The sequence below is a fragment of the Methyloversatilis sp. genome (genome assembly GCF_030698125.1).
GTDB lineage: Bacteria > Pseudomonadota > Gammaproteobacteria > Burkholderiales > Rhodocyclaceae > Methyloversatilis.
Window position 1 is genome coordinate 1 of record NZ_JAUYNV010000056.1, and the last position, 89780, is coordinate 89780.

The 89780-nt window shown below is 64.7% G+C and carries 79 protein-coding genes; 47 read left to right on the top strand and 32 right to left on the bottom strand.

Annotated elements, in window-relative coordinates; all coding sequences use genetic code 11:
• The 10 genes from Q8Q80_RS18210 to aceE form a co-directional block, all read right to left on the bottom strand.
• The coding region (locus Q8Q80_RS18210; RefSeq protein WP_305634275.1) for a filamentous hemagglutinin N-terminal domain-containing protein at positions 1-7546 on the bottom strand (7546 nt) is incomplete at its 3' end.
• Positions 7547-7722: 176 nt separating this feature from the next.
• Positions 7723-9309 carry a ShlB/FhaC/HecB family hemolysin secretion/activation protein gene (locus Q8Q80_RS18215; protein WP_305634276.1) on the bottom strand — a complete coding sequence of 529 codons (1587 nt, stop codon included), beginning with the start codon at positions 9307-9309 and terminating at the stop codon, positions 7723-7725.
• Positions 9310-9494: 185 nt separating this feature from the next.
• Positions 9495-10196, bottom strand: a complete 702-nt coding sequence (gene phoU, locus Q8Q80_RS18220; protein WP_305634277.1) for a phosphate signaling complex protein PhoU — start codon at positions 10194-10196, stop codon at positions 9495-9497.
• Between the two features lie 55 nt (positions 10197-10251).
• On the bottom strand, positions 10252-10923 hold the full coding sequence (gene rpiA, locus Q8Q80_RS18225) for a ribose-5-phosphate isomerase RpiA (RefSeq protein ID WP_305634278.1): 672 nt from the start codon (positions 10921-10923) through the stop codon (positions 10252-10254).
• Positions 10924-10926: 3 nt separating this feature from the next.
• Positions 10927-12042, bottom strand: coding sequence for a nucleotidyltransferase family protein (locus tag Q8Q80_RS18230; protein WP_305634279.1), 1116 nt, complete (start codon positions 12040-12042; stop codon positions 10927-10929).
• Positions 12039-12947 carry an HprK-related kinase A gene (locus tag Q8Q80_RS18235; protein WP_371132788.1) on the bottom strand — a complete coding sequence of 303 codons (909 nt, stop codon included), beginning with the start codon at positions 12945-12947 and terminating at the stop codon, positions 12039-12041. The genes Q8Q80_RS18230 and Q8Q80_RS18235 overlap by 4 nt, the downstream gene beginning before the upstream one ends.
• A 167-nt stretch (positions 12948-13114) precedes the next feature.
• Positions 13115-13945: a hypothetical protein gene (locus Q8Q80_RS18240; RefSeq protein ID WP_305634281.1), complete on the bottom strand. Its 831-nt coding sequence runs from the start codon at positions 13943-13945 to the stop codon at positions 13115-13117.
• A gap of 177 nt (positions 13946-14122) precedes the next feature.
• Complete coding sequence (gene lpdA, locus Q8Q80_RS18245; protein WP_305634282.1) at positions 14123-15928, bottom strand: dihydrolipoyl dehydrogenase; 1806 nt, start codon at positions 15926-15928, stop codon at positions 14123-14125.
• 10 nt (positions 15929-15938) lie between these two features.
• The gene (aceF, locus tag Q8Q80_RS18250) at positions 15939-17276 is read right to left on the bottom strand and encodes a dihydrolipoyllysine-residue acetyltransferase (RefSeq protein ID WP_305634283.1); all 1338 of its coding nucleotides are present in this window, start codon (positions 17274-17276) and stop codon (positions 15939-15941) included.
• Positions 17277-17425: 149 nt separating this feature from the next.
• Positions 17426-20101: a pyruvate dehydrogenase (acetyl-transferring), homodimeric type gene (gene aceE / locus Q8Q80_RS18255; protein WP_305634284.1), complete on the bottom strand. Its 2676-nt coding sequence runs from the start codon at positions 20099-20101 to the stop codon at positions 17426-17428.
• A 382-nt stretch (positions 20102-20483) separates the two neighbouring features.
• Between aceE and Q8Q80_RS18260 the strand changes: the two genes are divergently transcribed.
• The 3 genes from Q8Q80_RS18260 (at position 20484) to ribD (ending at position 23041) form a co-directional block, all read left to right on the top strand.
• Positions 20484-21380 (top strand): flagellar brake protein, encoded by an 897-nt coding sequence (locus Q8Q80_RS18260; protein ID WP_305634285.1) that lies wholly within the window; start codon positions 20484-20486, stop codon positions 21378-21380.
• Positions 21381-21466: 86 nt separating this feature from the next.
• Positions 21467-21946: a transcriptional regulator NrdR gene (gene nrdR, locus Q8Q80_RS18265; protein WP_305634286.1), complete on the top strand. Its 480-nt coding sequence runs from the start codon at positions 21467-21469 to the stop codon at positions 21944-21946.
• Positions 21947-23041 carry a bifunctional diaminohydroxyphosphoribosylaminopyrimidine deaminase/5-amino-6-(5-phosphoribosylamino)uracil reductase RibD gene (gene ribD, locus Q8Q80_RS18270; protein ID WP_305634287.1) on the top strand — a complete coding sequence of 365 codons (1095 nt, stop codon included), beginning with the start codon at positions 21947-21949 and terminating at the stop codon, positions 23039-23041.
• A gap of 293 nt (positions 23042-23334) precedes the next feature.
• Here the strand turns inward: ribD and Q8Q80_RS18275 are convergent, their stop codons facing one another.
• Positions 23335-24846: a DegQ family serine endoprotease gene (locus tag Q8Q80_RS18275; protein WP_305634288.1), complete on the bottom strand. Its 1512-nt coding sequence runs from the start codon at positions 24844-24846 to the stop codon at positions 23335-23337.
• A 297-nt stretch (positions 24847-25143) separates the two neighbouring features.
• On the opposite strand from Q8Q80_RS18275, the gene folE reads away from it, so the two are divergent.
• The 4 genes from folE to Q8Q80_RS18295 all read left to right on the top strand — a co-directional run bounded on the left by folE (position 25144) and on the right by Q8Q80_RS18295 (position 28085).
• The gene (gene folE, locus Q8Q80_RS18280) at positions 25144-25749 is read left to right on the top strand and encodes a GTP cyclohydrolase I FolE (RefSeq protein WP_305634289.1); all 606 of its coding nucleotides are present in this window, start codon (positions 25144-25146) and stop codon (positions 25747-25749) included.
• 378 nt (positions 25750-26127) lie between these two features.
• Entirely contained in the window at positions 26128-27291 is a 1164-nt protein-coding gene (locus Q8Q80_RS18285) for a porin (RefSeq protein WP_305634290.1), read from the top strand.
• Between the two features lie 177 nt (positions 27292-27468).
• A complete protein-coding gene (locus tag Q8Q80_RS18290) occupies positions 27469-27702 on the top strand; it encodes a type II toxin-antitoxin system Phd/YefM family antitoxin (RefSeq protein WP_305614489.1) in 234 nt (77 codons plus the stop codon).
• Positions 27699-28085: a type II toxin-antitoxin system VapC family toxin gene (locus tag Q8Q80_RS18295; protein ID WP_305634291.1), complete on the top strand. Its 387-nt coding sequence runs from the start codon at positions 27699-27701 to the stop codon at positions 28083-28085. The genes Q8Q80_RS18290 and Q8Q80_RS18295 overlap by 4 nt, the downstream gene beginning before the upstream one ends.
• A 10-nt stretch (positions 28086-28095) precedes the next feature.
• Here the strand turns inward: Q8Q80_RS18295 and Q8Q80_RS18300 are convergent, their stop codons facing one another.
• From Q8Q80_RS18300 to Q8Q80_RS18355, 12 genes are all read right to left on the bottom strand, one after another.
• Positions 28096-29418, bottom strand: a complete 1323-nt coding sequence (locus tag Q8Q80_RS18300) for an adenylate/guanylate cyclase domain-containing protein (RefSeq protein ID WP_305634292.1) — start codon at positions 29416-29418, stop codon at positions 28096-28098.
• On the bottom strand, positions 29415-30140 hold the full coding sequence (locus Q8Q80_RS18305; RefSeq protein WP_305634293.1) for a type II secretion system protein: 726 nt from the start codon (positions 30138-30140) through the stop codon (positions 29415-29417). The genes Q8Q80_RS18300 and Q8Q80_RS18305 overlap by 4 nt, the downstream gene beginning before the upstream one ends.
• Positions 30137-31054, bottom strand: a complete 918-nt coding sequence (locus Q8Q80_RS18310; protein ID WP_305634294.1) for a hypothetical protein — start codon at positions 31052-31054, stop codon at positions 30137-30139. The genes Q8Q80_RS18305 and Q8Q80_RS18310 overlap by 4 nt, the downstream gene beginning before the upstream one ends.
• Complete coding sequence (locus tag Q8Q80_RS18315; protein ID WP_305634295.1) at positions 31051-31455, bottom strand: hypothetical protein; 405 nt, start codon at positions 31453-31455, stop codon at positions 31051-31053. Before Q8Q80_RS18315 ends, Q8Q80_RS18310 begins: the two co-directional genes overlap by 4 nt.
• Entirely contained in the window at positions 31452-32054 is a 603-nt protein-coding gene (locus Q8Q80_RS18320) for a hypothetical protein (protein ID WP_305634296.1), read from the bottom strand. Before Q8Q80_RS18320 ends, Q8Q80_RS18315 begins: the two co-directional genes overlap by 4 nt.
• Positions 32051-33574 (bottom strand): hypothetical protein, encoded by a 1524-nt coding sequence (locus tag Q8Q80_RS18325; RefSeq protein ID WP_305634297.1) that lies wholly within the window; start codon positions 33572-33574, stop codon positions 32051-32053. Before Q8Q80_RS18325 ends, Q8Q80_RS18320 begins: the two co-directional genes overlap by 4 nt.
• Positions 33574-34776, bottom strand: coding sequence for a type II secretion system F family protein (locus tag Q8Q80_RS18330; RefSeq protein WP_305634298.1), 1203 nt, complete (start codon positions 34774-34776; stop codon positions 33574-33576). The genes Q8Q80_RS18325 and Q8Q80_RS18330 overlap by 1 nt, the downstream gene beginning before the upstream one ends.
• 2 nt (positions 34777-34778) lie before the next feature.
• Positions 34779-36533, bottom strand: a complete 1755-nt coding sequence (locus tag Q8Q80_RS18335; protein WP_371132789.1) for a GspE/PulE family protein — start codon at positions 36531-36533, stop codon at positions 34779-34781.
• Positions 36523-37767, bottom strand: a complete 1245-nt coding sequence (locus Q8Q80_RS18340) for a lipopolysaccharide assembly protein LapB (RefSeq protein WP_305634300.1) — start codon at positions 37765-37767, stop codon at positions 36523-36525. Before Q8Q80_RS18340 ends, Q8Q80_RS18335 begins: the two co-directional genes overlap by 11 nt.
• On the bottom strand, positions 37764-39404 hold the full coding sequence (locus Q8Q80_RS18345) for a pilus (MSHA type) biogenesis protein MshL (protein ID WP_305634301.1): 1641 nt from the start codon (positions 39402-39404) through the stop codon (positions 37764-37766). The genes Q8Q80_RS18340 and Q8Q80_RS18345 overlap by 4 nt, the downstream gene beginning before the upstream one ends.
• Positions 39405-39621: 217 nt before the next feature.
• Entirely contained in the window at positions 39622-41079 is a 1458-nt protein-coding gene (locus Q8Q80_RS18350) for an AAA family ATPase (protein ID WP_305634302.1), read from the bottom strand.
• Position 41080: 1 nt separating this feature from the next.
• Positions 41081-42532 carry a sigma-54 dependent transcriptional regulator gene (locus Q8Q80_RS18355; protein ID WP_305634303.1) on the bottom strand — a complete coding sequence of 484 codons (1452 nt, stop codon included), beginning with the start codon at positions 42530-42532 and terminating at the stop codon, positions 41081-41083.
• Between the two features lie 104 nt (positions 42533-42636).
• Between Q8Q80_RS18355 and Q8Q80_RS18360 the strand changes: the two genes are divergently transcribed.
• From Q8Q80_RS18360 to Q8Q80_RS18420, 13 genes are all read left to right on the top strand, one after another.
• Positions 42637-43458, top strand: coding sequence for an ABC transporter ATP-binding protein (locus Q8Q80_RS18360; RefSeq protein WP_305634304.1), 822 nt, complete (start codon positions 42637-42639; stop codon positions 43456-43458).
• Complete coding sequence (mlaE, locus tag Q8Q80_RS18365) at positions 43455-44243, top strand: lipid asymmetry maintenance ABC transporter permease subunit MlaE (protein WP_069039422.1); 789 nt, start codon at positions 43455-43457, stop codon at positions 44241-44243. The genes Q8Q80_RS18360 and mlaE overlap by 4 nt, the downstream gene beginning before the upstream one ends.
• Positions 44240-44716 carry an outer membrane lipid asymmetry maintenance protein MlaD gene (mlaD, locus tag Q8Q80_RS18370; RefSeq protein WP_069039423.1) on the top strand — a complete coding sequence of 159 codons (477 nt, stop codon included), beginning with the start codon at positions 44240-44242 and terminating at the stop codon, positions 44714-44716. The genes mlaE and mlaD overlap by 4 nt, the downstream gene beginning before the upstream one ends.
• Before the next feature lie 32 nt (positions 44717-44748).
• Positions 44749-45612: a VacJ family lipoprotein gene (locus Q8Q80_RS18375; protein WP_305634305.1), complete on the top strand. Its 864-nt coding sequence runs from the start codon at positions 44749-44751 to the stop codon at positions 45610-45612.
• Positions 45613-45701: 89 nt separating this feature from the next.
• On the top strand, positions 45702-46322 hold the full coding sequence (locus tag Q8Q80_RS18380; protein WP_305634306.1) for a phospholipid-binding protein MlaC: 621 nt from the start codon (positions 45702-45704) through the stop codon (positions 46320-46322).
• The gene (locus Q8Q80_RS18385; protein ID WP_305612164.1) at positions 46319-46615 is read left to right on the top strand and encodes a lipid asymmetry maintenance protein MlaB; all 297 of its coding nucleotides are present in this window, start codon (positions 46319-46321) and stop codon (positions 46613-46615) included. Before Q8Q80_RS18380 ends, Q8Q80_RS18385 begins: the two co-directional genes overlap by 4 nt.
• A gap of 48 nt (positions 46616-46663) precedes the next feature.
• The gene (locus Q8Q80_RS18390) at positions 46664-47578 is read left to right on the top strand and encodes an ABC transporter ATP-binding protein (RefSeq protein ID WP_305634307.1); all 915 of its coding nucleotides are present in this window, start codon (positions 46664-46666) and stop codon (positions 47576-47578) included.
• Positions 47575-48333: an ABC transporter permease gene (locus tag Q8Q80_RS18395; protein ID WP_305634308.1), complete on the top strand. Its 759-nt coding sequence runs from the start codon at positions 47575-47577 to the stop codon at positions 48331-48333. The genes Q8Q80_RS18390 and Q8Q80_RS18395 overlap by 4 nt, the downstream gene beginning before the upstream one ends.
• Before the next feature lies 1 nt (position 48334).
• Positions 48335-48568: a BolA family protein gene (locus Q8Q80_RS18400; RefSeq protein WP_305634309.1), complete on the top strand. Its 234-nt coding sequence runs from the start codon at positions 48335-48337 to the stop codon at positions 48566-48568.
• Between the two features lie 7 nt (positions 48569-48575).
• Positions 48576-49838 carry a UDP-N-acetylglucosamine 1-carboxyvinyltransferase gene (murA, locus tag Q8Q80_RS18405; RefSeq protein ID WP_305634310.1) on the top strand — a complete coding sequence of 421 codons (1263 nt, stop codon included), beginning with the start codon at positions 48576-48578 and terminating at the stop codon, positions 49836-49838.
• Between the two features lie 64 nt (positions 49839-49902).
• The gene (gene hisG / locus Q8Q80_RS18410; protein WP_305634311.1) at positions 49903-50544 is read left to right on the top strand and encodes an ATP phosphoribosyltransferase; all 642 of its coding nucleotides are present in this window, start codon (positions 49903-49905) and stop codon (positions 50542-50544) included.
• Positions 50541-51845 (top strand): histidinol dehydrogenase, encoded by a 1305-nt coding sequence (gene hisD, locus Q8Q80_RS18415; protein WP_305634312.1) that lies wholly within the window; start codon positions 50541-50543, stop codon positions 51843-51845. The genes hisG and hisD overlap by 4 nt, the downstream gene beginning before the upstream one ends.
• 101 nt (positions 51846-51946) lie before the next feature.
• Complete coding sequence (locus tag Q8Q80_RS18420) at positions 51947-52756, top strand: DUF2189 domain-containing protein (protein ID WP_305634313.1); 810 nt, start codon at positions 51947-51949, stop codon at positions 52754-52756.
• 24 nt (positions 52757-52780) lie between these two features.
• Here Q8Q80_RS18420 and Q8Q80_RS18425 read toward each other — a convergent pair whose 3' ends face one another.
• From Q8Q80_RS18425 to hisC, 3 genes are all read right to left on the bottom strand, one after another.
• Positions 52781-53509: a hypothetical protein gene (locus Q8Q80_RS18425; protein ID WP_305634314.1), complete on the bottom strand. Its 729-nt coding sequence runs from the start codon at positions 53507-53509 to the stop codon at positions 52781-52783.
• 177 nt (positions 53510-53686) lie between these two features.
• Entirely contained in the window at positions 53687-54304 is a 618-nt protein-coding gene (locus Q8Q80_RS18430; RefSeq protein WP_305634315.1) for a hypothetical protein, read from the bottom strand.
• Between the two features lie 68 nt (positions 54305-54372).
• On the bottom strand, positions 54373-55449 hold the full coding sequence (gene hisC, locus Q8Q80_RS18435) for a histidinol-phosphate transaminase (RefSeq protein WP_305634316.1): 1077 nt from the start codon (positions 55447-55449) through the stop codon (positions 54373-54375).
• A 150-nt stretch (positions 55450-55599) separates the two neighbouring features.
• Between hisC and hisB the strand changes: the two genes are divergently transcribed.
• The 10 genes from hisB (at position 55600) to tatC (ending at position 61168) form a co-directional block, all read left to right on the top strand.
• Complete coding sequence (hisB, locus tag Q8Q80_RS18440) at positions 55600-56187, top strand: imidazoleglycerol-phosphate dehydratase HisB (protein ID WP_305634317.1); 588 nt, start codon at positions 55600-55602, stop codon at positions 56185-56187.
• 57 nt (positions 56188-56244) lie between these two features.
• A complete protein-coding gene (gene hisH, locus Q8Q80_RS18445; RefSeq protein WP_305634318.1) occupies positions 56245-56880 on the top strand; it encodes an imidazole glycerol phosphate synthase subunit HisH in 636 nt (211 codons plus the stop codon).
• A gap of 75 nt (positions 56881-56955) precedes the next feature.
• Entirely contained in the window at positions 56956-57702 is a 747-nt protein-coding gene (gene hisA, locus Q8Q80_RS18450; RefSeq protein WP_257080502.1) for a 1-(5-phosphoribosyl)-5-[(5-phosphoribosylamino)methylideneamino]imidazole-4-carboxamide isomerase, read from the top strand.
• Positions 57703-57735: 33 nt separating this feature from the next.
• The gene (gene hisF, locus Q8Q80_RS18455; RefSeq protein WP_305634319.1) at positions 57736-58506 is read left to right on the top strand and encodes an imidazole glycerol phosphate synthase subunit HisF; all 771 of its coding nucleotides are present in this window, start codon (positions 57736-57738) and stop codon (positions 58504-58506) included.
• Positions 58503-58892 carry a phosphoribosyl-AMP cyclohydrolase gene (hisI, locus tag Q8Q80_RS18460; protein WP_305634320.1) on the top strand — a complete coding sequence of 130 codons (390 nt, stop codon included), beginning with the start codon at positions 58503-58505 and terminating at the stop codon, positions 58890-58892. Before hisF ends, hisI begins: the two co-directional genes overlap by 4 nt.
• A complete protein-coding gene (locus Q8Q80_RS18465; RefSeq protein WP_257095236.1) occupies positions 58889-59212 on the top strand; it encodes a phosphoribosyl-ATP diphosphatase in 324 nt (107 codons plus the stop codon). Before hisI ends, Q8Q80_RS18465 begins: the two co-directional genes overlap by 4 nt.
• Positions 59213-59284: 72 nt before the next feature.
• A complete protein-coding gene (locus tag Q8Q80_RS18470) occupies positions 59285-59644 on the top strand; it encodes a histidine triad nucleotide-binding protein (RefSeq protein ID WP_305634321.1) in 360 nt (119 codons plus the stop codon).
• A gap of 2 nt (positions 59645-59646) precedes the next feature.
• Complete coding sequence (gene tatA / locus Q8Q80_RS18475) at positions 59647-59874, top strand: Sec-independent protein translocase subunit TatA (protein WP_305634322.1); 228 nt, start codon at positions 59647-59649, stop codon at positions 59872-59874.
• Positions 59875-59955: 81 nt separating this feature from the next.
• Positions 59956-60411: a Sec-independent protein translocase protein TatB gene (gene tatB, locus Q8Q80_RS18480; protein ID WP_305634323.1), complete on the top strand. Its 456-nt coding sequence runs from the start codon at positions 59956-59958 to the stop codon at positions 60409-60411.
• A gap of 10 nt (positions 60412-60421) precedes the next feature.
• Positions 60422-61168, top strand: a complete 747-nt coding sequence (gene tatC / locus Q8Q80_RS18485) for a twin-arginine translocase subunit TatC (protein WP_305634324.1) — start codon at positions 60422-60424, stop codon at positions 61166-61168.
• Here tatC and Q8Q80_RS18490 read toward each other — a convergent pair whose 3' ends face one another.
• Entirely contained in the window at positions 61169-62371 is a 1203-nt protein-coding gene (locus Q8Q80_RS18490; protein ID WP_305634325.1) for a Do family serine endopeptidase, read from the bottom strand.
• A gap of 27 nt (positions 62372-62398) precedes the next feature.
• Here Q8Q80_RS18490 and Q8Q80_RS18495 point away from each other — a divergent pair, with 27 nt between their 5' ends.
• On the top strand, positions 62399-63145 hold the full coding sequence (locus tag Q8Q80_RS18495; protein WP_305634326.1) for a Nif3-like dinuclear metal center hexameric protein: 747 nt from the start codon (positions 62399-62401) through the stop codon (positions 63143-63145).
• A gap of 15 nt (positions 63146-63160) precedes the next feature.
• On the opposite strand, the gene Q8Q80_RS18500 is transcribed toward Q8Q80_RS18495, so the two are convergent.
• The gene (locus Q8Q80_RS18500) at positions 63161-65314 is read right to left on the bottom strand and encodes a FimV family protein (RefSeq protein ID WP_305634327.1); all 2154 of its coding nucleotides are present in this window, start codon (positions 65312-65314) and stop codon (positions 63161-63163) included.
• A gap of 211 nt (positions 65315-65525) precedes the next feature.
• On the opposite strand from Q8Q80_RS18500, the gene Q8Q80_RS18505 reads away from it, so the two are divergent.
• The 14 genes from Q8Q80_RS18505 to Q8Q80_RS18570 all read left to right on the top strand — a co-directional run bounded on the left by Q8Q80_RS18505 (position 65526) and on the right by Q8Q80_RS18570 (position 84285).
• A complete protein-coding gene (locus tag Q8Q80_RS18505; RefSeq protein WP_305634328.1) occupies positions 65526-66224 on the top strand; it encodes a fumarylacetoacetate hydrolase family protein in 699 nt (232 codons plus the stop codon).
• A gap of 190 nt (positions 66225-66414) precedes the next feature.
• Positions 66415-67581 (top strand): ADP-forming succinate--CoA ligase subunit beta, encoded by a 1167-nt coding sequence (gene sucC / locus Q8Q80_RS18510; protein WP_305634329.1) that lies wholly within the window; start codon positions 66415-66417, stop codon positions 67579-67581.
• Between the two features lie 14 nt (positions 67582-67595).
• Entirely contained in the window at positions 67596-68489 is an 894-nt protein-coding gene (gene sucD / locus Q8Q80_RS18515) for a succinate--CoA ligase subunit alpha (RefSeq protein WP_305612212.1), read from the top strand.
• Positions 68490-68616: 127 nt separating this feature from the next.
• A complete protein-coding gene (locus Q8Q80_RS18520; protein WP_305634330.1) occupies positions 68617-69360 on the top strand; it encodes a TerC family protein in 744 nt (247 codons plus the stop codon).
• Positions 69361-69366: 6 nt separating this feature from the next.
• On the top strand, positions 69367-70320 hold the full coding sequence (locus tag Q8Q80_RS18525; RefSeq protein ID WP_305634331.1) for an ornithine cyclodeaminase family protein: 954 nt from the start codon (positions 69367-69369) through the stop codon (positions 70318-70320).
• Positions 70321-70534: 214 nt separating this feature from the next.
• Positions 70535-73147 carry a CHASE2 domain-containing serine/threonine-protein kinase gene (locus tag Q8Q80_RS18530; RefSeq protein WP_305634332.1) on the top strand — a complete coding sequence of 871 codons (2613 nt, stop codon included), beginning with the start codon at positions 70535-70537 and terminating at the stop codon, positions 73145-73147.
• Positions 73148-73260: 113 nt separating this feature from the next.
• Positions 73261-74034 (top strand): Stp1/IreP family PP2C-type Ser/Thr phosphatase, encoded by a 774-nt coding sequence (locus tag Q8Q80_RS18535; protein ID WP_305634345.1) that lies wholly within the window; start codon positions 73261-73263, stop codon positions 74032-74034.
• Positions 74035-74046: 12 nt separating this feature from the next.
• Positions 74047-74838, top strand: a complete 792-nt coding sequence (locus tag Q8Q80_RS18540; RefSeq protein WP_305634333.1) for an FHA domain-containing protein — start codon at positions 74047-74049, stop codon at positions 74836-74838.
• A gap of 117 nt (positions 74839-74955) precedes the next feature.
• On the top strand, positions 74956-77193 hold the full coding sequence (locus tag Q8Q80_RS18545; protein ID WP_305634334.1) for a CHASE2 domain-containing protein: 2238 nt from the start codon (positions 74956-74958) through the stop codon (positions 77191-77193).
• Positions 77194-77215: 22 nt separating this feature from the next.
• On the top strand, positions 77216-77983 hold the full coding sequence (locus tag Q8Q80_RS18550) for an MBL fold metallo-hydrolase (protein ID WP_305634335.1): 768 nt from the start codon (positions 77216-77218) through the stop codon (positions 77981-77983).
• 69 nt (positions 77984-78052) lie between these two features.
• Complete coding sequence (locus tag Q8Q80_RS18555; RefSeq protein ID WP_305634336.1) at positions 78053-80428, top strand: GspE/PulE family protein; 2376 nt, start codon at positions 78053-78055, stop codon at positions 80426-80428.
• A gap of 28 nt (positions 80429-80456) precedes the next feature.
• Positions 80457-82088: an HD family phosphohydrolase gene (locus Q8Q80_RS18560; protein WP_305634337.1), complete on the top strand. Its 1632-nt coding sequence runs from the start codon at positions 80457-80459 to the stop codon at positions 82086-82088.
• A 194-nt stretch (positions 82089-82282) separates the two neighbouring features.
• Positions 82283-82744 (top strand): pilin, encoded by a 462-nt coding sequence (locus Q8Q80_RS18565; protein WP_305634338.1) that lies wholly within the window; start codon positions 82283-82285, stop codon positions 82742-82744.
• Positions 82745-82824: 80 nt separating this feature from the next.
• A complete protein-coding gene (locus Q8Q80_RS18570; RefSeq protein ID WP_305634339.1) occupies positions 82825-84285 on the top strand; it encodes an O-antigen ligase in 1461 nt (486 codons plus the stop codon).
• A gap of 4 nt (positions 84286-84289) precedes the next feature.
• On the opposite strand, the gene Q8Q80_RS18575 is transcribed toward Q8Q80_RS18570, so the two are convergent.
• The 4 genes from Q8Q80_RS18575 to Q8Q80_RS18590 form a co-directional block, all read right to left on the bottom strand.
• Complete coding sequence (locus tag Q8Q80_RS18575) at positions 84290-84748, bottom strand: histidine phosphatase family protein (RefSeq protein ID WP_305634340.1); 459 nt, start codon at positions 84746-84748, stop codon at positions 84290-84292.
• A gap of 78 nt (positions 84749-84826) precedes the next feature.
• Positions 84827-86314, bottom strand: coding sequence for a CYTH and CHAD domain-containing protein (locus tag Q8Q80_RS18580; protein WP_305634341.1), 1488 nt, complete (start codon positions 86312-86314; stop codon positions 84827-84829).
• Between the two features lie 93 nt (positions 86315-86407).
• Positions 86408-86875, bottom strand: coding sequence for a cyclic pyranopterin monophosphate synthase MoaC (gene moaC / locus Q8Q80_RS18585; RefSeq protein ID WP_305634342.1), 468 nt, complete (start codon positions 86873-86875; stop codon positions 86408-86410).
• A gap of 53 nt (positions 86876-86928) precedes the next feature.
• Positions 86929-87399 carry a response regulator gene (locus Q8Q80_RS18590; protein ID WP_305634343.1) on the bottom strand — a complete coding sequence of 157 codons (471 nt, stop codon included), beginning with the start codon at positions 87397-87399 and terminating at the stop codon, positions 86929-86931.
• Between the two features lie 171 nt (positions 87400-87570).
• Here Q8Q80_RS18590 and Q8Q80_RS18595 point away from each other — a divergent pair, with 171 nt between their 5' ends.
• Both Q8Q80_RS18595 and Q8Q80_RS18600 read left to right on the top strand, forming a co-directional pair.
• On the top strand, positions 87571-89022 hold the full coding sequence (locus tag Q8Q80_RS18595; protein ID WP_305634344.1) for a M48 family metalloprotease: 1452 nt from the start codon (positions 87571-87573) through the stop codon (positions 89020-89022).
• A gap of 68 nt (positions 89023-89090) precedes the next feature.
• Entirely contained in the window at positions 89091-89318 is a 228-nt protein-coding gene (locus Q8Q80_RS18600; protein ID WP_069039466.1) for a sulfurtransferase TusA family protein, read from the top strand.
• The last annotated feature ends 462 nt before the right edge of the window (positions 89319-89780 follow it).

Genomic DNA, 89780 nt, shown 5'->3' on the forward strand with positions numbered 1-89780 from the left:
AGCCGATGGACAGCGAGTAGGAACTGGAGCCGTAGCCGAGATAGTTGTTGGCGCGCACGGCGTTGTGCGAACCGCCGAAGAGGATGGAGCCGTTACCGCCGATGGACCAGGGACCGGTGATGCTGCGCAGGTAGGTGCCGCCGTTGTCGGAGGCGAGGGTGATGTCGGCGTTGTCGAGCGTGAGCGCCCCGGCCACGCGCAGGTCGCCGTTGTTGCCGATGAGTACCTGCCCCGCCCCGACGCTGCTGCCCAGCCGCGACAGCGTGACATTGGCCAGTGAGCCTCCGCTCGCGTTGAACTGCGTGCCGATCATCAGTTGCAGCGCGTTCAGTGTGCCGCCAGTCATGACGTTGCTGCTGCCCGCAGCGAACAGACGACCTCCCGAGATGGTGCCACCCGAAATCGCCAGTGAGCCGGTGTGTAGTTCTGTGCCAATGTTCAGCGTGCCGCCGGACATCGTGAGCCGGCCATTGATGACCGAATCGTCGCTCAGCGTCAGCCCGCCGCTGACGATGGAAATGTTTTCGTTCGAGAACAGGCTGTTCACGGTGAACGGGCCGCTTGTCGCGGTACGCACCGTGACCGTCAGGTCACCGGCCTGGTCGATGACCACATCGTTGCCGGCCGTCGGAATCAGGCCGCCTGCCCAGTTGGCGGCAACGTCCCAGAAGCCCGAAGCGGTCGAGGTCCAGGTACTGGAAATGGTGCCGGTGGCAAAACTCAGCGCGTTCGAGAAGGTCGTTGCGGTCGCCGTCAGGCCGTTGGTGTCGATGTTGGCGAAGCTGCCGCTCAGGCAACCGTCTGCGTTGCAGGACAGGGCGGTGTAGCGATCCTGCGCGCTGAAGCTCAGACCCGCTGCAGGCGACAGCACCAGATCGCCACCCAGTGTCATGGTGCCGCTGACCTGTACACGATCCTGCTGGGATGCCGACACGCCCAGCACATCCGCTTCGATGCGACCGGCTGTGGTCTGCACGAAATTGCCGGTGATGTTCAGCGTGCCGGCCGCCAGGGGGCCGCCCGGGCGGACGACCCCGGCATTGGTCAGCGTGCCGCCGGCAACGCTGATGCTGCCGCTGCCCTGTATCGTTCCGGTGTTCTGCAGGTTGCCGCCGGTGATCAGCGAAGCGCCGCTGAATACATCCAGCGTGCCGGCGTTGACCGGGAAGCTGCTGGCGGTCAACACACCCTCTTCGACACGCAGCGTGCCGGTGTTGGTCAGCGGCATCGCCAGCGTCGTCGCTGCGGTGCCGGTCTTGCGCATCAGTCCGGCGTTGTCGATGCGGCCGTTGCCGCCCGCATTGATGTCGGCGACATTGTTCAGCACGAATTCGCCGGACGACAGCACCGAAATGCGTCCGTCGCCCGAGAATTGCAGAGCGCCACTCGAGTTGCTGGCCGTCAGGCGACCACCGACTTCCAGCGTGCGCGACAGCGTCTTGGTGCTGCCGGACAGGATGCGGCTTTCGCCGTTCAGGCGGGTCACACCCAGGCCACTCTGCGTGCCGGCGCTCCAGTCGAAGCCCGCGTTCACGGTAAGTCTGCCGATGCCGCTGATCGTGCCCGACGTGAAGCGCAGTGTGCCTGCGCCGTCGAAGCTGCTGTCGCCGGTTGTGCTCAGCGTGCCGCCCGACAACTCGAAAATGCCAGCGGCGACGCTGGCCGATTCTCCGGTGTTCAGTGTGAGCAGGCCGGAATCGACGCTCAGCACGCCGCTGCCGGTGGTCGAGAACACGGCGCCGTCGATGCTGCTGCCGGCCGTGTTGCCGTAGATCGACAGCGTGCCGCTGCTCGACGAAATATTGCCGCGCAGATCGAGGTAGCGCACGTAGGCGGTACCGGTGCCGCTGGACTTGGTGAGCGAACCCAGCGCAACGATGCCGCCGGTGCCTCCATTGCTGGTCGCGCGCTGGATCAGCACGTCGTTGCCGAGGTTCAGGCTGGCGCCCGCCGCGATCTCCAGCGTGCGGTTAAGCGTGCGCGTGCCGCTGCCGGTCAGGCTGACGTCGCTGACCAGACGGGTGACACCGGCGCCGGACATCGTGCCGGCTGTCCAGTTGAAACCGGAACCGATATTCAGCGTGCCGGCGCCGTCCAGCGTGCCGGACGACAGCAGGAAGGTGCCGGCACCGATGATCGACGACGTCCCGGCGGTCGACAGCGTCGCACCGGACAGGTCGAGCGTGCCCGCAGCGACGGTTGCGGTCTGCCCGTTGGTCAGCGTGAACAGGCCGGAATCCATCCGCATCAGACCGGTTCCGGACGTGGAGAAGCTCGCGCTGCCCAGACTGGTGCCGGCCGCGTTGCCGTAGAGGGACAGGATGCCGCTGCTCGACGACAGATTGCCCTGCAGGTCGAGGTACTGGAGGTAGGCAGTGCCGCTGCCGGAGGACTTGGTGAGCGCACCCAGTGCGACGATGCGGCCGGTGCCGCCACTGCTCGTCGAGCGCTGGATCACCACGTTGTCGCCGATGTCGAGGCTGCCGCCCGCGGCGATTTCCAGCGTGCGGTTCAGTGTGCGGGTGCCGCCGACGGTGAGGCTGACGGCGTTGACCAGGCGCGTCGTGCCGGTACCCGACATGACGCCGCCGGCCCAGTCGAAGCCGGAGGCGATGGTCACCAGGGCGCTGCCAGCGAGCGTCGCGCCACTCGAAATCAGCAGTTCGCCGCTGCCGGTGAAGGTGGTGTCGCTGTTGGCGCTGATCACGCCGGAGTCGAAATGAAAGCTGCCGGCGCCGCTCAGCGCGAACGTGCCGGAAATCAGGTTCCCGGCATTGCTGTCGCTGCGCAAGACCAGCGCGGTGCCGTCGGCAACGCTGATGTCGGCGCCCGCGGCAGCGCTCAGCACCGCGGTGCCACCGCTGCCCGCAGCCAGGTAGATCATTCCGTTGGTGGTTTCGGTCGCCAACTGGCCGCTTGCCAGCAGATGCAGCGTGCCGCCGTTGCCGACCTGCACGTAGTAGCCACTCGAATTGCCGAACGCGACCGTGCCGCCGACCTCCACCCTGCGGTTGACGAATTTGTAGGCCGAGGTGTTGTCGACGACGGTGCTGCCGGACAGCAGGGTGGTGCCGGTGCCCGACATCGTCCCGCCTGCCCAGGCGAAGGGGCCGCTGACGGCAAGGTTGCCGGAGCCGCTTATCGTTCCGCTCGAGAATCGCAGCGCGGATGACACCGTCGACGCATGGTTGAACGCAATGTTCGAACCGCTGATGCGCAGGGATCCCGGACCCGTGAAGTGGGTCGCGGCGGCCGTCGTCAGCAGGCCGGAATCGAACACCAGTTCGCCGGCACCGGTGAGGCCGAACGTGCCGGAAATCTGGTTACCGGTATTGTTGTCGCTGCGCAGGGTCAGCAAGGTGTCGCTTGCGGTGCTGATGTCCGAACCCGCATCGGCGGAAATCCGCGCCGTTCCGCCCGCCCCGGCGGCGAGGTAGATGAGCCCGTTGACGGTCGCGGTCGACAACTGTCCGCTGGCCGTCAGATGCAGGGTGCCGCCATCGCCGATCTGCAGGTAATACCCGTTTGAATTGCCGAACGAGAGACCCCCCTCCAGTTCCAGCCGACGGTTCAGGAATTTGTAGGCGGACGTGTTGTCGATGACGCCGTTGCCCGACAGCACGGTGGTGCCGGTGCCGGACATCGTGCCGCCCGCCCAGGTGAACGCACCGCCGATGTCGACGGCGCCGGAGCCGGCCAGCACGCCGTTCTCGAAACGGAATGCCGAATCGAATGTGGTCGCGTGATTCAGGTTCAGCGTGGTGCCGCCGACGCGCAGCAGTCCTGCGCCAGTGAAGCTTGTCGCAGCGTTGGTGGCGAAAGTGCCCGAGTCGAAATAGGTCGCACCGGCACCGGTCAGCGCGAAGGTTCCGCCGATCTGGTTGCCGGCATTGCTGTCGCTGCGTACGGTCAGCAATGTGCTTGCGCTCACGGCAATCGAAGATCCGGCGTCCGCGGTCAGACGCGCGAGGCCACCCGCCCCGGCCGCCAGGTAGATGAAGCCACTGGTGCCGGCGGTGGTCAGCTGTCCGCCCGACAACAGGTGCAGCGTGCCGCCGTCTCCGATCTGCAGGTAATAACCGACCGAATTGCCGAAGGTGAGGTCACCGGACACTTCGACCCGGCGATTGACGAATTTGTAGGCCGTGGTGTTGTCGATCACCGCGTTGCCCGACACGACCGTGACACCGGCGCCGGAGAAGGTTCCCCCCGCCCAGTCGAACAGGTTGTCCAACGTCAGTGTGCCGGCGCCGGCGATCGTACCGCCCGCAAAGCGGAAGCGACCGGCACCTGCGAAGCGGGTGGCGGCAGATACATCGATCACGCCGGAGTCGAACACCAGCGCACCCGCGCCCGACAGGCCGAAGGTGCCGGACATGCGGTTTCCGGCGGTGCCGTCGGTCCGCAGGGTCAGCAAGGTGCCGTCTGCGACATCGATGACCGAACCCGCGGCGGCCGTGAAGGCCGCCACGCCGCCGGTGCCCGCGCTCAGATACAACAGGCCGTTGCCGGTGCTGGTCGTCAGACTGCCGGTTGCGCCAAGATGCAGCGTGCCGCCGTTGCCGACCTGCAGGTAGTAGCCGCTGGTGTTTCCGAAGGCGAGGTTGCCGGTGACTTCGAGCCGGCGGTTCAGGTACTTGTACGTGCTGGTGTTGTCGATCGCGGTGCTGCCCGACAGCACCGTGGTGCCGGTGCCGCTCATCGTGCCGCCCAGCCACTCGAAGTCGCTGGCGATCGTCAGCAGGTGCGAACCGCCCAGTGCCCCGCCACTGGTCATGCGCAGCAGGCCGCTGCCGGAAATTGTCGTGTCTGCGCCGGTGGTGATCACACCGGAATCAAGCAGCAACGCACCATCGCCGGCCAGCGAGAACACGCCTGATATCAGATTGCCGGTGGTGCTGTCGCCACGAAGATTCAGCGTCGTCCCGCCGCCGACGTCGACGACTGCGCCGGCATCCGCGCTCAATGCGGCAGTTCCGCCATTGCCGGCGGCCAGGTAGATGAGGCCATTCGCGGTGCCGGTCGTCAGCGCACCGCCTGCGTTCAGATGCAGGGTGCCACCCGCCTCCACGTCGAGATAATAGCCGGACGAATTTTCGAGGCTGAGACTGCCGGACACGTTCAGGCGCCGCGCCAGATAACGGTAGGCGCTTGAATTGTCGATGACGCCGGCACCGGTCAGCGATACGGCACCGCCGGCGAGCATCCGGCCACCGCGCCAGTCCAGACCGCCCAGTGTCAGCGCTGCGTCGCCGCCGAGATTGCCCGTCAGGGTGAGGGTGCCGCTGATCGATGATGCCCCGCCCTGGAAGGCCAGCGTGCCGCTGCTTGCGACATAGTTGCCGATAATCTGCGTACCGCCCGCCGCGTTCAGCGTGGCGCCACCGGTGACCGTGTCGGACGCGATCTGGATGCTGCCGCCCGAGGTGTAGCCGGCGCCGAGCAGTTGCACGGTCGAGCCGTCGGAGGCACGCACGAGGATGCTGCCCGATGCCGTGCCCAGAACCGGCAGCAGTATGTTCGCGACCTGGTTGCCGACCTTTTCGCCGTTGCTGTAGCCCGTCTGCAACGTGATGTCGCCATCGCCCCGGGTGGTGATCTGCAGCGTGGTACCGTGCGCGCCGCCGGTGACCAGATCGATGCCGGCGCTGGCGCCGCCTTCTCCGGCGCCGAGATTGCGTGTTTCGATCAGCAGACTGCTGTTGCTGGCCAGCGCCAACTGACCGGTGGTTTCTTCGGCAACATTGCCGCTGGCGGTGTAGTTGAAGGCACTGCTGCCGACCGTCACGGAGCGCTGTGCGCGCAGGATGATGTCGGTGGTCTTGCTCTGTTCTTCGATCTCGCTTTCGAAAATGACCGTGGGGCCCAGTGCGTCTGCCGTGATCGTCCCCGGCGTCACGCCACCGCTGAAAAGCAGGCTACCGTCGTTGCTGCCGTCACCACTGCCACCCTGGATGATGATGGCCAGCGGGTCGAGCAGCAATTCGCCATTGCGGCCGCGCGCGGCGCGGGTGTCGGTGCGGCCGCGGTAGAGCAGGGCCACCTTGCCGGACACTTCGACCTGACCGCCGTTGCCGCCCTCGCGACCACCGCGTGCCCAGATGCTGCCGGCAAAGGCGGTGGCTTCATCGGCCCATACGACGATCTTGCCGCCATCACCGTTCAGCAGCGCATCGGACAGCAGGCTCACGCCATGTCCGACCCAGCTGACGCGCGCGTTGCGGACCTCCGCATTGGCGCCTTGCCAGTCGCCACCGACCAGGATGGAACCGCCGCCGGCATCGCCGGAAGCGTCGAGTACCGCATCGCCATCGAGCACGACCGTGTCGGCCGTGACGACGATGACGCCGCCCTGACCGGCTGATGCGCTGACCGGTGCCGCGGGAGCGGGGCCGGCAGCGGTGACCGGCAGGTCGAGGTCGTCGTCGGCGACGGATGCTGGAACGGGTGCGGCAACGGGTACGGGCGTGACTGCCGCAGTGGGCGCATCCACGCGGCCGACCGCACGCAGCGTGCCTTCGACCGTCGCGCGCTGTTCGGCGCTGACTTCGATACGGCCGCCCGAAGTGCCGCTCGCATCCACCAGGGCACCCGCATCCACCTTCACTTCGGGGGCGCTGATGTCGATCGAGCCGCCGGCGCCGTCGGCGGTTTGTGCAACCGTTTCCGACTGTGCGGTGAGCGTGACGGACTTCGAGCCGCGCAGCACGATGCGGCCGTCTTCGGTGCGGTGGGCACCGGTGGCCGATATCTTGCCGGCCTGCGTGAGCGCCGCGCCGAACATGCCGACACTGCCGCCGTGTGCAATCAGCTGACCGAGATTGATCGCCTCGCCACCGGCTTCGACCCTGACGCGCAGCGATGGCTGATGCGGATCGGCGATTTCGACACTCTTGCCCGCCGCCAGCACGATGTCACCGTTCTCGGCGGTGATCAGTCCGGTGTTTTCGACGTCGGTGGCGATCAGGATCAGCGGGCCGCCGGTCGTTTTCAGTGTGCCGTCGTTGCGCAGCTTGCCGGCATTGCCGTCGGCGTCGAACTTCATCCTGCCGGCGAGGAAGTCTTCATTCCGGATGTTGAGTGTCGACGCAACCAGCCCGGCGGTGTCGACCTTCGCGCCGGCACCGAACAGCACGCCATTCGGGTTGATCAGGAAAACGCGGCCGTTGGCGATCAGGTTGCCAAGGATTTTCGACGGATCCTGACCGACCACGCGATTGAGTACGCTGGCGGTCGAGCCCGGCTGAATGAAGCGGGTGGTTTCGCCCGGCTGGATCGAAAACTGCTGCCAGTTGATGATGGCCTTGTCGCTGGCCGTGATGTTCAGCGTGCTGCCCTGGACCTGAACGCCGACGTTGCCGTGCACCACCTGATGACCGGTCGGGTTCGCGATCGCAAGGCCGGGCAAAGCAGCCGCCATGGCCGCCACGACACGACGCAGCGCACGTGCGCCGCCGCCCTTGCCGCGTGCCTTCGTTTCTTCCGGCACCGGGACGTAGCCGCCCTTCTCTTCGGAAAAAACCAGTCTGTAGCGACCCTTGTTCATTTCGGCCTCAAGTTCTTCTCCGCGAGGCCGTGAACACGATCACCGCTGCTTCGGGTAATCCGGTTCAGGCCCGCGCGGGCCAACGCAAAAATTCCGACTGCATCCCCGCATGTCGTAATGCATGTCGTAATGTCTGGAGTGAGCGATACCGCTTCCGCCCCTTTTGATGCTGCTGCCTAGAAACTCAGGCTGAACGACGCGTGAACCCGGTGACTGCCGGACGCGTAACGGTCTGCGCCATCGATCAGACGAGCGTAGTCGATCCGCCCCGAGAGCCATGTGGAATAGTTGACGCGCAGGCCCACGCCGGCCGAGAGCACGCCATCCCCTGCAGTTTCCCCCGGCAGCGGATTGACTCTGTAAAGATGTGCAACGTCGCCGAACAGCACGCCGCGCATCACCCAGATGTCCTCCGTCCAGGCCGGTGTATCGAGGTCGGCGCTGATCCGCCAGCCCCGATCGTTGGCCAGCACGCGCTCGCGCAAGCCGCGCACAGACTCGGCTCCGCCAATACCGAACTGTTCGCCGGACACCAGTTCGTCGCGGGTGTATTGCCCCTGTGCCTGCAGACGCACGCGCCAGTCGCGCGGCAACAACTGGAACCACGAAGCGCTGGCGCGCATCACCGCGAAGCGCGCGTTGGCACCGGCGCGCAGAGCGTTAAAGTCTGTGTCGCGTCCATGTTCGCCGCCCTGCAGGTTGCGCGCGACGCTGATCTGCACGCCGGCTTCGCGCGTTTCGCCGAGCCAGTTGCCGCTCCACGACAGGGAAACCGGATGCGTGATGACGCGCGGCACGAGATTGCCGGGTGTGTTGTCGAGCAGGAAGCTGCTGTCGAAGTCGCGCCAGTCGGCGGCCAGGCTGATGCGCTGCGACAACTCGCCGATGCGCGGCAGGTGCCAGTTGTGGCGCGCGGAAAAGATGCGGCCGCTGCCCGACACGGTTGCGGTCGAATTCAGTACCTGCACCTGACCTGAACTGACGCTGGAAAAGCCGGCCACCAGATCGATGGAGTTACCGCTTTGGTATAACGGAATGCGGTAGCCGAGGCCGACGATGGTCACGTCGGACGGCTGTTCGATCGAGGTCGTGTATTGCACCGTTGCGACGTGGTCGCGGTTGAACAGGTTGTTGTGTTGCAGACCGACCGAAACGCGGTGCGTACCGGTCGATGGCGTGCCGCTGTTGTCCACGGTCACGAATCTGCGCAGCGGATTGCTGTCCGTGACCGATACGGTTGCCGCGATTTCGCCCGGTTTGCGCGCCGAGCGGAACGTCACGTCGGTCCGCTTCGAAGCATTTTCATTGGCCAGCGCCAACTGGTGCGCGACGGCTTCTGTATTGGGCATGCTGCCTTCCTCAAGGGCGGGCAGGCTGCGCCGGATGTTCTCGTCGTCGTGGTGCATTGCGCCCTGCAGCGTCAGCGCTTCGAGCTTCGGCTCGAGCACCTCGAGCGTGACCGTGCCGCTGCTCAGTTCCTGTTCGGGAATGCCGACCTGCGCCGCGCCGAAGCCGCGCTGGTGGTAGGCGGACTGCAGCGCAGTGCGCGCCGCTTCGATCTCGGCAAATCCGACCGCCTTGCCGACATAGGGGGTGAGCAGCGCATCGACTTCCGGCGGCCGGAAAACCGTACCGCCAGCGACCGCGTAGCTCCGGACTTCGAATCGCGGACCGTCGGAGGATTCTTCCGCGCGCACATCCGCCGACGCGAATACAGCCCCGCCCACGATCGCGAATGCAAGTCCCGCGTTGACAATCGACACTGACGACCCCCGTCCATCTTAAGTTCTTGTATCTGGCGGAGTTTAGAGGGTTTGCGGCGGATTTACACCCCGCCGAACAGCCTAGGTTGACCGACAGCGGGTTTTGCCGTTGCGTGGATGCAAAAGGGTGAGCCCGTCACACGGCAATCAGGGTGTGCGGGAAGTGAAAGCGAGCTGAAAAAGCCTCAGTCAGCTGCGGCCGCGGCCTCCATGGCAGCCAGCCCGGCATGTCTCACATCGGTTCCCTTGACCATGAACACGACGTACTGCGCCATGTTCTTCGAGTGGTCGCCGATGCGCTCGATCGCCTTGGCGATGAACAGCATGTCCAGCCCGCAGGAAATCGTGCGCGGGTCTTCCATCATGAACGTGATGAGCTGGCGCATGATGGATTTGAATTCTGCGTCGACTTCCTTGTCCTGGCGCACGACTTCGGTGGCGCTGACCAGATCCTGGCGGGCCAGTGCATCCAGCGTGCGGCGCAGCATGTCGACCGCCATCGACGCGGCGTGGCGCAGCTCGACGCGCGGCACGAAGATGGCGTCGGACTCGAGAATGTGCCGCCCCATCTTGGCAATCTTCTTCGCTTCGTCGCCCACGCGCTCCAGATCGGTGATGGTCTTGACCATTGACATGATCACGCGCAGGTCGCTGGCGGCCGGCTGACGCTTGGCAATCAGGTGATTGCACGCCTCATCCAGCTCGATTTCCATCGCATTGACCCTTTTTTCGGTCGCGATGACTTCTTCGAGCAGCGGCAGGTTGCGCTCGATCACGCCGCGCATCGCGTGCTCGATCTGCTGTTCGATCAAACCGCCCATCTGCAGCAAGCCGGTCCGCAGGCCTTCCAGTTCGTGGTCATAGCGCTTGGAAATGTGCTCGCTCATGTCGGTGCGTTCCGGAAGGTGGTTTGGGGATGAGACTGCCTGTGAGCCAGAGTGTTCAGCCGCGCAGCGTTTTCACGCCATCGGGCGAGGATATCAGTGCAATGTCGGCGCGGCGACGGGCGAACAGGCCATTGGTCACAGTGCCGGTCAGGTGGTCCAGCTCGGTTTCGAGCGCGACCGGATCGGTGATGGACAGGCCGGATACGTCGATGATCAGGTTGCCGTTATCGGTCACGAAGCCTTCGCGCACCTTCGGCACACCGCCCAGACGGAGCAATTCCCGCGACACCAGCGCAACGGCCATCGGAATGACTTCGATCGGCAGCGGGAAGCGTCCCATCACGTCGACGCACTTCGACGCGTCGGCGATGCACACGAAGCAGTCCGACGCCGCGGCCACGATCTTCTCGCGCGTCAGCGCGCCGCCACCACCCTTGATCAGATGCAGGCCGGGGTCAATCTCGTCCGCGCCGTCGACATAGACCGGAATGCGCCGTCCCGAGGCGATCGCCTCGTCGAGCGACAGCACGGCGACGCCATGACCGCGCAGCCGCGCAGCCGACGCTTCCGAACTGGCGATTGCCCCGGCGACATTGACGCCTTCGGAGGCCAGCAGGTCGATGAAGTGATTGGCGGTCGAACCGGTGCCGACTCCTAGCAGTTCGCCCTCGACCACATGTGCCAGTGCCGAACGGGCCACAGCCTTCTTCAGATCATCGTTGTTCATCGCTCATCTTGCGGAATCGGTTTCAGCGTCATTATCGGTCTTTTTCGTCAGCTTCATGACGGCTTTGCGGCTCAGGTGGACGACCAGCAGATGGACCGGCATACGCAGCCAGTGACCGCGTAGATAAAGGAGGAACTGGCTGACGGGTGTCAGGGCATCCATGGCGCTCTCGTGTTGGGGCGACAGCGCACGTGTGAACAAAGTGTCCAGTACCTTCAGATGCAACGGACCCGGAGCCATGCCCTGTAGCGCCGACGCTGTGACGGGCGGTATCTCGAGCGAAAGTATCCGCTCCAGATAACGGAAGGCAAGATAGATGGGGCGCCTCAGGCCGACGCCGGCTGCGCGCGCAAGCAGCTTTTGGTCGAAGCATGCGTCGCGGCTGCGGAATTCCGTGATCAGCGAGTAGAGGTCGAAAAGATCGCGCAACCCGCTGTGAAACTCGCTTTCCAGAAACAGGTGTGTTGCGCTGTGCAGCACCATGTCCTGCGGTGAAAGTGTCATCAGCCGGCTGTCGGACGCAAGCGGTTCGGCTGCCGCGAGCATCGCCGACGAATCAGCAAGAATTCGCGACGTCAGCGGCGTCAGTGCGTGATGGATATCGAGCGTGGTGCCGCGACGAATGTGCGACATCGGCGGAATCTCGTGCATCCATTGCCGGTAGTAACGTTGGTCGTAAGCGTCACGATGCTGACTGACCCAACCATCCACCATGAGTCGTGCTTCGACTTCTCCCAGCTTTTCGCGGGGCACCAGGATATCGATGTCGGAAAAGGTCCGTCCATGACCGGCCTCGAGACCGCGAAGGACGTACGCGCCGCCCTTCAGCACCACTATCCGGTCATCGAAGGATTTCAGTGCGTCCAGTATCTGACGTATTTCATGACCCAGCGACAAATGCTGCTCCGCCACCAGTTGCGCGGCCGAGGCGAGGTGGAGCCACACCCGTTCCGGCACGTGATGCGCATGTCCGCTCCGGGAAATGACATGATGCAAAAGCCCGAGCAACTTCGACTTTCGGGCTTGCACGATGACCGTCTCCCACTGCCGCAAGGACATGTCAGCGGCACGCCCAGGGGCCACGAGCAGGATGCAGAGCGGCAGTTTTATTGCGGTCATCGCGTCGCGCGCATGTCGGCGAGCGCATCGAAGCAGGCTATCGCTTCGTCAAGGATGCTGTACTCGAACTCGAAACATCCGCTTGCGGCTGCGGTGCTCGCCAGTGTGCGGAAGGCCTGCTCGCCGAGACGGTCGCTGTTGAACGAGTTGTCGGCAAGCGCGATCACGGTGCGCGCACGGGTCATCGGCGACAGACGCAGCGCACTGCCCGCCCGGTACTTCGGAAACGCGATCCAGCCGGGGCGCGCCCGGACGTGTGTATCAGCGAGTGCCGATGACGGTACCTTCATGTGCGCCACGTCACCCTTGTGGGTATCGGCAAAAACAGGCCCGATGACGTCGACGCCCGCATATTCACGCATGACGTCGATCGACCGGTTCTTCAGGCTGATCGGGCGCGGAAAAGGAATCAGTTCCAGTGTATCCGGGGTGATCATGGCGAGCTCATCGGACAGCAGTCGCCAGCCGCGCGCAGTCAGGCCGGCGCACAGCGTACTTTTGCCGGAACCCGGCGGTGCCGGAAGAATGAGGCCGAAGCCGTTGCGCTCGACCACCGCAGCATGAATCAACACGCAACGGTGCATGTGCATCGCGATGCACCAGTTCAGGCCCCACTCGAAAAGCGGAAAGGCCTGGTGTTCCGGCAGTGGCTTGAACGGACGTACACCATCGAGATCGAACGTGATCTGCGGATGGATCGGTCTGCGGAGAAATCCCGGCGTGACCAGCCTTACGGAAAAATCACAAAACCCGTCAGCCGGCTCGGGAGGGTTGTCCGCATAAAAAAAATCGAACGCACGCCAGAACGCGGGCAAATCACATTGCACGCGTACCGAAAAGCTTCCGATTCTGATCTGGGAGTGTTTCAGGGGAACAACCTGCTGCGCGGATGGGTGGTCGGCCACGCAGCTTAACGGCTTGTGACGCCTGCTGCCTTACTGCTGCAGTACTTCCACGACAGCGAGTGTGCAGTGCGCCGCGTCATAGACCACGGCTTCCGTTTCGTCAGCAAACCGGGCCACAAGAAGACCTTCAGTTTCGATGAACTCTACCCGACAGGGCGGGTTGTCGCTTATCCCCACGTGGTGTTCAGGTAGTCCTGGATCTGACCGGCATCGAGTCCTGTTCCCATCAACTGGTATTGCCCTGAGGTGCTCGTGCCGCCACCCGTGATCGAATTCCAGATCGCACGAAGCTGGAGGATCGTGACCGGGTAGGTCGTCGGGTAGGCCTTTGCATTCAATACCGCTGCTGCAATATGGCGGGCGAATTGTCCGATCGGTTGTGGAAAGGCCTCTGCGTTGTTGCCGTAGGCGACCAGTTCCCAAAGACTCACCTGACGGGTTCCGTTGCCGCCAAGACCCGGTATGCCGGTCAGACCGACCGTCGTACCCAACGCGGTAGCAAGCGTTGTGCCGAGCGTACATGCGACAGTCGAGCCACTGACCGTGACCGTGCCGGATACCCTCCACTTCGAGGTGTCCTTGATTTCGGGGAAGGGCGGCGGGTTGGTGCTTGTGTAGATGTTCCAGCGGCTACTGACCTTTTGGCAGATTTTCGGCGCCGGCACCGGCCAGTCGCTCGTGAAGCGGCTGCACTGTTGCCAGAAGCCGGGTGACAAGCCGATCTTGCAGTTCGGTGTCGTTCCATCGTTCCGGCTTACGTTGCCCGACATCTGCCCGGACAGCGTGCATTGGTAGGGCGTTTCGAACGTGGATTTCGCCTGCCGCGCCATCAGCACGCCGCCTACCGCGAACCCGGCCTTGAGCAGGCTGCGGCGCAGTGCCGTCTCCTGCGGTGTCGGTAACGAAGCGTCGCGAGTGCGATCGATTTCCGATTTATTTTCCATTTGTTCGTTGCCCAATATGTTGTAACCGCCATGCGTGCCGGAGTCTATCGTCAAACATGGGACTCATGCCTGTGCAGACGATCACGTAACGCTACGGTATCGAACAGAGGGTATGCAAGAAACAGGCCGTCGATTGGCGCTTTGCCAACACTCTGTTTTTAAAAAATTAATTTAATCTTCGTCCCTTTTTCCCTGGGTTTTGTAAGAAAAGTCGACAAGCGTGCGCTGTAGTCATCGGGTCGATCGGGGCAGATCGGTGCAACTTCCTTCCGCCACTTCAGCGGCCAGTCCGATCGATTCGCCAAGCGTGGGATGCGGATGGATCGTGTGGCCGATATCGACCGCATCGGCCCCCATTTCGATCGCCAGAGTGATCTCTCCGATCATGTCGCCAGCCGATACGCCGACGATGCCGCCGCCCGCGATGCGACCGCTCTCGGCGTCGAAGATCAATTTGGTGAAGCCCTCGTCGCGGCCGTTGGCGATGGCGCGGCCGCTGGCGGCCCAGGGGAATTTTCCGATCGTCACCTTGCGGCCCTGCGCCCTGGCGTCGTCTTCGGTCAGACCGACCCAGGCCACTTCAGGGTCGGTGTAGGCGACCGACGGAATCACCGTGGCGTCGAATTGGCGCTTGTGGCCGGCAATCACCTCGGCCGCGACATGGCCTTCGTGCACCGCCTTGTGCGCCAGCATGGGCTGACCGACGATGTCGCCGATGGCATGGATGTGCTCGACATTGGAGCGCATCTGGCTGTCGACCGGGATGAAGCCGCGCTCGTCCACGCGCAGGCCGGCAGCTTCGGCGTTCAGCCTGCGTCCGTTCGGCGAGCGCCCGACCGCGACCAGCACGCGATCGTAAACCTGCGGCTCCGCTGGCGCCTTTGCACCTTCGAACGTCACCCGGATGCCGTCCGCGGTGGCTTCGGCGCCGGTGACGCGGGTATTCAGCATGACGGCGTCGAAGCGGTGGGTGTTCTTCTTCTCCCATACCTTGGCGAGGTCGCGGTCAGCACCCTGCATCAGGCCGCCGGTCATTTCGACCACCTCGATGCGGGCACCCAGCGTCGAATACACCGTGGCCATTTCCAGCCCGATGATGCCGCCGCCGATCACCAGCATGCGCTTCGGAATGTCGGCCAGCAGTAGCGCGCCGGTCGAGTCGACGACGCGCGGGTCGTCCGGCATGAAAGGCAGTTTCACCGCCTGACTGCCGGCGGCGACGATGCAGTGGCCGAACTTCAGCACGGTCTTCTCGCCGGTTTCGGTCCTGCCGTCGCCGGAGGTGAGGGCGACCTCAACATGGTTCGGATCGACGAAGCGGGCGGTGCCGCGCACCACTTTCACCTTGCGCGCCTTTGCCATGCCGGACAGGCCGCCAGTCAGTTTGCCGACCACCTTGTCCTTCCAGCCGCGCAGGGCGCCGAGGTCCACTTCGCGCGCGCCGAACCTGATGCCGTGCGCGGCCAGTGCTTCGGCCTCGTCGGCCACTGCCGCGACGTGCAGCAGCGCCTTGGACGGGATGCAGCCCACATTCAGGCAGACGCCGCCCAGTGTCGCGTAGCGCTCGACGATGATCACGTCCAGACCGAGGTCGGCGGCGCGGAAGGCCGCCGAGTAGCCGCCGGGGCCGCCACCGATCACCAGCACGGTGCAGCTTTCGTCGGCTTTGGCCGGTGCGCTGCCCGTGGCCGGGGCAGGTTCGGCGACCGATCGCGGCGAGGACGCCGCGCCCACAGGGGATGCTTCCACCAGAGCCGCTTCCACCGGGGTGACTCGTGCAGGCATCGCTCCAGCGGACGCCGCGGCCTCCATCGTCAACACGACGCTGCCTTCTGACACGCGGTCGCCCACCTTCACATTCAGCTCGACGATGCGGCCGGCCTGCGGCGCGGGGATGTCCATTGTGGCCTTGTCGGACTCGAGCGACATCAGCGGTGCGTCGGCCTCTACGGTGTCGCCCGGCTTCACCATGATTTCGATGATGGGTACGTCGTTGAAGTCGCCGATGTCGGGGATTTTTACAGTCAATGTGCTCATGTCGGTCTCCTTACATCAGCACGCGGCGCATGTCGGCAAGCAGCGCCGCGACATGGGCATTGAAGCGGGTGGCCGCCGCGCCGTCGACCACGCGGTGGTCAGCGGTCAGCGAAAGCGGCAATATCAGGCGCGGCTGGAAGGCCGAGCCGTCCCACACCGGCTTCATCGTGGTGCGGCTGACGCCCAGGATGGCGACTTCCGGCGCGTTGATGATGGGCGCGAATCCGGTGCCGCCCAGACCGCCGACGCTGGAAATGGTGAAGCAGGCGCCCTGCATTTCGGCAGCAGACAGCTTCCCGTCGCGCGCTTTGGCCGCCAGGTCGCCGCATTCGGCGGCCAGCTGGGCCACGCCCTTTTTGTCGGCGTCGCGGATGACCGGCACCATCAGCCCGCCCGGCGTGTCGGCAGCGAAACCAATGTGGCAGTACTGTTTCAGGATGAGCGCCGGTTCTTCGGCCTGCAGGTCAATCGAACTGTTGAAGTCGGGAAACTTCTTCAACGCCGAACACACCGCCTTGATGATGAACGCAAGCATGGTCAGCTTGACGCCGCCCTTGGCCTGTTCCGCGTTGATTTGCTGGCGGAAGGCTTCGAGGTCGGTGACGTCGGCGTCCTCGTGATAGGTGACTGCCGGGATCATGACCCAGTTGCGCGACAGGTTCGCCGCGCTCAGTTTGCGGATGCGCGACAGTGGCTTGCGTTCGATGTCGCCGAACTTCGTGAAATCAACCTTGGGCCAGGGCAGCAGATCCAGCCCGGTGCCGCCACCGGTCGCTGCCGGCGCGGCGGCCGGCGCTTGCAGCGCACCCTTGACGAAGGCGTTGATGTCCTCGCGCATGATCCGGTTCTTCGGTCCGCTCGCCGCGACCCGGGTCAGATCGACCCCCAGTTCGCGGGCGTAGGCGCGTATCGACGGACTGGCATGTGCCTTGCTGCCGCCGAGCCGTTGTGCTGCGGCGTCGGCGGCAGCCGGCTTGGAATCGCCGGGCGTCGACTGGCCGGTCGCGGCCGGGGCGGCGGTCGCGACCGCCATCACCGGTGGTGGCGCAACCGGCAGCGCTGCCACGCCGGCCGATGGAGCGGTCACCGACGCAGTGGCCGCCTCCGGCGCGCCCGCTTCCATCGTGCCGATGATCGCGCCCTGCGACACGCGGTCGCCGACCTTGACGGTGATCTGACCGATCACGCCGGCGGCCGGCGCCGGAATGTCCATCGTGGCCTTGTCGGATTCGAGCGTCACCAGCGGTGCGTCCAGTGCAACGCGGTCGCCCGGCTTTACCAGGACTTCGATGACCGGCACATCGGCGAAGTCGCCGATATCAGGTACTTCTATATTGATCGTGCTCATTCATGCCTCGCATTCGGGTGCAGCCGCCCTGTCCGGGCGGGAGGTGTTCGGGAAGGGCCCTGACGCTGACAAGCACCGAAAAATCGGTTGCTGGCGGTCAAGGTCGTGACCCGACCACCGCGTTCATCTCGGGCAGGCCCTTTCTTCGCTCAGACATACAGCGGGTTGGGCTTGGTCACGTCCAGGTCGTAGCGCGCGATGGCCTCGGCCACCTTTGCGCGGTCCAGCGCGCCATCGTCCGCCAGCGCCTTCAGCGCCGCGACCGTCACCCAGTGTTTGTCCACCTCGAAATGCGCGCGCAGCGCCTCACGCGTGTCGGAACGCCCGAAACCGTCGGTGCCCAGCACGACGTAGCGGCGCGGCACAAAGCCGCGGATCTGCTCGGCGAACAGGCGCACGTAGTCGGTCGCGGCGATCACCGGGCCGCGCGTGTCGCGCAGGCAATGCTCAACATGCGACATGCGCGGGCCTTCCAGCGGATTGAGCAGGTTCCAGCGCGCGCAGTCGGCGCCGTTGCGCGCCAGCTCGGTGAAGCTGGGGCACGACCACAGGTCGGCCTCGACACCCCAGTCGCTGCGCAGCAGTTCCGCCGCGGCGATCACCTCGCGGAAGATGGTGCCGCTGCCGGTCAGCTGCACGCGCGGGCCGTTCGATGCCGCACCGCGGCGGAACAGGTACATGCCTTTCAGGATGTCCGCTTCGGCCCCGTCGGGCATCGCCGGGTGCTCGTAGTTCTCGTTCATCACCGTGAGGTAATAGAACACGTCTTCCTGCTCCGCCATCATGCGGCGCAGGCCGTCCTGCACGATCACCGCGACTTCATACGAGAAGGTCGGGTCGTAGCTGATGCAGTTCGGAATGGCGGCCGACCACAGGTGCGAGTGGCCGTCTTCATGCTGCAGCCCTTCGCCATTGAGCGTCGTGCGCCCGGCCGTGCCGCCGATCAGGAAGCCGCGCGAACGCTGGTCGCCGGCCGCCCAGATCAGGTCGCCGACGCGCTGGAAACCGAACATCGAATAGAACAGATAGATCGGTATCGTGGCGACGCCGTGCACCGAGTAGCTGGTCGCGGCGGCGATCCAGTCGCTCATGCCACCCGCTTCGTTGATGCCTTCCTGCAGGATCTGGCCGGTTTTCGATTCCTTGTAGAACATCAGCTGGTCGGCGTCCTGCGGCACGTACTTCTGGCCTTCCTGGTTCCAGATGCCGATCTGCCGGAACATGCCTTCCATGCCGAAGGTGCGCGATTCGTCCGGCACGATGGGCACCACGCGCTTGCCGACATGCGGGTCGCGCAGCAGGATGTTCATGATGCGCACGAAAGCCATCGTGGTCGACAGTTCGCGCCCGTCGCCGGACGCCTTGAGCAGGGCGTCGAAGGCGGACAGCGGCGGCACCTCGAGCGGCTCGGCCTTCGTGCGGCGGCTCGGCAGGTAGCCGCCCAGCGCCATGCGCCGTTCGCGCATGTATTGCAGTTCCTTCGAACCTTCCTCGAACTTCAGATAGGGCAGGTTTTCGATGTCGGCGTCGCTGATCGGCAGGTCGAACCGGTCGCGGAAGCCGCGCAGCGATTCCAGGTCGACCTTCTTCTGCTGGTGCGAAATGTTCTGCGCCTCGCCCGAGCCGCCCATGCCGTAACCCTTGATGGTCTTGGCCAGGATGACCGTCGGCTGGCCGGTGTGCTTGACCGCCGCGTCGTAGGCGGCGTACACCTTGTGCGGATCATGCCCGCCGCGGTTCAGGCGGAAGATGTCCTCGTTGCTCCAGTTGGCGACCATGGCTGCCAGTTCCGGGTACTTGCCGAAGAACTGCTCGCGCACGTAGGCGCCGTCGCGCGCCTTCATGGTCTGGTACTCGCCATCGACCACTTCCATCATGCGCTGGGCCAGCAGGCCGTTCTTGTCCTGGGCCAGCAGAGGGTCCCAGTAGCCGCCCCACAGCAGCTTGATCACATTCCAGCCGGCGCCGCGGAAATCGCCTTCCAGTTCCTGGATGATCTTGCCGTTGCCGCGTACCGGGCCGTCCAGGCGCTGAAGATTGCAATTGACGACGAACACCAGGTTGTCGAGTTTCTCGCGCGCCGCCATGGCGATCTCGCCCAGCGTTTCCGGCTCGTCGGTTTCGCCGTCGCCGATGAAGCACCACACCTTTCGGCCTTCGGTGTTGGCGATGCCGCGGTCCTGCAGATACTTCATGAAACGGGCCTGATAGATGGCCTGCAGCGGCCCGAGGCCCATCGACACCGTCGGGAACTGCCAGAAATCGGGCATCAGCCACGGATGCGGGTAGCTCGACAGGCCTTCGCCGCCGACTTCCTGGCGGTAGTTGTCGAGCTGTGACTCGCTGATGCGATCGAGCAGGAAGGCGCGCGCATACACGCCAGGCGCCGAATGGCCCTGGAAGTAGATCAGGTCGCCGCCGTGGGTCGGGCTCGGGGCACGCCAGAACCAGTTGAAACCCACGTCATACAGCGTCGCGCTCGAGGCGAAGCTTGCGATGTGGCCTCCGACATTGGTGTCCTTGTTCGCGCGCAGCACCATGGCCATCGCATTCCAGCGGATGTAGCTGCGGATGCGGTGTTCGATCTCGTAGTCACCAGGCGCCTGCACCTGCTTGCCGGCCGGGATGGTGTTTACATATGCAGTGGTGGCCGTGTATGGAATGTTGATGCCGGCGCGCCGCGACAGCTCGGTCAGCCGCTCGATCAGGTAATGCGCACGCTGCTCGCCGGCGTGTTCGATCACGCCTTCCAGCGCGTCCAGCCATTCCTGGGTTTCGACGGCGTCCGGATCCGGGGCCAGCAGGGGGTGGGGTCGTGCAGACACAGAACTTCTCCTCTTGTTTGATCGACCGTTCGATCAACTGCACTGCCGATGCACAACCCGACCGGGGCATGGAGCCCGTCCGGGGTGGTCAGCGTGCCGGGCGAAGAGAGGCTCGTCCGGGGCGCCTGTCCGTCTGCGCATGGGTGATGCAAGTGTCGACAGCTCTGAAACGGCAGCGGGTGGCTGCCAGGGCAGCGCCGTACGCAGGGATCGCCCGCGTCAGCGTGACCGCATTATGGGACACGCCCGGGACCGGCGACCAGTCGTGGATAACCGAAACGCCACACCGGGCACAAGGCGCATCACGAATGCTTCCCGGTGACATCAAGTTTTGCTGCGAGGTGTCGATAGGTTTGCAGACCATCCATTTCCGGAGTGACAGATGATTCCTGTTCGAAAGTCAGACGTCGCGATCGGCAAACCGTTGCCGTATTCACTGTTCGACCAGAACAACAAGCTGCTGCTGAAAGCCGGCGTGATCGTGCAGACGCAGAACCAGCTTGATGTGCTGAGCGAACGGGGGCTCTACCGGGACACGGTCAGTACCAGCCTGCCGTCGGTGACGGCGCGCGCCGGTCAGGAAAACGAGTCCAGACGAGAGGGCGAGAAAGCCGGCGTTCAGCTCGAACTGGAGGACATCCGCCTGCAGATCGGCGACATCTTCCAGCTTCAGGGCGCCGGCGACGACGCGCAGCGCTACACGGTCCGGCTGCTCGGCTATTCCAAGGGCCGCAGCATCATGGTGACTGCGCCGATGGTCGAAGGCAGCTATGCGATCGTGAAGCAGGACGCCGCGTTTGTCGTCCGGCTGTTTTCCGGCAAGAGCGTTTACGCATTTTCAGCGCATGTACTGAAGATGGCGAACACCCCTTTCCCCTACCTGCACCTGAGCTATCCGAAGAAAGTCAGCGGCATGCGTGTGCGTCAGGCGCAGCGGGCAGCGGTCCGGATCATTGCTGCGGTGACCGACGCGACCGGCACTGCGCATGCGGCGACGCTGATCGACATCAGCAAGGGTGGCGCGCTGCTGGCCGGCAAGTCGGCGCTGGGCGCAACCGGCAGCTCATTCACCTGCAAGTTTCGCCTGCAGTTCGACGACATCGACCAGTTCGTGCAGGTGGGCGGCGTCATCCGTTCGGTCACGCACGCCAGTGACCCCGAAGGCGAGCAGGCCATCCTGAACCACGGCGTTGAATTCACCGATATTCCCGAGCAGGACCGACTGGCGCTGACCGCTTTCGTCTACAACAGGATCATCGCGCTCAGCGAAGGCGGCTGATCAACAGGGGGCGCATGGTTTCGTGCAGGGTGCCGTAGCGTCCTGTCAGGCGTACCATCGCCGCGGATCAAGCACGGAGCGCTCCGATGAAATGTCCCTTCTGCAGTTCGCCCGACACCCAGGTCGTCGAAACCCGTGAAAGCGAGGACGGCGACATCATCCGCCGCCGCCGCCGCTGTGCTGCCTGTGACAAGCGCTTCACGACCTATGAGCGGGTCGACCTGAAAATGCCGCAGGTGGTGAAGAAGGACGGCCGGCGCGCCGACTACGACCGCGAAAAGCTGCGCGCCAGCATGATGCTGGCGCTGCGCAAGCGGCCGGTTACGACCGAATCGGTCGATCTGGCGATGGATCGCATCGAGGAGCGGCTGCTCACGATGGGCGTGCGCGAACTGGCGACCGACCGTCTGGGCGAACTGGTGATGCGCGAGTTGAAGAAGCTCGACAAGATCGGCTACATCCGTTTCGCCAGCGTCTATCGCAATTTCGAGGACGTCGACGAGTTTTCGGAAGTGGTGCGCGAAGTCACCAAACCGACGCGCGCGCCGCGCAAGGCGGCCAGTTGAATGGCGGGCGACGCACACCACATGGCGCGTGCGCTGCGGCTGGCGGCGCGCGGCCTGAACACGACGACGCCGAACCCGCGCGTCGGCTGCGTCATCGTGCGCGACGGACAGGTCGTTGGCGAGGGCTGGCATGTCAGGGCCGGCGAGGCGCACGCCGAAGTGCATGCGCTGCAATCCGCCGGTGATGCAGCGCGCGGTGCTACCGCATATGTGACGCTGGAGCCGTGCAGTCACCACGGCCGTACGCCACCGTGCGCCGACGCGCTGATCAGGGCCGGTGTGGCGCGCGTGGTGGCCGCCATGCCGGACCCGAACCCGCTGGTCGCCGGTCAGGGGCTGGCCCGGCTGGCCGCCGCCGGCATCGCGACCACCTGCGGCGTGCTGGAGCAGGAGGCACGCGAACTGAACATCGGCTTCGTGTCGCGCATGACGCGCGGTCGCCCCTGGGTCAGGCTGAAAACCGCATCGACGCTGGATGGCGTGACGGCGCTCGACAATGGCGTCAGCCAGTGGATCACCGGCCCGGCGGCGCGGCGCGACGGTCACCGCTGGCGCGCCCGCGCCTGTGCCGTGCTGTCCGGCATCGGCACCGTGCAGGAAGACAATCCGTCGCTGACCGTACGCGAGGTGCCCGTGGAGCGCCAGCCGCTGCGCGTCATCGTCGACGCCCGGCTGGCGCTGTCACCCGCGGCGAAGCTGTTTGCGGACATCGACCGCGCGCCCGTGCTGGTGGTGTGCGCATCCGACGACGTGCCGAACGCCCGCGCGCTGCGCGACGCCGGTGCCGAGCTGCTGGCACTGCCGAACGACGGCGGCAAGGTCGACCTGCCGGCCCTGCTGCAGGCGCTCGGCGCGCGCGGCATCAACGAACTGCATGCCGAGTCCGGCCACAAGCTCAATGGCTCTCTGCTGCGCGAAGGCTGCGTCGATGAATTGCTGATGTATGTCGCGCCGACCGTGCTCGGCCGCGGCATGGGTCTGTTCAACCTCGGCCCGTTCGACACGCTGGATCAGCGTCTCGATGTCGATATCCGCGACATCCGTGCCGTCGGGCGCGATTGGCGCATCCTGGCGCGGTTGAGATCGTCGAAGTAGGAGCGCACCCTGTCCGCGATCCGCACGCCGATCAAGCGCGGTCGGTGTCCGAAGACCGGATCGCCTGCAGGGCAGGCTCCTACGAAAACCGCGATGGTGTTGCCCTTCGTAGGAGCGGACCCCGTCCGCGATACGCGCGTCGATCAAGCGCGGTCGGTGTCCGAAGACCGGATCGCCTGCAGGGCAGGCTCCTACGAAAACCGCGACGATGTTGCTTTTCGTAGGAGCGGACCCTGTCCGCGATACGCGCGTCGATTCCGTGTGTCGCGTCCGTGACGAGGCAGTCGATGCGATCAACCCGCCCGGATCGGCACGAACAGCCGGTTGTCGCCGCGCTGGATCAACAGGGCGACGCGGCCCTTGGCGCGTTCGACCAGGCGCGCCAGTTCTTCGGCGCTGCCGACCGGCTGACCATTCACCGCAAGGATGGCGTCGCCCGGCTGGATGCCGGCCTGGGCGGACGGACCCGCCGCGTCGGAAACGACCAGGCCGCGATTCACGCCCAGTTGCTGGGCTTCGCCGCCGGTGAGCGGACGCACCACGAGACCCAGACGGTCGCGCGCCGGTTGCGCGTCGCGCCCGGGATCAGCCTGGGCGACCGCTTCGGCTTCGCCCTGTTCGCCCAGCGTCGCCGTCACGGTACGTTCCGCGCCCTGACGCCATACCTTGAGCTTCACCGGCTTGCCCGGCGGCAGATTGCCGATCACCTTGGGCAGGTCGAACGAATCCGCCACCTCGCGACCATCGACCGACAGCACCACGTCACCGGGCTGCAGGCCCGCCCGGTCCGCCGGACCGTCCTTCTCGACATTGGCAACCAGCGCGCCGCGCGCGCGGTCCAGCCCGAAACTGTCGGCCAGGTCGCGCGTGATCGGCTGGATGCTGATGCCCAGGCGCGCATGCTTGGCGCGGCCGAACTGCTTGATCTGGTCGGCCACGCGCATGGCCACGTCGATCGGAATGGCGAACGACAGCCCCATGAAGCCGCCGGTGCGCGAGTAGATCTGCGAATTGATGCCGATCACCTCGCCCTTCAGGTTGAACAGCGGCCCGCCCGAATTGCCCGGGTTGATCGCCACGTCGGTCTGGATGAAAGGCACCAGCGATTCGTCCGGCAGCGCGCGCGACTTGGCACTGACGATGCCGGCGGTCACCGTGTTCTCGAAACCGAAAGGTGCGCCGATTGCGGCCACCCACTCGCCGACGCGAACCTGGTCGGCATTGCCCAGTTTCACGGCCGGAAGGTTTTTTGCCTCGACCTTGATCAGCGCAACGTCGGTGCGCTTGTCGCTGCCGATCACGCGCGCCTTCAGTTCGCGCTTGTCGGTGAACTTCACCGTCACTTCCGCGGCTTCCGACACCACGTGCGCGTTGGTCAGGATGTAGCCATCCTGGCTGATCACGAAGCCGGAACCGATCCCGCGTGGCGTCGGGCCCTGTCCATTGCCCGGCCCCTGCCCGCCGCGCGGGTCCTGCGGCACCGGAATACCGAAGCGGCGGAAAAATTCGTACATCGGGTCGTTCGGATTCATGCCAGGCGTTCTGGTCGCCTTGCCAACGACGCTGATGTTCACGACCGAGGCGGAAGTCTGGTCGACCAGCGTCGCGAAGTCGGGCAGGCCGGTCACGAGGTTGCCGGTGACCGGAGCGGCCGCGGCGGGTGCAGCCTGCGCCAGCAGCAGCGGCTTGCCGTCGGGTGCCGCTTGCGCCGCGTGCATCCAGTCGATCGTGGTCGCCGTCGCGCCAAGGCCGAAAGTCGTGGCGGCGATGGCCGCCAGTGCGGTACGTGACAGGTTGATCTTCATCGGATGTCCTCTCCTGACTGTTATTGCCCGCAGCAGCGAGGCGCTGCGGGGCTTGTGAGCGAACGATGGAGCCGCGCGGGCGACAGGCTGTTCCGGCGGTTTACATCCCGAAACAATGGGGTCGTCGCGCGGGTTCGATGGGAATCTGGGGAGCTAAATTGACATATCAAGGGTCCGAGTCGATGAACCGCACTTGAAAACAGGTGGCCGCGCCGCCACCATGCTCAGTCCGGGTGTCAGGCAGCGGCATCGCACCATGATCGCGCCGCTCTATATATAAGCAAAAACAGGATGACCATGAACCATTCAGACACCACACGCCCGAGCCGGGAAGAAGCCGAGGCGGCTGTCCGTACGCTTATTCAGTGGGCCGGCGACGATCCGACGCGCGAAGGCCTGCTCGACACGCCGTCGCGCGTCGTCAAGTCGTACGAGGAGTTCTTCGCCGGCTATTTGATCGACCCGCGCGAAGTACTGTCGCGCACCTTTGAAGAGGTCGAAGGCTACGACGAGGTGATCGCGCTGACCGGCATCCGCTTCGAAAGCCATTGCGAGCATCACATGGTGCCCATCATCGGCAAGGCGCATATCGCCTACCTGCCGGATCGGCGCGTCGTCGGCATTTCGAAGCTGGCGCGCCTGGTCGAGGTGTTCGGCAAGCGCCTGCAGATCCAGGAAAAGATGACCGTGCAGATCGCGGACGCGCTGTACGAGGTGTTGCAGCCGCGCGGTGTCGCGGTGGTGATCGAGGCGGCGCACGAGTGCATGACCACGCGTGGCGTGCACAAGCCGGGTGTCGCCATGGTCACCAGCCGCATGCTGGGCGCCTTCCGCGACGACGCCAGCACCCGGCGCGAGTTCTTCAACCTGATCGGCCGAACGGCAGGCGGCTGCGAAGGCTGAGCCGACACGTCAGGTCCGGCATCGCGGTGAGGCGTCGATCCACGGCACCGGATCGCCGGGGCGATGGTACGTCCGGTGCTGCATGTTTATATGCAGAGGAGCGAAGTGGGCTGAATCGGAGCGGCGATCAGACAAGAATTGGGGTGGGGGTCCTCGCCACGTGGGCTGTGCCCGCCCTGCCGGGCTGTTGCACGAAAACCACAACGGACCGGACGGGTGCATACGTAATTTTACGCATGGCTTGCAGTGAGCTTTCATGCTTCGGTACAGTGCGATCCACCTTCTGAAGGTCCGAAGGTGAGTAGCCCGGCAGTACAGTCGCTCTGCGATCGAACACGATCCGGGCACCCACTATCATCGCAAGAGGAGAATTGCGTAATGTCCAAGAAATTGCTTGCAGCTGCGATCGCAGCCGCACTCGTACCGACCGCCGTTCTGGCTGAAGCATCGAACGTGACCATGTACGGTCGCATCGACTACGGCTTCATGTCGCGTGGTGGTGACAACGGCGGCAACGCCCAAGCCGGTCAGACAGGTCGTCAGAACGGCTTTGAAGATGGCATCCTCGGCACCAACCGCCTCGGCTTCCGCGGCAGCGAAGCCCTCGGCAACGGCCTGAAGGCAATTTTCGAATTCGAATTCGGTTTCTCAGGTGATACCGGCACATCCTTCGGCGGCACGACCAACCGTCACAGCTGGATCGGTCTCGAAGGCGCGTTCGGTACCGTGCTCGGCGGCCGCGTTGATGGCGCCCGCTATTCGTTCGTCGGTCAGTACGACCCGTTCAAGAACCAGACCGTTGCCAACGCCGGTTCGCTGTTCGGCGTGACATCGGGCCTCGGTCAGGCTGACCGTGCCGACAACGCCATCGTCTACATCTCGCCGGAAGTCGCTCCCGGCCTGAAGTTCCTGGCGGCCTACACGACCAACCTGCTGGGCGAAGATGGCAGCAACCCGCTGGCTGGTGCAGGTATCGGTGGTAACGGCACGGATGTCGATGCCGGTGACACCCCCCTGTACGCGCTCGCCGCGATGTACAACAATGGTCCGATCAGCTTCACGCTCGATTACGAAAACCTTCAGGTCAAGCGCAGCGTCGCAAACGGTGGCAGCGATCTTGAATTCGACCTGTGGGTCGTTGGTGCCAGCTACGACTTCGGCGTTGCCAAGCTGTCGGCCTACTACGAAAACGTTGAAGGCGATAACACCGCATCCAAGGCGATTTCGGAGAGCGATGGCTGGCTGATCGGCTTGACCGTTCCGGTTACGTCCAACTTCCTGCTGAAGACCAGCTACGTGAAGGCCAACGACGACGCTCGCAACAACGCCGATTGCAAGAAGTGGGGCTTCGGTGGTGAGTATTCGTTCTCGAAGCGCACGGTTGCCTACGCGACCGTTGCCAAGCTGAGTGCTGACAGTGCAGCGACTTGCGCGATCTCGAAGAATGCTTCGGGCGCGAGCGGTACGGCTACTGCGAACGGCAACAGCGGCGCAGGTTACGGCGACACCGGCTTCAACATCGGTCTCGCACACACGTTCTAATCGGTTTCCGATCAGAAAGCTGTGCTGAAACGGGCGCCTTCGGGCGCCCGTTTTTCGTTGACGCTTTGTGCCCCGTGATGCCGGGCCGAACTACGCTTGACCAAGGATGTCGGCTTGGCTAATCTTGGCTAAGTACAGTTCGAACATACGGAGCGAGCAATGGAATCCCACGTGAACATGCTGCAGGCAAAATCAAACCTTTCGCGTCTGGTCGAGGCCATAGAGCAGGGGCGTGAACGGGAGATCGTCATTGCTCGCAACGGCAAGCCGGCGGCGCGTCTGGTGCCCATCGAAACGGTGCTGCCGCAGCGCCGCCTGGGTTTCGCCAAGGGACTGTTCGTCGTGCCCGATGACTTCGATTCGACGAATGAAGAGATCGAACGAATGTTTTCTGGCGACGCGCAGCGGTGAATGTACTGCTCGACACTCACATTGCATTGTGGGCCATCGTCGATGACGCCCGTCTGTCAGCCAAGGCGCGCGAGTGGCTGCTCGCGCCCGAGGCGACGCTCTGGGTCAGTGCAGCCAGCGTCTGGGAAATCGCGATCAAGCACAGTCTGGGGCGCGAACGCATGCCGATATCCGGGCAGATGGCGCTGCACTGCTTCGAGCAATCGGGTTACAGGATGCTGGCGATCCGTCCTGAGCACGCGGTGGCTGTCGAGCGACTGCCGTTGATCCATACGGATCCCTTTGATCGGCTGCTCGTCGCACAGGCCGTCCACGAACCGATGCATCTGCTCACGCACGACTCGAAGCTTGTTGGCTACGGCCCCGCTGTAGTGCTGGTGTAGTCAGGTCGACCTACCCGGCGTCGAGCAGGATGTCCACACTGCCCGCCGACATCGAAAGTCCTTCTTCCCTGCGTCCGATCAGCCGATACACCACGGTATCGCCCTTGCCTTTCAGATAGAGCGTCTGCGGCGGGTGGAAGTCAAAGCGGTTGCGCAGGCGGAGGTAAGTCGTGGTGTCGACCTGCACCATGCCGGGCACGCCTTCGGTCGTGATGCGACTGGCCAGATTGACGGTGTCGCCCCACAGGTCGTAGATGAATTTCTTCTTGCCCACCACGCCGGCGACGACCGGGCCGGTGCCGATGCCGATGCGCAGATCGAGCAGCACGCCGGTGCCGGTGGTCTGGTTCCTGAGCCAGTCGCGCATTTCCAGCGCCAGATCGGCCAGCGCGGCGGTGTAGTCCGACGTGTTCTCGTTCAGGCCACCCGCCACCATGTAGGCGTCGCCAATGGTCTTGATCTTCTCCAGACCGCGCGCACCGGCCTGTTCGTCGAAGCGGGAGAACACGCGGTTGAGCATCGAGAACACCTGGGCCGGCGTCATGCCTGCGGCGACCTGGGTGAAATTCACGATGTCGGCAAACATGACGCTGACGTCGGCGAATCCGTCCGCGATGTTCTTTTCGTTCTGCTTCAGGCGTTCGGCGACCGGACCGGGCAGAATGTTCAGCAGCAGGCGCTCCGAGCGCTCCTGTTCGCTTTCCAGCAGCGCGTGCGCTTCGGCCAGCTGACTGGCGGTGCGCTGCTTCTGTTCGATCGCAAAGCGCAGCAGCATGAACACGATGGTCGAAATGGCGAGGAAGTTGAGCGCGAAGAACACCACGCTGGTTTCCACCGACACGGTGGCGTCGCGGTAGGTGCTGGCGTCGGCCAGATAGAAGTCGAATACGCCGGTCAGCACGATCAGGAAGGCATAGGCGAAGAACCAGGCGAGTGCCTCGCGCGCGCCGATGCACAGGATGGCGCCAACCGGCGCCAGCAACCCCCATAGCAGGATGCCGCTGGCGGTAATGAAGTTGCCGATGGCCCACTGCGCGACGAAGGGCACGAACAGGAACAGCCCGAGCTGCGTGCTGCGGAACAGTTTGAAGTTGCCGCTGCGGATGTACAGCAGCAGGTTGCCGGCCAGCAGCAGCTGGTACGCGAAAGGCAAGGTGGCAGACAGCTGCGGGCCGATCGACCAATACACCGCCAGCCACAGCATCGACGCCACGCAGACCAGACCGGTCGCCAGCACCAGCAGCGACTTGTTCAGCCGCTCTTCCGGGCTGTCGCCGGGCAGGATGCCGCCGCTGCGCAGGCGCGACAGGAAGCCGGGTGCCGCTGCGCTCACGGCAATTGCCCCGCGTTCATCATGCGACCGAACAGCACGAAGCGCGATTCCCACACCACCAGGTCATCGAATTCGCCGCCGCCCGCGGCGCTGTTCACGCTGCCGTCGCGCGCGTACAGCACGGTCGATGTACCCGGCTGGGAACTGTTGGCCTGCTCGTCGGCGTTGCTGGCCGAATCGTGGGCGATCAGACTGCCGATCGCCGTCGTGGCGCCGCGCCCGTTTTCACCATGCGACCACAGTGCGAAGGCCACTGAGGTGCCGCTGTTCAGCTGCACTTCGGCGCCGGCTGCGTCGCGGGTACGGATCGTGACGTCGCCTTCGCCAGTCAATGCGATGCGCTGGCCGGGTGCGACGACCAGACTGCGCGCCGCGGTGGTGTTCTGCGACACGACATAGCCCAGCCGGTTGCCCCAGCCGTCGAGACCGCGCACGCCCAGCGTCTGCCAGGGCAACAGGCCGCGACGGTTGGCGCAGTTGCCACCGGCGCGGCTTTGTTCGGTGCCGTCGACCTCCGACACGGCCGGGCAGGGCAGCGAGCGGTTGACCACGGCGAACGCCACGACCGCTTCACGTGCCTCGCGCAACGCCGCCTGCGTATCGGCGATGCGCGTGCGCAGCATGGCGAGCTGCAGCGCGGCGATCGCACCCACGCTGAGCAGCGCGACGATGGTCAGCACCACCGCGATCTCGATCAGGGTGAAGCCGCGCTGACGCGTCATGATCCGGTGCACACGCTGGCGCAGACCGGCAGCAGCGACAGCGCCCGCGCCACGCGCGAACCATCTGCCAGCGCGACGACGCCCTGCGTCCCTGACGTGCAGACGTGGGCGCACCACTGATTGTTGATCCACCAGGCGTACGGCGGTGTGCCGTCGCTGGCGATCGAAATGTCGCCCAGCACGCGCGCACCGGCGCTGGCGAACAACCGGCTGGTGGTGAGCGTGAGCACGCGGTCGTTGAAGTCGTCCTGCGCGCGCAGCGCGATGGCATGCTCACCGCCGATGTGCGTAAAGGCGTTGCCGGCCACCGTCGCCCCTTCGACGAATTGTTCGATGCCGCCTTCGCGGCAGCCGGACTCGCCGAAGCCGCCGCTGCGCGACTGACCCGGCAGCGCGGGGCCAGGCGCGATCAGTACTGCCGCCACCGGCTGGCCGGCGCCCGCGGCGCTGACTTCGACGATGCCGCCCGGCGTTGCCGGGTTCAGTGCCGGCTTGTCGGCGCTGCTGCCGCGCTCGCTGGTCTGTATGTTGTTGCTGAAGCGGGCGCTGCGCGCGTACCACAGGCATTCGCCTGCGCCATCAAGCACCGGGCCCATGCCCAGCGTGCGCCAGGGCAGACGACCGATGTGGCCGCTGCAGTTGAAATCGGACACGCCGTCGTTGTCGAGGTCCGGGCAGGGCAGGGCGCCCGGTGAGTTGTCGTGGTTGCCGGCGACATTGCCCAGCGCCCCATAAGCCGCCAACGCATCGCGCGCCCTGGCCAGTGCGCGCTCGGTGGCCAGTTCGCTGTCGGTGCCTGCAGGCGACGACAGCGCGCGGGCCAGCGTGGCAATCGCCAGCAGACCGAGCAGCGCGATGGCGATCAGCAGCGCGGCGCCGCCCTGCCGTTGCCGTGTCGACGGCCATGCGCTCATCGGCTGCGCCCCGGCTGCACGTCGATCACGCCCGACGCCGGCGCTGCCTGACCGGCTTCGTCGACGGCGGTCTGCTCGCCCGGGCGCAGCCTGACCGCCCGACCGGCATTGCCCGGCAACTGAAGTGCGGTGCCCGCCGGCTGCGCCTGCAGCGACGGCAGGGCGCGCGCGTCGAAAGAGCCGCCATTGACGAACCAGGTCACCGGGCCGGAAGAGCGGACGACGATGCCGTCGTGCCGCACCGTGCCGACGGCGCGCGGCGCAGAGGCTGCCTGTACCGGCTGGCCGCGCTGCTGTTCCAGCCGCACGCGCTCGGCCTCGCTGTAGAACAGCCGACCGAGCGGCTGCGCCGCCGCCGCATGCGCGACGCAGCAGAACAACAGAATCAGTGCGCGCCTCACGACGCTCCCCCCTCTTTCGGACGGAAGGTGATCCAGTCCAGCAGGCAGTCGGCCTGCAGCGTTTCGGGTGTCGAGTCAGTCACCACACGCCGCACCATGCTGCACTCGCGTACCCGTACCAGGGCCGGCGCGTGCTGGCTCAGGTCGTCGAGCAGCGTCAGCAGGTCACCTTCGTGCAGCAGCGGCAGGCGCAGGCGCAACGTACTGCTGCTGACTTCGAGTTCGCCGGCGTCAGACGGTGCGATCGAACGATCGAGCGGCCGCTGCGGCGAAAATTCGTAATCGAGCGCGCCCAGGCGATGCCGCGCCCGGGTGTCGCGGATCAGTTCGACCCAGGCCAGACGCTGTTCGGCGCCGATCGCGCCGCGTGCGGCCAGCTGACGGTAGCGGTCGATCTTCTGCGCAATTTCCATCTCTTCGGCCTGCGCTGCGGCCAGGCCGCTCTGCGCGGCAGCACGCGCAGCGATCGCGCGGATGTGGTCCTGCTTCGCTTCGTCAGCCAGTCGGGCGCTCGCCCACAGCGCTCCAGCGCCGGCCAGTGCCATCAGCGCGGCCAGCACGGCAGCGCCGCGCAACTTTTTCAGGTCGGCCGCGTTCATGGCGCGAGCCCCCGGCTGATCAGCAGCGCGAACTGCGGCGCGCTGTCGGCCTCGCTGCGGTCGCTGCGCACCCCGCCGCGCAGCACCTGGCCCGATTCCAGATCGAACGGGGGTCGCGTGACTTTCACCTGCCGGCCGTCCGCTGCGCGGCCCAGATCGAGGGCGAGGGCGTCCACCAGTTCCAGCGCGCGTCGCTGCTGGGCGCCGTATTCGGCGGGCAGCCGCGCCTGCACCAGCAGTTGTGCCTCGACCGGCGCCAATCCGTCGGCCGCCGGCATGCCGGCACTGCCCAGCTTCCAGTCGAGACGGTCCAGTTCAACCTGCGGGTAGCGCTCCAGTACGGCGCCGAGCGGCTGCAGCAGTCCGGCCGGTGCCGCGCTGCGCTGCTCCAGTTGCAGGCTGCGTTCATGTACGACGCGCAGCGTGTCCAGTGGCACCGGCGTCGGCGGCAGGCGGGCGATGATGTCGCGCCGGGCGGATTCGGCGCGCCGCGCGTCGTCCTGCAGCCGCGCGCTCTTTTCGCGCAGTTCGAGACTGTCGAGCGCGCTGTGCGTAGCCATCAGCAGGCAGGCCGCCAGCGCCACGCTGCCGGCGGCGAGCAGCGCGAAGCGCGCCTGCCAGACGCGGAAGGCGCGACGTTCGGCCGGCGGCGCGAACTGTTCGGCCGGCGGCTGACGCATCAGCGCCTGCACGAACAGCGTTTCGCAGTGCAGGTCGTCCGGCGCCGGGCGCAGGCCGAGCCGCTGGGCGGCCAGATGACTGTCTATCAGCTCGAACTGCAGCATGTCATTGCTGCGGCAAGCCAGCGAGAACTCGTCCATGCGGGCCGGGGGTACGAGCACGCGCACGCTCAGCGGCGCGTTGCGGGTGACCAGGCGCTGGCTCAGCAGATAGGGGTGCAGCCGCCGTGCTTCTTCGGCGCAGGCGCGCGGCAGGTCGTTGCTCGATAGCGTGCCGAGCGGCGTCAGGCGCGAAAAGCGCAGGCGGCCGTCTTCGAAGAAGCTCTGCCGCACGCCGGTGCGCGTGATGGCCAGCAACAGCGTGCTGCCCTGCGCGATGCGCAGCCGCTCGAGCACCGGCTCGCTGGCCAGCGCCACGCTGTGGATGCCGCTCAGTGCGACGTCGGCATCGCGCAGCGCCGCCAGCCAGGGTTCGAGCATGGCCGGCCGGGTCAGCGCGCAGAACAGCATCTGTTCGTCGCGCCGGCCGGCGCGCGAGCGCCCGAGAGAGCGGGCGCAGGTGAGCGTGGTGCCGAAGAAATGCTGGCCGAGCTTGCGCCGGATCAGTGCCGCGCGGTCACCGCCACGCACGAAAGGCACCATTTCGGCGATGAAGGCTTCGTCGGCCAGATCGCACAGCATCAGGTACAGGCCGTCACGCTGTGTGCGCAGGAAGTCGGCGAATGCCGTCACGCCGTCGCTCGTCGTCGCGAAGCGGGCGTGCTCGGTCACCTCGCCGGCGCGCCAACCATAGGCGACAAGCTGCGTCGCGTCGAGATAGAGGACGTGGCGGCGCGGCATCAGGTCTTCAACTTCGTCAGCATGTCGTACACCGGGCCGAGCACCGCGAAGGCCACCGCCATCAGCAGCAGGCCGAGCACCAGCGTCAGTGTCGGTTCCATCGCGGCCTGCGCGCGCGCGATGGATTCACGCACATCACGCGTGTAGAAGTAGGACACCTCGCGCAGCGCGCGGTCGAGCGCACCGGTGCTTTCGCCCACACGCAGCATACGCACGACCAGCGGCGGAAACAGTCCGACGCTCTGGAACGCGGCCGTCACGTTCTGGCCCTGGCTGATCAGCGCGCCGGCGCGCGCCAGCGCGTCGCGCACGGCCTCGTTGCCGACCACATCTTCCGACGTGCGCACGGCGTCGATGATCGGAATGCCGGCGCCGTACATCATCGCGAACATGCTGGCAAAGCGCGACAGCACCACCTTGTGCAGGATCGGGCCGATCACCGGTACCGACAGCTTGAAACCGTCGAAGCGCTGCCGGGCGACCGGGTTGTAGCGCAGCAGCGCAACGGCGCCGACGGTCGCCGCGACCATCAGAAACAGCACGGCCGGCCACCAGGCCTGCAGGAATTCCGACGTGCCCATCAGGATGCGTGTCTGCAGCGGCAGCTCCAGCCCGGTGTTGCGGAAGAAGCGCGCGAGGTCGGGGACGACCACCAGCATCAGTACGGCGATGACGAACAGCAGGAAGGTGCCGACGATGGCCGGATAGGTCAGCAGGCGTCGCGTCTGCGACACCAGTTCGTCTTCCCATTTGAATGCGTCGATCTGTTCGCGCAGCACCTCGGCCAGATTGCCGGTCAGCTCGCCGGCGCGCACCAGTGCGCAGAACACCTTGCTGAACGCGGCCGGATGTTCGGCCATGGCCTGCGACAGCGATCGGCCACCCTCGATGCTTTCGACCAGCGAGGCGACGATTTCGCGCATGCGCGGGTGTTCGGTCGAATCGCGCAGGTCGGTCAGCGCCTCGATCAGCGGCACGCCGGAACGCACCAGCTGTTCGAGGTGGAAGCTGAAATTGATCAGTTCGAGCCGCGGCAGGCTGTGACCGAACAGCGGCTGCGCGTGCTTCATCGGCTGGCCGTTGACGAAGTCGAGCTGCATGCGCTTCAAGCGCATTTCGAGATCGACCAGATTGGCGGCGTCCATGCGGCCGAACACCATGCGGCCCTGCGTGTTCATCGCCTTGTACGAAAACATCGCCATCGTCAGCGTGCGTACCAGTCCGGACCGCTCTGGGCCATGCGTTCGGTGAGATCGACCACGCGCGCCAGCTCGTCGAGCGAAGTCGAGCCGTCGATGACGCGCCGCAGCCCATCTTCGGCCAGCGAGCGGAAACCCTTGGCACGGGCGGCGTTGCGCAGCTCGCGCGCGGTGGCGCGCCGGGCCACCAGTTCGTCGAGGTCGGAATCCATGCGCAGCAGTTCCATCACTGCAAGGCGGCCGCGGTAGCCGGTGAATTCGCAGGCCGGGCAGCCGACCGCGTCGTGGATGTCCGGCGCTGCGCGGTCCTCGCGCAGACCGAGCAGATGCAGTTCGTGCGCCTCGGCCGGTCGCGCCTTCCGGCAATACAGGCACAACTTGCGCAACAGACGCTGCGCCATCACGCCGATGATGTTGCCGGCCATGATGTCGGGCAGGATGCCGATGTCGAGCAGGCGCGGAATCGCGCCGAGCGCCGAGTTGGTGTGCAGCGTGGAATACACCTGGTGACCGGTCATCGCGGCGCGAAAGGCCATCTCGGCGGTTTCGGCATCGCGGATTTCGCCCACCAGGATGATGTCCGGATCCTGCCGCATCATCGAGCGCACGCCGTTCGCGAAATCGAGCTTCACCGCCTCGGCGACCGAAGTCTGGCGGATCAGCGCCATCGGGTATTCGACCGGATCTTCGAGGGTCATGATGTTCACGCCCTCGGAATTGATGTGGTTGAGCACCGAATACAGCGTGGTGGTCTTGCCGCTGCCGGTCGGGCCGGTGGCGAGGATGATGCCTTCGGGTCGCGCGATCATCAGCTTCAGCTGGTCGAGCTGCGAATCGGCCAGCCCCAGTTCGTCGAGCGCGACGATGCCGCGCGCCCGGTCGAGGATGCGCAGCACGATGTTTTCGCCGTGCAGTGTCGGTTGCGACGACACGCGGAAATCGACCGGCCGGCCGCTGATGGTGAGCGAAATGCGCCCGTCCTGCGGCGCGCGCATTTCGGCGATGTTCATGCCGGCCACCACCTTGATGCGCACCGCCATCGCCGGCCAGTACGAGCGATGCAGCGCGCGGATCTGCCGCAGCAGGCCGTCGATGCGGTAGCGGATGCGCAGGAAGCCGGCTTCCGGCTCGAAGTGGATGTCGGAGGCGCCGCGCTTGACCGCATCGGTCAGCAGCGCGTCGATCAGGCGCACCACCGGCTGGCTGTATTCGTCGGCCGAGGAGGCCAGTGCGCGGTAATCGACCTCGCCGGTTTCCAGTTCGGTCAGGATGCCTTCGATCGACAGTTCGTGGCCGTAGGACTGATCGATCGCGTGCGCGATTTCGGTCTCGCCGGCCAGTACGGTTTCGAGCTCGACGCCTTCCGGCAGCAACGCACGCAGCTGGTCGAGCGCGACGATGTCGTTCACGTCGGACACGGCGACCGTCAGTTTGCGCGCACTGGCCAGGTAGTTCAGCGGCAGCAGCCGGTGCCGCTTGGCCAGCGCCTGCGGCACCAGTCGCAGGGCGTCGGCGTCGATCAGCGCATGCGACAGATCGACCGTGCGCTTGCCCAGCGTGACGCCAAGTGCTTCGCGCAACGTGGCTTCGCTGACGAAGCCCAGCTGCACCAGCAGGCGGCCCATCGGAATGTTCAGCTTCTGCTGTTCCTGCAGCGCGATGCGCAACTGGTCTTCGGTCACCAGCCCCTGCGCCAGCAGCAACTGGCCGAGCGGACGGCGCGGTGCGTTGGCCGGCGCGTTCATGTGCTCAGGGCCCATCCTGCGCGGCCTGCAGCGCGGCGACGCGGGTGGCCACCGCGTCTGCGTCGAAGGCGGCCGAGCGCTGGCTGCGCAAGGTGAGGGCTTCGCGGTAGTACTGCAGTGCGAGCTTCGACTGGCGTAGCTGGTCGAGGCTGACCGCAAGGTTGTAGGCGTGGTCGGGCTGGTCGGGCGCCAGTGTCCACGCATTGAAATAGGCCTGTTGCGCTTCGCGCCAGCGCGCCTGTCCGGCATACAGATTGCCGAGCGCGAACGCCGCGGGTGCCGATTGCGGCTGCGCCGCGGCGATGTTCAGCAGCCGTGCCTCCTGCGCGGCCGGATCGACGTTTTCACTCATCGCCACCTGCACCGACGGGTCGGCCGGATCGATTTCGGCGATACGCCGCAACAGCATGCGTGCCTGCTGCGCATCGCCCCGGACGTCAGCCAGCGCCATCAGGCCGTGCAGCGCATCCGGATTGCGCGGATCGGCACGCAGCGCACGTTCGTAGGCGACTCGCGCGCGATCGTACTCGCCTGCATTGAACGCCGCATAGCCTTCGTTGATGTCCTGCGGAATGACCGGCGCATTGCGGGTGATGCGGATCGGCGGCGCAGCGGGCGCTGCCGCGGGCGGCGGCGTCGGTGCCGGCTTATCGGCGGCGAGCTGACCGGACAGGAAGCGGCTCGATGGCGCGGCCGCCAATGCGTCATCGGGCAGTGCTGCGGGGGCGGTCACGGGTGCACCCGCAGCCAGGGACGACGGTGCGACCGCGGCGGCGGACGCAGTGGGTCGTTCAGGCGAAGGACCGGTGACGGGCGCTGGCGCCGCGATGCGCGCCGCCGGCGGCGGCAGGGAGGCGGCCGGTGCGACGGCCCGTCCGCCGTCCAGCAGGCCGATCTGCCACATGACCCAGCCGACGATGCCGAGCAGCAGCACACCGGCTGCGCCGAGCAGCCAGGTGAGCGGCGACTTGCCGCGTGGTGCCGGTCGCTTGGCGTCGAACAGCACGCGTGCTGCTTCGGCGCCCGGCTGAGGTGAGGGGGGCGTGGCCGGTCGCGGCTCCGGTACGTCGAGCCCGGCGAAGCGCGCGGCCTGGGCGAATTCGTCGTCGATCAGTTCCAGTTCATGGGCCGGCGTAATGCGCGCCGGTGGCGCGACCGCTGCCGGCGCAGCTTCGCTTTCGGCTGCCGGGTCTTCCTCGCGCCGCTTGGCGGCCTCGGCCTTCTTCAGCGCTTCGAGCAGCAGGCTCACTGCGCGGGCTCCACTTTGCGGTTCGCGCCGGGCAGCGGGAAGGTCGATCTCATGAAGCGCTCGTCCGGCAGCGAATCGACCAGCGACCGGTAGTCGCCGTCGAGGCTGGCGTCTTCGATCACGACCGGACGGATCAGCACGACCAGTTCGGTCTTGCGCGAAGTTTCATTGCGCGCCGACAGCAATGCGCCGATGAAGGGCAGCGCCGACACGCCGGGAATGCTGTCGCGGCGGTAGTTCAGTTCGTCCTGCATCAGGCCGCCAAGCACCGCGGTTTCGCCGCTGGCCACGCGCATGACCGATTCGAGTTCGCGCGTCTGGATGACCGGCACCAGATTGGGCGAGCTCAGGTCGGGCGTCGGATCCTGCGCATCACCCACCTTGCGCGAAATGGTCGGCCGCACGTTCAGCAGCACGAAGCCGTCGGCGCTGATCTGCGGCGTGACCGCCATCACCAGACCGACCGATACCGAACGCGGCGTGGCGGTGAAACTGCGCACGGCCTGCGTGTTGGTATTGGCGACCACGTCGGACTTGATTTCGAAATAGACGATGTTGTTGACGACCTTCAGCAGCGCGGTCTGGTTGTTCAGCACCGACAGCTTGGGGCTCGACAGCACCTTCACGTCGCCGTAGGTTTCAAGCAGCTTGATGCTGTCGACCAGCTCGCGGTTGCGGCCCAGACCGATGGCGAACGGCGCATTGGTGGTCAGATCGGTCGAGGTGGTATTCAGCGACACCGTGGCACCGCCGCGCTTGCCGCCGCCGGCGAAGGCGGTCCAGTCGATGCCCTGCTGGTAGTTGTCGGTCAGCTGCACCTCGGCGATGGTCGCTTCGATCAACACCTGGCGACGCGCGATGCGCGTCACCTGGCTGATGAATTCCTGCACCTTCTCGTGTTGGCGCGAGGTGGCGCGCACGTTGATGACGCCGGTTTCGGCGTTCAGGATGACCGACGCCGCTTCGCGGAAAGTGGCGCGTCGCTCGACCGGCGGGGCGGCGACTGCAGGATCGGTGCCGGCGACCGGCGCGGCTGCCGGTTCGCTCATCGTGTCCGGCATCAGCTTGTCGGTTTCGTGCAGCAGGTCGCGGATGTTGCGTTCCAGCGATTCCCAGAAGCGGTTCTTCGCGACGTTCTCGATCCGGGTGCTGGAGCTGTTGCCGGCATTGCCGGTCTGCGTGGCGATGTTCGCAGTGCCGCCGGTGCCGGTGACCGCGGCCGAACTGGTCGAGGCGATCTGTGTGTTGATCGACACCGCACCGGTCACGTCGCGCGACATGTTGACGTAGTCGACCCGGTAGCTGCGCAGGTAGGGCGCGTCGGGCATCACGACCAGATTCGGTCCGTCGAGCTCGAAACGCATGTCGACCTGGGTGGCGATGCGGGTGAGCAGCTGCGGCAGCGTCTGGTCGATCGCGTTCAGCGTCACCGCACCCTCGATGCCGGGGTGGATGTCTACATTCACCTTGGCGTCACGCGCCAGCGCGAACAGCAATTCATTCACCGGCACCCGGTTGACGACCACGCTGTAGGTTTCCGACTTGTGCCGCGGCTGCGGTTGGGGCGGCGACAGCGGGCGGGCGACTGGCGGCGGGATGCCTTCGCGCGCTGCGGCGCCATCGGTATTTTTTGCCACGACGTGGGCATCCGACATCGGCTGGGGGGTATGCGCCGCACAACCGGCAAGCAGGGCCGCCATCACGGCGCAGGGCAGAACGGGGCGCAGCAATGCTGTCATGGGCACGGAGACGGACGGTGACTCGGAATGAAACTGAATTCGGATGGTACGCGGAATCCGGGGTCGATCAACATGATGCGCAGCCGGCCCTGTTCAGTCAATGCCTTTGGCATTTTCAGGGCTGGCGCAGGCTGCGTACCTGCCGCGCAATCGGCCGCGCGGTGGCGATCCAGTCGGGCAGCGTGGCGAGCGCCTGCTGCGCAGTGCGCTGATCCGGGAAGTCGCCGTAGATCACCGCCAGCTGGGTGCCGCCTGCAGTGTCTGCGCGATAGGCCCGCAACTGCTGTGCGTCGAGGGTACGCCGGGCGCGCCGGACATAGCGCTCGACCTGTTCGCCCTGGGCGACCGGGGCCGACATCAGCTGGATGAACCAGCGGTCGTCGGGCGCCGAGGTCGTCCATGACTTGCTCGATGCCAGCAGCGACGTCAGGTCATCGGCAGGCGCAGGGGGTTGCGCAGCCGGTTCCGGTACAGCGTCGGGCGGGGTTGAAGTGATGGCATCCGGCATCGCGGCAACCGGCGGGACGGCGGGTTCGCTAGCCGAGGCTGCCGGTGGGGTCTGTTCAGGCTCTGGCGCGGCAGTGGGCGGCGGCTCCGGTGCGGCGGCCGTCGTGCCGCCGGCGGTCGCTGCCGGGAGGGGTGTTTCGGGGGGCACTCGGTCGATGCTGCGCCCGAGCAGAAAACCGGCCGCCAGCAGCACGACAGATGCCGCGACCGCCAGCGCCAGCCGTGTCGGGGTGACGCCGCCCGCTGCCGGCACGCGCAGTTCGGTGTCGGCGAACGCACGCGTGGCGTCGGCTGCCGTGACGCCGTGTGCGCCGCGCGCGAACGCCGCCAGCAGCGCCTTGTCGGCCAGGATATTGATGCGTCGTGTCAGGCCGCCCGAATCACGCGCGATGCGTGTCACCGAGGCGGCGTCGAACACGTTCGGTCCGCGATAGCCGGCGGCACGCATGCGGAAATCGATGTAGGTGCCGACATCGTCCGGCTGCAGCGGGTCGAGCCGGAAATGCTGGGTGATGCGGTCCTTCAGTTGCCGCATGTCGGTGCGCGCCAGCAGGTCGTCCAGCTCCGGCTGGCCGAACAGCGCGATCTTGATCAGCTTGTGGCGTTCGGATTCGAGGTTGGACAGCAAGCGGATCTGTTCCAGCGTTTCCGCCGGCATCGCATGCGCCTCGTCGATCAGCAGCACGATCTGGCGGCCGGCGGCGAATTCGGCCACCAGCGCCTCCTGCACCGCGCGCAGCAGCCGGTGAGCGCTGCCATCGCTGCCGGTGGCGGGCGCGCAGCCCAGCTCGTCGGCCAGCACGGCGAGCAGTTCGCCGCGGTTCATCAGCGGGTCGGCGAGATAGATGGCGCGCAGATGGGCGGGAAGGTGATCGATCAACACCCGCGCCAGCATGGTCTTGCCGGTGCCGACTTCGCCACTGACCTTGACCAGCCCCTCTTCGCGTCCGAGCGCATAGACCAGTGCGTCGAGCAGTGCCCGGCGGTTCGCGCCGCCGAAGAAGAAATCGGCATGCGGGGTGATGCGGAACGGCGATTCGCGCAGGCCGAAGTGGTCGAGGTACATGTCAGTCGCCGCGGCCGGCGTCGGCGTCCGGGGCGTCCATGCGGTGGTACAGCGTCGTGCGCGCGATGCCCAGCAGACGTGCCGCCGCGCTGACATTGCCGCGCGCCAGACGCATCGCAGCATCTATATAGGCGCTTTCCCATTCGCGCAGCCGGGCGTCGAGCCGGAAGCCGCCGGCGCGCAGCTCGTCGAGTGCGATATCCGCCAGTTCGCGCATCTCCGTGTCATGAACGCCCGGCGCTGCCGGCGCGCTCCCGGCCGGGTCGAATTCCGCCTGCAGTTCGGCCAGACCGACTTCGCGGCCTGGATACTTGGTCGACAGCCGGATGACGATGTTGCGCAGTTCGCGCACGTTGCCGGGAAAGCCGTAGGCCAGCCACCCCGCACGCGCGTCGGCCGCCAGCGAAAACGGCTGCCGTTCAAGCTGGGCGCTGAACTGCCAGCGGAAGTGCTCGAGCAGCTGCAGCCGGTCGCTGCCCATGTCGCGCAGGGCCGGCAAGGTGATCGTGAACACGCTGAGCCGGTGGTAGAGATCCGACCGGAAGCGCCCGGCGCGGACCTCCTCGCTCAGATCGCGATTGGTGGCCGCGATGATGCGTGCGTTTGAACGGCGCAACTGCGTTTCGCCGACCCGCTGGTACTCACCGTTCTCGAGCACGCGCAGCAGCTTGGCCTGGAGGTCGAGCGGCAGCTCGCCGATCTCGTCGAGGAACAGGCTGCCCGACGCGGCCTCCTCGAAATAGCCGGTACGTGCCGTCTGTGCGCCGGTGAACGCGCCGCGCGCGTGGCCGAACAGCGTCGGCTCGACCAGACTGGGCGAAATGGCGGCACAGTTGAGCGCCAGAAAGGGCTGGCCGCCACGCGTCGTGCCGGCGTGCAGGCAGTTGGCGACAATGTCCTTGCCGGTGCCCGATTCGCCTTCCACCAGCACCGGATACGGCAGATCTGCGTACTGCACGATCTGTGCGCGCAGCCGGATCACCGGTTCGCTGTCGCCGATCAGCGCCGGCAGGGCGGGAGGCGGCGGGCTGCAGGTTTCAGCCAGCTGGCGCAGCAGCGCATGCAGCGCTGCGGGCTGCGCCGGTTTGGACACGAATTCCGTGGCGCCAAGGGCGCGCGCATGGCGAGCGAGGCCTTCCTCCCCCTGGCCGGACAGCACCACGATGCGGGTGTCCGGCGCGTGGGCCAGCAGGTCGGCGATCAGTGCGTAGCCTTCATCCGGCCGATGCGGGCAGGGCGGCAGGCCAAGATCGATCAACGCCAGTTTCGGTGCCGCCGGTTGTTCGCGCAGCCATGCGATGGCCGCACCGCGAGAGGCGCGGCTGGTGACGAGGAAATCCGCCTCGAGCAGGAAGCTGAGTGAATCGGCAATCAGCGGGTCGTCGTCGACGATCAGCAGTCCGGGCCGCGGCGCTTCGGTTTTCGTCGGGCGGGCAGCGTTCGCGAAAGTCATGACCGATGATAGCGCACGCCGATGGCGCATCCGGAAGCGTCGCTGCGGCCTGTAGGGCGCCTCTGCTACAATCGCGCTCCCTGTTACCCGCATACACTGTTCTCGTGTCACTGTCCCCTCCGGCCGAAGACATCCTGGTCGACTTGAAGAACGTCGACTTTGCCTACGACACGCGGCCCATTCTTTCCGGCATCAATCTGCGCATTCCGCGCGGCAAGCTGGTCGCCATCATGGGCGGCAGCGGCTGCGGGAAGACGACATTGCTGCGCCTCATCGGCGGCCAGCTCAAGCCGACTGCGGGCCACCTGACGGTGGACGGCCAGGAGCTTGCGCGGCTGTCGCGTCGCGAAATGTATGCGGCCAGGCGGCGCATGGGCATGCTGTTCCAGTTCGGCGCGCTGTTTACCGATCTGAACGTGTTCGACAACGTGGCCTTCCCGTTGCGCGAACACACCGACCTGCCGCCCGACATGATCCGTGATCTGGTCATGACCAAGCTGCATGCCGTCGGGCTGCGAGGCGCGTGGAAGCTGATGCCGGCCGAACTGTCGGGCGGCATGGCGCGTCGCGTTGCGCTGGCCCGCGCCGTGGCGCTCGACCCGATGCTCATCATGTACGACGAACCCTTTGCGGGCCTCGACCCGATTTCATTGGCTGTGGTCGGTCAGCTGATACGCCGGCTCAATGACGCACTTGGCGCCAGTTCGATCATGGTGACGCACGACGTGCACGAATCGCTGGAAATCGTCGACTACCTGTATTTCCTTTCAGCCGGCAAGGTGGTGGCCGAAGGGACGCCGGACGAGATCCGTGCCTCGACCGATCCGTTCGTGCATCAATTCGTCAATGCGGAGATCGACGGGCCGCTGCCATTCCATTTTCCGGGTGACGATTACCGGACAACCCTGATGGAGACGCACGCATGATCGCCCGGGTGCTTCGCTCGATGGGGGCGCGCACGCTCGACGGTCTGTGGCGGCTTGGCTTCGCCAGCCGCTTCTTCGTTGCCGTGCTGATGCGCTCGGGTACCGCCTTTTCGCGCTTCTCGCTGACCATTCGCGAGGTGTTTTCGACCGGCGTGCTGTCGCTGATCATCATCATGGTGTCCGGCTTCTTCGTCGGTCTGGTGCTCGGTCTGCAGGGCTACGAAACGCTGCAGCGCTACGGTTCGAGCGAGGCACTGGGCATTCTGGTGGCGCTGTCGCTGGTGCGCGAACTGGGGCCGGTGGTTGCCGGGCTGCTGTTCGCCAGCCGCGCAGGTTCTGCGCTGACGGCCGAAATCGGCCTGATGAAGACGACCGAGCAGCTCAAGGCGATGGACATGATGGCGGTCGATCCGATTGCACGCGTCGTGGCACCGCGTTTCTGGGGGGGCGTCATTTCGATGCCCTTGCTGGCGGCGCTGTTTTCGATGATGGGCGTGTTTGGCGCCTGGTTCATCGGTGTCGTGTTCATCGGCGTCGATGACGGAGCCTTCTGGTCGCAGATGCAGGCATCGGTCGATTTCCGCTACGACATCGTGAACGGCATCATCAAGAGCGTGGTGTTCGGCTTTGCGGTGTCGCTGATCGCGGTTTTCGAAGGTTACGATTCGGCGCCGACCGCCGAGGGCGTGTCGCGCGCGATCACGCGAACTGTTGTCAATTCGGCGCTCACCATACTGGCGCTGGATTTTGTGCTTACATCCTTCATGTTCAGGGGTAACGGATGAACCGTACTGTGCTCGACCTCTGGGTCGGTGTGTTCGTGGCGATCGGCGTGGCCGCAGTGTTGTTTCTGGCACTAAAGGTCGGCAACCTTGCGTCCGCTAACATAGGCGAGACATACAGGCTGCAAGCCAACTTTGATAACATCGGTGGCCTGAAACCGCGTGCGCCCGTGAAAAGTTCGGGAGTTGTGGTCGGGCGGGTGACGGAAATCACCTTTGACCCCACTCTTTATGTCGCGGTGGTCAAGATGGATGTCGATAAGCGGTATGTTTTCCCGCGTGACACGTTTGCGACCATCCTGACGTCAGGGTTGCTTGGCGAGCAGTACATCGGTTTTGAAGTCGGTGGCGATACGGAAATGCTCGCCGCCGGCGCAACGATAACGAAGACGCAGTCTGCGGTAGTGCTTGAAAAGCTGATCAGTCAGTTCATGTTCAACAAGGCTGCCGAGAGCCCGCAGGCTCCCGAGCAGTGATGCGCACAATGCATAGCCGGGAAGCTCGCCAGATGATCGATACAAAAAAGCAGACAACCAATTTTCGACCGGTGCTCGCTGCAGCCATTGCTGCAACGCTGATGACCGGTTGCGCGACCTCCGGCAATCCGAAGGATCCGATCGAAGGGTTCAACCGCGCGGTCTTTTCGTTCAACGAAACGGTCGACAAGGCGCTCATCAAGCCCGTCGCGCAGGGCTATGACTACATCACGCCGACGCCTGTCCAGACCGGGGTTTCGAATTTCTTCGGCAACATTGCGGATCTGTGGATCGGTTTCAACAACCTGATCCAGGGCAAGCCGGGCGAGGCACTGTCCGACGTCGGGCGTGTGGTGATCAATACGACCATCGGCATCGTCGGGCTGTTCGACGTGGCTACGGGCATGGGGCTCGAAAAGCACGAGGAAGATTTCGGCCAGACGCTCGGTCGCTGGGGCGTTGGCGATGGCGCGTATGTCGTGCTGCCGATCATCGGACCGCGTACCCTGCGTGATACCGGCGGTTTCCTGGTGGATGTCTGGATCGACCCGGTCGCCAATCATGATCCGGTCTCGGTCCGGAATTCCGCCCTTGCTCTGCGTGCCATCGATATGCGTGCCGATTTCCTGAAGGCCGAAAGCGCAATCGAAGCTGCCGCACTCGACAAGTACGCCTACGTGCGCGATGCGTATCTGCAACGTCGCCGCAGCCTCATCCATGACGGAAATGCACCGCGCGAAAGCCCGTTCGCACAGCTTTCGCCGAGCGAAAACCTGATGACCATGTTACCGATTGAATCAACTTGGTGCTTCATGCTTGTCGGCACACCTGCCACCATGGCCGTTGATGCCATCAGTGCGCAGACTTCGACGGAGCTTGCCGTAGTGTCGAACTGACCGATTCATTGCCTCGCCCGGTCGGGCGAGGCGGCATGGTCATGACGGCCTGTCGCGTGGCGACAGGCCTTTTTCATCTGGGAGAACCCATGTTCAAACGCATACTTCAACTGTTTTTGCTGACTTTCGCCCTGAGCGCCGGCGCTCAGGCGAACGTCGCGAAGACGCCCGACACGCTCGTGAAGGAAGTGACCGAAGAGGTGTTGAACACCCTGCGGACCGATGCAGCCATCAAGGCGGGCGACAAGAAGCGCGCGGCGGAACTGGTGGAAACCCAGGTGATCCCGCACTTCAATTTTTCGCGCATGACGCAGCTGGCAATGGGTCGCGAGTGGGTGAATGCGTCCGACGAGCAGAAGGGTCAGCTGATCATCGAGTTTCGTACGCTGCTGGTACGAACCTACTCGAACGCCTTGACGAGCTACAAGAACGAAACGGTCGAATTCGACCCGTTCCGCATGGCGCCGGAGCAGACTGACGTGACTGTAAAGACGAAGGTCGTTCGCGCAGGCGGGCGTCCGATCCCGATCGACTACGCCCTCGAAAAGAACGGCGAAGGCTGGAAGGTGTATGACGTGAGCGTCGCTGGCGTCAGTCTGGTGACCAATTATCGCGAAACCTTTGCCGCCGAAATTCGTGCCGGCGGCGTCGATGGGCTCGTCAAGTCGTTGCGCGCCAAGAATTCTCCGCCGGCAGCCGCTGCAAAATGATCGCCCTGGATGGAGACGTTCTGCGGGTGACCGGTGCGATGCGTCTGGCCGAGGCGGTCAGTTTGCGCGACGCCGGTCTCGCATTGATCGGCTCGGCCAGGTCGATCGATCTGTCCGGCGTGAGCGAAGTGGATTCGGCTGCGATCGCCGTTCTGCTTGCCTGGGAACGCGCGTCGTCGGGCTCGGCAGGCCCGCTGCCGGTCGTCGGTGCCCCTGAAGGACTGCTCAGCCTGTCCAATCTGTACGAAGTGTCGTCGTTCTGCGGACTTGACGCCGCATCGGCCGCACGCTGATCTCTGTTTTCCCCGGCACCGCTGCGGTGCTCCTCCCGATGCATGTCCATGTCTGATCCGTCCGCCGCCTTGCTGATCGATGGCGTCTGCAAGCGATACGGTTCGCTTCAGGCGCTCGATCACGTATCGCTGACCGTGCGGCAGGGCGAATTCTTCGGGCTGCTTGGGCCGAACGGTGCCGGCAAGACCACGCTGATCTCGCTGCTCGCCGGACTCGGACGCGCCGACTCCGGCGTGATAAGGGTGATGGGGCACGACGTGGTTGCCGACTATCGCGACGCACGGCGCAATCTGGGGGTGGTGCCGCAGGAACTCGTGTTCGATCCCTTCTTCACGGTGCGCGAAACGCTGCGCCTCCAGTCCGGCTACTTCGGCTTGCGCCGCAACGATGACTGGATAGACGAAATCCTGCATCACCTCGACCTCCACACGAAGGCTGACGTGAACATGCGAGCGCTGTCCGGCGGCATGAAGCGGCGGGTGCTGGTCGCACAGGCGCTGGTGCACCGACCGCCGGTCATCGTGCTCGACGAGCCGACCGCCGGTGTCGATGTCGAGCTGCGCCAGGGCCTGTGGGCCTTTGTGCGCGATCTGAACCGGCAAGGCCACACCATCGTGCTGACCACCCACTATCTGGAAGAAGCGGAAAGCCTGTGCGGGCGCATCGCCATGCTGAAGCAGGGGCGCGTGATTGCACTCGACAACACGACCAATCTGCTGGCGCGGCCGATCCAGCAGACGCTGCGTCTTCGCCTGCGCGGCGACGTCGCGCTGCCAGCCGATCTGCGCGCCGTGGCGCGTGCCACGGCAGACGGACGCGTCGCGCTCGTGCTCGAAAACGCCGATGCGGTGAGCGCCTGCCTCGCCCGCCTGCATGCGGCCGGTGTCGGGCTGGAAGAGATCGAACTGGTCCGCCCGGATCTGGAAGACGTATTCATTTCCATCATGCGGGAGGCCGCGTGAGCATCGCGTTGCGTACCCTTCTATATAAAGAGGTGCTGCGCTTCTGGAAGGTCGGCTTCCAGACCGTCGGCGCACCGGTGCTGACCGCGTTGCTCTACCTGCTGGTGTTTTCGCACGTGCTCGACCGTCAGGTCGAAGTGTATGGTGGCGTGAGCTACTCGGCCTTCCTGGTACCCGGTCTGGTCATGATGAGCCTGCTGCAGAACGCGTTCTCCAACAGTTCCTCGTCGCTGATCCAGTCCAAGGTGACCGGCAACATCGTATTCGTGCTGCTGCCGCCGATTTCCTACCGCGAGTTCTACGCCGCGTATGTGCTGGCGGCCGTCATCCGCGGGCTGGTGGTGGGCGCGGGCGTCTGGCTGGTGACGCTGTGGTTCGTCGAATTGCCGTATGCGCACCCGCTGTGGATACTGTTCTTCGCCACGCTGGGCGGTGCCATTCTGGCCAGCCTGGGTGTGATCGCAGGCATCTGGGCCGACAAGTTCGACCAGCTCGCGGCGTTCCAGAATTTCGTCGTGATGCCGCTCACCTTCCTGTCCGGTGTGTTCTACTCCATCCACTCGCTGCCGGCTTTCTGGCAGACGGTGTCGCACGTCAATCCGTTTTTCTACATGATCGATGGCTTCCGCTACGGCTTCTTCGGCCAGTCGGATGTTTCGCCGTGGATCAGTGCCCTCGTCGCGGGCGGCAGTTTCGTTGCACTGACCCATGCCACCCTTAACATGCTGGCCCGTGGCTACAAATTGAGAAGTTGATATGGTTACTCCACAAAGCATCGAATCTTCCATCACGGCCGGCATCGTCTGTGATCACTGCGCGGTATCGGGGGACGGCCAGCATTTCGAGGCCGTCATCGTGTCCGCCGCTTTCGACGGTCTGACCCGCATCCGCCGTCACCAGCTTGTCTACGCCGCGCTGGGCGACCGCATGCGCGAGGAAATCCACGCGCTGTCGATGAAGACGCTGACGCCGGCCGAGTGGAAGGCCTGAACGCACGATGGACAAGCTGTTGATCGAAGGCGGTCATCGCCTGCAGGGCGAGGCCGAGATGTCGGGTGCGAAGAATGCGGCGCTGCCCATCCTGTGCGCCGCGCTGCTGACACGTGAGCCACTGACGCTGACCAATGTGCCGCAGCTCAACGACATCGGCACCATGCTCAAGTTGCTGGCGCAGATGGGCGTGGCGGTGCAGCGCGACGGCCCGGTCGTCACGCTGGATGCGTCCGGGCTGAACAATCCGCTGGCGCCGTACGAAATGGTGAAAACCATGCGCGCCTCCATCCTTGTGCTCGGCCCGCTGGTCGCCCGCTGCGGTGAGGCGAAGGTGTCACTGCCCGGCGGCTGCGCGATCGGCGCGCGACCGGTCGATCAGCACATCAAGGGTTTGACCGCGATGGGCGCCGACATTGCGGTGGAACACGGCTATGTCGTCGCGCGCACGTCGCGCCTGCGTGGCGCGCGGCTGTTCACCGACATGGTGACCGTGACCGGCACCGAAAACCTGATGATGGCGGCCGTGCTGGCCGAAGGCGAAACGGTGATCGAGAACGCAGCCCGCGAGCCGGAAGTCGTCGATCTGGCGAACTGTCTGGTCGCCATGGGCGCGCGCATATCAGGCGCCGGCAGCGACGTGATCCGCATTCAGGGCGTCGAGCGACTGCACGGCGCGACACATCGCATCATGCCGGACCGCATCGAAACCGGTACCTATCTGTGTGCGGCGGCGGCCACCGGCGGCGAAATCCGCCTGACCGGCACCTCGGCCGCCTATCTCGACGCCGTGGTCGACAAGCTGATGGATGCCGGCTGTGACATCCGCACCGAAAAGTCGCCGTCGTTCGAAGCCATCGTGCTGCGGGCGCCCCAGCGCCTGAAGGCGGTGTCGATCCGCACGGCGCCCTATCCGGCCTTTCCGACCGACATGCAGGCACAGTTCATGGCGATCAATGCGTTGGCCGAAGGCACGTCCATCATCCGCGAAACGATTTTCGAGAACCGCTTCATGCATGCAGTCGAACTTGCCCGGCTGGGCGCGGACATCCGGATCGACGGCAATACCGCGGTGGTGCAGGGCGTGGCGCAGCTCGACGGGGCGACCGTCATGGCGACCGATCTGCGCGCATCGGCCGGACTGATCATCGCCGGCCTCGTGGCGCGCGGTGAAACCGTGATCGAACGCATCTATCATCTGGATCGCGGCTATGAGCGCATCGAACAGAAACTGACTGCGCTCGGCGCCACCGTCAGGCGCCTGTCCTGACCTGCCATCGACGTTCCCGCGGCCGACTCATCCGCCGCCGATCCAACCGCTAACGAGGCACACCGTGCAAGGCATCACCCTCGCCCTGTCCAAGGGTCGCATTTTCGAAGAAACGCTGCCGCTGCTTGCGGCGGCCGGCATCGAACCGACCGACGATCCCGAGACGTCGCGCAAGCTCATCATCGGCACCAACCGGCCGGATGTGCGCCTGGTCATCGTGCGCGCGTCGGATACGCCGACCTATGTGCAGTACGGCGCGGCGGATATCGGCATCGCCGGCAAGGATGTGCTGCTGGAACACGGCGGCGCCGGTCTTTACCAGCCGATCGACCTGAAGATTGCGTGCTGCCGCCTGAGTGTGGCGACGCAGGCCGGTTTCGACTACGAGCAGGCGGTGCGCCGCGGCGCGCGCCTCAAGGTGGCGACCAAGTATGTGCACACGGCGCGCGAACATTTCGCGGCCAAGGGCGTCCACGTCGACCTGATCAAGCTGTACGGATCGATGGAACTGGCGCCGCTGGTCGGCTTGGCCGACGCCATCGTCGATCTGGTCAGCAGTGGCGGCACGCTGCGTGCGAACAATCTGGTCGAGGTCGAACACATCATGGACATCAGTTCCCGGCTCATCATCAATCAGGCTGCACTGAAGGTGAAGCACGATGCGCTGTCGCCGATACTCGAGGCGATCGCCGGGGCTGTGCAATGAGTACCGCCATCCGACGCATGGATTCCGGCGCGCCGGACTTCATCGAACAGCTCGATGCGCTGCTCGCCTTCGATGCGTCGACCGACGACGCCATCGAAGCGGCGGTGGCCGGCATCCTGCGCGATGTGCGTGCGCGCGGCGACGAAGCCGTGCTCGACTGCACCCGCCGCTTCGACCGCCTCAACGCGGCGTCGATGGTCGAACTCGAACTGCCGCGCAGCGTGCTTGACGAGGCCTACGCCAGTCTGGGCGACGAGCAACGTGCGGCGTTGGTGGAGGCGGCCGACCGCGTGCGCCTGTATCACGAGCGCCAGAAGCAGGCGTCGTGGGAGTACACCGAAGCCGACGGTACGACGCTGGGCCAGAAGGTGACGCCGCTTGATCGCGTCGGCCTGTATGTGCCCGGCGGCCGTGCGTCCTACCCCAGTTCGGTGCTGATGAACGCCGTGCCGGCCAAGGTCGCGGGCGTGTCGGAACTGATCATGGTCGTGCCGACGCCGGGTGGCGAGCGCAATGCACTGGTGCTTGCGGCCGCCGCCATCACCGGCGTCGACCGCGTGTTCACGATAGGTGGCGCCCAGGCGGTCGGCGCGCTTGCCTACGGCACGCAAAGCATTCCACAGGTGGACAAGATCGTCGGCCCGGGCAATGCCTACGTCGCCAGCGCCAAGCGCCGGGTGTTCGGCACGGTCGGTATCGACATGGTGGCCGGCCCGTCCGAGGTGCTGATCATTTCCGATGGCCACGGCAATCCGGACTGGCTGGCGATGGACCTGTTCGCCCAGGCCGAGCACGACGAGCTTGCCCAGTCCATCCTGCTGTGCACCGACGCCGCCTTCATCGACCGCGTGCATGCATCGATAGACCGTCTGCTGCCTGACATGCCGCGACGCGACACCATCGCCACGTCCCTCGCCAACCGGGGAGCGCTGATCAAGGTGCGCGACCTCGGGGAGGCGTGTGACATCGCCAACCGGATCGCCCCGGAGCACCTCGAAATCTGTACCGAAACCCCGCGCGACTGGGTGGATCGCATCCGTCACGCGGGTGCGATGTTCCTCGGTCACTACTCGGTCGAGGCACTGGGCGACTACTGCGCGGGCCCGAACCACGTGCTCCCGACCATGCGCAGCGCGCGCTTCTCCAGCCCGCTCGGCGTGTACGACTTCCAGAAGCGCACGTCCATCCTCGAAATATCCGCTGAAGGCGCGCAGAAGCTCGGCCGCATTGCGTCGGTGCTGGCGCACGGAGAAGGTCTGCAGGCACACGCTCGTTCGGCTGAAATGCGTCTGAAGGACTGATTCCCCCGGCGGCGGCGACTCGGCGTACAGTGGCGCCGGGTCACGCGCCGGCAGGGTGGTCGGCGCGCATCAATGCAGTGATGCGGATGAGGGGTGTACGCATGCAGCCATCGGAACTGCCGACCGGAGAAAGTCCGGCCCGGGGTGATGCACAGGGGCTTCCGTTTCCGGTCGTCCGTGAAGTGGCACTGTTCGCGCCATTCGACTGGCTTGCCAAGGGTGCTGCGGATCTTGCCGGCAATCCGGCCGCCAGCATTTTCTACGGCGGCTGTTTCGCCTTCATGGGGGTGCTGCTGTCGGTCGTGTTCAGCCACGCGTACCACCTCACCTCGGCGCTGGTCTGCGGCTTCCTGCTGCTGGGCCCTTTTCTTTCGCTCGGCCTGTACGACCTGTCGCGCCGGCGCGAAGCCGGTGAAACACCCATGCTGGCGCACTCGCTCACCGCCGGTCAGCACAATGCCGGGGCAATCGGCGTATTCGCCGTCGTGCTGATCATCATCTTTCTCGTATGGGCGCGCGCGTCGCTGGTTGTGTTCGCGCTGTTCTACACCTCTGAAATGCCGTCCGTCGGCCGCTTCGTCGAACAGGTGGTCAGCCTGGAGAACGTCGAATTCCTGATGGCCTATGCGCTGGTCGGCTTCATCTTTGCGTCACTCGTGTTCGGTGCCAGCGTGGTCGCGATTCCGTTGATGCTGGACCGGCGGCAGGACGCGGTGACTTCGATGCTGGCAAGCCTGATCGCGCTCGGTCGCAACCCCGGCCCGATGCTGGTGTGGGCCATGCTGATCGTGTTGCTGACCGCAGCCGGATTCGCCACCCTGTTCCTCGGCCTGATCGTGCTGATGCCGCTGATCGGGCACGCAACCTGGCATGCCTACAGGGCGCTGGTCGAACCGCTGCCAGCGCCCTGAGCTTTCTCGCCCGGTGCCGGCAGGTTATCGGCGCAGGCGCGCGGCTACCAGCGCAAGGCCTGCCAACATCATCCATCCCCCGGATACCTCCGGCACTGGCGACACCGCTACCGAAAACGCCGCGAGGTTTGGTTGCGCGCTGGCGTGATCGCCATCCGTGAAGCCGGTCCAGTTCGATGCGGCATTGACCAGCAGCCGATAGGCCGCGAAATCCGCTTCGCCGCTGCGCGGCCCGGTGTATTCGGCGAAGTCGGTGCTGGCCGGCAGAATGACGGCGTTGACGCCGGCCTGCAGCCCGGCCGCAGACAGCGCGTTCGTGGCAGCGGCGTTTGCTTCGGACGACACCGCGGCGAGGAAGGTGGTCGGACTGTTGGCGGCCGTGCCCAGGTAGGCGTACACGGTTTCGGCGGTGCTGCTCAGCGCGCGGTTGCCCGACGAGGTCAGCGCGCCGATCGACACCGCGCGGCTGGCCTGATCGATCTGGCTGAAGCGGATCACGCTGCCCGCGGCGATCGATGCCGCACCGGTGTTCCAGGTGTGAAAGCCTTCGGCGCTCGAAAATGCGGCGCCGCCCCAGTTGCTGTCGGTGAAGTAGATCGTGCTGTCAGCCGCCAGGTCGGCCAGGGCCACGATGGCCCAGCCGTCTTCATCGGTGTTCAGTGCGGTGAACGCAATGTCACCGGTACTCAGTGCGAACGTGTGCTGCGCCGACAGGCACAGCGAGACAGCCAGAAGCTTGCGTGCTGACAACATGGGACTCTCCTTGGGAAATGTGACGAGCCACCCCGGTGAGGGCGGATTTCTTCGGGTGTGTCCCTGGCGGCTGTTCAAATGCCGCTGCTCGAGTTATTCATTGTGCATACACCCGGCCCAAGAGTATTCCATGCGAATGAAATGATCAAACGCGGTACTGGGTAATGCAGGGCGGAGTCAGCGCAGGGTCATGCCGGTCCAGCCGTCCTTGCGCAGGCAGTCGTACAGGCCGCGGGTGACGGTCTTGGCGACCGGATCGGGCTCGTGGCCGGCACCGAGTGTCGACAGGCAGGCTGCCTGTGAAGCCATCAGTGCCGAGCCGTCGGCGCCGGCTTTGGCCCACATGGCGATGGTGATGCGCGACAGCGGATCTTTCGGCACGGCCGGTTTGGCGGCCGCTGCGGCGGCCGGTCGGGCGGCGCTGGCCTTCTTCTCTGCCGGAGCAGGGCCGGAAGTGGGTGCCGCAGCCGACTTGGAATCTGCAGCGGCGCCCGCAGCCCCGGCAGAAGCCGCTGCAGCGGCCACCGGCGCGGCAGCCTCTTCCTCGGCATCGGCTGCATCCTCATCCACCGGCGCGAATCCGAGTTGCGACAGTTCTTCCATCGACCGCGTCCACCATCCTTTTTCGTCCATGCACCGGGAGAAGGCGCTGCGCTCCGAAGTGGTGCTCTTGCATTCGGCTTCGGCGCGGCGGAAGTCCTCACCGCCAGCGCCTTGCTTGAAAGAAATGCCGGTGCAGCCGGCGAGCGCAGCGATCAGGGCGGACTGGAGCAGGGTGCGGGCAAAGCGATGCATGACTGAACGACCCGGGGATGTGGACCCGACTGCTCTAGCAAGAAGCGCTCCGCAACGGCGACATCAGGTCAGGAAATCTCGATGATTTCCCGCAGCGCGGCGATCAGCGATGCACAGTGCGCATCAGTTCCGATCGTGACGCGCAGAAACTGGTCGATGCGTGCTGCCTTGAAGTGACGCACCAGGATGCGCCGCTCGCGCAGTGCCAGCGCCAGCGCGGCGGCGTCGTGCGCCGGATGGCGGGCGAACAGGAAGTTGGCGGCAGATGGCAGTACTTCGAAGCCCAGCGCGGCCAGGTCCGCGCGCAGTGTTTCCCGGCTTGCCATGACGCGCCGGCGCGTCTGGTCGAACCACTCGACGTCCTCGATCGAGGCGGTGGCGCCAACGAGGGCCAGTCGGTCGAGCGGGTAGGAGTTGAAACTGTCCTTTACCCGCGTCAGCGCTTCGATCAATGCCGGGTGACCCACGGCGAAACCCACGCGCAGCCCGGCCAGGGAACGCGACTTCGACAGCGTCTGCGTGACCAGCAGATTGGGGTGACGATCGATCAGCGCCACGGCCGACTCGCCGCCGAAGTCGATGTAGGCCTCATCGATCACCACCGGGCACTCGGGCAATGCAGCGGCCAGCCGGTCGATGTCGTCCAGCGGCAGCAGGCAGCCGGTCGGTGCGTTCGGATTCGGAAAGATGACCGCGCCGGGCCGACGGGCGATCAGGTCGTCGACGCGGATCGCGAACTGGGCGTCCAGCGGCACGCGCTCGAAGGCGATGCCGTAAAGCTGGCAGTAGACCGGGTAGAAGCTGTAGGTGATGTCCGGGAAAACCAGCGGCCGGTCGTGCTTCAGCAGGCCGATGAAGGTGTGCGCCAATACCTCGTCGGAACTGTTGCCGACGAAGACCTGCGCCGGCCCGATACCGAAACGTGCGGCGATCGCCTCGCGCAGAATCTGACCTGTCGGTTCCGGATACAGCTTCAGCCGGTCGCCGTCACGGCCCAGTTCGGCCTGTATGGCCGCCACGGCGCGCGGGCTGGGCGGGTAGGGGCACTCGTTCGTGTTGAGCTTGATCAGGCCTTCGATCTTCGGTTGTTCGCCCGGCGTGTAGGGCGACAGGGTGCTGACGACGGGGCTCCAGAACTGGCTCATGATGATCAAGGCGGTGACGTGTTGAAACGGAGAACGGGCAGCCAGCGCGACGAGCGCCGCAAATGACCGGGTCCGAGTCGATGTTATCATCGGGCACTTGCGATTCCGGCGCTGCGCCGGGGCGATTTTCCGACGGCGATCCGACCATCCATGCGGCAAGCAGACATCACGCGCAACACGCTCGAAACCCAGATCAGCGTGCGCATCAATCTCGATGGCAGCGGTCAGGGCAAGCTCGATACCGGCATCCCCTTCCTTGACCACATGCTCGACCAGATCGTTCGCCACGGCCTGATCGATCTGGAAGTCAGCGCGAAGGGTGATCTGGAAATCGATGCCCACCACACGGTGGAAGATGTCGGCATATCACTGGGTCAGGCCTACGCCAGGGCGGTCGGCGACAAGAAGGGACTGCGCCGCTACGGCCACGCCTATGTGCCGCTCGACGAAGCGATGTCGCGCGTCGTGGTTGACCTGTCCGGCCGTCCGGGCCTTGTTTACAACGTCGATTACACGCGGGCGCGCATCGGAGATTTCGATGTTGACCTGGTGCGCGAGTTCTTCCAGGGCTTCGTGAATCACGCGCTCGTCACACTGCACATCGACAATCTGCGCGGAATCAATGCCCACCATCAGTGCGAAACCGTGTTCAAGGCCTTCGCCAGAGCCTTGCGTGCGGCCAGCGAGCGCGATGACCGCGCGTCCGGCCAGATGCCGTCGACAAAGGGCTCGCTCTGAGCGTTCGCCTGATTTCAAGCCCCACTCTTACGCGTTCCACTCCTTCCTGCGCCACTCATGACCCGCGTTGTCATCATCGATTACGGTATGGGCAACCTGCGTTCTGTCGCCAAGGCGATCGGACACATTGCGCCTGCGGCTGACGTCGTCGTCAGCAGCGACCCGCGCGATGTCGCAGCCGCGGACCGGGTCGTGTTTCCGGGGCAGGGTGCGATGCCCGACTGCATGCGCGAACTCGATCTGCGCCAGTTGCGCAGTGCGGTGATCGACGCCGCCGCGAACAAGCCCTTTCTGGGCATCTGCATCGGCCTGCAGATGTTGTTCGAGCACAGCGAAGAGGGCGATCATCCCGGTCTTGGTGTTCTGGACGGCGAAGTCCGGCGCTTCGACAATCCGGTCGATCCGGAGAGCGGCGCGCGGTTGAAGGTGCCGCACATGGGCTGGAACGGCGTACGCCAGACCGCAAAACACCCGCTTTGGGCTGGCATTCCAGATGAAGAACGCTTCTACTTCGTGCATAGTTACTATGTGGTGCCGCGGAACGCTGACTTGACCGCAGGTGAAACCTGTTACGGCGCGCCCTTTACCAGCGCCATAGCGCGCGATAATATTTTTGCCGTTCAGTTCCATCCCGAAAAGAGCGCACACGCCGGACTGCGCCTGCTGGCCAACTTCATCGACTGGACGCCCTGATGGACGAAGCCGGGCAGCGCTGCCCGACCTTGATTGCCTCTACATCCCTTATCTGACTCGACCCGACCTCGTGCCATGCTGCTGATTCCTGCCATCGACCTCAAGGACGGCCACTGCGTACGCCTGAAACAAGGCGACATGGATGTGGTGACCGTATTTTCGGAAGACCCGGCTGCCATGGCCCGGCACTGGCTGGATGCCGGCGCGCGCCGCCTGCATCTGGTCGATCTGAACGGCGCCGTGGCCGGCAAGCCGAAGAACGAATCGGCCATCAAGGCCATCGTGCGCGAACTGGGTGACGAAATCCCGATCCAGCTCGGCGGGGGAATTCGTGATCTCGATACCATAGAACGCTATCTGGATGACGGCATCAGTTACGTCATCATCGGCACGGCGGCGGTGAAGAGCCCGGGTTTTGTGCATGACGCCTGCGGCGCCTTTCCCGGCCACATCATCGTCGGGCTGGACGCGCGCGACGGCAAGGTCGCGGTGGATGGCTGGTCGAAGATGACCGGTCACGACGTCGTCGACCTGGCGAAGAAGTTCGAGGACCAGGGCGTCGAAGCGGTCGTCTACACCGACATCGGCCGCGACGGCATGCTGGGTGGCGTCAACATCGAAGCGACCGTCAAGCTCGCGCAGGCGCTGCGCATCCCGGTCATCGCCTCGGGCGGCGTGACCAATATGGACGATATCCGTGCGCTGTGTGCGGTCGAGGACGAAGGCGTCATGGGTGCCATCACCGGACGCGCCATCTACGAGGGCACGCTGGATTTCGCGGCGGCCCAGGCCGAAGTCGACCGTCTGAACGGCGACACCTGATCCACTTCTTGTCGCGCGCGGCGCGGGAGTTCCATGCTGGCCAAGCGCATCATTCCCTGTCTGGACGTCAACGCCGGCCGCGTGGTCAAGGGCGTCAATTTCATTGCACTGAAAGACGCCGGTGATCCGGTTGAAATTGCCCGTCGCTACGACGAACAGGGCGCTGACGAACTGACCTTCCTCGACATCACCGCCAGCTCGGACGCGCGCGACATCATCCTGCACGTCGTCGAGCGGGTGGCCGATCAGGTGTTCATCCCGCTGACGGTGGGCGGTGGTGTGCGCGCGGTCGAAGACGTGCGTCGCCTGCTCAACGCCGGTGCCGACAAGGTGAGCATGAATACGGCGGCGATCAACGATCCCGAGCTGGTCGCCCGGGCATCGGGCAAGGTCGGCTCGCAGTGCATCGTGGTCGCCATCGACGCAAAGCGCGTGGCCGACCGCGATGGTCAGCCGCGCTGGGAGGTGTTTACCCACGGCGGCCGCAACGCGACCGGCCTGGATGCGATCGCCTGGGCGCAGAAGGTCGAATCGCTGGGTGCGGGCGAAATCCTGCTCACCAGCATGGACCGCGACGGCACGAAGAGCGGTTTCGATCTGGCGCTGACGCGCGCGGTGTCGGACGCGGTGCGCATCCCGGTCATCGCTTCGGGGGGGGTCGGAACGCTGGATCACCTTGTCGATGGCGTGCTCGATGGCGGCGCCGACGCCGTACTGGCCGCCAGCATCTTCCACTTCGGCGAACATACGGTGCGCGAAGCCAAGGAACGCATGCGCAGCCGTGGCATTGAGGTCAGACTGTGAGCGGGCCGGCCTGGGCAGACGAAGTTGAGTGGGATGCCAACGGCCTGCTGCCGGTCATCGTGCAGGAGGCGTCCAGCGGCGATGTGCTGATGTTCGCCTGGATGAATCGTGAAGCGCTGGCCCGCACGGCTGACCTGCGCGAAGCCGTTTTCTGGTCGCGTTCGCGCGGCCGGCTGTGGCACAAGGGCGAGGAATCGGGTCACACGCAGAAGGTGCTGGACATCCGCCTCGACTGCGACCGCGACGTACTGCTGCTGAAAGTTGAACAAACCGGCGGTATCGCCTGCCATACCGGACGTCACAGCTGTTTTTTCCATGCCTTGACGAACGACGGCTGGGAAACGACCGAGCCTGTACTCAAGAATCCGGACGACATCTACAAATGATCGATATTGAAGTGTTGCATCGAGTGGCGCAGACCATTGCCGAACGCAAGGCGGCCGAACCCGGCTCGTCGTATGTGTCGTCGCTGCTGCACAAGGGCACCGACGCGATCTGCAAGAAGGTGGTCGAAGAAGCCGCGGAAACCATCATGGCTTCGAAGGATGGCGACGCCGGTCATCTGGTGAAGGAGGTGTGCGACCTCTGGTTCCACAGCATGGTGCTGCTGGCGCACCATGGCCTGACGGTCGATGACGTGCTGCACGAATTCCGTCGCCGCGAAGGCATTTCCGGTCTGGACGAAAAACGTTCGCGCACGACCTGAAGCACTGTTGCCGGCGCACAATACGGTAATACGCGTATCCCAGAATGCGCCCCTCACGGACACACTGACGCCATGCAAGACAACGACTGCATTTTCTGCAAGATCATCAGCGGCAAGATTCCGTCGCGCAAGCTGTACGAGGATGATCTGATCTACGCGTTCCACGACATCAACCCTGTCGCGCCGGTGCATTTCCTGATCATTCCGAAAGCCCACATTCCGACGCTGTCGGATGCCAGTCCGGCGCACGAGGCTGCGCTGGGTCGCATGCTCGCGAAAGTCGGCGAGCTGGCGCGTGAAGCCGGTTGCACCGACGGCTTTCGCACGCTGATCAACTGCGGAAGGGTGGGTCGGCAGGAGGTGTATCATCTTCACATGCATGTCGTGGGCGGGCCGGATCCCCTGCCGCCCATGCTCGTTTTCGAGAGGTAATCATGGGTTCATTCAGCATTACGCACTGGCTTATCGTTCTGGTCATCGTGCTCCTCATCTTCGGCACGAAGAAACTGCGCAACATCGGCTCTGACCTCGGCGGTGCAGTCAAGGGCTTCAAGGACGGCGTGAAAGGTGGCGAGAACGATGCCGCCGGTACACCCGAGCAGCCGACCCAGCACGTGGGGCGCACCATCGACGTCAAGGCCGAAGAGAAGGTCAAATCCTGATCCTGGCGGCCCGCCGCCTGTCGGGCCGCGTCGTCACACGGCCACCGGGACGCAGTGCCCGGTGCCACATCCGTCCAGTCCATGTTTGACATCGGTTTTTCCGAATTCCTGATCATCGGCGTCGTTGCGCTGCTGGTGCTCGGCCCCGAGAGGCTGCCGCGCGCCGCGCGCACGGCCGGGCATCTGCTCGGTCGCCTCAAGCGTTACGTGAGCGATGTGAAATCGGATATTTCGCGCGAAATGCAGCTGGACGAACTGCGCAAGCTGCAAGCCCAGGTTGAACAGCAGGTCCGCGATGTCGAACGTCAGGTCGATGAAACCGCGGCCGGCGTCAATAACGAAGCGACCGGGCTGAGTGACCAGATGCGCGCTGCGATGGCCGAGCAGGACAAATACGCCGCTGTCGAAAACACCCTGATGGACCCGCCCCCGCCGGCCAACCCTGCCGTGCCGGCCGAAGATCCAGCATCCGGCCAGTTGTCGCTCGACATCCCGCCGCCGGGCGCGACCGAGCCGGCGAATCGCGAAAAGGCATGAGACGCCGGGCATGAACGAACAGACCGAAAGCTTCGTATCCCATCTGGTCGAATTGCGAGACCGGCTGCTGCGCGCCGTCATTGCGGTGGTCGTGGTGTTCGTGTGCCTGATGCCCTGGGCCGCGGACATCTACGACATCCTTGCTCATCCGCTGATGGTGGCGCTGCCCGAAGGCACCAAGATGATCGCCACCGGTGTGGTGACGCCGTTCTTCGTCCCGGTGAAGGTGACGCTGATGCTGGCTTTCCTGATCTCGCTGCCGGTGGTGCTCTACCAGGTCTGGGCCTTCATTGCGCCCGGCCTGTATGCACACGAAAAGCGACTCGGACTGCCGCTGATCATCGCCAGTACGCTGTTGTTCATCGTCGGGATGGCGTTTTGCTACTTCCTCGTTTTCGGTGTCGTATTCAGCTTCATCGCGGAATTCGCACCGAAAAGCATCACGCCGGCGCCGGATATCGAGCAATACCTGTCCTTCGTGCTGACCATGTTCACCGCCTTCGGCGTCACCTTCGAGGTACCGATCGTGGTCATCGTGCTGGTGCGATTCGGGCTGGTGACCATTGCGCAACTCAAGGAAGCCCGGCCCTACGTGATCGTCGGCGCCTTCGTCGTGGCGGCGATCGTCACGCCGCCGGATGTGGTGTCGCAGTTGCTGCTGGCGATCCCGCTGTGCCTGCTGTACGAGCTCGGCATCCTGTTCTCGCGCTTCATCAAGGCGTCACCCGAGCGCAGCAAGGCTGCGCAGGACGCCTGATCACTCGTCGCGGCGCGGTGCCTGCGCGGTGGCCGGGCGCTTGCCCACCGTGACCCCCAGGTCCTTCTCGCCGCCGCTGCGGTAGATCTTCAGCGTAGCCTGCTGACCGGGCACCAGAGCCGCGATCAGCTGCAACATGCCGGACGCGTCCTTCACCTTCCTGCCATCGACTTCCAGCAGCACATCGCCCGGGCGCACGCCGCCGCGATCGGCCGGGCTGCCACGCATCACGCCTGCGATCAGCGCGCCGCCAGCCGCCGGAACCTTGAAGCTTTCAGCCAGTTCGGGCGTCAGTTCCTGCACCTCCACACCGACCCAGCCACGCGTGACCGAGCCGTTGGCGACGATCTGTTCCATCACGCTGCGCGCTGTGCTGACCGGAATCGCGAAGCCGATGCCCAGCGAGCCGCCGCTGCGCGAGTAGATCGCAGTGTTGATGCCGACCAGATTGCCGTCGGCATCGACCAGTGCGCCGCCCGAATTGCCCGGGTTGATCGCGGCGTCGGTCTGGATGAAGTTCTCGAAGGTGTTGATGCCCAACTGCGAGCGGCCGAGCGCCGACACGATGCCCATCGTGACGGTCTGCCCGACGTCGAACGGGTTGCCGATGGCCAGCACCACGTCACCGATGCGCAGGCCGTCGGTTGCACCGAAACTGGCCGCCGGCAATTTCGTCGGCGCCTTGACCTGCAGCACAGCCAGATCGGATTCCGGGTCGCTGCCGATCAGCGTTGCCGGATACTTGCCGCCGTCGTTCAGCGATACCTCGATTTCGTCGGCTGCCTCGACCACATGGTTGTTGGTCAGCACCACGCCATCTTCGCTGACGATGACGCCGGAACCGAGTCCCATCTGGCGCTGCGGCTGATTGCCAAGCCGGTCGCCGAAGAAATGCCGGAACACCGGATCATTCATCAGCGGGTGCTGCGGGGTCTTCACCGCCTTGGTCGTAAACACGTGGACCACCGAAGGCAGCGCCTTCTGCGCCGCGTCGGCGTAGGTTACGACCCTGGCGGCTTCGACACGCGCGGGTGGCATCGCCACATCCGGCAACAAGGCCGCCTGAGCCGCAGATACCGCTGCGTTGCCGCCAGTCTGGCCATTGCGTGCCGGCAACCAGTCGGGGCGCAGCGTCGCAATGACGAAAAGCACGGCCAGCGCGGCCGTGACCGATTGAGCAAAGACAAGCCACAGACGCTGCATAATCAGGAAATGAAAACCGGGGGGGAAATGGACACGACGCAGCTGCAAAGATATCTCGACGAACTGCTGGATGCCGCGCGCTTCAAGGATTATTGCCCAAACGGACTGCAAGTGGAAGGCGCGTCAGAGGTGTCGAAAATCGTCTGCGGTGTCAGTGCCAGCCTGGCCCTGATCGAAGCTGCGATCGAGCGCGGCGCGCAGGCCCTGCTGGTGCACCACGGCTGGTTCTGGCGCGGTGAGGATGGCCGGGTGACCGGCACCCGACGCGCCCGGATGGCGCGCGTGCTGGCACATGACATCAACCTGTTTGCCTATCACCTGCCGCTGGATGCACATCCCGAACTGGGCAACAACGCTCGCCTCGGCAGTCTGCTCGATTTCCGGCCGACCGGCACGACCGGAGAGCAGGGTCTGATATGGCTGGGCGAACCTGAACAGCCGGCCACGGCTGCCGCGTTGTGCATGCGTACCGGGAGCGTGCTGGGCCGAACGCCCCTGCTGGTCGGCGACGCGCAGCGCGTGGTGCGACGCGTCGCCTGGTGCACCGGTGCCGCGCAGGGATATTTCGAGCAGGCCATCGATGCCGGCGTCGATCTGTTCATATCCGGAGAAATTTCCGAGCCGACCGCCCATCTTGCGCGTGAGTCAGGGGTGCCCTACATCGCCGCCGGTCATCATGCGACCGAGCGCTATGGCGTCAAGGCGCTGGGCGCACACCTGGCCGAACGGTTCGGGCTGACGGTCGAATTCGTCGATATCGACAACCCGGCTTGATCCGGGTGCGCTGCCTTACAGCAGTGCCAGCCGGGAGGTATGGGTTTCGGTGATCGACGGGTTGGCGATCAGCCATTCGAGCATGGCCTTCAACAGCAGGATGTCGTCGATCACACCGAGCGGGAAGCCGATGCGAGCACCGGCACGGTTGTCCCGCAGCAACTCCGTCAGGTAGTCCAGACAATCCTGGTTCGGCCAGCTGGCATTGATGCGCGCCATGATGTGGCCGAACTGCTCGACCGATTCCGACGTCGTGGGGCCGCTGAAATGCTCCCAGTCCGGCACCTTGGCATTGAATGCGCGATTCAGCTTGGGCGCCAGATCGTCGTATTCGCCGCGCCGGCCGCTTGAGTAATAAAGATCGAGCAACTTGAGCCACGGAATGATCGATTCCTTCGGGTAGTCGCGCAGGAATTCGGACAGCGTCTGCGCCGCGCCCTCGGCACGACCGAAGGACATCATGATTTCGGCCAGTTCGAGCACATGCTCGGAGGACGGCGGTGCTTCCTCATTGGCGGGTCGGGCGGTCTGGTCGAAACTCAGGGCAGCAGGTGTGGTGCCTGTACTGCTGATCAGCCGCGGCCCGGGCGGCGCAGGGCTGGTTCCGGTTGCGCCAAGGCTGCTCGCCGAACCGGTGAAGCTGTCGAACTCGAGGTCGAGCCGGATCGGCGTATCCGCTTCGTTTCCGTCGATCTGGCCCAGTTCGAAATCAACGGCCGGCGCATCGTCGGCAGTCCTGGCGTCGCCGACCGGGTGCTGCTGCGCAATATGCAGGTCCTGGATGTTCTCGGCGGGCGCTTCGCCGGGAAAGTGCCCGAATGACGCAGTGTCGCGCGCGCCGACCGCCGGCCCGACCGGATATTCGGGGGCCGGTTGCCGGGGCAGCGTCCGCGCCGTCGTATCCACATCGTCGTGTGCGGCCTGCGTGTCCACGACAAGCGGCGGCAGCGTCTGGCTCATCATCATGCGGGTGACGGCCTCTTCGGCATGGCGGCTGCGCAAGGCTGCTGTAGCCGCCAGCTTGCGGGCACGTCGGCGCCATATCCAGGCGCCGCCCAGTACCGAACCGGCAGCCAGCGCACCGAGTGCTGCGACCAACCAGTTCACGCTGCTCGCCTCGGGGGCATCCGGCACGGCATCGGGTGGCAGCTTGTTGATGACGCGCACCGGTTCGTTGGTCAGCCCGGCGGGCGGTGCGACAACCCTGTCCGGGATTGACGGTGCCTCCACCGTGGTCGATTCGATCGCCGGGCTGTCGTCGGCAGGCGCCTGCTGTGTCACGGCATCCGGTTCGACCGCGGATGCCGCCGGCGCTGCGGGTGTGACGTCCGGCCGGGCGGTGACGGGAGTGGCGGCTTGCTCCCGCGGCAAGGCGGCGTCCATCGACGCTTCGGTGCGACCGAGCTGCTTCTGCAGTTCGGCCATGCGCGCCTCGAGCTGCTTGACCTTGTCGGCGATGGCGAGATGGGTCGCGATCTGTTCATCGAGCGCGGCGAGCAGCCGCTGCTCCGTGCGCAGCACCTCGCGCTGGGCTTCACTGGCTTCAGCGCGACGCGACAGCCCGCCCGACATTTTCAGTCCGTTCCCGGCATCGGCATTCGGCGCCACCCACAGGCGGTCGACAGTCGCGGCTTCCTTCTGGCGCCGCGGCTTGCGTTCCGGCCTTGGCTTTGGCTGCGCAGGCCGGTCGTCGGCCACGGATGCAGCCCGCGCGTCGATCGGGGCGGTTGCCGCAGTGCGGCGCGCCGGGACCACTGCGGGTGCAGTCGGCGCGGGCGCCACGGTGTCCTCGACCTGCAGGGCGCCGGACGGCTGCATCAGGACGGCGTACTCGCGTGCCAGTTCAAAACCGCAACTGACGCGCACCCCGACCATCAGGATGGGGTCGTTGATGGCCTGCGTGCTGCTGATGAAAACGGTACGTCCCTGCGTGCGGATGCGCGCACTCGACAGCCACGGCAGATCGTCCGCCGCTGCCGTGGCCGGAGCGTCGATCGAAAAGCAGGCGCTGGCCGGAACGGCTTCACCTTGACCGAGCACGGTAATTTCTGCCCGGAACGGTTCACCGATGACCGATTTGGTCCTGATCGCGCCCAGCCCGAGTGCAAGCGCATCCTGTGCGTGCAGACCTGCGGCGAGCAACGCGGCTGCCAGAAGGGTCGGACGCAAGTAATGAAGCGTGCGTGGATGGAGCGGACGTCGAGGGGTCACAAGGATCTCCGAAGCTGCATTCGCCTGAAAGTATTGGTCGTTGTCAGTTCTTTCGGCCGCGCGAGGGGAAACTTTACTTTAATGGCGCAACCCGGCGGGAGCCGCGCCGTGCCAAGCGATGCCGCTACAGGCAAACTTGTGTGTCACGACAACCCTGCAGGTGCCTGCCATGCCGATGCTGCTGTTTACGTTGCCTCAACCGACGCTTCCCGTACAAGGCGAAGAGGTCCTTTTTCCGGTGCGTCGCATTTACTGCGTCGGCCGGAATTACGCCGAGCACGCGAGAGAAATGGGGCATGACCCGGCCCTCGAAGCGCCGTTTTTCTTTTCCAAGCCGGCCGATGCACTGGTGAACGCACCCGCTGCGGTGGCCTATCCGCCCGCGACAACTGACCTGCAGCATGAAGTGGAGCTCGTGGTGGCGCTGCACGGGGGCGGCCGTTCGCTGGATCCTGCTCGGGCGCGCGCATGCATTTTCGGCTACGGCGTCGGGCTGGACCTGACCCGGCGTGATCTGCAGCGTGCGGCACGCGACAAGGGGCAGCCATGGGATATGGGCAAGGGCTTCGATCAGAGTGCACCGGTGTCGCAACTGGTGCCGGCCACTGTGTGCGGGCATCCGCGCGCCGGGCAGATCGAACTGTCGGTGAATGGGCAGATGCGTCAGCGGGGCGATCTGGCCGACATGATCCTCGATGTGGACACGCTGCTGGTCAGGCTGTCGCAGCTGGTCGAACTGCGCGCTGGCGATCTGCTGTTCACCGGCACGCCGGCGGGTGTTGCCGCACTGCAACCCGGTGACCGCGTCAGTGCGCGCGTGGAAGGTGTTGCCGAATTGAAGGTCGATATTGCGCCGCCGCAAAATTGATCGGCGATTTGCCGTCCGGAGCTTTCAGTGCAGCTTATGAGCTGTATAATTATGGATTATACGAGGTGGTGCGCACGCCGCCCCGTTGGATGGTGCGCCAACCGGCGTCCCGTGCCTGAAGGAGCTGCCCGGTGGAACGCGCCGGGCAGGCATTCCAGCAACAGTGCGGACAACAAGGCGAGGAATACGCATGAAGATCCATGAGTATCAGGCGAAAGAGGTATTGCGCCGTTTCGGTGTAGTGACCCCGCGGGGCGTGCCCTGCTTCGAAGCGGATCAGGCAGTGGCAGCAGCCGAGTCGCTGGGTGGCAAGGTGTGGGTGGTGAAGGCGCAGATCCACGCTGGCGGCCGCGGCAAGGGCGGCGGCGTCAAGGTGGCCAAGTCACTCGACGAAGTGCGTGAATTCGCCAACCAGATCATGGGTATGCAGCTGGTGACCCATCAGACCGGCCCGGCCGGACAGAAGGTCCGCCGCCTGCTGATCGAGGAAGGCGCCGACATCCGGAAGGAATACTACGTTGCCGCGCTGACCGACCGCGCCACGCAGAAGGTGGCGCTGATGGCGTCCAGCGAAGGCGGCATGGACATCGAGGAAGTCGCCCACAACACGCCGGAAAAGATCATCAAGGTGTTCGTCGATCCGCTGATCGGTCTGACCGATGCGCAGGCCAAGGTACTGGCCGACGGCATCGGCGTCCCGGCAGCATCGCAGGCGCAGGCGATCGACACCTTCAGGAAGCTCTACACCTGCTACATGGAAACCGATGCCTCGCTGGCGGAAATCAATCCGCTGATTCTCGAAGGCAACGGCAATATCAAGGCGCTGGACGCCAAGTTCAATTTCGATTCGAACGCACTCTACCGTCACGAAGACATCGTGGCCTTCCGCGATCTGGACGAAGAAGATCCGGCGGAAATCGAGGCGTCGAAGTTCGATCTGTCCTATGTGTCGCTGGACGGCAACATCGGCTGCCTGGTCAATGGCGCCGGTCTGGCCATGGCCACGATGGACGTGATCAAGCTGTACGGCGCCGAACCGGCCAACTTCCTCGACGTCGGCGGTGGTGCCACGACCGAGAAGGTGACCGAGGCGTTCAAGATCATGCTGCGCAACCCCAATGTGCGCGGCATCCTGGTCAATATCTTCGGCGGCATCATGCGTTGCGACACCATTGCGACCGGCGTGGTCGCCGCTGCACGCGAAGTGCACCTGACGGTGCCGCTGGTGGTGCGCATGAAGGGCACCAATGAAGACCTGGGCAAGCAGATCCTGAAGGATTCGGGTCTGCCCATCATTTCGGCCGACAGCATGGCGGATGCGGCACAGAAGATCGTGGCCGCCGTGGCCGGACACTGAGGGGAACACAACACATGTCGATTCTGATCAACAAGGACACGAAGGTCATCACCCAGGGCATCACCGGGAAGACTGGCCAGTTCCACACCCGCATGTGCCGCGACTACGCGAACGGCAAGAACTGCTTCGTCGCCGGCGTCAATCCGAAAAAGGCCGGCGAGGACTTCGAAGGCATCCCCATCCACGCCACGGTCGCTGACGCGAAAGCTGCCACCGGCGCGACGGTGTCGGTCATCTACGTGCCGCCCCCGGGCGCAGCGGCGGCGATCTGGGAAGCGGTCGAAGCGGACCTCGATCTGGTCATCTGCATCACCGAAGGCATTCCGGTGCGCGACATGCTGATGGTGCGCAACCGGATGAAGGCCAAGGAAGCCGCCGGCGGCAAGCGCACGCGACTGCTCGGCCCGAACTGCCCCGGCCTGATCACGCCGGACGAAATCAAGATCGGCATCATGCCGGGCCACATCCACAAGAAGGGCCGCATCGGCGTGGTCAGCCGCTCCGGCACGCTGACCTACGAAGCGGTCGGTCAGCTGAGCGAGATCGGCCTCGGCCAGTCGAGCGCAGTCGGCATCGGTGGTGACCCGATCAACGGTCTGAAGCACATCGAAGTGATGCAGCTGTTCAACGACGATCCGGATACCGACGCGGTCATCATGATCGGTGAAATCGGCGGTCCGGACGAGGCGGAAGCGGCCGAGTGGTGCAAGGCCAACATGAAGAAGCCCATCGTCGGTTTCATCGCCGGCGTCACCGCACCGGCCGGCAAACGCATGGGTCACGCCGGCGCGCTGATTTCCGGTGGTGCCGACACGGCTGATGCCAAGCTGGAAATCATGGAGGCGTGCGGTTTCACCGTGACGCGCAATCCGTCGGAAATGGCCAGGCTGCTCAAAGACCTGCTCTGATTCCGGCGCACTGACCGCCAGACGTGACGAAGAAGGCCACCGCTTCGGCGGTGGCTTTTTCATTTGTGCTCGTCATGCGGCCGCACCGGTAGAATCCGCGCTTCCGCAATTCGAATGCACCACCATCATGGATTTCAGTTCTCCCGAGTTCTGGCTCGCTGTCGGTCAGATCATCATGATCGACATCCTGCTCGGTGGCGACAACGCGGTCGTGATCGCGCTGGCCTGCCGCAAGCTGCCGCCCGCGCAGCGTCGTCTGGGCATCATGTGGGGTACCGCCGGCGCCGTGGTGTTGCGCGTCGTGCTCATCATGTTTGCGCTGACGCTGCTCAAGCTCCCTTTCCTGAAGCTGATCGGCGCGCTCTTGCTGCTGTGGATCGGCATCAAGCTGCTGATGGCCGATGACGAGGACGACCACGCCAACATCAACTCCAGCGACAAGCTGTGGGCAGCAGTGAAAACCGTCATCGTGGCCGACTTCGTGATGAGCCTCGACAACGTGATTGCGATTGCCGGCGCGGCTGAAGGCGCCGGTGCCGACCACCAGTTCGCACTGGTCGTGTTCGGGCTGGTCGTGTCGATTCCCATCATCGTCTGGGGCAGCCAGATCGTGCTCGGCCTCATGAGCCGATACCCCATCATCATCACGTTCGGTGCAATGCTGCTTGGCTGGATCGCCGGCACCATGGCGGTCGGCGATCCGGTGATCACGCCTTATCTGCCGCTGATCGAGCCCTCGTCATCGACGGCGGCGCCGGAAGCGATTGCCGTGGTGCGCTACGGTGCAGGCATCGCCGGCGCGATTTTCGTGCTGGCGCTCGGCAAATTCCTCGGCGCGCGCAACAAGCCGGTCGACTACCCGATCCAGTAACCGACCATGGCGCTCTACCTCACCGAAAGCGACGTCCGTCAGGTGCTGACCCTGCAGGACGCGCTGTCGGCGGTGGAAGACGCGCACCGCTGGCACGCCACCGGCGACGCCATCGATACGCCGCGCGCACGCAGCCGCACGCCGGCATCGGCGCTGCACATCCTGCACGGTGCCGTGCTGCCGCTCGGCGTGATCGGCTACAAGAGCTACACGACCAGCCGCGAGGCGGCGCGCTTCTGGGTCCATCTGTTCGACGCCGCAACCGGCCGCGCGCTTGCGGTGCTGGAAGCCGACTACCTCGGCATGATGCGCACCGGCGCAACCGGCGGTGTGGCGGCCCGACTGCTGTCGAATCCGGCGTCGAAGCTGGCGGGCGTTTTCGGCGCTGGCTGGCAGGCGCAGAGCCAGATCGCAGCGCTGTGTGCGGTACGCGACGTGGACGAGATTCAGGTGGTCGCCCGCAAGCGCGACAAACTCGAAGCCTTCTGCGCCGAGCAGTCGGCACGGCTCGGCCGTACGGTTCGTCCCGCTGCCAGTGCCGAGGAAATGGTGAAATCGGCGGACATCGTGGTAACCATCACCACCGCCAGCGAACCGCTGTTCGACGGGCGCTGGCTCAAGCCCGGCGCGCATGTGACCGCCGCCGGCTCCAACGCGCTGATCCGTCGGGAAATCGACGAAACCGTCATCCGCCGCGCTGCCGTGATCGCGGTCGATGCGCGCGCGACGGCGTTGCGCGAATCCGGTGACCTGCTGCCGGCGCTCGAAAAAGGGCGGCTGGCCGAGTACGGGATGGTCGAACTGGGCGAATTGCTCAACGGCATGCGGCCAGGGCGCCAGTCGGATGACCAGATCACATTGTTCGAGTCGCAGGGCATGGCGATCCAGGACCTCGCGCTGGCAACGCGCGTGCTCGAGAAGGCCCGGAATGCCGGCCTGGGGCGCGAACTGCCGTACTGATGCCCCGCGCAACATGACGATTTGAATGCGCTCAGCGTGATATTCCACCGCGCAGGCTGAAGCCCCGTTTGACGGAGTTGAGGCTGAACTGCAAGAATATGTGACAGATGACTGTTTTCTCGCGAGACTTGGTTTGGCGGGGAAATCAGGCAGGTCACACAACAACGAGCAGGTCACCGGCCTCCAGCAATCAGGGAGCCATAATTTTTCGGGGGTGAGCGTGGCCAAAGCCGCTGTATGGAAGACGGATTGGTTCCTGGGCGTCATCATCAGCCTGCTGTTCCTTTTCTCCACCCAGACCGACCTGATCCAGAGCCTCGAGCGCAAGGCGTACGACGTCGGTGTTGCGGCGACCGACCGTAGCCCCAGCCCGCGCATTGCGATCATCGCGATCGACCAGCAGAGCATCGACAACATCGGCCGCTGGCCATGGCCGCGTGATGTGCATGCCCGCATGATCGACAAGCTGGCAGAGGCGCAGGCCAAGGTGGTCGGAACGACGATCTTCTTCGCCGAGCCGCAGCTCGATCCGGGCCTTGTCTATATCAACCGGTTGCTTGCACTGGAGCAGCAGGCCCGTGACCAGATCGAAATAGCGGCGGCTGTCGAACCGCCTGCGGAAGGCGACGTGTTCGTTGAACCACCCGCGCCGGCCGTCAATCCGCTGGAGGCGTTCGGCGCTACCCTGCGCGAGGCCGAAGCGGCACTGAACACTGATCGGCAGTTGGCCGACAGCATGAAGAAGGCGGGCAATGTCGCGCTGCCGATGCTGTTCCTCGACGGCGAACCGCAAGGTCGCCCCGACAAGCCGCTGCCGGAGTTCGTACGCGCCACTGCGTTGACGAATGTGAATGGTACCGAGCCGCTGCCGCCGCTGACGCTGGATGTGTCGGCCGGCGTCATCGAACAGCTGGGTACGGTCGCCGCAGCGGTCGGCCACCTGAATCCGTCGATCGATCGCGACGGCGGCCTGCGGCTGCACCCTCTGGTGATGACCCATTTCGACCAGCTCTATCCGTCGCTGCCGCTGCTGATTGCGGCAAGAAGCCTGAATCTCGGCGTCGCTGACATCAAGGTCACGCTGGGCGAGTCGGTGTCGCTGGCCCGTCTCAACGTGGCCACCGACCCGAGTCTGGGCATGTACAGCTTTTACTACCGCGGCGAAGGCGGCAAGCCGGCGTTTCCGGTCGATTCCTTCTTCGACGTCATGAGCGGCAAGATTCCGCTCGACAAGTACCGCGACCGCATCGTGCTGATCGGCCAGACCGCGCCGGGCATCGGCAATTTCTACGCCACCCCGGTGTCGCCGGCCATGTCGTCTGTCGAGGTGATGGCGCACGGCCTGTCCAGCATCCTGCAGGAACACTTCTTCGTGTCGCCACCGTGGTCGGTGGCGGCCGAGTTCGGCGTGTTCCTGCTGGTGGCGCTCTACCTGATCGTGCTGCTGCCGCGCTTGAAGGCGGGTCTGGGCGCCGGTGTCACCGCCGCGATCTTCGTTGCACTGCTGGTGACCCATTTCGTGCTGATGACGAACCAGTTGATCTGGCTGCAGTTGATGCTGCCCGCCGCACTGCTGCTGGTTGGTCACCTGTTGCTCACCACGAAGCGCTTCCTGGTGACCGAGCGCGGAAAGGTGAAGTCCGACGAACAGTCGGCCGAGTCGAACCGCATGCTGGCGCTGGCCTTCCAGGGACAGGGGCAGCTCGACATGGCGTGGGACAAGTTCCGCCAGGTTCCGCTGTCCGACGCGGTGATGGAAAACCTCTACAACCTGGCGCTCGACTTCGAACGCAAGCGCCAGTTCAACAAGGCGGAAAGCGTGTTCCGCCACATGGCGGAATTCAATCCGAAGTTCCGCGATCTGGAAACACGGGTGAAGCGCGCCAAGGCGATGTCGGAAACCGTCATGCTCGGCGGCGGCAGCGGTGGCCGGACGAATACCAGCATCCTCGAGGACGGCACGGTCGAAAAGCCCATGCTCGGGCGCTACCAGGTCGAGAAGGAACTGGGCAAGGGCGCCATGGGCGTCGTCTATCTCGGGCGCGATCCGAAGATCAACCGTGTCGTGGCGATCAAGACGATGGCCCTGTCGCAGGAATTCGACGAGGAAGAGCTGGCCGACGTGAAGGAACGCTTCTTCCGCGAAGCCGAAACCGCCGGGCGCCTGAATCATCCGAACATCGTCACCATCTTCGATGCCGGTGAAGAGCACGACCTCGCCTACATCGCGATGGAGTTCCTGAAGGGGCGCGATCTGGTGCCGCAGACCAAGCCGGGCCAGCTGCTGCCGCTGCCGAAAGTGATGGACGTCGTGGCTCGCGTCGCCGAAGCGCTTGCCTACGCACACGGCAACAATGTCGTGCATCGTGACGTGAAGCCGGCAAACATCATGTTCGAGCCGGAATCGGACCAGGTGAAGGTGACTGACTTCGGTATCGCGCGCATCACTGATTCGTCACGCACCAAGACCGGCATGGTGCTCGGAACGCCGTCCTACATGTCTCCGGAACAGCTGGCGGGCAAGAAGATCGATGGCCGCTCTGACCTGTTTTCGCTCGGTGTCATGTTGTTCCAGATGGTGTGCGGCAAGTTGCCCTTCGCCGGGGATTCCATGGCGCAGTTGATGTTCCGCATTGCGAACGAAGCACATCCGGACATCCGTGACATCCGTCCTGACGTTCCGGATTGCCTGTCGGCCATCATCGACCGCGCGCTCGCCAAGGACGTCGAGGCGCGTTATCAGTCGGGCGGAGACATGGCGGCCGACCTGCGTACCTGCGCCGGCAACCTGACACAATCCATCACCCAAGTTGATTTCGATATCTGACATGACACAGTCCGCATGCCCACACCACCTGCTGTCCCCGGAGGGGATGTGTCCGTGTATCCGCTCGCCCGGGCAGTACTGACATGATCCGGGATCTCGGTCAGGCGCTGCAGATGGTCAGTCGCACCCATTCCGGCATGGTGCGCACCCACAACGAAGACGCGGTGTTTACGCAGCCCGGTGTCGGCCTCGCGATACTGGCCGACGGCATGGGCGGCTACAACGCCGGCGAAGTGGCGAGCGGCATGGCCACAGCGGTCATCGGTTCGGAGCTTGCGCAAGGTCTGCAGGAAGCGAAACACGGCGTGTCGCAACTGCTGGAAGCGGTCATCGGCCACGCCAACAGCTCGATCTATCAGGCCGCCGAGAGCCAGCCGCAGTATTCGGGCATGGGTACGACGCTGGTCATGGCTGTATTCCGCGACAATCACATATCCGTTGCGCATATCGGCGATTCGCGCATGTACCGGCTGCGCGACGGCGCTTTCGAGTGCGTCACGCGTGATCACTCGCTGTTGCAGGAGCAAATCGACAGCGGCATGATTACGGAAGAAGACGCTCGCCGTTCCCAGAACAAGAACCTCGTGACGCGCGCGCTGGGTGTCGATCCGGAGGTCGAGCCCGAAATACACACCTACGAAGTGGTTCCCGGAGACGTATATCTGTTCTGTTCCGACGGACTGAACGACATGGTCGAGAACGACGACATCGCGCTCACGCTTCAGGCGTTGTCCGCCAACCTCGATCTGGCAGCCGAACAACTGGTACAGATGGCGAACGACAACGGCGGACGCGACAATGTGTCGGTGATACTGGTCAGGGTGCTGCAGGCCTTTCCTGCCACCGAACGCGGCTTGCTTGCGCGCCTGCTCGCATGGTTGAAGTAAAGGGACTGGAAAATGGCAAAACTGATACTGAGCATGGATGGACTGGTCCTCAAGGAGTTGCCGCTCGCCAAGGAGCGCACCACGATTGGGCGCAAACCGCACAACGACATCCAGATCGACAATCTTGCGATCAGCGGCGAGCACGCGGTCATCGTCACCATCCTCAACGATTCCTTCCTTGAGGACATGAACAGCACGAACGGCACCTATGTGAACGGGCAGCCGATCAAGAAGCACTTCCTGCAGAACAACGACGTGGTCGAGCTCGGCAAGTACCGGCTCAAGTACATCAACGAAACGCCGACTGTCGCGCAGTCGCCTGACTTCGAAAAAACCATGGTGTTGCGCCCGGACATGATGCGCAAGGCGCCGGCCGATGCACCGCCCGCACCGGCACCAGTGCGCACCCAGACCGATACGCAGACCGGTTTCCGTCCTGGTCAGTCGATGCCGGCCGGTTCGTCGCTCGGCGGCTCGGGTCTGCCCCCGCCTCCGCCCCCGCTGGCACCCCCGCCGCCGCCTCCGGCCGCAAGCGCCAACCAGGTCGGCGCGATCCAGATCCTGAACGGTGCCAATGCAGGACGCGAACTTGAATTGACGAAGACCTTGACCACGCTCGGCAAACCGGGGCTGCAGGTCGCCGTCATCACACGCCGCCCTCAGGGTTACTTCATCACCCATGTCGAAGGCGCCAACATGCCGGTCGTCAACGGTCGCCAGCTCGATGCCCAGGCGCATCCGCTGGAGGATCACGACGTGATCGAGATCGCCGGTGTGAAGATGGAGTTCTTCATCAAGCGCTGACGACCCCCGGCCCGAGCCTGTCATGCTGCCGCGTCCGGTGCCTGCCGTCCGCCGCCTTTCAGGGCATGTGCCGGATGAGGCGCTGCCTGCATCGGGGTGTGCTGCCGGGCGTATGCAATGAACCAGAACGCGCTGCGCTACGGCATCGGTCTGCTGTTCCTGCTGATCCTGCTCGGCCATGCCGCCCGCCTGTACCAGATACCGGTGCTGGGCAACCTTGATCACATCGCCTACGACACCAAGCTGTCGCTGACGATGCCGGGGAGTATCGATGACCGGGTGGTCATTCTCGACATCGATGAAAAGTCGCTGACCGAAGTCGGGCGCTGGCCATGGGGGCGGGAACGGCTCGCAGTGCTGATGGACTTGCTGTTCGACCGCTACGGCGTCAGCCTGCTTGGCGTCGACGTTGTGTTCGCCGAACCGGACACCAGTTCGGGCCTGCCGGCGCTGGAAGGCCTCGCGCAAGGCGTGCTGGCCGACAACGCCGATTTCCGCGCATCGCTCGACACGCTGAGGCCGCAGCTCGACTACGACCAGCGGTTTGCGGCCTCTCTCAAGAACCGGCCCGTCCTGCTGGGCTACTACTTCGGCAACCGCGAAGACGGTCTGAACAGCGGCGCGCTGCCGGAGCCGGTGTTGCCGGCCGGCACCTTTCGCGGCCGCAACATCGCGTTTGCGACCTTCAACAGCTTTGGTGCCAATCTTCCGCGCTTCCAGCAGGAGGCGCTCGGCGCCGGCCATTTCAATCCGCTGCCCGATTTCGACGGTCTGAACCGGCGCGTGCCCATGCTGGTGGAACACAAGGGCGCTTATTACGAATCGCTGTCGCTTGCCATTGTCCGCACGTTGCTCGGCAGTCCGAAGCTGGCACCGGGATACGCCGAAAGCGGCTTTTTCTCTTCGGCCAGCCGGGACTACGCCGGACTCGAATGGCTGGAACTGCCGACCAGCAAGGGCACATTGCGCGTGCCGGTCGATGAAAACGTTGCTGCGCTCATTCCCTATCGCGGCCTGCAAGGCAGTTTTGCGTACCACTCGCTGGCGGATGTACTCGCCGGTCGCACGCCGGTCGATGCGTTGAAAGGCCGGATTGCGCTGCTCGGTACCACCGCGCCCGGGCTGCTCGACCTGCGTGCCACGCCGGTCGGCAGCACCTATCCCGGGGTGGAAATCCACGCCAACCTGATCGCCGGCATGCTGGACGGCGACATCAAGCATCGCCCGCAATACGTCACCGGTTTCGATGTGGTCGTGCTGCTTGTGATCGGCGGCCTGCTGATCTGGTCGCTGCCTCGGCTGTCGCCACAGTACGCAACGCTGCTGGCCGGCGGCGCGCTGCTCGCGCTGGTCGGCATGAACTTCGCCTTCTGGCAGTTTGCCGACTTCGTTCTGCCGCTGGCGGCATCGGTGTTGCTCGTCGTCGGGCTATATGCGCTTAACATGTCGTACGGCTACTTCTTCGAGTCACGGTCGAAGCGGCAATTCACCCGCATGTTCGGGCAGTACGTGCCGCCCGAACTGGTGGAGGAAATGAGCCGCAACCCGGAGCACTACAGCATGGAAGGCCGGAATGCCGAGCTGACCGTACTGTTTTCGGACATCCGGGGCTTCACCAGCATTTCGGAAGGCCTCGAACCGAAACAATTGACACAGCTCATGAACGATTACCTGGGCGCAATGACTGCGGTGATTCAGGATCAGCGTGGGACGCTCGACAAGTACATCGGCGACGCCATCATGGCGTTCTGGGGCGCGCCGGTAGATGACCCCGAACATGCCCGGCACGCCGTGGCGGCAGCCTTGCGCATGCACGCCGCGCTGGCTGAGCTGAACCGTTCGCTGACGGCGCGTGGCTGGCCGGAACTGAAGATAGGCGTGGGTTTGAACACCGGCCCGATGACGGTCGGAGACATGGGGTCGCCAGTACGCAAAGCCTATACTGTCATGGGCGATGCGGTGAATCTGGCGTCCCGCCTGGAGGGGCTCACGAAGCAGTACGGCGTGGGCATACTGGTTGGCGAAGCGACGCGACGTGCGGTCAAGGATGTCGTATTTCGCGAGATCGACCGGGTGCGGGTGAAGGGCAAGGACGAGCCGGTGTCGATTTTCGAACCGCTCGCCTTCGAAAGCGAATTCGACCGCAGTCGGGTCGAGGAACTGAAACTGTGGAATCTCGCGTTGCGACAGTTCCGCGGTCAGGAGTGGGATCAGGCCGAACTGACCTTGTTCAACCTGCAGCGCATTGCGCCGGACTGCGGGCTGTACCGGCTGTACGCCGAACAGATTGCCGATTACCGCCGTCACCCGCCCGGCAAGGACTGGGACGGCGTGCGGACATTTGAAACGAAGTAGTGTCTTGCTGGATAAGGAACTGATGAGGATACGGGTGCTCGGTTGCAGTGGCGGTATTGGTGGTGCAAATCTGCGCACCACCTCGCTGCTCGTGGACAGCGACATCCTGATTGACGCCGGTACCGGCGTCGGCGACCTGTCGATCGCCGAGCTGTCGCGCATAGACCATGTGTTCGTCACGCACAGCCATCTCGATCACATCGCCTGTCTGCCGCTGATGGTCGACACGGTAGGCGAGCTGCGCGACACGCCGCTGACCGTGTGGACGACCGGTCCGACGCTGGAAGTGTTGCGACGCCACATCTTCAACTGGTCGATCTGGCCCGATTTCACCGAAATTCCGTCTGCCGAGAAGCCCTTCATGCGCTTTCGCGAACTGCGCGTCGGCGACGAGATCGAGCTGGGTGGACGCGCCATCCGGGTGCTGCCTGCGCAACACACCGTTCCGGCCGTCGGTTATGCCGTGCGTTCGGCGGGCGGCACGCTGGCGTTCTCCGGCGACACCACGGTGTGCGACGAATTCTGGTCGGCCGTCAATGCGCTGCCCGACCTGCGCTACCTCATCATCGAAACCGCGTTCCCTGACCGTGACCGCCAGCTGGCGGTGATGTCGCGCCATCTGTGCCCGGACATGCTGGCGGGCGAGCTCCAGAAACTCGAACATCCTGCCGAAATCTACATCACGCATCTGAAACCGAGCCAGATGATCATGACCATGCGCGAGATCGCCGAAACATTGGGCGCACTGCAACCGCGCATGTTGCGCAACAATCATGTTTTCGACTTCTGACCGGCTGTCAGCACATCTGCGCGGCGCCGTCGCGCGGGGTGCGCCGGCCAGCGGAAACGAGGTGATCGAATGAGTGCAGTGATGCCGCCGGCGAGTGATCTGGGCGCCATGAGCGATGTATCGAGCCGGCTGGCCTTCTTCAAGAATCTTCAGGGCGTCACGACGAAGATTCACGCCACCACGAACATCGACGAAATCATGCTGGAGCTGTCGCAGGAGATTTCTGCGCTGTTCAACGCCGATCGTCTGACCATCTACGTGCTGGGCGACGACAAGTCCACCATCGTGTCCAAGGTCAAGACCGGTCTCAATTCGTTCAAGGACCTGCGGTTGCCGCTGACCGAACAGTCGGTGGCCGGTTTCGTCGGCATGAGCCGTAACCTGCTGAATCTGCGGGACGTGTACGACGAAGAAGAGCTGAAGTCGCACTCGCCCAGCCTGCGGTTTCTCGATGGCGTCGACAAGAAGACCGGCTACCGCACCAAGCAGATGCTGGTCGCACCCATCCTCGATCCGGAAAAGAAGGATCTGCTGGGTGTCGTCCAGCTGATCAACAACAAGTCCGGCCAGCCCTTCTCGGCACTTGCCGAAGAGGGCTTGCTCAGTATGGCGCACACGCTGGCGGTTGCTTTCCAGCAGCGCAACCGGGTCACCCACGTCGTGAAGTCGAAATACGACTATCTCGTGGTCGATGGCGTCATGTCGCCGCAGGAGTTCGATCTGGCGTCGCGTGCCGCGCGGCGCAAGGGCGTCGATGTCGAGGACGTGCTGGCGCGCGACTTCCAGGTCAAGCAGCAGGCGATCGGTGCGTCGCTGTCCAAATTCTTCGGCGTCGCCTATGAACACTTCCGGCCCGAGCGCATCAAGCCGTTCGACCTGATCAAGAATCTCAAGCGCGAGTATCTCGAAGAACAGCAGTGGGTGCCGGTGGAAGAGGGCAAGGACGGCATCGTCGTGATGGCGCTCGACCCGGAAAAGGTCAAGGGCGCGCGCGTCGTCAACAACATCTTCCCGAAGTCCAAACTGCTGTTCCGCGTCACCACGACGAAGGAATTCGTGCAGACGCTCGACCAGTTCTACGGTTCGACGATGGACGAAACCAGCGTCGGCGACCTGCTGTCGGACATGCTGGGCGAGGACGAATCCGCGCAGGACGCCGGCAATGACGACGTCAGCGCCGCCGCCGACAACGAACTGGTGCGGCTGGTGAACAAGATCATCATCGACGCCTACCAGCAGGGCGCCTCCGACATCCACATCGAACCGCGGCCCGGCAAGGACAAAACCCTGGTGCGCTTTCGCAAGGACGGCACGCTGCACCCCTACATCGAGGTGCCTGCCAGCTACCGGAGTGCGCTGGTCACCCGTCTGAAGATCATGTGCGACCTCGATATTTCCGAGCGCCGCAAGCCGCAGGACGGCAAGATCAAGTTCCGCAAGTTCGGCCCGCTCGACATCGAATTGCGGGTGGCGACCATCCCTTCAGCTGGCGGCGTCGAAGATGTCGTGATGCGTATCCTCGCTGCCGGCGAGCCGATCCCGATGGACAAGCTGGGCGTGCTGCCGGCCAACCTCAGCCGGCTGAAGGACGCGGTCAGCAAGCCCTACGGCCTCTTTTTCGTCTGCGGCCCGACCGGCTCCGGCAAGACCACCACGCTGCATTCCATACTCGGCTACATCAACACACCGGAAACCAAGATCTGGACCGCCGAGGACCCGGTCGAAATCACGCAGAAAGGTTTGCGCCAGGTACAGATCAACAAAAAGGCCGGGCTGGACTTTCCGGCCATCATGCGCGCCTTCCTGCGGGCCGACCCGGACGTGATCATGGTCGGTGAAATGCGCGACAAGGAAACGGTGGCGATCGGCATCGAAGCTTCGCTCACCGGCCACCTGGTTTTCTCGACGCTGCACACCAACAGCGCGCCGGAATCCATCGTGCGTCTGCTCGACATGGGCATGGACCCTTTCAACTTTGCCGACGCATTGCTCGGCGTGCTGGCTCAACGCCTCGCCAAGCGGCTGTGTCCGGTGTGCAAGGAAGCCTGGCATCCGAGCGACGACGAAATGAAGCACTTCCTGCAGGAGTACTGCGAGGAAATGCGCAATACGCCGGATTTCGTGGTCGATGCCGAAGGTGCGATGGCGCGCATCTTCAATGAATGGAAAAAGGCGTATGCCGACGACAAGGGCCGCTTCACGCTCTACCGTGCCAAAGGGTGTCCGGAGTGCGGTGAAACCGGCTACCGCGGGCGGCTCGGCCTGCACGAGTTGATGATCGGTACCGACGCAATCAAGAAGAACATCCAGGAGCGTGAGCGCGTGGCCACCATGCTGGCGACTGCGCTGCAGGAAGGCATGCGCACGCTGAAGATGGACGGCATGGAAAAGGTGCTGTCGGGCGCGACGGACATGAAGCAGGTTCGCGCGGTCTGCATCAAGTAGGCCGCGGGCGCTGACCGGAACGCACGCCATGGATACCCTCGACGATCTGCTGCGGCGCCTGGAACAGCTCAACGAGATCGGCAGCGCGCTGTCGAACGAGCGCAACATCGATGCGCTGCTCGAAAAGATCCTGCTGGCGGCCAAAACCATCACCCATGCCGACGGCGGTACGCTGTACCGCATCGACGACGCGGGCGAGCACCTGCGCTTCGAAATCCTGCGTACCGACTCGCTGGGTATTGCGATGGGCGGCAGCACCGGCAAGCCGATAGCCTTTCCGCCGCTGCCGCTGCATCTCGACGACGGCTCGCCCAATCTGTCCATGGTGGCGGCCTACAGCGCGCTGAAGGGACAGACGGTCAACATCGCCGATGCCTACCGCGCCGAAGGTTTCGACTTTTCCGGCACGCGCGCCTTCGACGCACGCACCGGCTACCGTTCGACCAGCTTCCTGACCGTGCCGATGATGAACCACGAGGGTGCGGTGATCGGCGTGCTGCAGCTGATCAACGCCGTGCATCCGGTCACCGGCGCCGTCGGGATCTTTTCCGGCTCGGATCGCCAGCTGGCCGAATCACTGGCCTCGCAGGCCGCCATCGCGCTGACCAACCGCCAGCTGGTGAGCCAGCTCGAAGCGCTGTTCGAATCCTTCATCACGCTGATCAACAACGCGATCGACGAAAAGTCGCCGTACACCGGCGGCCACTGCCAGCGCGTGCCGACGCTCACGATGATGCTGGCCGAGGCGGTGAATGACACGCAGGATGGCCCGCTCGCCGGCTTCACGATGACCGAGGCCGATCGTTACGAACTGAAGATCGCCGGTCTGCTGCACGATTGCGGCAAGGTCACGACGCCGGTGCACGTGGTCGACAAGGCCACCAAGCTGCAGACCATTTTCGACCGCATCGAACTGATCGACACCCGCTTCGAACTGATCCGGCGCGACATCGAACTGGCCACCCTCAACAGCCGTTTCGCTGCCGGCCTCAATGCCTCACCCGCCGTTCTGGCCCAGATCGAGCGTCATGGTGCCGACCGGCTGCGCGACATCGACGAAGACCGCGCCTTCCTTCACCACGCCAACATCGGTTCCGAACGCATGAGCGATGCCGACGTCGAGCGCGTGCATGCCATCGCCCGCCGCTGGCACTGGACCGATTCACAGGGCACGGAACGGTCCTGCCTGAGCGAGGAAGAAGTCGAAAACCTGACCATACGCGCCGGCACGCTCACCGGCGCCGAGCGGGAAATCATCAACTACCACATCGTATCGACGATACGCATGCTCGAAGCACTGCCCTGGCCGCGCCACCTGACCAATGTGCCGGAATACGCCGGCGGTCACCACGAGCGCATGGACGGCAAGGGCTATCCGCGCGGGCTCGCGCGCGACCAGATGAGCGTGCAGGCGCGCGTGATGGGCATCGCCGACATCTTCGAGGCGCTGACCGCGAAAGACCGGCCGTACAAGCGCCCGATGCGGCTGTCGGAAGCCCTGCACATCCTCGGCAAGTTCCGTCTGAACGGCCACATCGACTCCGATCTGTTCGACGTGTTCGTGCGCCGCGAGGTGTATCTCAAGTACGCCGAAACCTTCCTCGACCCGGAACAGATCGACGACGTCGACCTGTCGGCCATCCCCGGCTTCCAGCCCTGAACGGACAATTTGCGTCACATGCTGCCTGTGCGCGTCAGCACGCAGGCATCTGTTTCGGACTGTATCAGCACAAGCGGAAATAAAAAATACTGTAAATCAAGCGTTTGTAAAAAATCGCTAAAGCTGGCACCCGCCTTGCTCGATATCACCCTGAGCGCACAGGCGCCCGTTCCGTTCAATTCCAGGAGAGTGATATGAAAAAGGTTCAACAAGGCTTTACGCTGATCGAACTGATGATCGTGGTGGCCATCATCGGCATTCTGGCCGCGATCGCGATTCCGCAGTATCAGGACTACACGGTACGGGCGAAGATCAGCAGCGTCCTGGCTTCGGTCGGTGCAGTCAAGACGGCAGTGGGTATATGCATTCAGGAACAGGGCGGCGACGCCACAAACTGTAACGGCGGAAGTAACAACATCCCGAGTACTCTTTCGACTAATGAAATCAAGAGCATAGCAGTAGCGGCAGGTGTAATCACGATTACCCTGAAGTCCGGGATCGGCAAGGACATTCCGGACGATTCGACAATTATTCTGACGCCTACAGCTGCCGCGAATTCGGCCAGTGTGACGTGGGCTTACACGAAAACGGGCTTGACGAATGCGGTTGCTATTACAGCAATCGAGAAGACCTATTCGTCAGGCGGCGGCAGCTAACCGCTACAGCTTCAACCAAGCATGGGAGGGGGCTTGTTGGAGCCCCCTCTTTCGTTAACCCAGTTGAATCGAATTCTGCAATGTCGGACGCAATGCGCTTGCAAGCCCGAACCGATCATAGTGAAAGCGTCCGCATCGCAAGCGTGCTCAGCACCTTTCTGTTCCTTCTTGTCGGCTTTTTCCTGCTGCTAGAAAAGGTGGATTACCCGCGATCCTGGTACGACCATCAGCGCCTGATGGAACTGATCGTAATCACGCTGTCAGTTGTGTTCCTGCCTTTTCTGCCTTTGTTCAGCGCTTCGCGTCTTGTGTGGGCGCTTTCGGTTATCGCGCTGGTGCTGCTTACCGTGGTGACTGTCCACGGCGCCTCGCTGCGTCCGGTGCTCATTGAATCGTTCACCCTTGCATTGCTGGTTATCGCAGCGATCTGGTGGGCCGGGGTGATTCGCAACTGCCGGCTGACTGATGCGCTTCTGTTGAGTACACAGTTATCGATCGCCGTCTATGTCGCCATCTCCCTACTCTGGTTTGCGGCGTCATTGGCTAGCGGTCTGCTGCCGGATCCGTTCAATTTCTTCGAAGGTTTCATCAACCCTCGCTTCTTCGGCGCTTGGGTGACATTGTCGTGGCCGCTGCTGTTGCTGCGCCCCCGGCTGCCGGGGACTGTTTCGCCATCCTTCGCGCGACTTCTGACCAGCCTGCTGTTTGTCCTTGCGGCATTGTGGTGGTCGCTCGCCTTCTTTTCCGGGACGCGCGCCACCTGGCTTGCCGCAGTGGTGACGCTTGCACTCACCGCGCTTTGCAGTCCGGCGTCACGACGTGTTGCACTTCATGGGGTTCTGGTTATTGCAGCCGGGTATCTGCTTCAGCAACTGCTGTTTGTGAAGATGCCGCTCTGGGTGACCGGGATGGAAGTGTCGGATGCGCTGGACCGCCTGCGCGAAGGGGCCAGTCTTTCGAATCGCGATGTGCTGTGGCGGGCGGCCTGGCAGGGCATCGTCGAACGCCCCTGGCTGGGCGCCGGACCGATGATGTTCTCGGCGACCAACAATGGCGTTGCGAGCACGACGCACAACATCGTGTTGCAACTGGCCTATGAGTGGGGTGTGCCATTCGCATTGCTGGTGATTGCTGCAACCGTCCGCGCACTTTGGCGGCAGTTTCAGCGATGCCGGCTCGATGCATCGCCTGCCAGTGCGCAAACCCGGCTTGTCTTGTGGATGTGCATCGTCGGCGGGCTGATCGAAGCGCAGCTGGACGGGCTGCTGAGTGCACCGCACAGCCAGTTGCTGTTCGTCGTGCTGGTCGCCTGGCTGCTATCGCTGGACGAGCCACCAGCGGTCCGACTCAGTGCGCTTCAGTTGAATCAGTGGAAAGTACTTCGCTTTGCGCCGCTGGCCATGATGCTGACCCTGTGGTGGGCCATCTGGCCTGAGTTATCCAATCTGGAACCGTGGGAAACCCAAACCCTAGCCCTCACCGGCGTCGGGCATTTTCAGCCCCGGTTCTGGTTGCAGGGTGTGATATTCCCGCCGCCTTAGCGGGTCAGGGCTCGATCAGATCGCTGCCCAGGCAAGCCCGCAACACCGTCTGCGTCTCGCCATCCCGCACCCGGTTGCTGAACCACCATACCGCGCCCTTCTTCACCGTCCAGTCCGCTTCCTGACCGGACAGCAGCAGTGCGGCGAGCTGGCCGAGCGTGGGTTGATGGCCGACGATGAGTGCCGCGCCGCCGCCGGTCGGCCACTCGGAGGCGGCGATCAGGTCGGCGACCGAGTTGTCGGTCGACAACAGGCGGGATGTTTCGAAATCGAGGCCGAGTGCCTGTGCGGTCTGCTGGCAGCGGGTGGCAGGGCTGACCAGGATGCGCGTCTGTTTCGGCAGTCGGGGCTTGAGCCAGTTGGCCATCTGCGCGGCCTGGCGTTCGCCCCGGCTGGACAGGCGGCGCGTGGCGTCGGGCAGCGTATCCACCGCTTCGGCGTGACGCCACAGTATCAGTTCCATGTCTGTCTCCTCCGTCATTTTCAGGGCGCGCCGCAGTGTGCGTGTCGGGCGTGACAGTGGAATGAATGCACGGCGATGTCAGCGCGGCAACGCCATGCGCGACAGGCGTTTCAGCAGCTTCGGCGCGTCGCTGACGATCTTGCGATAGCGCGACCGGTGATGACGTGCGATCAGCGCCACGGCAGCCACGAGGTCGGGGTCGTCGCCGGCGGCGGCGAGCAGGCGCGGGCCGGCCTGGCTCAGGTCGTTCAGGAAGCCGAGATCTTCCTGCGCCTGCATCAGCGCGCCGATCGCCCGTTTGGTCTTGCGTGGCCCAAGCAGCGGTGCGAAGAACTCGATCGCATAGCGCAAGCGTTTGATGTCGATGCGCAGCGCATGCAATGCAGCGATATCGCCATCGGCTGCGTGCCGGCAGCCGTCGACCATGCGTGCGTGGGCGCGGGCAAGGCGCTTGTGGGCCAGCGTGCGCAGATCGCCGTCGTCATCCGGCGGCAGTTCGTGCAGCGCGCGCAGCAGCGCCATCATCAGTCTGGCTTGCCGGCCGTCCTGCAGCGCCTTCTGAACGCGGTCGCGCACCTGCTGCCGGGTGGCATGCAGCGCCGTATCGAGTGCGTGCAGATTATCGTCAGCGTTGTGCGCAAGCACGGGCGCAAGCAGTTCGGACTGCAGTACGTCGCGGTCGCGCAACTCGCCGAGATCACCGGCCAGCGCGCGCAGCGGCAATGCGAGATCGGCCACCATGCCGTCGGGCAGCGCCGGCGCGAACAGACGCAGCGCGCTTCTCAGGCGGCGCAGCGCCACCCGCATCTGGTGGATGAATTCCGGCGCATCGGACTGCAGGGCACCGATTTCGTTGGACTGATAGTGCTGGATGCAATCCAGCGCGACCGCGCGGAACGCATGCCGTGCGCCGCCGTGCGGATCGACCGGCGAACGGGTGGCACGCACCGGCTGACACGGCTTGTCTTCGATCAGTGCGTATCCGCGCTGCGCCTTGCTGCGCGATTCGGCACGCAGAGGCAGCGTGCGCACCAGGGTGTCGGCGTGGTCGAGCAGCGCTTCGATCGGCGCGCCGGCCAGTTCCAGTTCCAGTTCGGAAATGCTGTCGCGACGCCCGGCTGCTTCGATCATGCCGCGGTCGGCCATCAACAGCAGTTCGCCGTCGCCTGCTGCGAAGCGCCACTCGCGCCGTTCGAAATTCGTCTCGAACACCTGCGCCAGCAAGCCGCGGTCGCGCATGCCTTCGAGCAGGCGACGCAGTGCGGCGTCATCGACCTGCGAAAAATCGAACAGGCCGGTAAACGGTTGTTCCCACTCCGGCCGGGAAGACAGGCCAGCACTGGCGGCACTGGCGCATTTGACCGTCTGCAGCCATCGCCTGCCGACGCGGCGCAGCCGCAGCGCGGCTCGCTGCTCGCGCAGGCGGAAGTCCGGCGTGTCGAAATAGAGGTTGCGCAAGGTGTGCGTCTGCGGCGCAGCGATCGCCTGGCGCAGCAAGGGGTGCCGCGAGAAGGCACGCCATCCGTGTTCGGCGAGCGCCAGCTTGAGTTCCGTTTCCCGGCCCATGACTGTCCTTGCGCATCGGGCGTCACTGCCCGGAAGGCATCGATGGTAGAACGAAAAGGCCCCGCTTCGTCACCTTGCGGCGGCGCGGTCGATTCAGTCCGCCTGCCAGTGCCCCGATTTGCCGCCAGCCTTTTCCAGCAGGCGGATGTTACCGATCTGCATGCCGCGGTCCACCGCCTTGCACATGTCGTAGATGGTCAGCAGGGCCACGCTGACCGCGGTCAGCGCCTCCATCTCGACGCCGGTCTGCCCCGTGGTGCGTGCAGTAACTTCGCAATGCACGGCGCTGCCGGATGCATCGAGCGTGAAGTCCACGCTGACCTTGGTCAGTGCGATCGGGTGGCACAGCGGAATCAGGTCGGACGTGCGCTTCGAAGCCTGGATGCCCGCGATGCGCGCCACGCCCAATACGTCGCCCTTCTTCGCGGTGCCGTCGCGCACCAGTTCGAAGGTGGCCGGCAGCATGGTGATCGACCCGGCGGCGCGCGCCACGCGCGTGGTGTGCGCCTTGTCGCCGACATCGACCATGTGGGCCTGGCCTTCGGCATCGAAATGTGTCAACTGAGGAGTCAGCTGAGGGGGCAGCGGCTTGTCGGCACTCAAGGTTCGAAGCCTCAGCGCGCCATCGCCGACGGATGCGGCGGCTGGATGTTCAGTTCGAGCCAGTAGCGGGCCAGCAGCGTCAGCGTTTCGGAAAAGCTTACAAAGTCGAGCGATTTGCGGACGAAGCTGTTGGCGCCAAGCTGGGCTGCGGTGCGGATGTCTCGCTGCTGCGAGGAGGCGGACACGACGACCACCGGCAACACGTGCGTCTGCGGGTCGGCGCGTACCAGGCGCAGCACCTCCATGCCATTGATGCGCGGCAGCGTCAGGTCGAGCATGATCAGCGCGGGTTGGTAACGGGTATCGCGTCCGGCGTAGTTGCCGCGCCCGAACAGATAGTCGAGCGCTTCCTCGCCCGATGGCACGACCTTGATCTGATTGGCCGGCACGATGGTACGCAGCGCCGTAGTGACGAGCTTCACATCTTCGGGCACGTCTTCAATCAGCAGCAGTGAGTGCGAACCAACCGGAATCGATGACATCGGGAGCGTAGGCGTGAATGGGTGAGGATGACTGTCTGGCAATGCCTGTGGAACATGGCAGGTGGCGCCCTGCCTATTGTGAAGCGGGCCGTGTCGGCTGTGGAGCGACGTGCAGGCCGAGGTACCGGAACCGAACGATCGTTCACTTTGCTTCGTTATCATAGCATCGCCATGAGTCACTTCTTCACCCGCCGCAAGCTGCGCACCGCAGTCGTCGCGCTGCTGCTGCTGCCCCTGTCGGTACCCGCGCAACCGCTGCCCGATCTGGGCGATTCGGCCCAGGCTGACCTGTCACCCGCGCTGGAGAACCGCATCGGACTTGCGTTGTGGCGCGACATGCGGGTGCGCGAGCGCGCGTACATCGATGACCCGGAAATCAATGGTTACCTCAATCACCTTGCCGACCGGCTCACCGAGAAGCTGCCCGGATCGACGCAGGACTTCGAACTGTTCGCGCTGCGCGATCCGAGCCTGAACGCCTTTGCCTGGCCGGGCGGCTTCATCGGCGTGCATAGCGGACTGATCGTCACCGCGCAGAGCGAATCCGAACTGGCGTCGGTCATCGCGCACGAAATTTCGCACGTGACGCAGCGTCACATCGCGCGCCAGTTTTCCAATCGCGGTCAATCGACCATTCTTGCGCTGGCATCGCTGGTCATTGCGGTGCTGGCCGCGCGCGGCAACTCGCAGGTCGCGCAGGGCGCCTTGATTGCCGGCCAGGCGGCGACCGTCGCCTCGCAGCTTGCCTACACGCGCGATTTCGAGCGTGAAGCCGACCGCATCGGCCTGCAGATGCTCGACAGCGCGGGCTTCGACACGCGCGCCATGGCTGCCTTCTTTGAGCGCATGCAGCGTTCGGCGCGCTTCTACGAAAGCAATTCGCCCGCTTATCTGCGCACCCACCCGCTGACGGTCGAACGCATCACCGACGCCAGCGCGCGCATCGAGGAAACGGCCTACAGGCAGGTGCCGGACAGCCTCGATTTTCTGCTGGTGCGCGCCAAGCTGCGGGCCTACGAAGGCGATGCAAGGGAGGCGTTTGCCGAGTTCGACAACCGCTTGCGCGACGTGCAGGGCAGCATCCGGCTCGCCACGCGGTTCGGGCTGGCACACGCCGCATTGCGCAAGCGCGATTTCGCCCGCGCGCAGCAAGAGGTGGATGGCCTGCGCGCCGAGCGCTTCGAATCGCCGATGCTCGACAACCTTGCCGGCCTGATCAGTCTCGAATCGGGTGATGCCAAGGGCGCCGTCGAGCGCTTTCGCGACGGCCTGAAGCGTTCGCGTTCGCGTGCGCTCACCTACGGCCTGATCGAGGCGCTGCTCGCCGACCGGCGCGCGGCCGAAGCACTCGCCCTCGTCAATGACGAGGTACTGGCCTACACCCAGGACCCGCGCCTGTATCGCTACCAGGCCCGCAGCCATGCATTGCTCGACCAGCGGCTGGCGCAGCACCGGTCGCAGGCCGAAGCTTATGCGCTCAACGGCCAGTATCAGGCGGCAATCGAGCAGCTGGAAATCGCTCAGCGCGCGGCCGATGGCGACTTCTATCAGCAGTCTGTCGTCGACGCGCGGCTGCGCCAACTGCGCGAAAAGCTGGCCGAACTGAAGCGCGACGGGCTGTGAACACCGGCCCGCGCCGACAGGTGTAAACTCGCGCTCCTTTCATCGCGACCCGAGCAACCGGAGCAGACATGGAATTCGACAAGGAACTCGATGCGCGCGGCCTGAACTGTCCGCTGCCCATCCTGCGCACGAAGAAGGCGCTGTCAGAGATGAGCAGCGGTCAGGTATTGCGCGTGGTCGCGACCGACCCCGGGGCGGTGCGCGACTTCGAAGCCTTTGCACGCCAGACCGGCAACACGCTGCTTGAAAGCAGCGACGCGAACAAGGAATTTGCCTTCCTGCTGCGCCGCAAGTAAGACACGCGATATTGCACGTTCACGACCGGAATCGCCTGCGGGGGCGGAGCGGGGGTTTCGGCGAGCACGGCTCGCCGCCCGTGGAGCCGGTCGGCCATGCAGGGCCGACCGTGGGACGGCGCCTACGAAAGTCGTGACGCTGCCTGCCCTTCGTAGGAGCGGACCCTGTCCGCGATATGCACGTTGATCACGTGACGTCGCATCTCGAAGACCGGAATCGCCTGCAGGGCAGGCTCCTACGAAAAACAGCGACAATCTTGCCCTTCGGAGCGGACCCTGTCCGCGATAGGCGCGTTGATCACGTGACGTCGCATCTCGAAGACCGGATCGCCTGCGGGGCAGGCTCCTACGAAAAACAGCGACAATCTTGCCCTTCGGAGCGGACCCTGTCCGCGATAGGCGCGTTGATCACGTGACGTCGCATCTCGAAGACCGGAATCGCCTGCAGGGCAGGCTCCTACG

What these genes read in the sequence shown, in the direction of transcription:
- Q8Q80_RS18505 (WP_305634328.1), top strand. Translation starts at nt 65,526, where the DNA reads ATGCCGATGCTGCTGTTTACGTTGCCTCAACCGACGCTTCCCGTACAA.
- Q8Q80_RS18470 (WP_305634321.1), top strand. Translation starts at nt 59,285, where the DNA reads ATGCAAGACAACGACTGCATTTTCTGCAAGATCATCAGCGGCAAGATT.
- Q8Q80_RS18310 (WP_305634294.1), bottom strand. Translation starts at nt 31,054, where the DNA reads ATGAGCGCATGGCCGTCGACACGGCAACGGCAGGGCGGCGCCGCGCTG.
- Q8Q80_RS18595 (WP_305634344.1), top strand. Translation starts at nt 87,571, where the DNA reads ATGAGTCACTTCTTCACCCGCCGCAAGCTGCGCACCGCAGTCGTCGCG.
- Q8Q80_RS18305 (WP_305634293.1), bottom strand. Translation starts at nt 30,140, where the DNA reads ATGACGCGTCAGCGCGGCTTCACCCTGATCGAGATCGCGGTGGTGCTG.
- Q8Q80_RS18290 (WP_305614489.1), top strand. Translation starts at nt 27,469, where the DNA reads ATGCTGCAGGCAAAATCAAACCTTTCGCGTCTGGTCGAGGCCATAGAG.
- Q8Q80_RS18325 (WP_305634297.1), bottom strand. Translation starts at nt 33,574, where the DNA reads ATGCCGCGCCGCCACGTCCTCTATCTCGACGCGACGCAGCTTGTCGCC.
- tatC (WP_305634324.1), top strand. Translation starts at nt 60,422, where the DNA reads ATGAACGAACAGACCGAAAGCTTCGTATCCCATCTGGTCGAATTGCGA.
- Q8Q80_RS18575 (WP_305634340.1), bottom strand. Translation starts at nt 84,748, where the DNA reads ATGGAACTGATACTGTGGCGTCACGCCGAAGCGGTGGATACGCTGCCC.
- aceF (WP_305634283.1), bottom strand. Translation starts at nt 17,276, where the DNA reads ATGAGCACGATCAATATAGAAGTACCTGATATCGGCGACTTCGCCGAT.
- Q8Q80_RS18320 (WP_305634296.1), bottom strand. Translation starts at nt 32,054, where the DNA reads ATGAACGCGGCCGACCTGAAAAAGTTGCGCGGCGCTGCCGTGCTGGCC.
- phoU (WP_305634277.1), bottom strand. Translation starts at nt 10,196, where the DNA reads ATGAGCGAGCACATTTCCAAGCGCTATGACCACGAACTGGAAGGCCTG.
- Q8Q80_RS18355 (WP_305634303.1), bottom strand. Translation starts at nt 42,532, where the DNA reads ATGACTTTCGCGAACGCTGCCCGCCCGACGAAAACCGAAGCGCCGCGG.
- Q8Q80_RS18390 (WP_305634307.1), top strand. Translation starts at nt 46,664, where the DNA reads ATGTCTGATCCGTCCGCCGCCTTGCTGATCGATGGCGTCTGCAAGCGA.
- tatA (WP_305634322.1), top strand. Translation starts at nt 59,647, where the DNA reads ATGGGTTCATTCAGCATTACGCACTGGCTTATCGTTCTGGTCATCGTG.
- hisF (WP_305634319.1), top strand. Translation starts at nt 57,736, where the DNA reads ATGCTGGCCAAGCGCATCATTCCCTGTCTGGACGTCAACGCCGGCCGC.
- hisA (WP_257080502.1), top strand. Translation starts at nt 56,956, where the DNA reads ATGCTGCTGATTCCTGCCATCGACCTCAAGGACGGCCACTGCGTACGC.
- Q8Q80_RS18550 (WP_305634335.1), top strand. Translation starts at nt 77,216, where the DNA reads ATGAGGATACGGGTGCTCGGTTGCAGTGGCGGTATTGGTGGTGCAAAT.
- Q8Q80_RS18600 (WP_069039466.1), top strand. Translation starts at nt 89,091, where the DNA reads ATGGAATTCGACAAGGAACTCGATGCGCGCGGCCTGAACTGTCCGCTG.
- mlaE (WP_069039422.1), top strand. Translation starts at nt 43,455, where the DNA reads ATGATCGCCCGGGTGCTTCGCTCGATGGGGGCGCGCACGCTCGACGGT.
- hisC (WP_305634316.1), bottom strand. Translation starts at nt 55,449, where the DNA reads ATGAGCCAGTTCTGGAGCCCCGTCGTCAGCACCCTGTCGCCCTACACG.
- ribD (WP_305634287.1), top strand. Translation starts at nt 21,947, where the DNA reads ATGGCGGGCGACGCACACCACATGGCGCGTGCGCTGCGGCTGGCGGCG.
- Q8Q80_RS18285 (WP_305634290.1), top strand. Translation starts at nt 26,128, where the DNA reads ATGTCCAAGAAATTGCTTGCAGCTGCGATCGCAGCCGCACTCGTACCG.
- Q8Q80_RS18375 (WP_305634305.1), top strand. Translation starts at nt 44,749, where the DNA reads ATGATCGATACAAAAAAGCAGACAACCAATTTTCGACCGGTGCTCGCT.
- Q8Q80_RS18580 (WP_305634341.1), bottom strand. Translation starts at nt 86,314, where the DNA reads ATGGGCCGGGAAACGGAACTCAAGCTGGCGCTCGCCGAACACGGATGG.
- sucD (WP_305612212.1), top strand. Translation starts at nt 67,596, where the DNA reads ATGTCGATTCTGATCAACAAGGACACGAAGGTCATCACCCAGGGCATC.
- hisD (WP_305634312.1), top strand. Translation starts at nt 50,541, where the DNA reads ATGAGTACCGCCATCCGACGCATGGATTCCGGCGCGCCGGACTTCATC.
- Q8Q80_RS18535 (WP_305634345.1), top strand. Translation starts at nt 73,261, where the DNA reads ATGGTCAGTCGCACCCATTCCGGCATGGTGCGCACCCACAACGAAGAC.
- mlaD (WP_069039423.1), top strand. Translation starts at nt 44,240, where the DNA reads ATGAACCGTACTGTGCTCGACCTCTGGGTCGGTGTGTTCGTGGCGATC.
- Q8Q80_RS18385 (WP_305612164.1), top strand. Translation starts at nt 46,319, where the DNA reads ATGATCGCCCTGGATGGAGACGTTCTGCGGGTGACCGGTGCGATGCGT.
- rpiA (WP_305634278.1), bottom strand. Translation starts at nt 10,923, where the DNA reads ATGAACAACGATGATCTGAAGAAGGCTGTGGCCCGTTCGGCACTGGCA.
- Q8Q80_RS18520 (WP_305634330.1), top strand. Translation starts at nt 68,617, where the DNA reads ATGGATTTCAGTTCTCCCGAGTTCTGGCTCGCTGTCGGTCAGATCATC.
- Q8Q80_RS18590 (WP_305634343.1), bottom strand. Translation starts at nt 87,399, where the DNA reads ATGTCATCGATTCCGGTTGGTTCGCACTCACTGCTGCTGATTGAAGAC.
- Q8Q80_RS18565 (WP_305634338.1), top strand. Translation starts at nt 82,283, where the DNA reads ATGAAAAAGGTTCAACAAGGCTTTACGCTGATCGAACTGATGATCGTG.
- lpdA (WP_305634282.1), bottom strand. Translation starts at nt 15,928, where the DNA reads ATGAGCACATTGACTGTAAAAATCCCCGACATCGGCGACTTCAACGAC.
- Q8Q80_RS18560 (WP_305634337.1), top strand. Translation starts at nt 80,457, where the DNA reads ATGGATACCCTCGACGATCTGCTGCGGCGCCTGGAACAGCTCAACGAG.
- Q8Q80_RS18275 (WP_305634288.1), bottom strand. Translation starts at nt 24,846, where the DNA reads ATGAAGATCAACCTGTCACGTACCGCACTGGCGGCCATCGCCGCCACG.
- hisH (WP_305634318.1), top strand. Translation starts at nt 56,245, where the DNA reads ATGACCCGCGTTGTCATCATCGATTACGGTATGGGCAACCTGCGTTCT.
- Q8Q80_RS18330 (WP_305634298.1), bottom strand. Translation starts at nt 34,776, where the DNA reads ATGGCGATGTTTTCGTACAAGGCGATGAACACGCAGGGCCGCATGGTG.
- Q8Q80_RS18570 (WP_305634339.1), top strand. Translation starts at nt 82,825, where the DNA reads ATGTCGGACGCAATGCGCTTGCAAGCCCGAACCGATCATAGTGAAAGC.
- Q8Q80_RS18525 (WP_305634331.1), top strand. Translation starts at nt 69,367, where the DNA reads ATGGCGCTCTACCTCACCGAAAGCGACGTCCGTCAGGTGCTGACCCTG.
- Q8Q80_RS18425 (WP_305634314.1), bottom strand. Translation starts at nt 53,509, where the DNA reads ATGTTGTCAGCACGCAAGCTTCTGGCTGTCTCGCTGTGCCTGTCGGCG.
- Q8Q80_RS18490 (WP_305634325.1), bottom strand. Translation starts at nt 62,371, where the DNA reads ATGCAGCGTCTGTGGCTTGTCTTTGCTCAATCGGTCACGGCCGCGCTG.
- Q8Q80_RS18260 (WP_305634285.1), top strand. Translation starts at nt 20,484, where the DNA reads ATGATTCCTGTTCGAAAGTCAGACGTCGCGATCGGCAAACCGTTGCCG.
- murA (WP_305634310.1), top strand. Translation starts at nt 48,576, where the DNA reads ATGGACAAGCTGTTGATCGAAGGCGGTCATCGCCTGCAGGGCGAGGCC.
- folE (WP_305634289.1), top strand. Translation starts at nt 25,144, where the DNA reads ATGAACCATTCAGACACCACACGCCCGAGCCGGGAAGAAGCCGAGGCG.
- Q8Q80_RS18230 (WP_305634279.1), bottom strand. Translation starts at nt 12,042, where the DNA reads ATGACCGCAATAAAACTGCCGCTCTGCATCCTGCTCGTGGCCCCTGGG.
- Q8Q80_RS18420 (WP_305634313.1), top strand. Translation starts at nt 51,947, where the DNA reads ATGCAGCCATCGGAACTGCCGACCGGAGAAAGTCCGGCCCGGGGTGAT.
- Q8Q80_RS18430 (WP_305634315.1), bottom strand. Translation starts at nt 54,304, where the DNA reads ATGCATCGCTTTGCCCGCACCCTGCTCCAGTCCGCCCTGATCGCTGCG.
- Q8Q80_RS18400 (WP_305634309.1), top strand. Translation starts at nt 48,335, where the DNA reads ATGGTTACTCCACAAAGCATCGAATCTTCCATCACGGCCGGCATCGTC.
- sucC (WP_305634329.1), top strand. Translation starts at nt 66,415, where the DNA reads ATGAAGATCCATGAGTATCAGGCGAAAGAGGTATTGCGCCGTTTCGGT.
- Q8Q80_RS18380 (WP_305634306.1), top strand. Translation starts at nt 45,702, where the DNA reads ATGTTCAAACGCATACTTCAACTGTTTTTGCTGACTTTCGCCCTGAGC.
- Q8Q80_RS18465 (WP_257095236.1), top strand. Translation starts at nt 58,889, where the DNA reads ATGATCGATATTGAAGTGTTGCATCGAGTGGCGCAGACCATTGCCGAA.
- nrdR (WP_305634286.1), top strand. Translation starts at nt 21,467, where the DNA reads ATGAAATGTCCCTTCTGCAGTTCGCCCGACACCCAGGTCGTCGAAACC.
- Q8Q80_RS18555 (WP_305634336.1), top strand. Translation starts at nt 78,053, where the DNA reads ATGAGTGCAGTGATGCCGCCGGCGAGTGATCTGGGCGCCATGAGCGAT.
- Q8Q80_RS18540 (WP_305634333.1), top strand. Translation starts at nt 74,047, where the DNA reads ATGGCAAAACTGATACTGAGCATGGATGGACTGGTCCTCAAGGAGTTG.
- tatB (WP_305634323.1), top strand. Translation starts at nt 59,956, where the DNA reads ATGTTTGACATCGGTTTTTCCGAATTCCTGATCATCGGCGTCGTTGCG.
- Q8Q80_RS18495 (WP_305634326.1), top strand. Translation starts at nt 62,399, where the DNA reads ATGGACACGACGCAGCTGCAAAGATATCTCGACGAACTGCTGGATGCC.
- Q8Q80_RS18545 (WP_305634334.1), top strand. Translation starts at nt 74,956, where the DNA reads ATGAACCAGAACGCGCTGCGCTACGGCATCGGTCTGCTGTTCCTGCTG.
- Q8Q80_RS18335 (WP_371132789.1), bottom strand. Translation starts at nt 36,533, where the DNA reads ATGGGCCCTGAGCACATGAACGCGCCGGCCAACGCACCGCGCCGTCCG.
- Q8Q80_RS18350 (WP_305634302.1), bottom strand. Translation starts at nt 41,079, where the DNA reads ATGTACCTCGACCACTTCGGCCTGCGCGAATCGCCGTTCCGCATCACC.
- hisB (WP_305634317.1), top strand. Translation starts at nt 55,600, where the DNA reads ATGCGGCAAGCAGACATCACGCGCAACACGCTCGAAACCCAGATCAGC.